The sequence below is a fragment of the Pelagibius sp. genome (assembly GCF_028281305.1).
Classification (GTDB): Bacteria; Pseudomonadota; Alphaproteobacteria; order Kiloniellales; family Kiloniellaceae; genus Pelagibius.
The window spans coordinates 1-113,167 of the sequence record NZ_JANQKD010000044.1 but is presented as its reverse complement, the minus strand read 5'-3'; the positions used below and the strand labels follow the sequence as shown (position 1 = coordinate 113,167).

The window sequence follows — 113,167 nt, the reverse complement described above, 5'->3', positions numbered from 1 at the left end:
CAGGCGGTCGGGGTCTGGGGGTTCGACGACGGTATCCGGCGCTGGCAGCGCCTTGCCGTCCTTGGCCACCAGGCGGGGGGACTCGGGGTGGGGTGATCCGGGGCGGGGCGATTCGGGGGGCGCTGGCACCGAAACCTCCATGCAGGCGGGAATGAGACCGCGCCTCTTGCCCGGCATCCTTCCAAGGCCCGGGACGGCGCGACCTTGCTGGCCCAATTGAAGCGGAAGTGCCCTCACGGCGCCTTGAGCCACATCAGCCCAAGCGCTCAGTCCCCCGTCGGAGTTCCGGAAAGCACCCGGTGCCTAGTCCATGTCCTCGAGCTGATCGATGAAGCTCTCGATCAGAGACAGTCCACGATCCCAGAACGCCGGATCGGAAGCATCCAGGCCGAACGGCGCCAGAAGCTCGCGGTGACGCTTGCTGCCGCCGGCGCTCAGCATCGCCAGGTACTTCTCGGCAAAGCCCTGCTCGGCGTCCTGGTAGACCGCATAGAGCGAGTTCACCAGGCAGTCCCCGAAGGCATAGGCATAGACGTAGAAGGGCACGTGGATGAAGTGCGGGATGTAGGCCCAGAAGTGCCTGTATTCCTGGTCGAAGGCGATGGCCGGCCCGAGGCTGATGCTCTGGGTTTCCATCCAGATTTCGCCCAACCGGTCGGGCAGCAGCTCGCCGCCGCGGCGCTCGTCATGCACGCGGGTTTCGAACTCGTGCATGGCGATCTGCCGCACGACGGTGTTCAGCATGTCCTCAACCTTCGAGGCCAGCATGATCTTGCGGCGCCTGGGCCTGCTTTCCGCCTTCAGCATGGCCTGAAAGGTCAGCATCTCGCCGAAGACAGAGGCGGTCTCGGCCAAGGTCAGAGGGGTTTCCGCCATCAGATGGCCCTGCGGGGCAGCGAGGACCTGGTGGACACCGTGACCCAGTTCGTGCGCCAGCGTCATGACGTCGCGCGTGCGGCCCTGATAGTTCAGCAGCAGGTACGGGTGGGCCGAAGGCACCGTCGGATGGGCGAAGGCCCCGGGCGCCTTGCCCGGACGGACCGGGGCGTCGATCCAGGACTGATCGAAGAAGCGCTTGCCGATGGCCGCCAGCGCCGGCGAAAACGCCGCATAGGCGTCCAGCACCAGCTCACGCGCATCACGCCAGGGGATGAGCCGGTCGTCGTCTTCCGGCAGCGGCGCATTGCGGTCCCAATACGGCAACGCTTCCACCCCGAACCACTTGGCTTTGAGCGCGTAGTAGCGATGCGACAGGCGCGGATAGGCGCGGTGGACGGCGCCGACCAGGGCATCGACCACCTCGTCCTCGACGAAGTTCGCCAGATTGCGGGAGGACACCGGGCGCGCGAAGCTGCGCCAGCTGTCCTCGATCTCCTTGTCCTTGGCCAGGGTGTTGGTGATGAGGGAGAACACCCGCATGTTCTCGCCCAGCACGCGGCCCAGGGACCTGGCGGCTTCCTGGCGCGCCTCGGGATCGCGGTCGGTGAGGCGGTTGAGAACCTCTGCCGAGGTCAGGGTCTGGTCGCGGAAAGGAAACCGGAGGGCCGCCATGGTCTCGTCGAACAGCCGCGTCCAGGACGCGCGCCCCGCAACGTGCTTTTCGTGCAGCAGCCGCTCGACCTCATCGGAGAGCTGGTGCGGGCGCATGGCGCGCAGGTCGCGCAGCCAGGGCGCGTAGCGGGCCAGGCCCGGCGCCTTGAGCTTCTCCGCCAGGGCCGCCTCGTCCAGGCGGTTGAGTTCGAGGCTGAAGAACAGAAGATCACTGGAGATTGCGGTGGAGCGTTCCTGCATGCTCTGGAAGAAGCGCGCGACCTCCGGGTCGGTCATATCACCGGAGTAGACCAGCTGCGCATAGCTCATGATGCGGCCGAGGTTCTCGTGGATCTCCTCGTAGGCCACAATTGCCGCGCCCAGGGCCTCCCCGTCGAGCTCGTCCAGAGTGCCCGCATAGCGCTTACGGAAGGCCTGGGCGCGCTGCTCGCTGCGCATCAGGTCCTTGCCCAGTTGATCGGACTCCGGCCCGCCGTAGAGATCGCTCAGATCCCAGGCAGGAAGTTCCCCCAAGGCCTCGTCAACTATCGGTTTTGCGTCCACGTCACCACCTCAGCGCTTGACCGTGAGGGTCCCTACTACTAAATCCGGCCGACACAACAGCTTGACCCCTTGCGATATAGACCGCAAATACTGGAGAACCAAGGATAAAGGCGCAGGATCGGGTTTCGGACTGATCACGGGTTTCTGGCCGATCACCGGCGCAAACACCAGACTAAGGGCGCAACGCAGGGGCGGCGAGGCTTCCCAGGGGAGACGATATGGATTTCACGGCTTGGCCGTCGCTGACCGCGATGTTCTTCGAGCAGGCGGCGGCGCGGCGCGACAAGAACTTTCTGTGGTCGAAGGTGGACGGCACCTACCGGCCACAGACCTGGGCCGCCGTCAGCGAGCAGGTCAAGGACCTGAGCCGCGGCCTGCGCGACCTGGGCCTGGAGCGCGGCGACCGTGTGGTGCTGGTCTCGGAGAACCGCCCCGAATGGCTGGTGGCCGATGTCGCCGTGATGGCGGCCGGCGGCATCACCGTTCCGGCCTACACCACCAACCTGCCCGGCGATCATCTGCATATCCTCAGCAACAGTGGCGCCGTTGGCGCCATCGTGTCCACCCGGGCGCTGGCGAAGAAGCTGATGCCCGCCGTCCTGGATGCCCCGGACTGCCGCTGGGTCGTTGCCATGGAGGATCTGCAGCAGGGCCAGGCCGGTCCCAAGGCGGTCCACCATTGGGACACCGTCATGGAACGCGGGCGCGCCCTGCCTGACGATGTCGAAGACTACGCAGGCGTGGCCGAACGCGGCGACACGGCCTGCATCATCTACACCTCCGGAACCGGCGGCGTGCCGCGCGGCGTCATGCTCAGCCATGGGGCGATGCTGTGCAACTGCATGGGCGCCTATGACCTGCTGGTGAAGGTCGGCCTCGGCCACGAGGTCTTTCTCTGCTTCCTGCCGCTGTCCCATGCCTACGAACATACCGCCGGTCAGTTCTTTCCCATGACAATCGGCGCGGAGATCTATTACTCCGAGGGCGTCGAACACCTGCTGCGCAATCTGGGCGAGGCGCGGCCGACGATCCTCACCGCCGTCCCGCGGCTCTATGAGTCCATGCATCTGAAGATCCGCCGCGGCATCGACAAGCAGGGCGGCTTCAAGGCCAAGCTCTTCGCCAAGGCCGAGGAGATCGGGCGCCGCCGCTACCTTGCGCCGGAAAAACTGACCCTTCTCGACCGCATCCAGGATTTCTTCCTGGAACGGCTGGTGCGCAACAAGATCCGCGCCCGGTTCGGCGGGCGGATCAAGGCGATCGTTTCCGGCGGCGCGGCGCTCAACTTCGACATCGGGCTGTTCTTCACGGCTCTGGGCCTGCCGATCCTGCAGGGCTACGGGCAGACCGAGACCGCGCCCGTCGTCTCTGCCAACCCGCCATGGAAAGTAAAGCTTCACACCGTCGGCCCGCCCTTCACGGGCGTCGAAGCCAGGATCGCCGAGGACGGCGAGATCCTGATTCGCGGCGAACTGGTGATGAACGGCTATTGGCGCGACGAGGAGGCAACGGCGCTGGCGCTGAAGGACGGCTGGCTGCACACCGGCGACATCGGCAAGATCGATGACGACGGCTACCTCATCATCACAGACCGCAAGAAGGACATCATCGTCCTCTCGGGCGGCGACAACGTTTCCCCTGCGCGCGTCGAGGGGATCCTGACGCTGCAGACCGAGATCACCCAGGCCATGGTCTACGGCGACAAGCGCCCAAACCTGGTCGCCGTGCTGGTGCCCGACGAAGAATTCCTCTCGGGCTGGGCGAAACAAAACGGCAAGCCGGCCGATCAGGCGGCTCTGGCCGAAGACCCGGACTTCCGCGCCGCCGTCGGCGCGGTGGTCGACAAGGTCAACGGCGAGCTTTCGCCTCTGGAGAAGATCCGCCGCTTCGCCATCCTGCCCGAAGCCTTCACCGTCGAGAACCACATGATGACACCGACCTTGAAGATCCGGCGCCACAAGATCCGGGAAGCCTATGGCCCGGTGCTCGAAGGGCTCTACGAGAAACGGGCCTGACCCGTCCCTGAAAGCTGCCCACAAAAGCCGCTCAAACCGGCGGGCCGTGAAACCTGCGGACCGGCCGGCGCATCGGAGAAGCGGTGGCCAGCGGGCCGGAGGTCCCGCATTCCCCCGCCGAAAGGCGCAATTTAGGATGCTGGATCGCGGCCACAAGCTGTGACATAAGGGGAGCGGATGGCCCGTTCCGCCGGCCAGAATGTTACAGCTTGCTGGGCGGGTCTGATCTGTCGGGGACCGTTCAGAATCGGGGGATTCTAAAGGTGATGAGACGCTTGGCGCTTGTGGCGGCGCTATTCTGCTTGGCCGCTTTCAGCTTCAACCAGCGCGCAAGCGCGCAGGTGACCCTTAACGAAACGCCGGCTGTCTTCAGCGCTGCCGTCGGCTGGTTCGACCTCGTCCAGGATGACGATCAGGCTGTGGATTTCCGTCTCGAGTACCGGCATGGGGAGGATTTCCTCTTCCTGAAGCCCTGGGGCGGTGTGGAAGTCACCACCGACGGATCGGTCTGGGGCGGCATCGGCGTCCTGGTGGATGTCGTCTTCTTCGAGGACATCGTCGTCACCGCCAGCATCGCGCCGGGTCTCTATGAGGAGGGTGACGGCAAGGACCTCGGCAGCACCTTCGAAATCCGCAGCCAGATCGAGCTGGGCTACCAGTTCGAAAACCTGTCGCGGGTTTCTCTCGGCTTCAGCCACATCTCCAACGCCAGTGTCGACGACGACAATCCAGGCGCAGAGGTCCTCAGTCTCTACTACCACCTGCCGCTGGACGCGGTGTTCTAGGGCAGGCCGCCAACAACCGAAACGACACCCCGGTCAAGCGGCGCCCGCTTCTTCCTTGGGCGGGAAGGTCGGCGGCAGGGACTTCAGGCGCTTGGCCTCGTCCATGATCGGCACGAGATCGCTGGTGACCAGATCGTAGAGCTGCTGGGCCGACTCGATCACGTAGTAGACGCGCTGAAAGATGTCGATGCGGTAGGGCGTGCGGAACACGGTCAACGCATCGAAAGGCCGGCGTTCCGGCTCCGGACTTTCCACCGCATAGGGCGTCTCGCCGGCCGAGGAGGCGATACCCGCGCCATAGATGCGCACCCCCTCCTCCGTGCGGATCAGGCCGAACTCCACCGTGAACCAGAACAGCCGCTGCATCATCCATATGTAGGACTTGTCGAGTTCCAGCGCCTTCTCGCCATACTTCTGCAGGAAGTTGGCGTAGGTCGGCAGGGTCAGCATCGGGCAGTGGCCGAAGATCTCGTGGAAGACGTCCGGTTCCTGCAGGTAGTCGAACTCCTCGCGCCGCCGGATGAAGGTCGCCGCCGGAAACTTGCGCTCGGCCAGCAGGGTGAAGAAGCGTTTGGGCGAGATCAGCGCCGGCACCGCCTCGACGCCGAAGCCGCCGATCTCCTGCAGGCGCGCGTTGACATCCTTGAGCTGCGGCACCCGGTCGCGCGGCAGGTCCAGCGCCTTCAGGCCCTCCAGGTAGGCATTGCAGACGCGGCCCGGCAGCAGCGCTTCCTGGCGGGCATAGAGGTCGCGCCAGACGGCGTTTTCTTCCTCGCTGTAGGCAATGATCCCGTTTTCGTCCGGGATCTTGGATTCATAGCTGGTCGACTTCGCCATGGTCCTTCCTCCTTCCCGTCTCCGGGAAGTCTCGATCAAACGATGCGGGCACCGACCTGACGCTTGAGCTTGCCTAACGCATCAGCTTGGCAGCAGCGTCCTTACCCAAAAGTTAACCCCACGGCTCTCGCGTCCCTCACGCCTCCGCCTTCAACACACCGCGGCGGATCTGGTCTTCTTCGATGGAATCGAACAGCGCCTGGAAATTGCCCTCGCCGAAGCCTTCATCGCCCTTGCGCTGGATCAGCTCGAAAAAGACCGGTCCGATGACGTTGCGGGTGAAGATCTGGAGCAGGCGCCCGCCGTCTTCCGTCGGCGCGCCGTCGATCAGGATCTTGTTGGCCGCGAGGCGCCCCAGATCCTCGCCATGGCCCGGCAGGCGCGCATCCACCTTCTCGTAGTAGGTGTCGGGCACACCGGACTGAAACTCGACACCCTTGGCCGTCAGGCGCTCTACCGAATCGTAGATGTCGTCGGTGCCGAGCGCGATGTGCTGGATGCCCTCGCCCTTGTACTCTTCCAGGTACTCGGCAATCTGCGACTTGTCGTCGGCGCTCTCGTTGATGGGAATGCGGATCTTGCCGCAGGGGCTGGTCATGGCCTTGGATTTAAGCCCTGTCAGCTTGCCCTCGATGTCGAAGTAGCGGATCTCGCGGAAGTTAAAGAGGCGTTCGTAGAACTCCGCCCACTCCTTCATGCGGCCGCGGTAGACGTTGTGGGTCAGGTGGTCGATGTAGGTCAGGCCCGCGCCCGGCGGGTGCTGATCGACGCCCGGCAAGGGCTTGAAATCAACGTCGTAGATGGAGCCGTTGTCGCCGTAGCGGTCGACGAGGTAGATCAGCGAGTCGCCGATGCCCTTGATGGCGGGGATGTTCAATTCCATCGGCCCGGCGCTCGACTCGACCACCCAGGCGCCCAACTCCTCCGCGCGCTTACAGGCCGCCGCCGCATCCTTGACCCTGAAGGCGATCGCGCAGACGGAGGGGCCGTGCAGCAGGGTGAAGGCCTGGGGGAACCCCTCGCCCTCCGCATTCAGGATGAAGTTCACATCGCCCTGGCGATAGAGCGTCACCTCCTTGGAGCGATGCTTGGCGATGGCGGTAAAGCCCATGGTCTCGAACAGCCGGCCCAGGGCCGCCGGGTCCGGCGAGGTGAACTCGATGAACTCGAAGCCATCGGTCTGCATCGGATTTTCCCAATGGTCCGCCATGGCGGGTCCTTTCGTCTCTCTCTGTGCTCCCCAGTCGCAGCGCAAGCGGCGATCAATCATGATCCGGCGCGCGACAACTCTTTGCCGGCACCACTAGACCGGCAGGATGTAACCATCAATATACCCTCAATATAGGCGCGGCAGAGGACGCATTGAATGGGCCGCGCGTTCAGCGCGGTGCGTCGCGCCCATGCTGCACAGCAGCATTGCGAAGCGCCGGAGACTCAGGTCTTGGCAATTCTTTCGCCTACCGCGGAGGGCGCATTGCGATATGATCAAAGCCGTTTCCAGATTCGGTTTTTCCTTGCTTTCTTTGGCCGCGGCCGCCGCGTGAAATTGTCATTTAGGTCAGTATCTATTACCTTTTTATGGAGCCCTTCGGGGTCAAGGCGCCGTAACAGCAAGCAGGAACTGTGGCATGGCTTTGCAGGCGGTATCCCTCGACGACAAGTATGCTCTTGAGCGCGGGCAGGTTTTCCTAACCGGCACGCAGGCGCTTGTGCGTCTGCCGATGATGCAGCGACAGCGCGACCTCGCCGCCGGCCTGAACACGGCGGGCTTCGTCACCGGTTACCGCGGCTCGCCCCTGGGCGGTGTCGATCAGCAGATGGGCCGCGCGGCGCCGTTCCTGAAACGTCATCACATCCATTTCCAGGCCGGCGTCAACGAGGACCTGGCCGCCACGGCGGTCTGGGGCAGCCAGCAGGGCGAGCTCTTCGGCGACAGCAACTACGACGGCGTCTTCGCCATGTGGTACGCCAAGGGCCCGGGCGTCGACCGCTCCGGCGACGTGCTGCGCCACGGCAACATGGCCGGCGCCGGGCGCCACGGCGGTGTGCTGCTGCTGGCGGGGGACGACCACACGGCGAAGTCCTCCACCACCGCGCACCAGTGCGAATACACCTTCATGGATCTCATGATCCCCGTGCTCAATCCGGCCGGCGTGCAGGAATTTCTCGACCTCGGTCTCTACGGCTGGGCGATGAGCCGCTTCTCCGGCTGCTGGGTGGGGTTCAAGACCATCGGCGAAACGGTGGACTCCTCGGCCAGCGTGTCGATCGATCCGGCGCGCAACCCGATCATTCTGCCGGAGGATTTCGAGATGCCGGCCGGCGGCCTGCAGGTGCGCTGGCCCGACACGCCGCTGCAGCAGGAAGAACGCCTGCACCGCGACAAGATCTATGCCGCCCTCGCCTTCGCGCGCGCCAACAGGCTGGACAGGACGGTGCTGGGGGCCGAGAAGCCGCGTTTCGGCATCGTCACCGCCGGCAAGGCCTACCTCGACGTGCGCCAGGCGCTCGACGACCTGGGCATCGACGAGGCCCGTGCCGCCGAGATCGGCCTGGCCGTCTACAAGGTCGGCATGTCCTGGCCGCTGGAGCGCGAAGGCATCCGCCGCTTTGCCGAGGGTCTGGAAGAGATCCTGGTGGTGGAGGAGAAGCGCGCCATCATCGAGAACCAGGTGAAGGAGCAGCTCTACAACTGGCGCGCCGACGTGCGCCCGCGGGTCGTCGGCAAGTTCGACGAGAACGGCGACTGGATTCTGCCGTCCATAGGCGAGTTGACCCCGGCGCGCATCGCCCGGGCCATCGCCAAGCGCATCGCCCGTTTCCATTCCAGCGAGGACATCGACCAACGCCTGCGCTTCCTGGCCGCGAAGGAGGAGTCCCTGCAGGCCGAGCAGACGCCCATGACCCGGGTGCCCTACTTCTGCTCCGGCTGTCCGCACAACACCTCGACCCAGGTGCCCGAGGGCAGCCGCGCGCTCGCCGGGATCGGCTGCCACTACATGGTCCAGTGGATGGACCGCAACACCGACACCTTCTCCCAGATGGGCGGCGAAGGCGTGGCCTGGGTCGGCCAGGCGCCCTTTTCCAAGACCAAGCATGTCTTTGTGAACCTGGGCGACGGCACCTACTTCCACTCCGGCATTCTGGCGATCCGCGCCGCCATCGGTGCCGGGGTGAACATCACCTACAAGATCCTCTACAACGACGCCGTGGCGATGACCGGCGGCCAGGCGGTCGACGGCCCGCTCGATCCCGCCATGATCACGCGCCAGGTCGCCGCCGAGGGCGTAGAGCGCATCGTCGTGGTGACCGACGAACCGGACAAGTACCCCATCGGCACCAACTGGGCGCCCGGCGTCACGGTGGAACACCGCGACCGCCTGGACGCCGTCCAGAAGGAGCTGCGCGAGATCGACGGCGTCACCATTCTGCTCTACGACCAGACCTGCGCGGCCGAGAAGCGCCGGCGCCGCAAGCGCGGCCTCTTTCCCGACCCGCCCAAGCGCGCCTTCATCAATGACTTGGTCTGCGAGGGCTGCGGCGACTGCTCGGTGAAGTCCAACTGCGTCTCGGTGGCGCCGGTGGAAACCGAGTTCGGGCGCAAGCGCGCCATCGACCAGTCCTCCTGCAACAAGGACTTCTCCTGCGTGAAGGGCTTCTGCCCCAGCTTTGTCTCCGTACACGGCGGCAAGATCCGCAAGATGAAGCCGCTGTCGCAAGGGCCGAAGAGCGACGCCGACATCTGGGCGCACCTGCCGGAGCCCCAGGTCCCGGCGCTGGACAGCCCCTTCGGCATCGTCGTCACCGGCGTCGGGGGGACCGGCGTGGTGACCATCGGCGCGCTGCTGGGCATGGCCGCCCACCTGGAGGGGCGCGGCTGCTCCGTGCTCGACATGGCGGGTCTTGCGCAAAAGGGCGGTGCGGTGGTGAGCCACATCCGCCTCGCCCCGCAGCCGGAAGACATCCACGCGGTGCGCATCTCCGCCGGCGGCGCCGGGCTGATCCTCGGCTGCGACCTGGTGGTCGCCAGCGGCTTTGAGGCGCTGTCAAAGATCAAGCAGGGCGAAACCCGCGCCGTCATCAACAGCCACCAGGTGATGACCGGCGACTTCACCCGCAATCCGGACCTCGCCTTCCCCGGCGGCGAGCTTGAGCGGCTGATTGCCGAGGCCAGCGGCCCGGGCCAGGCGGACTTCATCGACGCGACACGCATCGCCACCGCCCTCTTGGGCGATTCCATCGCCACCAACCTCTTCATGCTGGGCTACGCCTGGCAGAAAGGCCTGGTGCCCTTGAGCGCTCAGGCGATCAACCAAGCGATCGAGCTGAACGCGGTGGCGGTGGAGGCCAACAAGCGGGCCTTCCGCTGGGGCCGGCGCGCGGCGCACGACCTGGCCGCGGTGGAGCGCATGGTGACCCCCGCTGAAGAACCGCAGAGCCATCATCTCTCCCAGAGCCTGGAAGAGATCATCCAGCGGCGCGTCGACTTCCTGACCGGCTATCAGAACGCCGCCTATGCAAAACGCTACGTGACGCTGGTCGAGCGCCTGAAAAAGGCGGAGGGCGAGAAGGCGCCGGGCTTCTCCGGCCTCGCCGAAGCGGTGGCGCGCTATTACTTCAAGCTTCTGGCGGTGAAGGACGAATACGAGGTGGCGCGGCTCTACGCCGGCCCGGAATTCGCTCAGAAGCTGAACGAGCAGTTCGAGGGCGACTTCAAGCTCTCCTTCCATCTGGCGCCACCGCTTTTCGCCAAGCGCGACCCCGACACCGGCGAACTGCAGAAGCAGGAGTTCGGCGCCTGGATGCTTCCAGTCCTGCGCATGATGGCGAAGCTGAAGGGCCTCCGCGGCACGGTTCTCGACATCTTCGGATACACCGCCGAGCGCAGGATGGAGCGCGGCCTGATCCGCGACTATGAAACGCTGATGGAGGAGATCGCCGGCAAACTGACGCCGGATAACCACGCCCTGGCTGTGGAACTGGCTTCGATTCCGGAAAAGATCCGCGGCTACGGCCACGTGAAGGAAGCCCACGTGAAGACCGCCAAGGCCTGCGAAGCCGACCTGCTGACCGCCTTCCGCGATCCGGCCCAGCGCCAGACCGCCGCGGAGTAACAGAGGCCTCGTCTCCTTCCCTCTCCCCTTCGTGGGAGAGGGTTGCGCAGGCTTTGCGAGCGTAGCGAGCCCCTTGAAAGACTTCTGGGCCGAAGCTGGGTGAGGGGGAGCCAGACGGTCCGAACCGTTCGCCGTTCCCCTTACAAAACCAAAGCCCCCCTCACCCTCCCGCTCCGCGGGCCCCTCCCTCTCCCGCGAGGGGAGAGGGTGAGTAGTGAGGGCAGCCGCCCGCCTAATCGTCTCAGGTCAAACGCCAGTAGCTGCCGATGTCGTTGACGCGGCGCTCTTTCTTCTCCAGGAACTCTTCGTCCAGCTTGCCGTTCAGCACCTCGACCATGTCCTGGCGCACCCGCGCGTTGTTGCGGAAGTACTGATGGCCCGTCGGATCGGCAGCCCAGGCGTTGGCGCCCTTCGACTCCCAGATGATCTTCGGGGCGACGTTGATCACGGCCACCTTGTCCGAGAGATCGGCCTTGCGGCGCGGGCCACTGCGACCCAGGCGGTCCGGGTTGCCCATGGCATAGTCGCTCGCCTTCAAGGCCAGGTCCTGGTGGTTGTAGTAGACCGTCAGGCGCCGGCAGCCGCGCAGCAGCGGGGCGATCTTGTGGCGCGCCTGGACCGTGTCGTCATCCTCGTCGGCGGCGGTCAGGATGACTTCGTCGAGCAGCGGCGGGATGTTGTCGCCGACGAAGGTGCGCATGGCCTGGACCGCGCCGCGGATCGCCCAATTGCCCATGGAGTGGCAGAGCAGGTGGATGCGCCCGTCGCAGCGCTCGGCACGCGGCGTGTTGCGGATGAAATCGGTGGCCTTGAGGATCGCCCGCCCCAGGGCTGCGCCGGAAGCCTCGGCCCGCCTGCGGTCGTCGGCATAGGTGCGCCGCCCCACCCCTGCCCCCGCCGAGGGCCAGGAAAACAGCAGCAGGGTCATGTCCTTGCCGCCGCCCGCCAGCCACTGCTGGAGCTGCGCCGCGCGGCCCGCGGCCTCGCGAAAGGTGTGATCGTAGCCATGCACGAAGATCAAGGCGTCCCCCTTCTTCAGCATGTCCTCACGCACGGCATCGAAGACGGCCGCGCTGCCCAGCTTCGACCTTGCGGCGTCGTCCTTGTCCAGCCGCTCCGGCGCCAGGCTGATCTTGGCCTTGTCCATGAAGTCGGCGAGATCCTTCTTGAACAGGTCCTTGCCGGCGAAAGCGACCTTGCCGAAGCGCAACTCGTCGATGTTGTCGGGGTGGAAGGCCTCCCCGATCTCAGCATCCTCGCCCCCCTTGACCACCTTGCGGTTGGTCGCGAAATAGATTGTCACAGCCATGTCGCGGTCTTCCCTTCAGGACTTGCGTGTCCGTGCGCTCTCCAACGCAGCGCGAGCCTAGCAGGCTTTACCGCAGATGGGCAGGACGCGAAGGGATAGGCCCGATCGGAACAATGGTGGCATCTGCGCGTCAACCGGGGGCGCCGGATGACCGGACTGCGCTTTGCCGCTATGCTCCCCGCAATCAACCGGGAGCGGTGCCATGTCCAAGGACCTTGTCTTCTATACAAATCCGCGTTCGCGCGGCCGCATCGTGCGCTGGATGCTGGAAGAGGTTGGGGCGCCCTACGAGACCGAGTTTGTCGCCTACGGCGAGGAGATGAAAGGGGCCGGCTACCGTGCCATCAACCCAATGGGCAAGGTACCCGCAATCCGCCATGGCGAGACGGTGGTCTCCGAGTGTGCCGCGATCTGCGCCTATATGGCCGACAGCTTTCCCGAGGCGGGCCTGGCACCGCCACCGGGAGAGCGCGGCAGCTACTACCGCTGGCTGTTCTTTGCGGCCGGTCCGGTCGAGGCGGCCGTCATGGACAAAGCCATGGGCTTGGAGCCGGACCCGGACCAGCAAGGTATGGTCGGCTATGGCACCTTTGCGCTTGTGATGGATGTGCTGCAGCAGGCGCTCGCCCAGGGGAGCTACATCGCCGGTGACCGCTTCACCGCCGCCGATGTCTTTCTGGGCTCCCAGATCAACTGGGGCCTGCAGTTCGGCACGATGGAGGCGCGGCCGGGTTTCGCCGACTACGTGGCCAGGCTGACCGCGCGCGAGGCTTTCAAACGCGCGGCCGCCCTCGACGACGCCGCGATGCCGGCAGAAGCCCAATGATGGAACCAGGGACGTGAGTCCGGCGCCGGGGCGCGGCGGGATTGCGCTGCGGCGCGCGGGACCGGACGACGCCGCGGCCGTCGCTGCTGTCTTTTCCCCCTCCTTCCGGCTTCTCACCTTTCTGCCGAAGCTTCATACCGTCGAGGAAGACCGCCGCTTCATCAAAGACGTCATCCTGAAGGACTGCGAGGTGACCGTGGCAGAGCTGGCCGGCCGGATCGTTTCCTTCCTCGCCCGCGACGGCGAGGAGGTCCGCCTGCTCTACACGCACCCCGACTCCATCGGGCGTGGCGCCGGCGGGCGGCTGCTGGAGGCGGCCAAGCAGGCAGGCGTCGAGGCTCTCGAACTCTGGTGCTTCCAGGCCAACACCGCAGGGCGTCGCTTCTATGAAGCCCGTGGTTTCAAAGCCGTCGCTTTCACCGACGGGACCGGCAACGAAGAGAAGACGCCCGACGTCCGCTACCGCTGGGAGCGCACGTGGGTCTCAAAAAAGGCGTAGGGCGTCAGCGGCACAAGACACCCCAGGTCTGGGTAGCCAAAGCGGACTCGAGGAGCCCTTGGCAGAACCGGGCACGCTTCTCTAGGCCGCGGCTGCCTGAAGCGCTGCGTCGACCGACTTTTCTGCATCGGCCCTGTAGGAGGCGGGATAGTCGATGGCCGCCGTCTCCCGGACCATCGCCAGTCTGAGTTCGAGTTCTTCCAGGCGTTGCCGGGGCTCTGCGACCTCGAGCTGCAAGAGGGTACGGTACCGTGTCGCCAGGCCCTCGAACTCCTGCACCAGGCGGCGGCATTCGGCCTGATAGAAGTCGCAGTTGCGGCCCTTGTGCACCGCCACCAGCAAGGCACTGAGCAGTGCCGCTCCACCGCTCCAGACCTTCCACTGCGCACCCAGGACACTCGTCTCGGAAGCTTCGAAGATCGCCGCCCCCGCAAGAGCCGAGAGCAGGGCCGGGGCAACAATGGTGATCCAGTTGGTCTTTGACAGCAGCGCCAGACGCCTTCTGAAGGCATGGGCTTCGACCAGGCACTCCTTCACGCGCTCTTGCGCGATCGGCTCGATGCTCCGAACAGCGGCCTCCACCATGAGCTGTCTCCCCTCATGTGTTACTGCGATCGCCCCCGCGGACGACCGAGCGTCTCCAAGAGGGAGACGCGCAGCAAAGCTAAACGAAAGACTGTTACAGATCTGGTGTCTTCGGCAGGGTGACGCCGATCATGCAGTCGCGGGTGACGAGGTCAGCCAGGGCGGCCTCGTCCAGCCCCTCGCTGCCCGCCGGGCGCGCCGGCAAGACCATGTAGCGCAGGTCGGCTGTGGAGTCGTGTACGCGGACCTCCACGGCGTCGGGGATGGTCGTGCCGAATTCCGTCAGCACAACGCGCGGCTCGCGGACCGTGCGGCTGCGGTAGCTGCGTGCCTTGTACCAGTCCGGCGGCAGGCCGATGAGGTTGCGCGGATAGCAGGAGCAGAGCGTGCAAACGATGACGTTGTGCACAGCCTCGGTGTTCTCGACCGCACGGATGGGAATGGTGCCGGCGTCGATTCCCATCTCTTCCGCGGCCTTGTTCACGTCCGCCAGCATGCGCGCCTTGAAGTCGTCATCCATCCAGGCACGGGCGACCATGCGCGCACCGGCGGCCGGGCTCTTGGAATCGATCTGCTCCAACACGGCGCGCAGTTCTTCGCCCGAGATCACGCCCTTCTCGATGAGGAGCTGGCCCACCGCCTCGGTCATGGCCTGGTAGTGGGTGAGCGGTGTTTCTTCCAGGTCCGGCTGGTGCGGATGGGGATGCGAGTGATCCTGTGCCATGACTTCAAGCCTCCGCCGAACTCAGCCAGTTCTCGTAGATATCCACCACGGTGGTGTCGCCCGAAGAGCCCTCATAGCCATCCCAGAGCTCAGCGGTCCGGAACAGAATGCGGTAGAGCGGCAGCGCCGGATCGCCGCTGCGCCCGTAGGCCAGCGCCTCCGGATTGCGGTAGGGCCCCAGGATTTCGGTCACCACGCCGGTTTTGCCGCGCACGAAGAAAGGCGTACGCACATGGCCGGGCGGATAGGCCGCGCGCACCGCAACCCGGGCACCGATCTCGAAGCGGGCGGTCATGACAGATCGCCAGCGGTTTTCGGTTCCGCCTCGGCCACGCCGCCGGCGGGCCAGGCATCGGTGATCTCGGCCATCCGGCGGCCTAGCTCTTCGATCTCGATGACACCCTTCTCGATGAGGATATTGGTGACCGACGCGATCCAGCGTTCGTAGTAGCTGAGCTCGTCGTAGACGCCGGGGCCCAACTCTTCGATGCCGCGGCGCAGTTCGTCCACCGTCATGATCTGGCGCTTCTGGTCGCTGACCAGCCTCAGGATGGCATCGACCTTCTTTTCCCAGGGCGCGTAGTCGTGCTCGGCCCCGGGCCCGAAGGGGTCGACCGGTCCGGCATCCAAGCCACCCATGTCGTGATGTCTGCGTAGCATCCCTCTCTCCCGATTTTCCGAGGCTTTCGGATCTTGGCGAGAAGTATCGGGCAGGCACATTGCCAGGGTCAATGACGGAAGCCCCGTCGGAGGCCCCCGGCTGCGCGAAGCACCAAAACGTGAAGACGCGCTGGGCCATGCCGTTGATCTTGCCAGCGACCCAACGCATATCTCAATCAGAGACGCTACAGAGGCAGCCCAGGACGTTCAGACCATGGCCGTGAAGCGCAACCCCGTTGCCGGCAGCAAAGCTCATTCGGCGTCGCAAGACCGCCCATCGCTCAAAGACCGCCGACGTCTGCTTCGGAACTGGCTTTTCGCTCCGCTGGCCTTCTCCCTGGTTGCCATCGCGGGCTGCGCCAACAGAAAGGACCTGCCGCCGGAGCGGCGGACCAGAGGCAGGTTCGGTCAGGGAAGACCTTGAACCACCCTAACCCACCATGCCGAGGGCCTGTTTATAGAGATCGAGGATGGCTTCCTGTTCCTGGCGGTCGCCGGAGTCCATCTTGCGCAGGCGGACCACCTGGCGCATCACCTTGGTGTCGAAGCCATCGCCCTTCGCCTCGGCATAGACCTCGCGGATATCCGCGGTCAATGCCGCCTTTTCTTCTTCCAGGCGCTCAATCCGCTCAACGAAAGACCGCAGCCGATCCGCCCCGATGCCGCCGACATCAGCCATAGACGTACAAACTCCTCTAGATGCGCCCGAGCCAGACTGCTGATTCAGGCCTGCTGAAGGGCGCCGAGACTAGACCGGGGCCGGAAGACTGACAACGCGGGAAAGCTGTGGATAACGGGGGAAAGCCCGCAGATCACCGCAACGCGGCGAGGCCGCTCGGCGGTACTCCTGACCGGTCAGCCGTGCTTGTGGCTGGCCTCGAAGGCGGCCTTCTGCTCCGGCGTCGCCTCGGTCTGGTACTTGGCCTTCCAATCGGCGTAGGGCATGCCGTAGATCAGCTCCCGCGCCGAGTCGTAGTCCATCTCGATGCCCTTGTCCTCGGCCGCGGCCCGGTACCACTTGGACAGGCAGTTGCGGCAGAACCCGGCCAGGTTCATCAGGTCGATGTTCTGCACGTCCGTGCGCTCGCGCAGGTGGGAAACCAGTGTGCGGAAGGCCGCAGCCTCCAGTTCGGTACGGGTCTTGTCGTCCATTCTTGCTCTCTCCCTGGCTCTCTTCTTTGGCTCTCCCGGGCCAAAGGTATCGGATGCTTTAGTGGAATCTGGGGACTGCAGCGCCGAAGTCCAGCCCTTCAGGCCGGGGCCCGTCAGGTTGGGGCGCCGGGCACGGTCTCCGCGATCAGGAAATCCACCACCTGGGCCAGAGCCTCGCGTTTGTCGGCCCCGGCGGCAATCGCCGCGTCATAGGTTGCGATCTGGCGGTGGGCCGAGGTGCCGCGGTTCAGGATATCCCGGGCGTGTGCCACCTCCTCCAGGCAGTTCAGGGCCCCGGCATGTTCGGAGACCAGCCCGATGATCTCCTCAAGAAGGGTCCCATAGGAAACCACCTCGCCCTTGCCGAAATCGACCAGGCCCTCGTCGAAGCCGTAACGCTGCGCCCGCCAGCGGTTCTCCTGGATCAGCATGTTGCTGTACTTGCGCCAGCGCTGATTGTCGCGCTTCAAGGCATAGAGCATGCGCATCAGGCTGACGTAGAGCGCAGCCACAGTGATCCCATCCTCAATCCGGGTGCAGACATCGGCAACCCGCATTTCCAGCGTCGGGAAGCGTGCAGAGGGCCGCACGTCCCACCAGATCTTGGTGGCATCCTCGATCAGCCCGGCGCTGACCATGGCATCGACATGGCGCTGATACTCGCCGAAGCTGTCGAAGGACTCCGGCAGGCCGGTGCGCGGCAGTTCCTCGAATACGGACAGGCGGTAACACTTCAGGCCCGTCGTCTCGCCCCGCCAGAAGGGCGAAGAGGTAGACAGCGCCAGCAGGTGTGGCAGGAAATAGCTGATCTGCTGCATCAGATCGATGCGCAGTTCGTCGTCGTCCAGCCCGACATGAACGTGCATGCCGCAGATCAGAAGACGGCGGACCACCGCCTGCATGTCGCGCGCCAGTTCGTCGTAGCGCTCCTTACGGGTGTGCTTCTGGGCGTCCCACTGGGCAAAAGGATGTGTGGAGGCGGCGATGGGGGCGAGGTTGTAGTCCGCCGCCACGCGGGCGATGCAGCGGCGCAGTTCCGCCAGCTCTTCGGCTGCCTCGCGCACAGTCTCGCGCTTGGAGGTGCCGACCTCAATCTGCGACTGCAGGAACTCCGGGCTGACCCGTTCGGCCAGTTCCGCCTCGCAGCGGGTCATCAGGGCGTCCGGCGGGTCGACGACCAGGTCCCGCGTCTCGCGGTCGACCAGCAGGTACTCCTCCTCGATGCCGACGGTGAAGGAAGGCTCACGTCGCATCAGCCGTAGTGCTCCACCTTGTAGAGCTCCGGGTCGCGCAACACCTCTTCCAGCACGGGCCCCAGGCGCTCGGCCCACTCGGCGGCACCGTGATGGGTGTCGATCAGATCCTGGCGGACCTCGATGAGAGCATTGGCCAGGCCTCGGCGGTCGCCGTGGACGTGCTGGCTGTAACCGTGCTCGTCGGCGCCGGAGTACGGCAGGTTGTCGCCGACGGTCAGACCCTCGGCCCGCAGCCGGTCCATCAGCGGCTTGGGCAGGCGCGGATCCTTGTTCCACAGAATGCCGATCTCCCAAGGCCGCTCCTGCCCCCTCATCACGGGCGTAAAACTGTGCATGGAGATCAGCGCCGGCGCAGTCCCCGTCGCCATCATCCGGTCCAGCTGGCGTTCGATCGCCTCATGATAGGGATAGAAGAAGGCTTCCAGACGGGCGGCAACAGCCTGCTCATCGAGATCGCGGTTGCCGGGCACGATGACACCGTCGCTGATCTCGGGGATCGAGGTGGGGTTGTTCACCTGCCGGTTGGGATCGACGATCAGCCGGGAAAAGTGGCTGAGGACCGCCGGCGCCTCCAGGCGCTCGGCGAGACGGCGGGTCACCTCGGCGATGCCGATGTCCCAGGCGATATGGCGGGAAAGGCAGGCCTCGTCGAGCCCGAGGGCGTTCAGCGAACGCGGAATGAAGCGGGTGGCGTGATCGCAGATCAGCAGCACCGGCGCGCTGCCGGAGAGATTGAAAAGCTCAAAAGGGCGCGGCTCATCCTCGGCCAGAAGCTGACCCCCGGCCTTCTCCTGGTCTTTGCGGTCGGCGACGATTTCGGGACTGTCCATGGCAGCGATCGACATAAGACGCCGACTATAGCCGCCGCCACGCGGCCAGGCAAAGCCTCCCGGCGCGCAGCAGCGGCCAAGGCGCGGGTGGCCGAAAAGCGGCGCCCGGGGCCGCCCCTTTTGCCGGCCACCATCTCGATCCCCCAACCAGAACTGCAGAGAGCCTAGCCTCCCTGGGAGGCCAGTCCGGCCGGGTTCTCGGCCAGGTTCTCGGGCGGATTTTGGACCGGCAGGCGTTCGGCAACGGCCTGCTCCAGGCCGGAGAACTGCTCCGCCGAGAAAGAGGCGTCCGAGAGCGCCTTGCGGACGGCGGCCGCCCGCTCCGGTTTCAGGGTCGAGAACAGGACGACGCCCTCGCTGTTCTCCCGGAGGGCATGGGCGAGCAGGAGGGTCGCCACGGCCGCCGGATCGCGGCCGTCCGCACCGGTCGTCTCGGCGAAGCGGGCCGCATAGGCCGCATCGGCTCTGGCCCGCGCGGCGATCTCCGGCAGCAGGGTCTTGAGCACCGAGTGGGTCACGACGAAACCGCCGGAGGCGCGGCGGTAGAGAGGCAGGTTGCGCTCCCGCGCATCGCTGGGGCCCTGCACAATCTCGATGGTCGGGGGCTTTCGGTCGAGGATCTCGGCCGTCGCCGCGACCGTGGCCGCAATCCCGCAATGACGCACCTTGCCCTCCTGCACCACGCGGGCGAGGAAGTCCTGGATTTCCGGGCGCAGGGCGTCGGCTGGGGTACATTCGTGCAGCAGCAGGATGTCCAGGTGATCGGTGCGCAGCGCCTTCAGGCTGGCCTCCAGGCTGCGGCGCAATTGACCGAGCCCAAAGGCACCGAAGAGCGCGCCCGCCGGTTCCGGCGCTGCAACCAGGGCCCTGGCAAGACCGCCCCCTTTTCTAGCGAGGCGCCGCACGCGGTGAGCAATCCGCAGTCCGCGACGCATGCGCCAGGGCAGGATGCCCACCTTGCTGGCCAGCACAACCTGATCGCGGCGACCGGCGAGCGCCGCACCGATCACCGACTCCGCGCTGCCGTCGCCGTAAAGCCGCGCCGTGTCGATGTAGCGGAACCCATGATCGAGGGCGCTGTCGATCAGGCGCCGCGAGGCCTCGGCGCGGTCGCGCCCATAGACGTCGCCGGTGCCGAAGCCCAGCCGGGGCCCGCCGTCCGCAAAGGCCTTGCCCAACAAGGCGCTCAAGGTCTCCGCCATCACCCGACCGGGGCGCCGACAGGCTGGCCGATTGTCTGCCGGCCGTCGCTAAAATCGGCCGTTGCCGAGGCCTTCAGGCCGCGCAGGGCGTGATCGCAGGCCCGCGCCGTCAGGGCCATGATGGTCAGCGTCGGGTTCTGCGCACCCTGCGACGGAAAGCAGGCGCCGTCGGTGACATAGAGGCCCTTTGCGTCCCAGCATTGATTGAATGGATCGAGCACGGAGGTCTCCGGCGTGCTGCCCATGCGGGCCGTACCGCATTCGTGGATTGCCATGCCGGGCGGGGTCGGTCGGGTGTTCAGGTCCGACAAGGTCACGCCGAGGACATCTGCAATGGCCTGCAAGGCCGCCGACTGCCGCCGGGCCTGATCGATCTCTTCCACGCTGTGACGGCAGTGGATCGAAAGTGCCGGCACACCCCAGCGGTCCCTCATCCGGCCGTCGAGCATGACCCGGTTGTCCGGGCGCGGCGTCATCTCGGCAAAGGCGACCGCCTGAAAGAACGAAGCATCGGCGCCCTTGGACATCCGGTAGAGCTGGACGCCGAAGCCGCGCCCCGTCCCTGGCGCCTGACCATCCGCTCCGTCCTGAAGGTCGAAACGCGGGACGTAAACACTGCGCCCGTCCACAAGGGTCGCGCGGCCCCCTGGCAGCGCGGGCCCAAAGCCACGCCCGCTCATGACCACGTGGTCCATAAGGTTGCGGCCGAGAGCGCCCGATGCACCCCCAAGACCTTCCGGATGCCGTGGAGAACGCGACAGCATCAGGAGGCGCGTCGATTCCAGCGTCGACGCGCAGAGGAACACCAGCGGCGCCTCGACGCGGAGCGCTGCGCCGCTGGCATCGTCGACGAAGCTGACGCCGCAGACCGCGCCCTTGCCGTCCACATGGATCTGTCGCACGACGGCTCCCTGGCGGCAGGCCAGCCGGCCGGTATGCGCCGCCTGCGCCAGAGACGCCAGCGGCGGGGCAAAGCGGCCGGCGATGGGATGCAGATGCGGCCAGTGGCGGTTAATCGCCGCCATCAGATCGGCCTCAGCCGGCGTCGGCTCGATCGCCTGGGCGATCTCGCTGTCCGGCACCCAGGGATGGCCTTCCCGGCGGCCATGCAGCCCCAGCCGGCGTTCGACCAGCGCATACCAGGGCGCCAGGTCTTCGGCCGTCACCGGCCAGGGCGGGCTCAAGCCGTCTCGCGGGTGGAGGTCGGCGGCACTCAGCCTGAAGTACTGACGCCCGTGGCCCGGCACGATCATGCGCCCGCCGAGCTGGCGGGACCGAAACCAGCAGAACGAGCCATCAGGATCGGACAGATAGGGGTTGTCGCGATCGTCGACCAGACAGTCCGGCTGCAGTTCCCAGGCAAAGCAGCGCGACTGTACGGGCTGACGCAGCCGGCCAGCCAGGCGCAAGGCCTTGCGGCCCAGGTTGGAGATGCTCAGCGGCAGGCGCTCGAACATCTCCGGCGTTGCGATGCGGGTCACGACCGCAGACAGCGCCCGTGAGTAGGGTGCCTGGAGGAAACCCTTTCGGACGCCGGCATCGAGTGTCAGGACCCGAAGGCCGGCCTCGCAGAGCAGCAGCGAGGCCAGACCGCCGGCCGCTCCGCCACCGACGACAATGGCATCCGCGGAGAGCGACGAGATCCGCTCCGGCGTGGTCTCGAGCAGGACCGATTGCAGGTCGTCGAACGTTTCGGCCATCTGCGCCTTGCTGCCCCTGAAATGCCAGAGCGCATGTAACAGTCGCGGCGCCGTACAAATCCAGTGTCATGACCGTGACGCCACGTGGGCCTGCGGCGGCCCGGCCCAGCCCGGCCGCCAGCATTGCCAAAGGGGGGAGCGGAGCCGATACTCGGCCCCCATGAACGGGGCACCCGGGCCGGTGAAGCCCAACACCTTTTTCTGCATCGACGGACACACCTGCGGCAACCCGGTGCGGCTGGTCGCCGGCGGCGGCCCGGCGCTGGAGGGCGCCAGCATGAGCGCCCGGCGGCAGGACTTCCTCGCCCGCTACGACTGGATCCGCACCGGCCTGATGTTCGAGCCGCGCGGCCACGACATGATGTCCGGCGCCATCCTCTACCCGGCCACCCGGGAGGACTGCGACGTCGGCGTGCTGTACATCGAGACCAGCGGCTGCCTGCCGATGTGCGGGCACGGCACCATCGGCACAGTGACCTTCGCCGTCGAACGCGGACTGGTGCAGCCGCGCGAGCCGGGACGTCTGATGCTCGACACCCCTGCGGGCCCTGTGGAGGCGCGCTACGACCTCCAGGCCGGCTATGTGGACTCCGTTCGCCTGACAAACGTCGGTGCCTACCTGGCCGCCGAGGCCGTGACCGTGGACTGCCCCGGCCTCGGCCCGCTCAGCGTCGACATCGCCTACGGCGGCAACTTTTACGCCATCGTGGAACCGCAGCCCGGCTACGAGGATCTCGCGCAGCTCGGCGCCGGCGACATCCTGCGGCTCTCCCCGCTGCTGCGCCGGGCGCTCAACGACGCGGTGGAGATCGTCCACCCAGAGGACCCGACAATCCGCGGCGTCAGCCACATACTCTGGACCGGCGCCCCAACCCAGCCGGGGGCCGATGCCCGCAACGCGGTCTTCTACGGCGACAAGGCCATCGACCGCAGCCCCTGCGGCACCGGCACCTCGGCCCGCATGGCCCAACTGCACGCCAAAGACCGCCTGAAGACCGGCCAGCGCTTCGTGCACGAGAGCATCATCGGCAGCCTCTTCACCGGGCGCATCGAGGGGGAAACCAAGGTCGGCAACCACGCCGCCATCGTCCCCTCCATCGAAGGCTGGGCACGCATGACCGGCCTCAACACCATCACCATCGACGACCGCGACCCCTACGCCCACGGCTTCCAGGTGGTCTAAAGCACCGCCGGTCGATCCTCCGGCGAGCGCGCGCCCAACCTGGGCACCTCGATGGAGCGGCTGTTGCACCAGGTATTGGCGCGCAGTGTCGCCGTCTCCCGCCTGGAACGGCAGCACGCCAATCCCGGTGCCGATCCCTTCGCGCGTGAGAATCCCCACAGGGCCGCCCGCAGCCGACCGATATAATCATATCGTCTAGATTTGATGGACGGAGTGTTCCGCAGCGCTTCGTCGCAGGGCTTGGGAGAGCCTTTCGGCTGCCGGGATGACGCGGCAAAGGGGTTCAAAAAGGGGTGGGGAATGCAGGAATTTGATCTTGCTTTGAATGCGGGGCTGCTGGTCCATGCGGCGGCGCTGCTTCAGGTGCTCGGTTTTCTGAACCGCGGGCAGCTCACGCTGCGGTGCCTCGTTCTGGCAGGGAACCTGCTCTACATTCCCTACTACTACTTTCATCCGGACGATCCTTTGCTGGGTGCGATCTTCTGGTCCTCGGTGCTCGCGCTGGCCGGCCTGATCGGCATCCTGCGCCTGCTTCACGACCGCCATCAGCGCCCCGGCGACCGGACCAGCGAGTCGTTTCTCAACATCCGCAAGGTGCTGACTCCCGGCGAATTCCGGCGCCTCATGCAGATGGCGGAGTGGCACACGGCCGAGCAAACCGTCGAACTCACCCGCGAAGGCGAAGCTGTCCCCAGCCTCTACTTCGTGACCAGCGGCCAGGTTGAAATCGAAAAGGATGGCGCCAGCTTCGCCTCCGGCCCCGGCGTTTTCATCGGCGAGATTTCCTTCCTGCTCGGCGGCGCGGCGACGGCCTCCGTGCGGGCGGCGGCGGGAACCGAATACATCGCCTGGCCACGCGAGGCCCTGCGCAAGGCGATCTTGCGCACACCGGCGCTCGGCACCTCCATGGAACGGCTGTTCAATCAGGAGCTGGCCCGTAAGGTCGCCGTCTCCTGGAGCCGCTAGGAGGAAGCCGCAGAACCGGCATTGGACAATCAGACTGCGGCGGCAAATGCCCCTCTTGCCTGACCGTTTCCGCCGCAAAGGCGCTGCAGCGGGACTCCCCTGCACCCGTCTGTTTTCGTTGTTTTCGTTGGCCAGACTGAGAAAGTCAGGCGCTCTTGGCCTTGCGTTGCTCCAGCGAGGCCAGCAGGTCGGCGAAGCGCTCGCCCTGCACCGTCACGTGGATGCGCATGGCCTCCGCGGCGGCCTCGGCATCGCCGGCTTCGATGGCCGCGATGATGGCTTCGTGCTCCGCAAAGGAAGCACGCACGCGGTCGCGCGCCCGCAGTTGCAGGCGCCGATAGGCTTTCAGGCGTTTCTGCAGGGCGCTGGCCTGCTCGACCAGGAACTCGTTGCGGCTCGCGTCGCGGATCGCCTCGTGAAAGACTTCGTTTTCATAGTAGTAGCCGTCGCAGTCGCCGCGCTCTGCGGCAGCCTCGCAGCCGGTATGGGCACGGCGCAGCGCGGCCAGATCCTCCGGCGTCGCGCGGCGGGCGGCCAGGCGTGCGCACATCGCCTCCAGCTCCGCCATGACGTCGAACATCTCCATCAACCGCCGCGGGCCGAGTTCGGCCACGAAGGTACCGCGCCGCGGCCGCTGCTCGATCAGGCCGGCGGCGGAAAGCTGAAACAGGGCTTCACGGATCGGGGTGCGGGAGACGCCGAAGCGTTCGGCCAGCAACAGTTCCTCCAGCCGGTCTCCCGGCCTCAGCACGCCGGTGAGGATCTCCTCCTCCAGCACGTCCCGCAGCCTTTCCGCCCGCTTTTCCATTGCAAACCCTTCCGATTCGGACGTGGATACAATAGCGCAATTTTATAAATACCGCAATTGCGTTCATGTATACATAACAATTGACCGTGCACTCATGTGGTGATATCCCAGTGTTCGATGAAGACCGCTCCGGTCCTTCGATGCCGACCAAGCGGGCCAAGGGCTCGAAACAAGAAACCCGGGAGGAACCCCATGCTGAAAACCACATCCATCGCTGCCGCCGCAGCGGTTGCCACGGCTATGTCCTTCGGCGCCGTGCAGGCGGCCGAACTGAAGCTCAGCCATCAGTGGTCGACCAGCGACGTCCGCCACAAGGTAGCGGAGATCGTCGCCAGCGAAGTCGCCGCCGCAAACGTCGACCTGGAGATCAAGATCTATCCCTCCAAGTCGCTGTTCAAACCCCGCGAACAGTACAACCCGCTGACCCGCGGCCGGCTCGACATGGTGGTCTTGCCGCTGTCATACGCCGGCGGCCAGCAGCCGGCCTACAACCTGACCCTGATGCCGGGCCTGGTGAAGAACCATGACCACTGGTCGCGCCTGGTCGAATCGCCCTTCATGGACAAGCTCGAAGAGATTATGGCCGGCGACGACGTGATGGTGCTGGTGCACGGCTATCTCGCCGGCGGCTTCGGCGGCAAGGACCGCTGCATCACCGGACCCGACGACGTGAAGGGGCTGCAGACCCGCGCCGCGGGCAAGGCCTTCGAACAGATGCTGGCCGCCGCCGGCGCGTCGATCACCTCGATGCCGTCCTCGGAGATCTACTCCGCCATGCAGACCGGCGTTCTGCAGGCCGCCAACACCTCCTCCTCCAGCTTCGTCTCCTACCGGCTCTACGAGCAGCTCAAGTGCTACACACCGGCCGGCGACGTGGCGCTGTGGTTCATGTACCAGCCGCTGCTGATGAACAAGACGACCTTCGACAACCTCAGTGCCGAGCAGCAGGCGGCGCTGAAGGCCGGCGCAGCAAAGGCCCAGGCCTACTATCTGGACGAGGCGAAGAAGGCCGACGCGGCCTCGGTCGAGGCCTTCAAGAAGGCGGGCGTCGAGATCGCCTCCATGAGCAACGACGACTTCACCGCCTGGCGCGAGATCGCCAAGACGTCGTCCTACAAGGCCTTCGTCGAGCAGACGCCAGGCGGCCAGGAACTCCTGGATCTGGCCCTCTCGGTCGAGTAAGCGGAACTTTCGGGAAGCCGGCGGCGCGGCGCCGCCCCGGCGCCGGCTTCCCCTCCAGAACCCTGTCCTCGCAAAGGCCGGCCCGGAGCGATGCCATGACAGAGCACGCGAGAGAGCGCGCTGCGCCGCGCGACGGCGCCTTTGCCAGATCCCTTTTCAGGGTGATCGGACTGATCTCCACCCTCTGCGGAATCGCCGCGGCGACGATGATCTTCGCCTCCGTTCTCATCACCTGCCAGATGATCTGGATGCGCTTCGTCATGAACGCCTCGACCATCTGGCAGACGGAGATGGTGGTCTACCTGATGATCGCCGCCACCATGATCGGCCTGCCCTACGTCCAGCGCCTGCGCGGCCATGTGAACGTCGACCTTCTGCCCATGCTCCTGCCGCCACCGGCCCGCCGGGCCCTGGCCGCCGTCACGCTCATTCTCACCATCGCGGTGGCCGGCGTGGTCGCCTTCTACGGCTTCGAGCTCTTCCATCTGGCCTTTGAGCGCAACTGGAAGTCCGACACCGTCTGGGGCGTCTCGCTCTGGATTCCCTATCTTGCCATCCCGCTGGGCTTCGGCCTCTTCGTCGTGCAGCTCGCCGCCGATCTCTTCGCGATCATGACCGGCCGTGACGACGCCGGCGCGCCGGGCGTACCGGGCTCTCGGCGTGAGAAAGCCCGGGGGGAGAAAGCCCGGGGGGAGAAAGCCCGGGGGGAGAAAGACTGATGGATCCCCTCGTTCTCGGCGCCCTGGTGGCTGCCTTCACCATCCTCGTGCTGTTCTCCGGCGTCTCCGTCGCCGCGGGCCTGCTGATCGTCTCGGCCGGCTTCCTCATCGTCTTCGACGGCTTCGGCTCCATGGAGCTGCTGCCGGAGATCTTCTTCGGCAAGCTGGACAATTTCGCCCTCCTGTCGATCCCCATGTTCATCATCATGGGCGCGGCGATCTCCTCCACCCGCGCCGGGGCCGACCTCTACGAAGCGCTGGAGCGCTGGCTGACCCGCGTGCCCGGCGGCCTCGTCGTCTCCAACCTCGGCGCCTGCGCCCTCTTCGCCGCCATGTCCGGCTCCTCTCCCGCGACCTGTGCCGCCATCGGCAAGATGGGCATCCCGGAGATGCGCAAGCGCGGCTATCCCGACGGCGTCGCCGCGGGCTCCATCGCCGCCGGCGGCACCCTGGGCATCCTGATCCCGCCCTCGGTCACCATGATCGTCTACGGCATCTCCACCGAGACCTCCATCGGGCGGCTGTTTCTCGCCGGCGTGATCCCGGGCCTGCTGCTGGTGCTGCTGTTCATGGCCTGGTCGATCTTCGACACCTGGCGCCAGGGCGGCGGCGAGGTCGCCCTCGGCCGTCTGCGCTATTCCTGGGTCGAGAAGCTGGAGATCCTGCCGCGGGTCCTGCCCTTCATCGCCATCATCCTGGGCGTGCTCTACGCACTCTACGGCGGGGTCGCCACACCCTCTGAGACTGCGGCCGTCGGCGCCCTGCTCTGTGTCATCGTCGCCGTCATCATCTACAAGCTCTTCGCGCCGCGTTCGCTCTGGGCGGTCCTCAGGGACTCGACCCGCGAAAGCGTGATGATCCTCTTCATCATCGGCGCCGCGGGCGTGTTCTCCTACATGCTCTCCAGCCTCTTCGTCACCCAGGCCATCGCCGAGTGGATTGCCGGCCTCGACGTCAACCGTTGGACCCTGATGATCGCCATCAACCTCTTCCTCCTGGTGGCGGGCTTTTTCCTGCCGCCGGTGGCGGTCATCCTGATGTCGGCGCCGATCCTGCTGCCTATCGTCGTCTCCGCCGGCTTCGATCCCTACTGGTTCGCGGTGATCCTGACCATCAACATGGAGATCGGCCTGATCACCCCGCCGGTCGGCCTCAACCTCTATGTCATCAACGGCATAGCGCCCGATATCTCGCTGAAGACCATTCTGAAGGGCTCCCTACCCTTCGTGGTCTGCATGGTTCTCGCCATTGTCATCCTCTCGGTCTTCCCCGGTCTGGTAACCTGGCTGCCGGATGTGGTGATGGGACCGGTGATACAATGATCAGCAGCAGCATCTTCAACGACCTTGTGGCGCGCATTGCCGAGGCAGGGCGCAGCCTGGCCCTGGGCACGCAGGCGACGGCGGGCGACCCTCTGGCGCTTTGCGAGCGCCTTTTGAGCGGCAAGGGCGAGGCGACGGGCCTGGCCATCGCCCAGCAGGTCTTCGACGCCTATGGCGGGCTCGATCCGGACAGCAGGCTGGGCTTCTTCCGCCAGGTTTCCGAACGCTTCGGCGTCGACGACGGGGCCCTCGAGAGAGCCGTCGAGGCCTGGCGGCAGGAGGGCAGCAGTGCGGCACGGGCCCTGCACTTCGCCTCCGAGCCACAAAGCCAGGAGCTGATCCGCCGCCTGAACCGGGCACCGGGGGGCACCAAGGCGCTGGTGGACATGCGCGCCGACCTGCTCGATGCGGTCGCGGAGGATGCAACCCTGCAACAGCTCGACACCGACTTTCAGCACCTGCTGGCCTCCTGGTTCAACAGGGGGTTTCTGGAACTGCGGCGCATCGACTGGTCGACCCCCGCCGCAATCCTGGAGAAGATCATCGCCTACGAGGCGGTGCACGAAATCGCCGGCTGGGACGATCTGAGGCGCCGGGTCGCGGCGCCGGACCGGCGCCTCTACGGCTTCTTCCATCCGGCGCTCAGCGACGACCCGTTGATTTTCGTCGAAGTGGCCCTGACGGCTGCGCTGCCAGATGCCATCCAGCCGATCCTGGCCGAAGACCGGGAGCCGCTGGAACCCAACAAGGCAACCACCGCCGTCTTCTACTCGATCTCCAACTGTCAGAAGGGCCTGCGCAGCATTTCCTTCGGCAACTTCCTCATCAAGCAGGTGGTCGAGGAGCTGCGGCGGGAGTTCGACGGCCTCACCACCTTTGTCACCCTCTCCCCCGTGCCCGGCCTGCGCCGCTGGGCGGAGCGCGAGGCGAAGGACGAAGAGGGCCTGCTCGGCGCCGAACAGTGCGCGCGCGTGGATTTGCTGAACAAGGACGATCCGGCGGTGGTCGACGACGAGCTGCTGGAACTGGCTGCTGTCTACCTGCTCCAGGCCCGCGGCAGACGCGGCGGCGCGCTGGACCCGGTGGCGCGCTTTCACCTCGGCAACGGCGCCCGCCTGGAGCGCATCAACGCGGCCGCCGACCTCAGCGAGCGCGGGCGCGCCAATGCCTGGGGCGTGATGGTGAACTACCTCTACGATCTCAAGAGCATCGAGAAGAACCACGAGGCCTATGCCAACGACGGCAGCATCGCTGCCTCGACGGCCGTCCAGCGCCTTGCCAGAAGCAGTAAGCGGAGCTCTGTCCATGTATGACCGCAACCATCTCGCCAGCCGTCTGCGCTCCGCTTCGTTGGTCCGCGAGGCGGCGGGCTTCGCGGAACTTGCCGAGCAGCCGGGCCGGCCCGTCGTCACCTATGGCGCGCTCTTCGAGGCGGCGGAGCGCTGTGCGAAGGCCCTTGTCGCAGCCGGCCTGCAGCCGGGGGACCGGGTGGCAGCGCAGGTGGAGAAGTCCATCGAGGCAGTCGAACTTTATCTCGGCAGCGTTCTGGCCGGCGGCGTCTTTCTGCCCCTCAACACCGCCTACACGGTCGCCGAGGTCAGCTATTTCCTGGGCGACGCGGAGCCGCGCGTTTTCGTTTGCGATCCGACGAGGCTGGAAGCCTTAAACGGCGTTGCGGCGGAGGCCGGGGTCGGCGCGGTTCTGACCCTTGCCGCCGACGGTAGCGGCAGCCTGACCGACGCCGTTGCCGCCCAGGACGCCGGCTTCGAGGCGGTGCCGCGCGAAGCGGAGGACCTGGCGGCCATTCTCTATACCTCCGGGACCACCGGCCGCTCCAAGGGCGCCATGCTGACCCATGCCAACCTCGCCTCCAACGCCGAGGTGCTGACGCAGAGCTGGCGCTTCACCGCCGAGGACGTGCTGATCCACGCCCTGCCGATCTTCCACACCCACGGACTGTTCGTCGCCACCAACGTGACCCTGATGAGCGGAGCAAGGCTGATCTTCCGTAGCCGGTTCGACGCCGAGGCCGTGCTGGGCGATATGGCCGGTGCAACCGCGCTGATGGGGGTGCCCACCTTCTACACCCGGCTGCTGGACTGCCCGGGCCTCGGGCGGGAAACCACCGCAGGCATGCGCGTCTTCATCTCCGGCTCCGCGCCGCTTCTCGCCGAGACGCACCGGCAATGGACCGAGTGCACGGGTCACGCGATCCTGGAACGCTACGGCATGACCGAAACGGGCATGAACACCTCCAACCCCTATGACGGCGAACGGCGTGCCGGCACGGTCGGATTCCCGCTGCCCGGCGTCGAGATCCGGATCACCGATCCGGAAAGCGGCGCCGTGCTGCCGCCAAGCAAGGTCGGCGGCATCGAGGTGCGCGGACCCAACGTCTTCACGGGCTACTGGCGCATGCCGGAGAAGACGGCCGAGGAGATGCGCGAGGACGGCTTCTTCATCACCGGCGATGTCGGGGTCGTCGACGCCGAGGGCTACATCGCCATCGTCGGCCGCTCCAAGGATCTCATCATTTCGGGCGGCTACAACATCTACCCCAAGGAAATCGAAGCCCTGATCGACGACCTGGCGGGCGTACGGGAGTCGGCGGTGATCGGGCTGCCCCATCCCGACTTCGGCGAAGGCGTGGCCGCGGTGATCGTGCCAGAGGGCGGGAGCCGCCTCACCGAAGAAGAGGTCGCCGCGGCGCTGAAAGACGATCTGGCGCGCTTCAAGCAGCCCAAGCGCATCTACTTCGAGACAGAACTGCCGCGCAACGCCATGGGTAAGGTCCAGAAGAACCTGCTGCGCGAGCGCTACAAGGACGCCTTTGCAGCCAGCGAAGCGCCGGCTGCCGGCGCCCGCGCCTCAGGTTAAAGGCCTAAAGCGCACCGTTCGGCGTCAGCAGGATCTTGCCGCCGCGGCTTTCCGCATGGGCATGGGCCAGCGCCTCGGTGGCCTGCTCCAGGGTGTACTCCGCCTCCACCGGCGAAACCAGCACCCCGTCCTCGAAGGCGCGCGCCATCTCCGCATACATCGCTTCGATCTCGAAACGCGGGGTCGAGCGCATATAGCCGACCAGCCAGAAGCCGGTGAGCGTGAGGCCGTGGATGACCGTGTGATAGGGCGTCATGCGGCAGGCCTCGCCGGAAATGAACCCGTAGTTCACCACCGTGCCGCCGTCGCTGAGACAGTCCGCCAGAATCGAGGTGGCAACGCCGCCGATGGCATCGATACCGAGACGGATCGGCGCTTCGGCACCTGCGGCATCGCGGATCTTCGCGGCGATGTCGCCCTCGTCGGTGACCACAACATCGGCGCCGAAGGCCGTCAGTTCCTCGATCAGCGGTCTGCGCCGCACGATGTTCGCCGTCTTCAACCCGCGGGCCCGGGCAAAGCGGATGACGTGGCGGCCAACCGCGGAATTGGCGGCGTTCTGGACAACCCAATCCCCGGGCTGCAGATCGACGTACTGGCTGAGCATCAGATGGGCGGAAGGCGGGTTGGCCTTCAACTGCGCGGCATCGCGCCACGCCAGGCTCTTGGGAACACGCATGAACTGGCTGGCCTCGGCCTTCACCTTCTCCGCCCAGTTGGCCCGCCCCAGGCTGAGCACGTGGTCGCCGGGTGCCAGATCGACACCCTCACCCACCGCCAGCACTTCCCCCGCCCCTTCGATGCCGACGAAGGCCGGCAGCTCTTCGGGGCCGGGATAGCGTCCCTCGAAGATCAGCAGGTCGGCCGGGTTGATCGCCGCCGCACGGATCGCCACCACCGCCTCCCCCGGCCCCGGTGCGCCCGGATCGGGCACCTCAACCGCTGCACAGGCGAGATCCGGGCGCGCGTGGCGCTGAAGCTGAACGGCGAGCATGAGGAAGACTCCTGCAAGGGATCCTGGGGACAGGCATTCGGACGGCAAATCACTGCCTGGGCGATAGAACACCAGCACGCAGTGCGGTGCAATCGCTCACTGCCGCCTGCCAAGCCACCCTCCGAACCGCTGCAAAGCGCCCTTGCGGCCCAGTAAGGGACCGATCAAACTATCCCAACCCGCCGAACATCAGCGACGTAAAGACCGGGCTTCGGCTCCGGCAACGCCGCCTGTCAAAGAGACAAACAGAAGGACAAACTGATGGATGCAGGACTGCTATCGTCCTGGCTTGTCGAACTGATCGGGAGTGCTGCCGCTATCCTCGGCACACTCTGCTGGCTGCCGCAGTCGGTCAAGGTGATCCGCGAGAAACAGACCGCCGGCATTTCGCTGGCCGCCAATCTTATGCTCTTGAGCGCGGTCAGCCTGTGGATGATCTATGGGCTGATGATCGGCTCCTGGCCCCTTGTCGTGGCCAACGCCATCTCGACGGCCCTCGTCTCGACCATCGTCTTCATGAAGCTCCGCTACAGCGCGACCCCAGGTTAGTCGGCGCCTGCCTTCGATCTCGGCCGGCAATCCGTCTCAATCGCCGCAGTTCAGGCCGCCTTGGCGCCGGGCCGGGTGTCGATCGCCTGCTGGATCAGCGCCATGATGCGGGCCCGCTCCTCCCCTTCCAGGGCAAGGCGCGGCGCACGGCAGATCTCGCTGCCGTAGCCGCACATCGCCTGCGCCAGCTTGATGTACTGAACCAGCTTCGGGTGGCAGTCGAGATGGAGCACCGGCATGAACCAGCGATAGAGGTCCAGCGCCTCGGCATAGCGGCCCTGCACGGCCATGGCCCAGAGCTGCAGCGTTTCCTCGGGAAAGGCGTTGACGAGGCCGGCGACGGTGCCCTGAGCGCCCAGCATCACGGACTCCATGACCAGGTCGTCGACGCCGCCGAACAGGATGTAGCGCTCGCCGCAGGCGTTCACCAGGTCGGTGAGCCGGCGCGGATCGTCGGAGGATTCCTTGATCGCCACCAGGGTCGGCTCGTCGCCAAGCTCCGCAAACATATCCGGCGTGATGTCGATGCCGTAGGTGACCGGGTTGTTGTAGCACATGATGGGGAGCGCGCTGGCCTGGGCGACGGCGCGGTAGTGGGCCATGGTTTCCCGTGCATCGGACTTGTAGACCATGGCCGGCAGCACCATCAGACCCTGGGCGCCGATCGCTTCGACATCGGCAGCGAAGCGGCAGGCCTGGGCCGTGGTCGTCTCCGCCACTCCGGCCAGCACCGGCACGCGGCCGGTTGCAGTTTCCACAGCAGCCTGCATGATCGTGCGCTTCTCATCGGCGCTGAGCGAACAGTTCTCCCCCACCGTCCCCAGCATGACCAGACCGTGCACCCCGGCGCGGATCAGCATGTCGATGTGCGCGCGGGTCGCTTCCACGTCCACGGCCTCGGCGGTCGTGAACTGGGTGGTCACGGCGGGAAAGACGCCTTGCCATTCAACGGTCATCACACCACCTCCTGCTGTATTGTTTTGCTGTTTTGCTTGCCCGAGTTACCTGGCTGGTTTGCTTGCGGGAGCCGATCAGGTCCTGGAACTGGCCCGGCCCTTCGGCTTAGCATGCGCATGCTGCGCTGTCATCGGCTGCAATGGCCTCCCGCCCAGCCGCTGCCAAGCGACCCGTGCCAAGCGACCCACCGGAGGGCAGAACCATCTCGCTCGAAACCGACCTGCCAGGAACCGGGCGGCACTCAAGGCCTACGCCGGACGGCGCACCGCTGCTGTCGGTGCTGGCTGTCGTGGTCCACGACGGCGCGGTGCTGCTGGTGCGCCGCGCCAATCCGCCTCAGGCCGGCGCCTGGGGCTTTCCGGGCGGCAAGGTGGAACTGGGAGAGACGGCAGCCGCGGCGGCGCTGCGGGAACTGTATGAGGAAACCGGACTCCACGGCGGCAACCCGCGCGCCCTCGCCGCCGTCGATCTCATCGAACCCGTCGCATCCGCTGATCCGCAGGGCCGTGGGACGGCCGCCCATCATCTGATGCTGGCCCTCCGGCTCGACTGGCTCGGCGGCCGCCCCGCGGCGGCGGACGATGCCCTGGAGCTCTGCTGGGCCGCCCCGGACCGCCTGCCTCAGCCGCTCTGCGCCGATGTCGCGAGGGTCGCCTGCGCGGCGCTGAAAGGCTAATCAGGCTTCTCTCCGGTGCCCCGGCGCCTTGACGAAGCCGCCCGCGGCGCCCATAAAGAGGCCTTCAAATTGGTGATACCAAAATGCCAGTCAGACCACTGGAGGGGTCAGGCCCCTTTTGCCAACAGCGCAGACCGGCATGAACACCCAGGGGGCCGGTGGCGACAAGCCCACGGTCGGAGACGATGGATCCGAGGTTCCAGGAGATTCCACGCGAGCGCGTTGCCGATCGCATCGCCAATGAGTTGCTGCGCCTGATCACCAGCGGTGAGCTGGCGCCGGGGGAACGGCTGCCGGGCGAGCGCCAGTTGGCGGACATGATGGGCGTCAGCCGCGTTTCGATCCGCGCCGCCCTGCAGCAGCTCAAGGCCCAGGGCTTCGTCACCGCCGTGCAGGGCGGCGGCACCCGCATTACGGCAGCCGCCGATCAGCTCGACTCCGCACTCGCGCGGCTGGTCCGTTCAAACCGCGACAACCTCCAAGATCTGGCCGAGATCCGCTCGAAGCTGGAGGTCTGGGCCGCACGGCGGGCGGCGGAGCGGGCGACACCGGAACAGCGGACCGAGATCGACCGCGCCTTCGTCACCATGACCGCCGCCGGGCGCCCCTCGCGCTTCAAGGCGGAAGACGATCTCAATTTCCACCTGGCGATCGCCAAGGCTTCGGGCTCTGCGGTCTACCTCCATCTCATGTCGGTGCTGGGTGACATCCTGGAACAGATGCTGGCCTTTCACCGCTACAGCCTCTACGCCACTCCGGCGGACGATCAGCGCTTCACCCAACAGCACCGGGCCATCTGGTCCGCCATCAAGGCGCGTGACGGCGACGCGGCCGCCGACGCCATGCAGGACCACCTGACGACGGTCCTGTCGCGCTACGAAGAGAACGACACGCCCTCCCAGGACGCCGAAGCGCCAACCGACGCCAAGGGGACGGCCAGCGGCTGAGCGCCATCTCGCGGCCGCCGCCGGACTTCGTCCCATCCCTCCATCCAAGGCCCAGCGCAGCATGACAGCGATACCAGACGCAAACCCGGCAGACTTCGTGCGCCGGCTTTTCGATACGGCCCTGGCGGCCGCCGACCCCGCCAAGGCTGTGCCGGCCTTCCTGCCGCCCCGCCCCAAGGGCCGGACGGTGGTGATCGGCGCCGGCAAGGCCGCTGCGGCCATGGCCAAGGCTGTGGAGGAACACTGGGACGGGCCGTTGGAAGGCCTGGTGGTCACCCGCTACGATCACGGTGCCGACTGCCAGCGCATCGAGGTCATCGAGGCGGCACATCCTGTGCCGGACAGCAAGGGGCGCGAAGCCGCCGGACGTATCCTCGGCATGGTCGAGGGTCTCGGCCCCGACGATCTTGCCCTCTGTCTCATCTCCGGCGGCGGCTCGGCCCTTCTGGCGCTGCCCGCGGCGGGGATCACCCTTGAGGAGAAGCAGGCGGTCAACCGTGCCCTGCTGAAGTCCGGCGCCGCCATCGACGAGATGAATTGTGTGCGCAAGCACCTCTCCGCCATCAAGGGCGGCCGCCTTGCCGCCGCCGCGGCGCCGGCCAAGGTGGTCAGCCTCCTGATCTCCGATGTGCCGGGAGATGATCCCTCCGTCATCGCCTCCGGCCCGACGGTCGCCGATCCGACCACCTTTGCGGAAGCCCGGGCGATCCTGGAGAAGTACGGCATCGCCGCACCCGAAGGCGTCGCCAAACTGCTCTGGGAGGCGGCTGACGAAACGCCCAAGCCCGGCGATCCGCGCCTCGAAAGAGCGGAGACCTATGTCATCGCCAAGCCGCAGGCCTGCCTGGAAGCAGCGGCGGCGGCCGCCCGCGAAGCCGGCATCACGCCTGTCATTCTGGGCGATTCCATCGAAGGCGAGGCACGCGATGTGGCTCAGGTGATGGCGGGGATTGCGCGGCAGGTGGTGCACTACGGACAGCCGGTCCCGGCCCCCTGTGTCCTGCTCTCAGGCGGCGAGACGACGGTGACGGTGCGCGGCGGCGGGCGTGGCGGACGCAATGCCGAGTTCCTGCTGGCCCTGACGGTCGCGCTCGACGGGCTGCCGGGGGTCTACGCGCTTGCCGGCGATACCGACGGCATAGACGGCAGCGAAGACAATGCCGGGGCGATTGTGACACCCGATACCCTGGCGCGGGCGGCTGGGGCCGGCCTGGACGCCAAGGCCATGCTGGCCAACAATGATGGCTACAGCTTCTTCTCCAGGCTTGGCGCGCTGGTGGAGACCGGGCCGACGCGGACCAACGTGAATGACTTTCGCGCAATCCTGATACAACGTATACACTAGACGTCGGTGTGCGGGGGGCTTGATAACAGGATGTGCTGATATCTCTCGGGCTTGCCTGTCAAGAAGGGCGGGCCTGCTCTTCAAGAGATCGTCAGACCGCCGTCACGCTGCCGAAACAAAGCTTCACTTAAGGTAACCTTCCTGCCATGCGCCGTAGCCGAAAAGCCAAGATCGTCGCCACCCTGGGTCCGGCGACATCGACGAAAGAAACCATCCGCGATCTCTTCGTTGCGGGGGCCGATGTCTTTCGCCTCAACTTCAGTCACGGCAGCCATGACGACCACCAGGCACGCTACGACACCATCCGCGAGGTGGAACGGGAGGTCGAGCGGCCGATCGGAGTTCTTGCCGACATGCAGGGCCCGAAGCTGCGCATCGGCACGGTCAAAGACGGCTCGGTCGAGCTGGAGGCGGGCCAGACCTACAGGCTCGACCTCGATCCGCAGATCGGCGACGAGACCCGGGCACCGCTGCCGCATCCGGAAATCTTCGCGGCGATCTCACCCGGGACGGCGCTGTTGATCGACGACGGCAAGCTGCGGCTGGAGGTGGCGGAGAGCACGCCGGACTATGCGATCACCAAGGTGGTCACCGGCGGCCCCTTGCGCGACCGCAAGGGGGTGAACCTGCCCGGTGTCATCCTGCCGATCTCTCCCCTGACCGATAAGGATCGCAAGGACCTGGACTTTGCCCTCGACCTGGGGGTCGACTGGGTTGCTCTCTCCTTCGTGCAGCGGCCAGAGGACCTGACCGAGGCGCGGCGGCTGATCGGCGACCGCGCCACCATCATGACGAAGATCGAAAAGCCGGCGGCGCTCGACTGCCTGCCGCAGCTTGTCGCCCTGTCCGATGCCGTCATGGTGGCGCGCGGCGATCTGGGCGTGGAGATGCCGCCGGAGAGCATTCCCGGGCGCCAGAAGCAGATCGTCCATGCTTGCCGCCTCTCCGGCGTGCCGGTTGTCGTCGCGACACAGATGCTGGAGTCCATGATCGCCGCGCCGGCGCCGACCCGCGCCGAGGCCTCGGACGTCGCCACCGCGGTCTATGACGGCGCCGATGCCGTCATGCTCTCCGCCGAAACCGCTGCCGGCCAGTACCCCAACGAGGCGGTGGCGATTATGGACCGCATCATCCAGAGCACGGAGATCGATCCTTCCTATCGCGGCATCATCCATGCCCGCGACGGCGAAACGGAGGCCACCGGTGCCGACGCCATCTCGACGGCCGCGGCCCAGGTTTCAGCCACAATCTCCACCGCCGCCATCGTCAACTACACGATGTCCGGATCGACCGCCCTGCGCGCGGCGCGCCAGCGGCCCAACGTGCCGATCCTGGTGCTGACCAACGAGATCCGCACGGCCCGCCGCCTGGCCGTGCTCTGGGGCGCCCACTGCGTGCATACCGAAGACGTCTCCAACACGCAGGAGATGGTGGACAAGGCCAGCCGCATTGCGGTGCGCGAAGGCTTTGCCAACCTCGGTGACAACCTGGCGATCACCGCCGGCGTTCCCTTCAGGACACCGGGAACAACCAACATGCTGCGCATCGCCAAGATCGAGCAGTAGACGCGCAGGCCGGGCGGGAAAACAGATGCCATGGCATCATCGACCTCTCTCGATCTGACGCGGACCTATCTGGACCTCCAGGCCGACGGCAAGGTCGCCGAGATCCCCGTTTCCGAGACCTTCTGGCAGGACCTGATGTCCGGCGGGGTTCGCATCGAGGGGCGCATGGTGATGGCTGCGGAGATGACCGCGGACATGCGGCACTGGGAGATGCATCCAGCGGGCGATGAGGTCCTGGTCCTGATGAACGGGCGCGCCATCGTCGTGCTGGAGGAGCCGGACGGCCCGCGGCAGATCGAAGTTTCCGCAGGAGAAGTCGTCATCGTGCCGCGCGGCTGCTGGCATAGGATCAAGGTGGTCGAGCCTGGGAAGATGGTGTTCATGACCGCAGGCGACGGCACCGAAAACAAGCCGTTTGAGGACGCAGTCTAGGCCGCCGCTCAGCTACGCGGAGCGCCCGCTCTATGCTTCGAGACGTTCGCTGCGCTCTCTCCTCAGCATGAGGGGTGATTGTTGAAACGGCCTCTTCCTCATCCTGAGGAGCGCACCAAGGGCGCGCGTCTCGAAGGATGCGCAATGCCGCGGCTGGCCCTTCCTTTACACCGACACTAGATCTGCTTCTCACGCAGGCTCTTGCGCAGCGCCTCCGCGTTGATCGCCGCGGAGACCAGATTGGGGTGTATGGCCAGCGCTTCCTCGAAGGATTCGAGGGCGCGCTGCTCATCTTCCAAAGCGACATAAACGAGACCGCGCCCGGACAGGGCACCGAAGTGACGGGGCTCCAGTTCAAGGGTGCGGACGATGTCTTCCAGGGAAGCGCGGTAATTGCCCATCAGGTAGTGCACGGTGGCGCGCTTGTTCCAGCCTTCGGCAAAGTCCGGCGCAATGGCGACCATCTGCTCGAACCTGGAAAGCGCCCGGCGGTAGTCGCGCCGCGACATGGCCGCCACGCCGTCTTCCATCAGCGCCCGGACGGCCCCGTCGTCGGACTGCCCCCAGATATGCCAGATTGCGCCCTCGATGAGCTGCGCCTCGGCGGGGCCGGGAGCGGTGAGCAGCTGCGAGAAGAGGTCCTCAAGGCGCGCGTCCTTCTGGTCGGCCAAGGCAGGCGCCGCCGCCAAAAGGCTAAACAACACAATAATCGTCTTAAGGCCGAGTTTTCTCATAGACTAGATTATGGCGGAAACGGCCAGCCTGCCAAAGAACTTGGTTGACCCGCCGGAATCACAATTCCATGAAGGGACCCACACGATGACCGTGGCGCGCTATTTTTCGCAAGACTACTTCGAGGCCAGACGCCGCTTCGCCGAGGCGGGCGAACGCGCCGGCGCAGAGCTTGCGAGCCACCGTCATCCCGGCTTCGGGCCCGATGGCGAGACGCTTTCGACCGACGTCGCCTGGCTCGGCCCGCGCGATGCGGAACGCGTGCTGGTCAGCATCTCAGGCACGCATGGCGCCGAGGGCTTCTGCGGCTCCGGTGTACAGCTCGGCTGGTTCGAAAGCGGCCTGGCCGGCGAGCTGCCCGACGGTGTCGCCTACATGGCCATCCACGCCATCAACCCCCACGGCTTCGCCTGGCTGCGGCGCGTGACCGAGGACAACGTCGATCTTAACCGCAACTTCGCCGATTTCTCCGCACCCCTGCCGCCCAACGCCGGCTATGAGGAGCTGGCAGAGGCGCTCTGCCCGCCGACCTGGGACGACGCCACCATCACCGCCACCCGCGATGTGCTGGTGGCCTATGTGGAAGCCCATGGGCGCGCCGCCCTGCAGGCCGCCGTCTCCGGCGGGCAGTACAGCCATCCCGACGGCATCTTCTTCGGCGGCCAGACGCCGACCTGGTCGCACAAGACGCTGAAGACGCTGTTCTCGGAAGATCTGGCCGCTGCGCGTCAGATCGCGGTCATCGACTACCACACGGGGCTGGGGCCGCGCGGTCATGGCGAACGGATCTGCGCCGCCGACCCGCAGTCGCCAGGCCTGGCGCGGGTCGAGGCCTGGTACGGCGACGACCACACCTGCCCGGCGCTCGGCACCTCCTCGTCGACGGAGATCCGCGGGCACAACGTGATCGGCATGGAAGCGGCGGCACCACAAGCGGAAGTGACCGCCATCGCCCTGGAGTACGGCACCCTGCCGACCGAGGAGGTCAAGCTGGCGCTTCGCGCCGACAACTGGCTGCATCTTTACGGCGCGGTGAACTCGGCCAAGGGCCGCGCCATCAAGGCGCAGATCCGTGAAGCCTTCTATCAGGACGCCGACGACTGGAAGCAGATGGTCTGGGACCGCGCGGTGGAAACCCAGCGGCTCGCCCTCGCAGGCCTCACCAGCAAAGAGTCCGAGACGGTCGGATAGAGACTGTCAGCCGACCCGTTCAACGCCGGCACGGTCGAGGGCCGGCGGCGTCGGGCCGCCGGTGGCCCAGTCCAGCAGTTCGACCGTGTGCACCACCGGAATCTCGGTGCCGCCGCCGATCTGCGTCATGCAACCGATGTTGCCGGTAGCGATGACATCCGGCCGTGTCGACTCGATGTTGCGCACCTTCCGCTCTTTGAGCTGCGTGGCGATTTCCGGCTGCATCAGGTTGTAGGTGCCGGCGGAACCGCAGCAGAGGTGCCCCTCCGGCACCTCCTTTACGGCAAAGCCCGCCTTGCTCAGAAGGTCCTTCGGCTGGCGCCGGATCTGCTGGCCGTGCTGCATGGAACAGGCCGAGTGATAGGCGACGGTAAGGCCCGCGTCCTCCCGCGGGGCGATCACGTCAAGGCTGTCGAGGAACTCGGTGACGTCCTTGGTGAGCGCCGCGACGGCGGCGGCCTTGTCCTTCCAGGCCGCGTCCTCGCGCAGCATGAAGCCGTAGTCCTTCACCGTGGTGCCGCAGCCCGAGGCGTTGATGATGATCGCATCGAGGCCCTTGCCCTCGAGTTCGCGCGCCCAGGCGCCGATGTTGGCGCGGGCGCTTTCCAGCGCAGGCTCCTCCTTGCCCATGTGATGAACCAGCGCACCGCAGCAGCCGGTGCCCTTCGCCACGACGACCTCGACACCCAGGCGCGTCAGCAGGCGCACCGTGGCCTCGTTGATCTCCGGCGCCAACACCTTCTGCGCGCAGCCGGTCATCAGCGCCACCCGCGCCCGCCGCTTGCCCTCGGCGGCGAAGACCTGCGGCCGGTCCACCTTGCTGGGCGGGCGCACCTCCGCGGGAGCCATGGCCAAAAGTCCCTTCAGGCGGCCGGGCATCAGCGGCGCCAGCGGCTTTGCGAAGAAGGCGCCGAGCAGCGCCAGGCGAAAACGAAAGGGACTCGGCAGCACGAAGGCCAGCAGCCAGCGTAGTGCGCGCTCAGGCAGGGGGCGGCGAAAGGTCTCCTCGATGTATTTCCGGCCGTGATCCACCAGATGCATGTAATGCACGCCGGAAGGGCAGGTGGTCATGCAGGAGAGGCAGGAAAGGCAGCGGTCGATGTGCTTCACCACCTTGGCGGAGGCCGGCTGCCCCTTCTCCAGCATGTCCTTCAGCAGGTAGATGCGCCCGCGCGGACTGTCGAGTTCATCGCCCAGCAGGGTATAGGTCGGACAGGTCGCGGTGCAGAAGCCGCAGTGCACGCAGTTGCGCAGGATCTTCTCGGACTCGGCGGTGTCCGGATCGGCAAGCTGAGCGACGGAGAAGTTCGTTTGCATCCGCGTCTCGCCTCAGAGCCCGGCGTACATACGGCCGGGGTTCAGGATGCGGTGCGGGTCGAAGCCCTCCTTCACCCGCGCCTGCAGGGCCGCCATCGCCGGGTCCTGCGGCTGGAAGACCGCCTCCGCCGCGCGCACCTCCGCCGGGGCCCGGATCAGGGTTGCGTGGCCGCCCAGCGGCTGCAGCACGTCGCGAATGCGCGCGGCCCCGGCATCGCCGTCGGCCGAGAGCGCCAGCCAGACCAGGCCGCCGCCCCAGTCGTAAAAGGCCTCACCTTCGGCGATGCTGGCCACCACCTCCGGCCCCAGGCTAGGGGCCACCGAGAGGCGCCAGACGGCTCTGTCGCTGCCTGTCCAGAATGGCCGGACATCGCGCAGCTCCCGCCAGAACGTGAGCGAGTTCTGGCTGTGCAGTTCCTCGGTTTCGCCGAGGTCGGCCAGTTCCCGGCGCAGAGCCGCGCAGCGGTACTCGACCGAGGGACCGGGCCCTTCGAGACGCAGTGCGGTGACCGCGCCGCCGGCCGCCGCGACGTAGGACACCTCCGAGCCCGCCGCCAGGGCAGCGGGCAGATGGGCGGCGCCGGCGACCTCGTGCGGCGAGCCCAGGGCGCGGCTCATCGCCTTCACCGCCGTCGCGTCGTCGAGGCCGAGGAGCAGAACCGTGTAGGTCTTCTGGGGCCGCGGCAGCACCTTCAAGGTGACATCCGTCATCACGGCCAGCGTGCCGTAGGAGCCGCAAAGCAGCTTGCAGAGGTCGTAGCCGGTAACGTTCTTCACCACCCGGCCGCCGGACTTGAAAACCTCACCGCGGCCTGAGGCCGACTCGACACCGAGGAAGTGGTCGCGCGCCGCGCCAGCCTTGATACGCCGCGGGCCGGACAGGTTGCAGGCAAGCATGCCGCCGATGGAGCCATTGCCCGTCTCGGTCCCGAGCAGCGGTGCAAGGTCCGCCGGCTCGAAGGCCATCATCTGGTTTTCCGCATCCAGGGCCGCCTCGATTTCGGCGAGCGGCGTGCCGGCACGCGCGGAGAGGACGAGTTCCTCCGGCTCGTAGAGCGTAATGCCGCTCAGCTTCGACAGGTCCAGGCTGTGGGCGGCCTGCACCGGGCGCCCAAGCGCACGCTTGCTGCCCCGGCCCAGGATTTCCAGCGGCTGTTCCTCGGCTGCCGCCCAGGCGACAGCCTCCACAACCTGGTCGCGGTTCTCCGCGGAAAAGGTCGATCCCATGGCGTCCGGCCCGGCTAGAAGCGCGGCAGATCGGGGAACGGCAACTTGCCCCCGCTGATGTGCATGCGCCCCAGCTCTGCACAGCGATGAAGCTGCGGAAAAACTTTGCCGGGATTCAGCAGCGCTTCCGGATCGAAAGCGCACTTGACGCGCTGCTGCTGCTTCAGATCGATCTCGCTGAACATCTCGCCCATGAGATCGCGCTTCTCCACGCCGACGCCGTGCTCGCCGGTGAGCACGCCGCCCACCTCGACGCAGAGCTTCAGGATATCGGAACCGAAGTCCTCAGCGGCCTCCAGTTCACCCGGCTTGTTGGCATCGTAGAGAATCAGCGGATGCAGGTTGCCGTCGCCGGCATGGAAGACATTGGCAACGCGCAGACCGTACTTCTCGCTCATTTCCCGCATACGCCGGAGCACCAGCGGCAACTGCGCACGGGGAATGGTGCCGTCCATGCAGTAGTAGTCCGGCGAGATACGCCCCACGGCCGGAAATGCAGCCTTGCGACCGGCCCAGAAGGACAGGCGCTCCTCCTCGCTTTCGCTGACGCGGCTGGTGATGGCGCCATGCTCCTCGGCGATACGCGAGACTTCGGCCAGCAGGTGGTCCACCTCCGCCTGCGGGCCGTCCAGTTCGACGATCAGCAGGGCTTCGACGTCCAGGGGGTAGCCGGCCTGGACGAAATCCTCGGCGGCATGAATGGCGGGTTTGTCCATCATCTCCATGCCGCCGGGAATGATCCCGGCCGCGATGATGGCGGCCACGGTGTCGCCGGCCTGCTCGGCGGTTTCGAAACCCAGCAGCACCGCGCGGGCCGTCTCGGGCTTGCGCAGAAGGCGCACGGTCACCTCCGTCACCACGCCCAGCAGGCCCTCCGAGCCGGTCATCAGACCCAGCAGGTCATAACCCTCGGCATCCAGGTGCTTGCCGCCGACGCGCAGGATGGTGCCGTCCATCAGCACCATCTCAAGACCCAGTAGGTTGTTGGTGGTCAGCCCGTACTTCAGGCAGTGCACGCCACCGGAATTCTCCGCCACATTGCCGCCGATGGTGCAGGCGATCTGGCTCGAGGGGTCGGGCGCATAGTAAAATCCGTCGGCCTCGACGGCCTTGGTCACGCCCAGGTTGGTGACGCCCGGCTGCACCACGGCGCAGCGGTTCTCCAGGTCGATCTCCAGAACGCGGTTGAACTTGCCGAGGCCCAGAATGATGCCGTCAGCCAGGGGCAGCGCGCCGCCGGAGAGCGAGGTGCCCGCGCCGCGCGGCACCACCTTCACGCCGCGTTCCCGGCAGCACTTCAGGATCCGGCTCACCTGCTCCGTGGTCTCCGGCAGCACGACGATCAGCGGGAGCTGTTTGTAGGCCGTCAGCCCATCCGTCTCGTAGGCCCTCAGCTCGTCCTCGTCGACGATCACCCCCTCGCCGGGCACGATGGCCTGGAGGGCGGCGACGATGTCGCGCTTGGCATCGATGATCGCCTGATCTGGCTCGGGCATCTGCATGGCATTGCTCTCCCCGGATCCCGCCGTACTGGGGCGGGACATTGCGTCCCCAGGGTGCTGCGGCGGCGCGGGTCTTTCTTGCCCTTAGGTGCTGCGCCGTCCGGACGGCCACGGTTCACACCGGGGCCGGCCCTGGGTCGTTCCATAGGCCGCTAACGGGCCAGAGACTGCAAAATTGGTATTACCAATTTCTTTGACTATGGCGTGGGGCCGATGGCGGGTCAATGGCGGAGGCCGCCAAAACGGCAAAAAAGCACCCGGAATCCGCCCGAGCGGGCTGGTTTTCAGACCGCTGCGTTGCCCCGCGCCGCTGCCAAAAGCAAGGCCGCGCCCCCGATCGGGGGCGCGGCCTTGCGGTCACAACTGTATTCCGCGCCGTCAGCCCGGATGTCCGGGCGCGGCCGCGGAGGTCCTCAGCCCTGGCGGGCCTTGAACCGCGGGTTCTTTTTGTTGATCACGTAAACGCGGCCACGGCGCCGGACGACGCGGCAGCCCTTTTCCCGCAGTTTCGCGGTCTTCAAAGAGTTAACGACCTTCATCTTTCTACCCTCTCTGCCGCCGGGTTCAGTCCCGAGGCGAAAATCGCGGCGAACATAGGCAGCGGAACAAGGGCTGTCAAGCGCGGCCGGCCTGGACTTCGGGGGATTCTCGACGCCCTCTGCGATAGCCCAGGCTACCAGTCGGAGAGCATCTTCTCTCCCTCCTTCTTCAGGGCATGAAAACGGCAGAGGCGCAGAGCGCCGCTCTCGATCGCCTTGGTCCGGCGGGTCCAGAGATCCACCGCCTCATTGATGGCATCGGAGGTCGACTTGTCGAGCTCGCGCCCCCTGAGGCTTGCCAGGAACTCCGCCCAGGCCGAAGTGATGATCTTATAGACCTCATCCGTGATGTCTTCCTTGATGCGGATATCGAGCCGTGCCTCGGTCAGAGTCTGCTCATACTGGCGCTGGGTCCAGGGATGGGGCGTCACCGGCTCTCCGCTGACCCAGGCCTGGATATCCTTCTTGGCAGCGTCCTCAGCGAAGACATAGTCGGTAAAGAGCAGCTGCCCACGCGGCTTGATCATGTTGATGATCTCCGCCAGCAGCCGCTTCTTGTCCTCGACGACGTACAGGGCCTCCTTGGAGAAGACGCAGTCGATCGAGGCTTCGCGGAACTCGTAGTGGTCGACATCGAAGTAGTGGACCGGCGCCTTCTTCGCCATACCGGCCATGGTCGAGAGTTCCATGCCGGCATCGGCCACCTCGCGGTCGGCCTCCAGGCCGGTCATCCAGATGTCGAAGTGCTCAGAGATCACCCGGGTCGCACCGCCGAGCCCGGCACCTACCTCGATCACCGTAAAAGCCGGATCCAGAGCCAGCGGCTTCACCAGCTTCAGGATGTAGGCCGCATCGCCGGGCCCGGTCATGCCCTTGCCCCAGATCTCCTGCATGATCTCCAGGCGTTTGGACATCCACTCCGGCGAATCGTAGCGCACGGCATCCTGGGAAAGGTCGCCCATGTCGAAGGGAATCGCCTGCTTCTCGCGGATCGAGAGATCGTAGCCTTCCCACCAAGCCTTCAGCCGCATCCAGAACGGAATGCGGACCTTATTGCGCGTCTGCGGGGCCGCTTTGGCGGTGCCGGCCATGGGATTCCTCTGCTCCTGTGGCGGCTGTCCGAGTGCTTCTAAGCGGCGACTTAGGCGGGACAACAGCCATGCTTAACAAGCAATAACGACAATTCCTTTATCCACCCTTAAGCGCATGGCAAAGCTGGACTATTGGTCTTAACAGGCGAATTGCTGCACATACTCAACCAGCGCGCGCATTGATCCGCGGACGGGGATGCGGCCCTTCGGCAGGGAGCGCGGAAGCTGGCAGGAGAGAAGCCTAAACCGTTGAGCGCGGCGTCAGCGCGTCCGGAGAGATGCGAAGCTCCAGCACCGCCGGGCGCCGAGACATGCGCGCCGCTTCGCGCGCCCGCGCCAGGGCGTCGGGGAAGTCCTCATCCCGACTCACCACCTCGCCGTGGCCACCATAGGCCGCGGCAAGGGCGGCAAAGTCCGGGTTGACGATATCGGTTGCGGACGGGCGGCCGGGGTAGCTGCGCTCCTGGTGCATCCGAATTGTCCCGTAGAGGCCGTTGTTGGAGACCAGCACCACCACGCCGGCGCCGTATTGGGCGGCGGTTCCCAGCTCCTGCATGGTCATCTGGAAACAGCCGTCACCGGCCAGGCAGATCACGTCCCGATCCGGATACTCCAGCTTGGCCGCCACCGCTGCCGGCAGGCCGTAGCCCATCGATCCGGAGGTCGGCGCGAGCTGGCTGCGCCAGGTCTTGTAGCGATGGTAGCGATGCAGCCAGGCCGAGTAGTTCCCGGCCCCGTTGGTGAGAATCGCATCGTCGGGGAGGACGCGGCCCAGATGGGCGATCACCTGTTCCATCTTCAAAGCCCCCGGCGTCTGCCGGGGCTGTTGCCAGTCCTCATAGTCAGCCCGGGCAGCCGAAAGCCAGTCGCCCGGCTCTTTGCGGGACGCCGCCGCGGCCTCGGCGAGCTGCTGAACGAAAACACCGGCAGCGGCCGCCACGGCCCGCTCCGGCCGGTAGACGCGGCCGAGTTCGCTCGGGTCGGGATGCACGTGGATCAGCCGCTGGCGCGGACTGGGGATGTCCACCAGGGTGTATCCGCTGGTCGTCATCTCGCCGAGCCGGGCGCCGAGAACCAACAGCAGATCCGCCGCCCTGACACGGTCCGCCAGTTTCGGGTTGATGCCGATGCCCACATCGCCGACGTAGCAGGGGTGCCGGTTGTCGAGGTAGTCCTGGCAGCGGAAGGCGGCGCCGACAGGAAGGGCCGCCGTCTCGGCAAAGCGCCCGAGGGCCTCGGACGCCGCAGCCGACCAACCGGGGCCACCCACCACCGCCAGCGGTCGCTGCGCCCCTTGCAGGGCGTCGAGAACCGCCTCGACGTCGGCCTGGGATGCACCACCGCCGGGCAGGCTGGCCGGAAGCGCGTCCGCGGCAACGGCCTCGGCCGACAGCATGTCCTCCGGCAGCGCCAGGACGACAGGCCCCGGCCGCCCGGAAGCGGCAACATGGAAAGCCTGGCTCACGTATTCGGGAATCCGCTCAGTCACCTCGATCTCGGCCACCCACTTGGCCAGGGGGGCGAACATGCGGCGGTAATCGACCTCCTGAAAGGCCTCCCGGTCGCGCTGATCGCGGGCCACCTGGCCCACGAAGAGCACCATCGGCGTGGAGTCCTGATAGGCGATATGGATGCCCGCGGACGCGTTGGTCGCCCCGGGCCCGCGGGTCACGAAGGCAACGCCCGGCTTGCCTGTGAGCTTGCCATGGGCTTCCGCCATCATGGCGGCCCCACCTTCCTGCCGGCAGACCACAGTATGGATCTGGCTCTGATGCAGCCCGTCCAGCGCCGCCAGGAAGCTCTCGCCGGGGATGCAGAAGACGCGCTCCACGCCCTGGATGCGAAGCTGGTCTACGAGGATCTGGCCACCATGGCGCGCCGACATGTCTGGTCTCCGAAGGATCACGGGCCGGGCGAAGAGCGCCCCGGTCCTTTGCCCTTGCCACAAGCGCCCGGAGACGGCAAGGCTGGCGAGCCGCAAGCGACCCCCTCGGCAGCCGCAGCGCCGGTCATTCAATGACGCCGCGATCCGGAAGCCCGCTGACGGCGAACCGAAAGGGGTGGCGAAGGCAACGACGGCCCGGTCAGGCCGGCTGAGAGGAGATCGGAACCTGCCATGGTGGCGGCCGCACGACTGCGAACCGAAAGACTGATTCTGGACCCGGCGAAGGCGGAAGATCTGGATGAGATCTTCGAGATCGCCCGCGACAGGAAAAGCATCGAGGACTTTCAGTCCGCAGCCGAGCGCATCGAAGACGTCAGGGCCTGGTTCGACCCGAGTCTGGAAGATCCTCTGAACCTGGTCTGGATCATCCGGAAAGACGGACGGGCCATTGGACTGTTCGACCTCTACTTCGAGGCGGAGTATTCGCAGACGCAGGGCCACGTCTGCCGGATCGGGTACTTCGTCTCTCACCGGGAGCATCGCAAAGGCTACGCGACCGAGGCCCTGGCAGCGGTCGCGGAGTGGGTCTTCGGCGAAACCCAGACGACCAGAATCGAGGCCGGGGTCACCCTGCGCAACGCGGCGTCTTTTCGTGTGCTGGAGAAAGTCGGTTTTGTCCGGGAGAAAGTGGCCCGAGGCAACTGGGCATGGCGCGGTAAAGTCTACGACAGCGCCTACTATTGCCTGACAAAGGGGTGCTCCGGGGCGCCAGACCGCAATCCCGATTCAGAGCAGCGGCACCCCCGGGACCACAGGCCCGGATGACGGGCCTTCCGCCAGATCATTGATCAGGTCACTGACCGTATCATTGAAAAGAATGGTGGGCGTACCTGGGATTGAACCAGGGACCTCCTCGATGTCAACGAGGCGCTCTCCCGCTGAGCTATACGCCCTCTATGCCGCTAGGGCAGCCTGGCTGCGGAACATCGTTCCGCGAAGGCCCGGCACAATGAACACTGCCCTTGGCCGACCGTACCCTTGGGAGGAGGCGGAGTAGCATCATCCCCGGGCTTTTTCAAGAGCCCCAGCATCAGGAGCCCCAAGCCCGGTTTTCAGGCCGTGAGCATCGATTCCACCTCCTCCACCAGATGGCGGAGATGGAAGGGCTTGGAGAGAATGCGCGCCCCGCGCGGGGTCTGGTCCCTGTTCTTCAGGGCCACGGCGGCAAAACCGGTGATGAACATGACCCGCAGACCCGGCTGCAGCTTGGCGGCCCGGCGCGCCAGTTCGATGCCGTCGAGACCCGGCATCACCACGTCGGCCAGCAACAGGTCGACCTGAAACCCGTCCAGAGCGGCGATGGCATCCAGGCCGTCACCGACCGCCACGACATGATGGCCCGCCTTGCGCAGGGCTTTCGCCAGGAACTCCCGCATCGAGGCATCGTCTTCAGCAAGGAGGATTTGCGCCATTATCCCGTTTGGCCGTCACGTCGAAGCAATGGTTAACCCCGGCCGCTGCCCGAATGGGGAGGGCCAAACTCTTCACAGGCTACCATGCCGGCGCCAAAAGAGAGCTTAATGCGCCCCGGGCGGGGTGGAAAGCCACCATTGGCGAACCAATCTCCCAGAGGGTGCGCATCGGGCATGACAGCGCGGGCGCTTTGGCCTAGAACACTAGGAAGAAACAGGCTCTTTGGAGATATGGACGCCCTAGCCCCAAGCGCCCAAACCGGCAGGCCACACGAGATCGTCTGGCCGTCCCGGCAGACCCTGCCGTTGGTCTTCGCCTCGCCGCACAGCGGCAGCGATTATCCTCCGGAGTTTCTGGCGTCCTCCTGCCTCGATCCGATCAGTCTGCGCCAGTCGGAAGACAGCTTCGTCAATGAGATCTTCAGCTGCGCGCCGGAGATGGGTGCGCCGCTGATCCATGCACTCTTTCCCCGCGCTTTCGTCGACCCCAACCGCGAGCCCTATGAGCTCGATCCCGCGATCTTCAAGGAAAAGCTTCCCCCTTACGCAAACACGCGCTCGCCCCGCGTCGCCGCAGGGCTCGGAACCATTGCCCGAGTGGTCGCCAGCGGCGCCAATATCTATCGGGACAAGCTGAGCCTGGCCGAGGGGCTGGATCGCATCCGCAGCTGTTATTGGCCGTACCACGAGGCGCTCAGGATGCTGGTTCAGCAGACCAAGGAGCAGTTCGGCTGGTGTATCCTGGTCGACTGTCACTCCATGCCCTCGGCGAGCAAGCTGGGACATGGCCGCGGCGCCACGAACCGCACCGCCTTTGTTCTGGGCGACTGTCACGGCAGCAGCTGCGCGGCGGCAGTCACCGACACGGTGGAGAGGATCCTGCACCGCAAAGGCTATCAGGTCGCGCGCAACAGTCCCTACGCCGGCGGATTCGTCACCCGCCATTACGGCAAACCGGAAACCGGCGTCCACAGTCTGCAGATCGAAATCAACCGCCAGATCTACATGGACGAAACGCGGATGGAACGGCGCCCGGCGCTGCGCGCGCTGGCACAGGACATGCGCGATGTCGTCGCCGCCCTGGGTGACCTGCAGCAGGGACGGCTGCGACCCAACGGCCGGTGAGCCAAGCCATCAGACCGGACCGGACGGCGGAACTGCGCGACGCCCGGCCGGACGACTGTCCGGCCCTGCAGGCGATCTATGCAGACCACGTGCTCCACGGCGTCGCCTCCTTCGAGGAGACGCCGCCCGACCTCGCGGAGATGCAGCGGCGGGTTGCCGCGGTCCAGGAAGCCTCCCTGCCCTATCTCGTCGCCCAGGCGCCGGGGCCGGGCGGCGACATCCTGGGGTTCGCCGCAGTGGGCCCCTATCGCACACGCCCGGCCTACCGGCATACGCTGGAGACAACCGTCTACCTGCGCAGAGGACTGGAAGGCCAGGGGATCGGCAGCCTGCTGCTGTCGGCGCTGATCCAACGCTGTGAGGCGATGGGGTACCGGCAACTCGTCGCGGTGATCGGCGACAGCGGCAACCTGGCATCCATCGGTCTCCACAAACGCCATGGCTTTCGCGAAGCGGGTGTTCTTCGCGCCATAGGCTTCAAGCATGGCCGCTGGCTCGACTCGGTGCTGATGCAACGCCCTCTCGGCACGGGCGCCGATTCGCCGCCGGACGACTGAGGCGGACCGCGCGGCTCCCTGGCGGACCTCTGCGCAAGACCGGACCAAGACCCGGAATCCCCCCTCGAACGGCGCCGCCGGCAAGAAAAAAGGGCCGCGCAACCGCGCGGCCCAAGTTTAGGGAGGAAATGCCCTATGGAACTGCGATACCGACCGCCGTAGGCAATCGCATATCGCAGTGCACAATATGCGCCGCTGCCCGGTGGATTTCAACAGAGAATTCACCAATTCATTGATTTGCATACAAATTTCACACGATCATCATTTCTCCCCCACCTCTGTTTGGCTAATCATATTGCGTTGCACCATCTAAGTGCAGCGGTTAGGCCCCTTTGCAGCCGTTGGCACGCCGGTTGCTTCGTTCCTGGCATGAGAAAAGCGCTCCCCCAGGCCGGAAAGGCCCGAACGGCGATCGTAGCGGCCCTGCTGGCCCTGCTGTGGCTTACGCTGGCGCCGGCCGAGGCCGCCGGTGACCCCGGCCGGAGCCCTGAAGATCCCTGGACTCTTTGCCGTCTGGGCATCGAGGCCGCCGAGCGGCAACACCAGTTGCCACCGCTGCTGCTGCGGGCCATTGCCCAGACCGAATCGGGGCGCTGGCACGAAGGAAAGGCGGAAAGACTTGCCTGGCCCTGGACCGTCATGGCCGAGGGCAAGGGGCGCTTTCTGCCCAGCAAGCAGGCGGCGATTGATACGGTGAGGGCCCTGCGCGCGCGGGGCGTGCGGAACATCGATGTCGGCTGCATGCAGGTGAACCTCTACCACCACGCCGAGGCCTTCGAGGACCTCGAGGCCGCTTTCGATCCCCTGCGCAACGCCGCCTATGCCGCCGGCTTCCTGGCGGAGCTGCGCAGCGAAGCGCGCTCCTGGACGCGCGCCGTCGGCCACTATCATTCCCGCACCATTCTCCGGGCCAATGCCTACCGGGCGAAGGTCTTCAAGGCCTGGCGGGCGGAGCGCCACCGCGCCAACCGCGAACGCCGCGCCCGCCTGCAGGCAGAGCGCGAAGCGGCGCGCAAAAAGTCCTGACCGGCTCTTGCCTTCGGCCCTGCCCCACCGCTAACTAGCGACGGTGACACCAGGGGTCCGGGAACAAGAAGGGTTCGGGGGGAGACGTGATCGATCTGGCGAAGGTAAGGCGCGATACCAGCGCCTGCGAAAGAGTTCTGCATTTCAACAATGCCGGGGCGGCGCTGATGCCGGACGCCGTGGTCGCCCGCCAGGTCGCACACATCCGGCGCGAAGGCGAAATCGGCGGCTACGAAGCAGCGGCGGAAGCCGCCGAGGAAATCGACGGCGTCTACCGCAGCGTCGCGGCGCTGCTGAACGCCGCGCCGGGCGAGATCGCGCTGATGGAGAACGCGACCCTGGCCTGGAACGCCGCATTCTTCTCCTTCGACTTCCAGCCCGGCGACCGCCTGCTGACGGGCGAGGCGGAGTACGCCAGCAACTACCTGAACTATCTGAAGCTCGCCCGGAGCACGGGGCTGGTGATCGAAGCAATTCCCTCCACCCCCGAGGGCGAGCTCTCGATTCCCGATCTGGAAGCGGCCTGCGCCAAGCCGGGGGTGAAGCTGATCACGGTGACCCATGTGCCGACCAACGGCGGGCTGGTGAACCCGGCCGAGGCGATCGGCCGTGTCGCCAAGGCCCATGGCATCCCCTTTCTTTTGGACGCCTGCCAGTCGGCCGGGCAGATCGACCTGGATGTCGAGAAGCTGGGCTGCGACCTGCTCTCCGCCACCGGGCGCAAGTATCTGCGCGGACCCCGCGGCAGCGGTTTCCTCTATGTCCGCCGCGGCTTCCTCGACCGGGTCGAGCCGCCGGCGCTCGACCTGCGCGCCGCCAAGTGGGTGGCCGCGGACCGCTACGAGCTGCGGCCCGATGCCAAGCGGTTCGAGAACTGGGAGTACAACTACGCCGCGGTGCTGGGGCTCGGCACCGCTGTCGACTATGCCCGCGCCATCGGCCTGCCGGCCATCGAGGCGCGGGTGGCGGACCTGGCCGCGGGCCTGCGCGCGCGGCTGGCCGAAGTCCCCGGCGTCACCGTGCAGGACATCGGCCGCCGGCGCTGCGGCCTCTGCGTGTTCGAGGTCGCCGGCCAGGCGGCGGAGGAGGTGAAGACAAACCTGCGCCGCCAGGACATCAACACTTCGGTCACCGATCCAAACTCGACGCTGCTGGACGCGACCAAGCGGGCCCTGCCCGATCTCGTGCGCGCCTCCGTGCACTACTACAACAGCGACGAAGAACTCGACCGCTTCGCGGCGGCGGTGAAGGCCATCGCCGCAAGCTGAGACAGTGCCATCCGGTGACGGCAAACAATCCGCACATCGTGGCGGCGGGTTGACCCCGTGCTTCGAGACGCCCTTGCGGGGCTCCCCATGCTTCGAGACGGCCGCTGCGCAGCCTCCTCAGCATGAGGCCAGTCCTTCCAACGTCGCACCTCACCCTGAGGAGGCCTGAAAGGTCGTCTCGAAGGGTGACTCCGGGCTGCTCTGCGCCTCGTGTAATCCGTTACCGCTTCGGTGCGTCGAAGAAGTCGACCGGCGCCATCAGCTTGTTGGACTGGGAGATGAGCGCCCCCAGTTCGGCGGAGCGGCGCAGGTAGTCCTGCCAGTCAGGATCGGCCTGCATGGCGGCGCGCTTGGTCTCGCGGTCGCCGGCGTTCTCATAGACCCAGATGTGGACGTATTCGTTGGGATCGCCGGTCTCGGTACGCAGATAGGCCAGGGGCTGGCCCAGGTGGCGGGTCTGCGCCGGCTTGCCGTAGGTCTCGTAGAGATCGAAGTGGGCCTTCATGGTGTTGGGTTTCACGCGGTAGGTGCGTACGTCCAAAAGCATATCCGTCCTCTTGATTGCTGTGGTTTGTGAAAAGGTGGCCGCCAGAGAGCCACCGTTAAAGCGTCAGTTCCAGTCCAGGTTCACCGACATGCAGTTCGCGCAGAGCAGCGCGCCACGCGGCATGGGGTGACCGCAGTAGTGGCAGCCCTCGTCCTTCTTGCGCAGGTGCAGCACAACGGCCTTGGCCGCTCGGTCTCCGCAGGGCACGGCTTTCTTCAGGTAGTCCATGGCCGCGACTGAGTCGGTTTCCCTGAGCCTGGCAGCCTTCCGGCGCTGCCGGTCCGACAACGACTGGCACAGCAGCACCGGCGTCAGGCATTGCGGGCAGATCACGTGCGGCCGGCCTTCGACATCGACGCTTTCGTAGGACGCACTATGGTCACGGTAGAGCTCGATGTTACGGGGGATCATTCTTCTGGGCATCGGTCAACGCCACTTCACGGCGCCGCGCATGGCGAGGAAGCCGTCGGGGTCGGTCACCCAGAGGTCGGCGCGCGTATCCTCCGGGGCGCCGCAGACCATGAAGGGCCTGGTATCGAAAATGGGGCGCAGGGCGCGGAAGCGGAAGGCGGTGGCCACGGCCTCCGGCCGCTCGCGCCGCAGCAGGCCGATCATCAGCGTGGCCAGCAGGGGGCCATGGACGATGAGGCCGGGATAGCCCTCCTCCCCGGTCGTGTAGGGTTGGTCGTAATGGATGCGGTGACCGTTGAAAGTGAGCGCCGAATAGCGGAACAGCAGCACCGGGTCCGGCGTCACCGGATGCACCCAGGCGGCCGGCGCCGGCGCCGGCTCGCCCGACGGCAGGACCGCCCCTTTCGCCGCCGCCGCGCGGTAGACGATGTCGTGTTCCTCGACGACGCAGTCGCCGGAAGCATCGGCCATAACATGCTCGACGGTGACGAAGGCCAGCGCACCGCTGCGTCCGGTCTTGTGCTCGACCGACGTGATGGTGGAGCGGCGGGTGACCGCGCTGCCGATGACGGGAAGCCTCGCGAAGGATACGCGGCTGCCGGCCCACATGCGCCGCGGCAGGTCGATGGGCGGCAGAAAGCCGCCCCGTGCCGCGTGGCCGTCAGGCCCGAGATCCGCCGTCGGCGCCGTGGTCCAGAAGTAGGCCCAATGCCAGAGCGGCGGCAGGGCATCGCCGGAGGCCAGCGCATCCTGCGGGTCGTCAAGGGTCGCCTGCAGCGCCCGCGCCCGGTTGAGGTCGAGGCTGTCCGCGGCCTCTTCGCGGCGCCCCACCCAGCCGCTCCAGTCCTGTGACGCGTCGCTCATGCCGCGAACTCCGCCCGCAGGGCCGTGCCGTGCTGGCCGAGAGCCGGGACCGGACCGAGTTGGACGTCCTGCCCGCGCGCCCAGGCCGGCGGCGCCACCAGCTCGATGCGGCCGCCCGGCGTTTCAACGGAAACGCGCCGGAGCTGCGGGTGGACGCTGAGATCGGCCGGACTGTTCACGGCACCGAAGGCGATCTGCGCCGCCTCCAGCCGGGCAACGACGTCGGCACGGTCGAGGGCGCCGAAACAGGCTTCGATCTCCCGGTCGAGGGCCGGGCGGTTGTCGACGCGCGCGGTGTTGTCGTTGAAGCGCGGATCCGCCGCGAGCCCGGGCTGCCCAAGCACTTGGGCAGCAAAGCGGTGCCATTCCCGCTCGTTCTGAACGCAGATCACGATCTCGGCCCCTTCGGCGCAGGCGTAAACGCCATAGGGGGCGATGCTCGGATGATTGAGGCCGACGCGCGGGGGCGCGCCGGGGCCATAGTCCTGGTGCAGCAGCGGCACGGTCATCCAGTCGGCCATGCCGCTGAACAGCGACGTGGCCAGGGCTGCGCCCTCACCCGTCCGCCCGCGGCGCAGCAGCGCCTCCAGGACAGCCTGGTAGGCATACATGCCGCAGGCGATGTCGCAGACCGAAACGCCCACCCGCCCGGGCCCTTCCGGCCGCCCGGTTATGGCGGCCAGACCGCTCTCCGCCTGCACCAGCAGGTCGTAAGCCTTCATCTGGGCATAGGGACCGGTCTCGCCGTAGCCGGAGATGTCGCAGGTGATGAGGCGCGGATCGGCGGCGCGCAGGCCCTCAGACCCCAGGCCGAGACGCCCGGCCGCCCCGGGCGCCAGGTTCTGGATGAAGATGTCGGCCTGCGCGATCATACGCTTCACCAGGGCCAGATCGCCGGGCGTCTTGAGATCGACGGCGATGGATTCCTTGCCGCGGTTCAGCCAGACGAAGTAAGCGCTTTCCCCCTTGGCCGCGCGGTCGTAGGCGCGGGCGAAGTCGCCCTCCGGCCGTTCCAGCTTGATGACGCGGGCGCCGGCATCGGCCAGGCGGCAACTGCAATAGGGCGCCGCGACCGCCTGTTCAAGGCTGACCACGAGGACACCTTCAAGGGGCCGGGTCACGGAACAGCCGGAGGGGTGTATGTGGACTGGACGGAAGACCGCGCCGAAACCTGTGTCCACCATCGCTCCAGATTCGGGTGGGCCTGCAGTTGCTGCTGTCCCTCCTCGGCAAAGAGGAAATACTGAAACATCGGCACGGCCTGCGCGTCGGCGCGGCTGAAGGCTGCCCCCGCGAGATAGGTCTGATCGCCGAGCAGTTCCGCCAGCGCCGCCAGGCAGCGCGCCGTCTTGGGCAGCGCTTCGGCGATGGCCTCCGCGTCGTAGTCCAGTTTGCGGGCGCGCTCCAGCGTCTGAACGAAGACCGCGCGCACCATGGGGCGGTAAGCCTGGCCGTCGAGCACGGAGATCACCTGCTCCATGCGCGCAAGCTCCGTCGCGCGGCTCGGCTCCAGGGGCGGTCCCTCGAAGGCCTCCTCGACGTAGCGGGTGATGGCGCGGGCCTCGTAAAGTCGGAAGCCGTCATGCTCGAAGGCCGGCACCAGGCCGAAGGGCTGACGCTCCAGCCAGTCCGCCGGCCAGTCGCTACGGTCGAAGACGTCGAACTCGGTATGGTCGTAGTCGACGCCCTTCTCGATCAGCGCAAGGCGGGCGATGCGGACGTACACGCTGTAGCTCGGGCCCATAAGGACGGGTTTCATGCGATGGCCTCTACAATGCTGGAACGACTAACTGTGGACCTAATAGCTGCGGGGAAGGCCGAGGACGTGTTCGGCCAGGTAGGCGAGGATGAGGTTGGTGGATACCGGCGCCACCTGATAGAGCCGGGTTTCGCGGTACTTGCGCTCGACATCGTACTCCTCGGCAAAACCGAAGCCGCCGTGGGTCTGCAGGCAGGCCTCCGCCGCCGCCCAGGAAGCTTCGGAGGCGAGCAGCTTGGCCATGTTGGCTTCCTTGCCGCAGCGCTCCCCCGCATCGAAGAGGGCGGCAGCGCGGGCCACCATCAGCGACGCCGCCTCGCTCTGGGCGTAGGCGCGGGCGATGGGGAACTGGATGCCCTGGTTCTGCCCGATGGGCCGGCCGAAGACCTCGCGCTCCCCGGCGTAGCTTGTGGCTTTGTCGATGAACCAGCGGGCATCGCCGATGCACTCCGCGGCGATGAGAATGCGTTCGGCGTTCATGCCGTCGAGGATGTAGCGGAAGCCCTGGCCCTCGGTACCGATCAGGTTCTCCGCCGGTACCTCCAGGTTGTCGAAGAAAACCTCCGTCGTGGCGTGGTTCATCATCGCGCGGATCGGCTTGACGGTGACGCCCCGGCCGAGCGCCGCGCGCAGATCGACGAGGAAGACCGAGAGGCCCTCGCCCTTCTTCGCTACCTGGTCTTTCGGCGTGGTGCGTGCCAGCAGCAGCATGAGGTCGCTGTGTTCGGCGCGGCTGGTCCAGACCTTCTGGCCGTTGACGAAGTAGCGCCCGCCCTCGCGCCCGCCCTCGCGTCTGGCCGTGGTGGCGAGGCTCAGGGTGTCGCTGCCGCTGGTCGGCTCGGTCACGCCGAAGGCCTGAAGCCTGAGAGAACCCTCGGCGATGCCCGGCAGCCAGAGCTGTTTCTGCGCGTCGCTGCCGTGCTTCAGGAGCGTGCCCATGGTGTACATCTGGGCGTGGCAGGCCGCGCCGTTGCAGCCGGCCTTGTGGATCTCTTCCAGGATCGCGGCACCGGCAGCGAGCGGCAAGCCGCTGCCGCCATAGGCCTCCGGGATCAGCGCGGCGAGATAGCCCGCCTCCGTCAGCGCCCGGACGAAGTCTTCCGGATAGGCGCGCCGGGCGTCCAGGTCCCGCCAGTAGGACCCGGGGAAGCCGGCGCAGAGCGACCGCAGGCCGGCGCGGATGTCTGGAAAGCTCTCGTCTTCTGTCATGGCGCGTTCGGACATTGGGGCGCCAGCCTAGCGCATCGCGCCGAGGCCGCAAGACCGCGTGCGCAACCGTGTCATGCCGGCTGCGAAGGATCGTTACCCGCGAATGTGATAGCCGCCGTCGATGTAATGCACGCAGCCGGTGATGTTGGCAGCCTCGGAGCTGGCCAAGAAGGCGGCATAGGCACCCACGTCCTCGATGCTCACAAGTTCGCGGGTCGGCGCCTGCTTGGCGGCGCGTTCAAGGAGCTCGTCGAAGCGGTCGAGCCCGGAGGCAGCGCGGGTCTTCAAGGGCCCCGGCGAGAGCGCATGGACCGAGATCTTCTTGGGTCCCAGTTCCGCCGCCATGTAGCGCGTGACAGCCTCCAGGGCCGCCTTCACCGGACCCATGACGTTGTAGTAGTCGACCACTTTTTCGGAGCCATAGAACGACACGGTCATGCAGGTGCCTCCCGACGGCATCAGCCGCTCGGCATGATGGACCATGCGCATGAAGGAATGGACCGAAACGTCCATCGCCGTGACGAAGCCGTCGCGCGAGCAGTCGACAACCCGACTGTGCAGATCCTCGCGCGGGCAATAGGCGATGGAGTGCAGGCAGATATCGATGCTGCCCCAGGCGTCGCTGATCGCATCGAACAGGGCAGAGACCTGCCCGTCCTCACGGACATCGAGCGGCAGGAAGATTTCCGCCCCCAGCGCCTCGGCAAGGGGCTCGACATGCGGCTTAGCCTTTTCGTTCAGATAGGTGATCGCGAGGCTGGCCCCCTGATCACGGAAAGCCTTGGCACAGCCATGAGCAATCGACGATTCGTTGGCAATGCCAACCACCAGCGCTTTCTTGCCTTTCAGCGAGAACATGGTCCCTCTTTCGCGTTCCTGTTGGACTCTCAAGCTATCGGTCGGAAATGACAGCCAAGTTGCCGTCCGATGACGGATCGGACCGGGCATCACCGCGGGGTCATCCAGCCGCCACCGGCAGGCAGACTGCTGTCAGGGGGCTGGCACCAGCGTTATGGGCAGGTGCTGGCGAATCCCGGTACCCGCAGCTTAAGATGACGGACCTCTTCGCGACTTGAAAGCCGATGACCCAGGGTCCACTGGAAAAACACACTGCTGTCCTGCGCGACCGTCTCTCTCTGGCCGGGGCCCGGGTCGCCGACATCGGCTGCGGGGACGGCGGTCTGGTCCGGGCGCTGACCCGCAGTGGCGCAGCGGTTGTCGGGATCGATCCGCAGCCCCATCAGCTGGCCCGCGCCCAGGCGGCCCCGGCGGCGGGGTCAGAGCGCTACTGCGCCGCCGAAGGTCAGGCCCTGCCCTTCGACGATGCCAGTCTGGACGTGGTGATCTACTTCAATGCCCTGCACCATGTCCCTGTAGCGGATCAGGAGGCCGCCCTCGCGGAGGCCGCGCGGGTGCTGCACCAGGGCGGGCAGCTCTACATACAGGAACCTCTGGCCGAGGGTGTCTTCTTCGAGATGGTGCGCCCCATCGAGGATGAGACCGAGGTGCGCACCCGGGCTTACGAGGCGCTGCAGCGGGCCGCGGACGGCAGAACCCTGGCCGCGGAGGAGGAGTACGTCTACCGGGCGCCCCACCGCCAGGCGAGCTTTGAGGCTTTCCGCGACGGCATGATCGCCGTCGACCCGGCGCGCCGCCCGCTGGTCGAGGCCCGGGAGGAGTCGCTGCGGCAGAGCTTTATGGCGGCGGGCGAACAGCGCGACGGCGCGTTCTGGTTCGAGATACCCAGCCGACTCAATCTCCTCAGGCGGGTCTGACCGATGCCCATTCGCTACATATCCAAGCACGACTCCCCGGACGATCCCGGCGGCATGATCCGCGAGGTTCTGGAAATGGGGGAGAGCTTTCCCGGCCCGGCGGAAGACCTGATGCTGGCCTGGGTGCTGCGTCTGGGCGAAGGCCGCGACCCCGCCGGCGCCGCCCGTCGCCTGATCGAGGACTACCGGCTCGAGGAAGAGCCCCTGCCCGGCGGCGCTTGCGGGCGCCTGATCGAGATGCTGAAGGAAACGGCGCTCTATCCCGGCGACCGCATGGCCCGCCATCTCTGCAAACCGGCCCGGCGCGGCGGCTGGCGGCGCAACAGAGGCAAATGACACCGGGCATTGTATGGCTCCGCGACTGATCGATACCCGTTCCGCCCGTCGGCTCTTCCTGCAGCGTCAGGGGCTCTGCGAGTCGCCCTACCGCAAGATCGGCCATGAGGATCTCTTGGCGCTGATCGACCGCCTGGGCTTCGTCCAGGTCGATTCCATCCAGACCGTCGAGCGCGCCCATCACATGATCCTCTTCGCGCGCAATCAGACCTACCGGCACCGCCAGCTCAGCCGCCTCGTGGAGAAGGACGCCACCCTCTTCGAGAACTGGACCCATGACGCCTCCCTCATCCCAAGCCGCTACTTTCCGTACTGGCGGCGGCGCTTCGCCCAGCGGAGCGAGCAGCTTCGCGCGCGCTGGGGCAAGAACCGCCGCGGCAACTTCGAGGAGGAACTCGAGGCCGTGCTCGGGCACATCGAAGACAACGGCCCGGCCATGGCCCGCGACCTGGGCGGCGAGGAGACCAAAAGACCGAAGGGCAGTAACGGATGGTGGGACTGGCATCCGTCAAAGACCGCCCTGGAGTATCTCTGGCACAGCGGCCGCTTGGCGGTTTCGGCCCGCAGCGGCTTCCAGAAGGTCTACGACCTGACGGAACGGGTAATCCCCGAACCCCACCGCAGCGAGTCGCCCTCCGAAGCGGAGATCATCGACTGGGCCTGCCGCAGCGCGCTGGAGCGCCTGGGCCTCGCCACGTCAGGCGAAATCGCCGCTTTCTGGGATCTTGTAACGCCCGAAGAGGCCAAGGCCTGGTGCCGCGCGCAAAACGGAAAGGACCTGGAGGAGGTTCTGGTTGCCGACACCAAGGGCGGGCGCCCGCGTGCCGCCTACTGCAGTGCCGCCGCGGACCCGCTGCGGGACCTGCCGGAGCCGCCGAAGCGCCTGCGGGTCCTCAGCCCCTTCGACCCGCTGATCCGCGACCGCAAGCGTTGCGAGCGGCTGTTCGGATTTCACTATCGGATCGAGGTCTTTGTGCCGGCAGCCAAGCGGCGCTACGGCTATTACGTCTTTCCGCTGCTGGAGGGCGACCGGCTGATCGGGCGGATCGATATGAAACACGAGCGCGAGAGCGCCACCCTGCGGGTCAAGGGGCTTTGGCTGGAACCGAAGGTCAAGCTGTCGCGCGCACGGCAGGACCGGCTGGAGGCCGAACTGGAACGCCAGCGCCGTTTCACCGGCGCGGAGCAGGTCGCCTTCGATGATGGATACCTGCGGAGCGCCCGCTGAGAGCGGTCACTGCCCGCAGCGCTTCGCCAGTTCCTTGGGCGAAAGGTAGTGATAGGCCAGGAGCTCACCGTCCTTCACGATGGCGAAGACTCCGTAAGGGGTCGGCGAAAGCCGGCGGACCTCGCTGGCGCTGGTCATTTCGATTTGACGAAAGGCCATCCCTTTGTCCGCGGCGTAGTCGGCGACGATCTGCACGGCGTTGTCGAGATAGGGACACTGGTCGCTGCGGAACACGGTGAGGCCCCTGCCGCCGCCCGGCACAGCCTCCAGCTTCTTCCGCCAGCCGCCGCAGAACGCCGGATCGGGCGCTTTGGGATCCAGCTTGCGCACCATGATGTCGAAGCCGGGCTCAGCCGCGGCAACAGACTCAAAGCCATGGTGTGCGAGAATGCCAGCGTCGATCAGCCAGTTGCCGGTGCTGGTAACGGCGGCGACGCCCTTGAAGCCGCCGGCCTTCGCCGCCGCCAGCGCTTCCTCGATCAATACCGTTGAATGTCCCTTGCCCTTGCTGCGCCCGACCACCCAGAGGCAGTGGATCACCAGGTAGTCGCCGGCCTTGCGGATGGCACGCCAGGCGAAGTCGCCGGGAATGAACTCAATGAAGCCCCGCTCCCCGCCGCCGAGCAGGCGCATCTGCAAGCCTTCGTCGAAGCGCGCCTTCAGCCAGGCGAGCTTGCGCTGATAGCCGGCTTCCTTGCGGGCGCTCATCTTGCAGAAGAAACCGGTCTTCTCGACGGTCTCGGGCGTCACGGTAATCAGTTCCGAACTGCTCACTTTGGGCCTCCCGCAAACCCGGCAACAATACTCATACGACCTAGGGCGTCTGGCCTTCGGGTACCACGGCGGAAGGGCCCCGGCCATGACGCATCGCAATGCGGACGAGGCGATAGAGAACGACAGCGTTCAGGATGTGCCAGAAGTAGTGGGTGCCGATGGGCAGCACTTCACAGAGCGGCAGGTCGATGGTGCGAAGCGTCAGCGAGGCGGCGAAGAGTCCGGCAGTGAGGAGAATCGGCATACCCGCCGGATGGCCGCGGACGACGTGCAGGAACCCGCCCACCACGATCATGGCGGTGAGCGCCACGCCATAGGTGGGCAGACTGAAACCGAAGAGGACCGGCATGGCCGAAACCAGCGCCAGCACCCCGAGGAGGCTGAGGCCGCAGACCCATACCGGCAGGGCAATCATGCGCCGCAGGGCCAGATACATGTAGAGCAGGATAAAGAGAGCGATCGGGATGACGTCCGTCAGGGCTGCCCAGAGGACCGCGAAGGTGTGGAAAAGACCGCTTCCGATACCGATGAGAAAAACCAGGATCACCAGTGCGACAATCGCCGGGTCGCGGCGCAGCGCCGGGTCGGCCCGCCTGAGCACCTGAACAAGCAGCAGCCCGGCGATGATGAAGGCGAGGTTGCTGATGGCATTGAGCGGCTCCGCCCAGAACGCCGTCCCCACCCGCTCGCAGTAAATGTCGATATGGCGGTGCATGTCGGATCAGTTCGGGTTTCGGAAGGAGGCCACAACCAAGCCCTTTGCCCTATTGTTGTTGGTTCACCACGTCCTCGACGAACTGAACGATCTCCCGCACGGGAACCGTAAACCAGCCCGCCCTGCCTTCGTCAAAAGCGGCACGCCACTGGCCATAGCCCTCGGAGATGTCGGGCAGGGACGACTCCGTGGCGACAAGCTCGATCACGCTGGCGTCCAGCGTTTCCCGGCCGACCGGCGAATGCTGGATCTCGCTCATGACCATCCCTTTGGTCTGCGTGTTTCTGATCCGCAGGCCTGTCAGGTGAATGTGGAAGATCGTTGCCTCCGCAATCTCGCGGTCGATCCTTACGATATGGAGCGTCGAGCCCTCCTCGCCAGGCCTTGTTGCATAACTCCAAACCTGACCTTCCTCGTATTCGGCCGCCTGAGCGGGGGGCATGGCACTGCAGGCGATGCTCACCAGGAAGACTACGGTCGCAACTGGTCTCAAACTCAGTCCCCTTCGCCAGCCTCGGCGCTCTGGACATGCAGAATCGGATTCAGCGCCGCGATTACAGGGGTCCCGGCCACAGCCAGGTTGCCGACGTACAGGTGGCTGGCGCGATGCTACCCCCACAGAGCAGCCTCAGGCGGATGGATGAGGCTGTCATCGATTTGCAGGGCCGGCACCCTGTCCTTGGCGAGCAGAAGTGGCCCATCCAGATCGACCACCGGCACGCCCTGGGCCAGGATCACCGCCGGGGCCATGGCCAGTGAAGTTGCCAGCATGCAGCCCACCATGATGCCGAAGCCTTCCGCCTGCGCGGCGGCTTTCAGCTTCAGGGCCTCAGTGAGGCCGCCGGTTTTGTCGAGCTTGATGTTGACCATGTCGTAGCGGCCCTTGAGGGCTGCCAGGGTCGCCGTATCGTGACAGGACTCGTCGGCGCAGACCGGCACGGGGCGCTTCATCCCAGCGAGCGCCTGGTCTTCGCCTGCCGGCAGGGGCTGCTCGATCATCTCGACGCCAAGCACCGCAAGCTGCGGCGCCAACTGGGCGTAGTCCGCCGCCGACCAGCCCTCGTTGGCATCGACGACGATGCGCGCTTCGGGCGCCTGTTCGCGCACCGCCGCCACCCGCGCCATGTCTTCCGGCCCGGCCAGCTTCAGTTTCAGGAGCGGGCGCGCAGCGTTGGCGGCGGCGGACCTGGCCATGTTCTCCACGGTGTCGAGGGACAGGGTGTAGGCCGTTGTCACCGGGCCGGGTTCCGCAGCGCCGATAAGCTCCCAATAACGGTGACCGGCCTGCTTGGCCTCCAGGTCCCAGAACGCACAGTCGACCGCATTGCGCGCCGCGCCGGGCGGCAGGACCGCCTGCAGACCGAGGCGGTCCAGCCCCTGGGCGAGGCGCGGGCGCAGCGCCTCGATATCCGCCAGCACGCCCTCCATGGTCTCGCCGTAGCGGGTGTAGGGCACGGCCTCGCCGCGCCCGGTCATGCCGTCGGCGGTGAGTTCCACGACCACGACATCCGCAGAGGTCTTGCTGCCGCGCGAGATCGTGAAGCTGCCCCGGATGGGCCAGGACTCGGAGGAAACCTTGAGGTCAATCATCGCAATGCCCGGACCCGTCCTACTGAAGCCGGTCGACCAATGGCTTTACCCCATCGCGGAAAGGGTCGACCGCCGGCAGTCCGAACTCGGCTTCCAGGCGCTGGAGATAGTCGTCCACCGATGCGCCGGGCATCTGCGAGGTGTTGACGGCAACCCCGATGAACTGCACCTGCGGATTGGTGAGCCGGGCGGCTGAGAGATTGGCATCGATGCAGGCCTGCAGACTGGGCAGAGAAAAGTCCGGAAGGCCGCGCATGTGCTGGCGCGTCGGTTCGTGACAGAGCACCAGGGCATCGGGCTGGCTGCCGTGCAGCAGGCCCATGGACACGCCCGCGAAGGAGGCATGGAACAGCGATCCCTGCCCCTCGATGATGTCCCAATGATCGTCGTCGTTCGCAGGCGAGAGATACTCCACGGCACCGGAGATGAAGTCGGCAACGACGGCGTCGATGGACACGCCTTCGCCGGCGATCAGAATGCCGGTCTGGCCGGTGGCGCGAAAATTCGCGTCCATGCCCCGTGCCTTCATGTCTTTCTCAATGGCAAGGGTGGTGTACATCTTGCCGACCGAGCAATCCGTGCCCACGGCCAGCAGACGCTTGCCGGGACGCTTGCTGCCGCTGGCGACGGCGAACTCTCGATCCGGGTGACGGACATCGAACAGGCGGCGGCCGTGTTGCTCGGCGGCGGCCTTCAGGACCGGAACGTCGACCAGCCGATTGTGCAGCCCGGCAGCAATATCGAAACCGAGCAGCAGCGCCTGCTCCAGCGCCGAGATCCAGGCTTCGGAGAACACGCCGCCGCGGTTGGCTACCCCGATCACCAGGGTCTTCGCGCCGGCTTCCCGCGCCGCCTCCAGGCTGAGGTCGGGCAGCCCGAGGTCGGCCTGGCAACCCTCCAGACGGAGTTGCCCGACACACCAGTCAGGCCGCCAATGGGCGATGCCCTGGGCGGTCTTGGCCGCCAACTGGTCCGGCGCGTCGCCGAGAAACAAGAGATACGGATGCTCAATCGCCATCTGCCCCTAGACCTCTTCCTTAGTGTCCGCCGCCAAGCAGCGCCGCAGCATCTTAGGGACAACCTCCGTGCCCGCCAAGCGGGCCGCTTCTGGAACCGCCCGGCACGGCTCTATCGGCGGGAGTTTTGTTCGTCCGGTCCGTGACCTATTATCGGCCCTGGCCTGGCATCGTTCCTGCCCAAGTCCTCGTCGCTCAACCCATCGCACTCAAACCCGCGGCCGTCTTCCGATATGGACCAGCCTTCCAATCCGAGTACGGCGGCCCCAGACGCTCCCCCGCAACGCCCGGGCGACGACGGCGGAAACTGGAGCCGCAGGGTCTGGCGGCTGGCCGGGCCGATCATGCTGGCCAATCTGACGACGCCGCTGCTGGGCATCGTCGACACGGCCGTGGTCGGCCACCTGCCCGACCCGCGCTTCATCGGCGGCGTTGCTGTCGGCAGCCTGATTTTCAGCTTCCTGTTCTGGGGCTTCGGTTTCCTGCGCATGGGCACGACCGGCTTCACCGCCCAGGCTTATGGCGCCGGGGATCGGGCCGAACTGCGCGCGGCGCTTCTGCGCCCGCTGGCGCTGGCGCTGGGCTTCGGCGTGGTGATCATCGCCCTGCAGGGCCCGCTGCGCAGTCTCGCACTCTGGGCAATCGACGCCAGTCCGGCGGTCAGCGGCGAAGCCGCCCTCTATTTTGACATTCGTGTCTGGACGGCGCCCGCCGCCCTGGTGAACTTCACCCTCTTCGGCTGGCTCCTGGGCGTGCAGCGCGCCCGGACCGCACTGGTTCTGCAGATCGTCCTGAACGGCATCAACATCGTGCTCGATCTGGTCTTTGTGCTGGGCTTCGGCTGGGGCGTGGCCGGGGTTGCCTGGGCGACGTTGGCCGCAGAAGTCGGTGCTGCCGTGCTGGGCATCGCCGTGGTCTGGCGGCACCTCGGACGGCGGCTGGAGCGGGGCGACCTCGAACGCCTGCTGAACCGGGACCGCCTGCTGGCCCTGTTCCGGGTCAACATCGACATCTTTCTGAGAACCATGTGTCTGCTGCTCGCCTCCGGTGCCTTCACCGCTCAAAGTGCCGGCCTGGGCGACGTCGTTCTGGCCGGCAACGCGATCCTTCTGAAGCTGCAGACCGTCATCGCCCATGGCCTCGACGGTCTGGCCCACGCCCTGGAGATCCTGGCCGGCAGTGCCTACGGCGCCCGCAACCGGCGCCGGTTCCGCCAGGCGATCGCCGTCTGCGGCCTCTGGGCACTGGGCGCGGCGCTGCTGCTGAGCGCCGTCTTCGCCGCCGCCGGCACCCCCATCATCGCGATCTTCACCGACATCGCTAGCGTGCGTGCCAGCGCCGAGAGCTATCTCTGGTGGATTGTGCTTTCACCGGTGGTGTCGGTATGGAGCTTCCTGCTTGACGGCATCTTCATCGGCACCACCCGGACGGCGGCGATGCGCAACGCCGCCTTCCTTTCGCTCGGCTGCTTCCTGGCAGCATCCTGGGCTCTGGTGCCGCTGCTCGGCAACCACGGTCTGTGGCTGAGCTTTACCCTCTACATGGTGGCGCGGGCGATCACCCTGGGCCTCTGGTACCCGGCTCTCGAGCGCAGTGCCGAAGGGCCGGCGGCAGCCCAAGGCGAGGAACGTTAGGCGGTCCGGCCCAGGCTGGCCGGGCGCAGCGGCTGGAGGGGCTGGCTGAGAAGGACGTCGAAGCTGGCAGCGCCCTCGTCGACCGCCGCCGCATCGCAATGCCAGCAGCTGTAGCGCAGAGCCCAAAGAGGCAGCCGCTGGCGATAGAAGGCATCCATAAGGCGCTGACAGAGAGCCTGCTCGGCCAGGACATCGTCGGTGACATCAGCCGGGTGGATGAACACTACGATGAGCGCACCGTCGCGTGCCGGCTCGGCGATCAGATAGGGATCGTCGATGGCCGCCAAGCGCCCATCGCTGCCCTGGCGCAGGGACACCCGGCAAAGGGACAGCCTTACATGCAGACCGCGCAGGCGCCGCAGACTGTCCTGAATCGCCTCGGGGACGGAGAGTGCCGGCCGGGCTGTCGGGCCACCCGGCCGGCGCAGGGGAAGCTCGGGGGAGAACCCGAAGGGAGGGGCCGTCAGAACGCTTCCCCTGTTTGGCTGCTCACGGTTCCCGAGACGGTCGGGCAGATGCGCCGACACGGTCGCCGGCGCAGGACCGTTTCCAGATCCATGAGAACCTTGTTTGCTCCGCATCACACGTAAAGTACTCGCTCCTACAACCAGACGGTGCGTCAAAGTTGTGGCGTGGAACGGGCCAAAAGGTGACCCGATTGCAAGATTTCAGCAATATTTATAGATATTTACCGCAGTGCGGTCAGGCTGCCAGAGGGAACCTCATGACCATGGCGAGGCCGCCGTCAGGACGATTTTCCGCGCGGACACTACCACCTATCGCCTGTAAGTTGCGACGCACAATCCACAGGCCGATTCCCATGTGAGGATTGCCTTCGCCGCCGTCCTGCTCCGGATCGCCCGCCGGCCTCGAGCGCAGGGAGACGTAGCGCTCGAAGATCCGCGTCAGTTCGCCGTGCGGCACACCGGGCCCGCGGTCCAGAAGGGAAAGCTCGGCGCGGTCGTTCACCCTGCGCAACTCCACGATGATCTTGGAGCCGTGCGGCGACACCTCGACCGCATTGTCGATGACGTTTTCGAGAACGGTTTCCAGCAGGTCTTCACCGGCCAGCACTGACACCTCTTCCTGCAGACGCGCATCGAGGATAAGGCGCCGGCTGGCGAAGGTATCAGCGTAGGCTGCCAGCATCCGCTCCACCATCTCGGTCAGCACGATGCGCTGGCGCGGTGGATCCAAAAGTTCGGCGGTGGTCTCCTCCAGACGCCGTGCGTAGGCCACGAGGTGGTCAAGACGGTCGATCGAAACCTCCAGGACGTCCAGCGCCCGCTGTCCGCGCACCTCTTCCGGCGCGACCAGGCGACGCAGCGGCTCGAGGGACTGCCGCATGATGGCAATCGGTGTCTTGAAGGCGTGGGCGTTGTCCTCGGCGGCCAGGCGGATGCTCTCCGCCGAGTCCTGCAGGGCCAGCGTCATGCGGTCGAACTCCTCGGCGACCGGCGCCAGCTCCGGAACCCTGTTCTGCTTGCCGAAGCTGACATGGCCCGATTTGCCGGTGCGAATACTGCGTGCCAGATACCGGAACCGCATCAGGCCACGCCAGATCGACACGAAGAGGCCAATGGTGAAGATCGCCATGGCAAAGTAGATCGCCGCGGCAATGCGCACCTCGATGGTCTTCCAATAGGGCTGATCGATCGACGTGCCCAGGAACTCCGCCGTCGAATGGGTGGTGATCACCGCCCAGCAGCCCGCCCCGGTGTTGATCGGGGTGATGGAGGTCAGCAACTCCTCTTCCCCCGAGGGCCGGCGATGGCGCAGGGCCATCGATAGCTCGCCCCAGCAGCTCTGGGCCAGATTGTCGAAGACACCCCGTTCGACCAGCCGGTCCCGCTCCTCGGCCAGTTCGGTCGGCGCGATCGTCGGCTGGGAGGCGACGAAGAAGAAGCTCTCGGCCCCATACTCTCCGGTCGGGCGGAACAGGATCTTCACCCCGGTCTGCTGATTGGCGAAACGCGCCACCTCGTCGTTCAACAGCGGCAGCGACGACACCTCCTGCTGCTCCAGGAGCGGGCGCAGGCTTTCGGCCACGACCCGGCCCTGCTCGCGCACGCTTTCCATCAGCAGAAAGCGCTTCTCCGCATCGGCCTCGCGGAACTGGGTGTAGAGAATGACCGGGACTGCACAGAAAATGATCAACAGCAGGACCAGCTTGCTGACCAGCGAGCGGAAGGGCAGACCGAGGTCGAACCCCCGGCCGGTCGCCGCCGTTGCCGGCCCCTCCACCCGCGCAACCATGACCTTAGGCGGCTCCGCCCTTGCCGGCCTGGTCGCGCCAGCGGTACCCGAAACCGGGATAGTTCTCGATGCCATCGAAGGAATCGTCGACGTCACGGAACTTCTTGCGGATGCGCTTTATGAAGGACCGCACATTGGCGCGGTAGCCATCAGGCCCATAGCCGGCGACGAAGTCCTTGCCGCGGACGATATCGTAGATCTGCCGGTAGGAAACGTCGCCGCCCTGCTGGGTGACCAGGAACAGGACGATGGCGAACTCGGTCAGCGTCAGGTCGACCTGCTTGTTGTCCCAGAACGCCCGCGAGATGTCCGTCTTGAGTTCCAGCGGCCCGTTGCGGATGACGGCCGGCGTCTGACCGCCACCCTCCGCGGAGGGCTTCACGCCTTCGGTGATCAGCTTCAGGCGCTGCAGGATGATCGGCAGGCGGCGCGATTTGTCGATGAAGTCGACCGCCCCCCATTTCAGCGCCGCCTCCTCATAGATCTCGTCGCTCAGGACGGTCAGAAAGATGACCGGCGTCTGAATGCGGCATTCGCGCATGCGGCGCAGGACGGCAAGGCCGTCTAGACCGGGCATGCGCCAGTCCAGAAGGACCGCCTCCGCCTCCTCGCCCGACATCATGAACTCCAAGGCGCTCTCGCCGTTGGCGAAGTCCACGACCTCGTAGCCTTCCTCGGCCAGGTTGAGCCCGAGGGATTCCCGGAAAAGATCGTCGTCATCGACGATGAAAACACGATTGAATGTTGTCTCTGTCACGACCGGCTGCACAGCCATCATTTCTCTCGCGCTCTTGGCGCCCCCTTACTGTTGCCTGCTCCTCACTCCTCGCGACGCTAGCTGCCTCCAGCCGCCCCATTCGCCGGCTGCACGACGGATGCACCATCCTGCGCACCGCGCACGGCCTCGGCCTGAGCCAGCAGCTCGCTCAAACAAAGGCGGGCAAATTCGTCCGGCGCCTCGTCGCCGCCGGTATCGCCCTCTGTTCCGCCTTTGACCTTGTACGTCAGCACCCGAAAGTCGCTGCCGCCAACCTTTGGATAGAAGAATATATGCAGAACGCAGTTGGTGCCATTGTAGGCCCAGATCTTCGCCGGCGGTTCTTCGATCAGCAGAGCCGGATCCCCCAGCAAGGCAGAGGTCCGCTCAAAGTCCAACCCGACGAGAGCATCGGGGTCCGCCTGCGGGTCCTGGACGGTCTCCAGTATCGCCTGGGTGACCTCCGGCTTGCGCTTGGGGACCGGCGGTGGGGGTTTCAGTTCAACCACCTTTTCCTGCTCGTCACGCGTTGGAAAACGGCCCTGATCGCTCAGGGCTTTGTCCGGGGAAACCGGGCGCACAGAGCCCTGTTCCGGGCCCTGCGGCGCCGGGAACTGAATCCCGAGCTCGGCACACGCAGAAAGACCCAGCAATGCCATCCCCAGGACCCCGTAGCGGAGCCTCATTATCGTTTTCCTGATCGTCGTTCCGTCCGGCCGTACCGGAACCCTGTTAATCGTGAACCGCAAATTCTTAACGAAACCCTAAGGCGACGGTGTCCGCGCGGAAGGCCGCAGCATCCGCAGCGAGAATCGCCGAAATTGGCAGCCAAGCCCTTAATTTAAAACGCATCCTTCGCAGTGTGACAAATTTGTGCAGTGCCGCGATAAAGACCGAAAACAGCCCGCTTGGGATCACAGAATCGCCTCTGCGAAGCACCGCTGCCTCATTTCAGAACCTGACTGCGTTAACGTATCGCCTTTGGACTTCAACCCTCAATACCGTTCTTTGAACGCGAAAGGCGGCGAAGTTAGGGCAAAGGTCGGGCGGCGCGATGACATCTCCGGGTTGTGGTGCCTTCCCCGCCGCGCGCCCGCTTCGTCCCGGCGCCGGGCTCCCCATGGCCGGGCCGGCAGCCGGCGGCAGGAAAGCGGCCCCGGCAAGCGGCCCCGGAAAGGCCGCCGCAGGGCCCAGCGAAGAAGCATTGACAAGCGCCATCGCGCGGCTTGATATCACGGAGAGGTTGGTCGACAGAGACCCAAGAAGGCACCGAAGGTGCTGACATGAAGTCAAGAAACAGGGAAATCGACATGAACAGAAAGTCTTTTCTCGCCTCCGCGGTCGCTGCGGCTGCGCTGGCGCTGCCGCTGGGCCCGCTCGCGGCACAGGAGAAAGTCGTCAACGTCTTTAACTGGTCCGACTACATCGACGAGTCGATCCTGGAGGACTTCGAAAAGAAGACCGGGATCAGGGTCGTCTACGATGTCTTCGATTCCAACGAGGTTCTCGAGACCAAGCTTCTGGCCGGCGGCACCGGCTACGACGTCGTGGTCCCCAGCGGAACCTTCCTGGCGCGGCAGATTCAAGCCGGCGTGTTCCAGCAGCTCGACGCCGACAAGCTGCCGAACCTTGCCAACATGTGGGGCGTAGTCACCGACCGCACCGCTAAGTACGACCCCGGCAACGCCTACTCCATCAACTACATGTGGGGCACCACCGGGATCGGCTACAACGAGGAGAAGATCCTGGAGCGGATGCCCGATGCGCCGGTGGATTCCTGGCGCATGCTGTTCGATCCGGAGGTGGCCTCCAAGTTCGCCGACTGCGGCATCCACGTGCTGGACGCGCCGACGGAGATGATCCCGGCCGCCCTGAACTACATCGGCGAGGATCCGGACAGCCAGGACCCCGAGGTGATCCGCAAGGCCGAAGCCGCACTGTCGGCGGTCCGGCCCTACATCCAGAAGTTCCACAACTCCGAGTACATCAACGCCCTGGCCAACGGCGATATCTGCATGGCGGTCGGCTGGTCGGGCGACGTGCTGCAGGCCCGCGACCGTGCCGATGAAGCCGACAACGGCGTTACCATCAAGTACGTGGCACCGAACGAAGGCGCGCTGATGTGGTTCGATCAGATGGCGATCCCTTCCGATGCCCGCAACGTGGAAGAGGCCCACACCTTCCTGAACTACATCATGAGCCCGGAGGTCATGGCCAAGGCATCGAATTACGTCTACTACGCCAACGGCAACGAGGCCTCGCAGCAGTTCCTCGAAGAAGACGTGATCGACGATCCGGCGATCTACCCGACGCCCGATGCGCTGGCCACCCTCTATACGACGACCCCCTATGCGCCAAAGGTGCAGCGCGTGGTCACCCGGCTCTGGACCAAGGTCAAGAGCGGGCAGTAGCGGCCTCCAAGCGGTCCCGCCTGAGGGGAGGCGGGACCGTTTCTCACACGGGGTTTTGCGATCATCGGCGGGCGGGGGCTCTGATATGAGTGATGCCGGATCACCCGGAAGTGCAGTGAAGACCTCGGCGAAGACCTCGGCGAAGACCTCGGCGAAGACCGCGGCGAAGAGCACGGGCGCAACGCACACGCGCCAGCGCTGGGAACCCTGGAACGACCCCAACCAGCGCCCCCACGTAGAGATTTCTCGAGTCACCAAGCGTTTCGGCGACTTCGTCGCCGTCGACGACATCTCCCTCAACATCTATCAGCGGGAGTTCTTCTCCCTGCTCGGCCCCTCCGGCTGCGGCAAGACCACGCTGCTGCGGATGCTGGCAGGCTTCGAGATGCCCAGCCAAGGCCAGATCCTCCTGGAGGGCGAGGATATGTCGGGCGTGCCGCCCTACCAGCGGCCGGTCAATATGATGTTCCAGTCCTACGCGCTCTTCCCCCACATGAATGTGGAGAAAAACATAGCCTTCGGCCTGCGCCAGGACGGCGTGCCGAAGCCGGAGATCGAGCGCCGGGTCGCGGAGGTCATCGAGATGGTCCAGCTCAACGCCTTTGCCCGCCGCAAGCCGCATCAGCTCTCGGGCGGTCAGCGCCAGCGCGTCGCCCTGGCCCGCTCTCTTGTGAAGAAGCCGAAGATGCTACTGCTCGACGAACCGCTGGGCGCCCTCGATAAGAACCTCAGGACCCAGACCCAGTTCGAGCTCATGAACATCCAGGAGGAAACCGGCATCACCTTTGTGATCGTCACCCACGATCAGGAAGAGGCAATGACCGTTTCTAGCCGCATCGCCGTCATGGACCACGGCAAGATCGTCCAGGTCTCGACCCCGGCCGAGCTCTACGAGTACCCGAATTCCCGCTACGTGGCGGAGTTCATCGGCGAGGTCAACACGCTCGAAGGCCGGGTCGCGGCGCGCGAGGGCGACCACCTGCTGGTGCAGAGCCAGGAGGCCGGCTGCACCATCAAGACGGGCCCGAGCGCCGATGAGCCGGCCGGGCGGCAGGTCTGGATTGCGCTCAGGCCCGAGAAGGTTCAGATCGCCTTGGAACCGCCGCCCGATACAACGACGAACTGCCTGTCCGGCGAGGTCTGGGACATCGGCTATCTGGGCAATCTCTCGATCTATCACGTGAAGCTGGACAGCGGAAAGATGGTCACCGCCACTCAGGCCAACCGGACGCGCCTGATCGAACGGCCGATCACCTGGGAGGATCGGGTTTACCTGACCTGGCCGCCCGATGCGGCCGTGGTTCTGCTGAGCTGAGCCGCCGGTCATGGCACGGTCCGCGAAAGAGCCCGATCCCCGGCAAGAGGTCGCCTACCTGCAAGGCGACGGCGCCGCGGCCGGCACGCTCTCCGGGCTGCACGCGAGACTTCTGCTGCTGCCCCCATACCGGATCCTGGTGACCGTTCTGAAACGCCTCGGCGTTTCCGGCCGGAACGCGGTCATCGCCATTCCCTACCTCTGGCTGCTGGCGTTCTTCCTGGCGCCCTTTCTGATCGTCCTGAAGATCAGCCTGGCCGAGGTGGTGGTCGCCCAGCCCCCCTATACGCCGCTCTTCGTCTTCGTCGAGGACGGCTTCATCGCCATCCAGGCGAGCCTGGAGAACTATCTCTTCCTGCTCGAGGACAGCCTCTACTGGAAGTCCTATCTTTCCTCGCTGCGCATCGCTCTGGTCTCGACCGTGCTGACGCTGCTGATCGGCTTTCCCATTGCCTATGGCATGGCGCGGGCACCCAAGCGCTGGCGCTTCGCGCTGCTGATGATGGTGATCCTGCCGTTCTGGACGTCCTTCCTGATCCGGGTCTACGCCTGGATCGGCATTCTGAAGAAAGAGGGTCTGCTCAATCTGGCCCTGACCCAGCTGGGCCTGATCTCCGAACCGCTGACGATCCTCAACACCGACATCGCCGTCTACATCGGTATCGTCTACTCCTACCTGCCCTTCATGGTGCTGCCGCTCTACGCCAACCTGGAAAAGATGGACCTCAGCCTCTTGGAGGCCGCCGCCGACCTGGGCTGCCGGCCGATCAAGGCCTTCTGGGTGATCACCGTACCGCTCTCCCTGCCCGGCATCATCGCCGGCAGCTTCCTCGTGTTCATTCCGGCGATGGGCGAGTTCGTGATTCCGGACCTCCTGGGCGGCTCCCAGACTCTGATGATCGGCAAGACCCTGTGGTCGGAATTCTTCAACAACCGCGACTGGCCGCTCTCATCGGCCGTGGCCGTGATCCTGCTGCTGGTGCTGGTGGTACCCATCATGCTGTTCCAGCGCATGCAGGAAAAGACGGCGAAGGCGGAGGGCTGAGGCGGTGAAGCAGGGTGCGAGCTGGTTCAACATCGCCTCCCTGGTGGTCGGCTTTCTGTTTCTCTACCTGCCGATCGCGCTCCTGGTGATCTACAGCTTCAACGAATCGCGCCTGGTCACGGTCTGGGCCGGCTTTTCGACGAAGTGGTATGGCGAAATGTGGAATAACGAAGGACTGATGAACTCAGCCTGGGTAACCCTCAAGGTCGCCGTCGTCGCCTCTACCTTCGCCACCTTTCTCGGCACCCTCGCCGGGCTGATCATGGCGCGCTTCGGGGGGTTCCGCGGCCGCACCCTGTTTTCCGGCATGATCTACGCCCCCCTGGTCATGCCGGAAGTCATCACCGGCCTGTCGCTGCTGTTGATGTTCGTTGCGATCTCCCTGGACCGCGGCTTCGTCACCGTCACCATCGCCCATATCACCTTTTCAATGTGCTACGTCGCCGTGGTCGTGCAGTCGCGCCTGGTGAGCTTCGACCGCTCCATCGAAGAGGCCGCAATGGACCTGGGCTGCCCGCCGGGGCGCACCTTCCTGCAGATCACCCTGCCGGTTATCGCGCCGGCGGTGGTTGCCGGCTGGCTGTTGTCGTTCACCCTTTCGCTTGACGACCTGGTGATCGCCAGCTTTACCACCGGGCCGGGCGCCACGACCCTGCCGATGAAGATCTACAGCCAGGTCCGCCTGGGTGTGACCCCGGAAATCAACGCCGTCTGCACAATCCTGGTGGGGCTGGTTGCGGCTGGCGTTCTGGTCGCCTCTCTCGTCACCCGGCGCCAGGAACTGCGCCGCGAGATGGAGGAACGGGCGGCCCAGGCCGCACCTTGAGCAACCGGCGGGTCCCCGAGGCCGCATGACCCGCAAGCCCGGAGTTTTCATGGCGCGGTCTATGCTCTAAAAGGCCCCTGTGACGACCCCGACGCAAGACCCCTCCCGCGATCACCAGCGTTTGAACCGCCTGAGCCTCATTCTGGCCGGGTTCTGCCTGCTGTTGCCTGTGCTCGGTCTGCTGGCCCCCAAGGCCGTGGTTCCCCTGAGCCTGGTGACCGGCCTTGCCGCCGCTGCCATGGTCTGGGGATTGGCGCGGCCCTGGCAACTCATGAACCGCTCGATCACCCTGGCGGTTTGCCTCTTTGTCGGCTGGTGCCTCATCGCCTCGCTCTGGACCCCCTTGCCGCAGGAAGCAGCGATGCTTGCCCTGCGGGTCGCAGTGCTGCTGCTGATCATGGTCTTTCTCTGTGGCGCGGCGGGCCTGATGGACACGGCGCAGAGTCGCAGAGCGGGCTTCGGGCTCGCTGCAGGGGTGGCCCTCGCTGTCGTCCTCGTGCTGATCGAGTTCGTCTTCGGGTTTCCGGTCTACACCGCGCTCAAGGGGCCTCCGGCCAACGACTATGCGGCCTACTCCCGCCTCAACCGCGGCATCACCACGCTCGCCATACTCGCCTGGCCGCTGGCCGCTCTCTGCTGGCATCTGCGCTTCAGACCGGTTGCTTTTGCAGTCCCGCCCGCGGCCCTGGCGCTGGCCCTCTCATCGCAGTCGTCCGCAGCGGTTCTCGGCCTTTTCGCGGGCCTCCTGGCGGCGGCCCTGGCCGGTTTGGGGCGCAGGGCCGGACGGCTGATCCTGGCCGCGGCCATCGTCCTGCCGCTCGCGGCTGGTCCGGGGGTGGCCAAGTTGATGAAGGAAGCGGGGCTTCATGAAGCCACCTACCTCAGCCCCACGGCACGCTACCGGGTCCACACCTGGGACTTTGTCGCGGACAAGATCGTCGAGCGACCGCTGGCCGGCTGGGGGTTCGACTCCTCCGCTTCGATCCCGGCTGCCGATGCCGAGCCTTTCGGGCGGGGACGAAAGGCTATCCCTTCCCATCCCCACAACGGCCCCCTACAGATCCTGCTCGAACTGGGTGCCGCCGGCGCCGTGCTGACCATCGCTGTCCTGTTCTTTATCGCCCGACGGATCGATGGCCTGCCGCCCGCCGCGCGGGTCTGCAGCCAGGGAATGTTCATAACGATCCTCTGCATCGCCTCGACCGCCTACGGACTCTGGCAGAGCCATTGGCTTGCCGTCATCGGCGGCGCGGCGGTCATATCGGTCATTGTGTTGCCCCGTTCGGCGCGCGACAGCCTGCCGCGAAAGGCCGCTACGGACCCGCCGCAGCCACGGCCCTCCGCAGCCCACAGGGACCGCTGAGTCGGCTCAGCAGCCGCCGCCCGAATGGCGTATGGCCGTTGAACGGTCGCAGGCGACGCTCCCCAACCACGGAGGAACGGTCGCTGCCGCGCCCCGGTCAGCGAGTCCGGTCAGCGAGTCCGGTTTCGTCAGCCGCCGGGCTTTTCCAGCGTAAACGACTCTTCAATGTAGCGGATGATCTGTTCGACGCACTCGCCAACGCTTTCGCCGGCCGTGTCTACAACAAGGTCGGGGGCCACGGGCGGTTCATAGGGCGCCGAGACGCCGGTGAACTGAGGGATCTCGCCGGCCCGCGCTTTCTTGTAGAGACCCTTTGGGTCGCGCCGCTCGCAGGTCTCCACATCCGCCTTGATGTAAATCTCGTGGAAACGACCCGGCGCCGAGGCGCGGGCACGATCCCGGTCGACCCGGTAGGGCGAGATAAAGGCGGTGATGCAGATGATGCCGGAGTCGGCAAAGAGTGAGGCCGCTTCGCCGACGCGGCGAATGTTCTCCGTGCGGTCTTCGGGCGAGAACCCGAGGTTGGCGTTGAGTCCGCGGCGCACGTTGTCGCCGTCCAGCACATAGACCTGGTAGCCCTTCGCGAAGAGCCGCTGCTCGACCTCCATAGCCAGCGTCGACTTGCCGGCGCCCGAAAGGCCGGTGAACCACAGGACGCCGCCGCGATGGCCGTTGCGCGCCGCCCGGGAGTCAGCGGTGAGTTGGTGTTCGACGGAGATGACGTTGGTGGATTTGACCGTGATGGCCTGGCGCTGGTCAGGCAGGCCCTCCATGGAGATCACGCCACCGCCGACGGTGTCGTAGTCCTCAATCAGCACAAAGCGACCGGTCTTGGGCAGATCGCCGTAGTCGTCGAGCCCCAGGACCTGGCGGCTGAACAGAGTGACCTCGGCAACTGCGTTGCGTTCCACCGCATCGCCGGAGGCATTCTCCAGCGTCTGGGTGTCGACGATGCGCTCGATCGAACGCACCGTGACTTCGGCCTCCTGGGTCAGGAGCTTCAGCTTGTAACGCGATCCCACCTTCAGGGCCTTATGGCCGAGCCAGAACAGGCGGGCATGAAAGACCGTGCTCAACTTGGGCGGCTTCTCGGCATGGCTGACGATCTCGCCCCGCTCGACGAAGAGCTGTTCGTCCAGCGTGATTCCGACCGACTCGCCGGCAGCCGCCGTCTCGGGGCCGTGGTCGGCGGGCCAGGCCTCGATCGAGCGCACCCGCGCTGTCTTGTTGGACGGTGAAAACAGCACGGTGTCGCCGACCGAAACCGTGCCGGATTCTATACGGCCGGCAATGATGCGGCGGGCATCGAACTTGTAGACGTCCTGCACCGGCAGGCGCAGCGGCTGCGCACCGACACCCGGGTGGCCGTGGAAGCCGTCCAGGGCGGAAATCACCGTCGGGCCGTCGTACCAAGGCGTCCGCGCCGAACGGCTGGCGATGTTGTCGCCGCCGCGTGCAGAAATCGGCACCACCATCATCGGCGCCGCGCCGATGGAGCGCAGGTATTCGGTGATTTCCTTGGAGACCTCGTCGAAGCGCGTCTGGCTGAAATCGACGAGGTCCATCTTGTTGATCACCACCGCAACCTGGCGAACCCCCAGGAGATGCAGCAGATAGGCGTGGCGGCGCGACTGCTCGCGCACCCCTTCTTCGGCGTCGACCACCATGATGGCCGCGTCGGCGCTGGCGGCACCGCTGACCATGTTCTTGAGAAACTCCCGGTGGCCGGGGGCATCGATGATCACGTAGTCACGCAGGCCGGTTTTGAACCAGATCTGCGTGGTGTCGATGGTCACCGCCTGATCGCGCTCGGCCTGGAAGGCGTCGAGCACGAAAGACCATTCGATCTCCATGCCGCGGCGTGCGGAGATTTTTTCCAGCTCCTCCACCTTGCCCGGCGGCAACGAGCCGGTGTCGTGCAGCAGGCGCCCGATCAGCGAGGACTTGCCGTGATCGACGTGGCCGACGATGACGATACGGTGCAGTGAACGTTCGCCTGCGTGCTCCGCATCGTCAGGATGCGCGCCGCTCTGGGTGGCATCTTCAGGCAACGCGGATTGATCCTGGGCTGCAATGGGTGTCGTGTCCGAGGTCATGGCCGTTCCGCTCCCGATCACATATAGCCGCTGGCACGCAGGCGCTCGAAAGCGTCTTCGCGCTCGTGGTCCATGGCACGTCCGGCCCGCTCGGCGGTCCGGGTGGTCTGCAGTTCAGCAATGATCTCCTCAATCGTAGAGGCATCGGACTCCACCGGATGTGTAATGTCCTGATCGCCAAGTGACCGGTAGCGCTTGCCGTTCTTGGACAGATACAGCGGGATGATCGGGATCCCCTCACGGTGAGTGTACAGCCAGATGTCGAGTTCGGTCCAATGCAGCAAAGGATGGATGCGTAGATGCGCACCCGGCGGAAAGTCGGTCTTGTACTGATCCCAGAACTCCGGCGGCTGATCGCGGAAGTCCCACTCACCGCTCTCGCCGCGCGGGCTGAAGACACGCTCCTTGGCCCGGGTCGCCTGTTCGTCGCGCCGGATGCCGGCAATCAGGCCCTTGAAGCCGTAGCGGTCGATGGCGCGGCGCAGCCCTTCGGTCTTGCGCGCAGCTGAACGGGCGGCCGGCGGCAGGCTCTGGTCGACCGCGTCGATAGGCGGGCATTCCTCGCGCACGAAATCGAGGCCCCACTCCTTTGCGTAGCGGTCGCGGAACTCGTACATCTCTTTGAACTTCTTGCCCGTATCGACATGCACGACGGGAAAGGGGACATGCCCGAGGAAGGCCTTTCGCGCCAGCCAGAGCATGACGTTGGAATCCTTGCCGAGCGACCAGAGCATGGCCAGGGGCTCGATCCGATTGTAGGCCTCGCGCAGGATGTAGACGGATTGCGCTTCCAATGCGTCCAGGCGGTCCATGGTGGCACCAATCCTCAAAAATTATGCTGCAGGTGCGAAAGGACTTAGCGACTTTAGGAAGGCGAATCAAGGAGCATCCCTGGGATTCCGGCAAGCCCCACCCTTGTCACAGAAGGACCTCAAACTGACGATCCCAATTTGATTGGCCCCGGTACGATCGCCGACGCCCGGGCGCCCGGCTGGGCCTCATGGCCCAGGCACCCATGGACCCAGACCCCCATAGACCTAGACCCCGTGATAACCCCGGTACCATTCGACGAAGCGGGGGATGCCCTCGTCGATGGAGACGCGCGGCTCGAAGCCCAGGTCGCGCTGCGCCGGGACGATATCCGCGTAGGTTTCCTTCACATCGCCCGGCTGCATCGCCTCGAACTCGCGGATGGCTTCCCGGCCGCAAGCCTGCTCGATCAGCTCGATGAAGCGCAGCAAAGGCTCCGAGCGATGGTTGCCCAGGTTATAGACCCGGTTGGGCGCCTCGCCCTCCACACCGGGGACTGCCCGCTCCGGCGGCCGATCGATGACGGCCAGGACGCCGGCAACGATGTCGTCGATGTATGTGAAGTCCCGACGCATGTCGCCGTGATTGAAGACGCGGATCGGACGGCCCTCCAGAATGGCCTTCGTGAAGATGAAAGCCGACATGTCGGGACGCCCCCAGGGACCGTAGACCGTAAAGAAGCGCAGGCCCGTGCTCGGCAGATCGAAGAGATGCGCGTAGCAATGGGTCATCAATTCGTCGGCGCGCTTGGTGGCCGCATAGAGCGAGACCGGCTTGTCGACGCGCTGCTCGACGGAGAAGGGCAGCTCCTTGTTGCCGCCGTAGACCGACGAGGATGAGGCGTAGACGAAGTGCCGCAGCCCGCCCAGCTTGCGCGCCAGCTCCATCATGCAGAGATGACCCATAAGGTTCGTCTGAACGTAGGCGAAGGGGTTCTCCAGCGAATAGCGCACACCGGCCTGGGCGGCGAGGTGCACGATCTCGGTCGTGCTCGGAAACTCTTCGGCCAGGGCGAGGATCGGCTCCCGCTCGGAAACATCGAACTGGCGAAAGGTGAAACCGTTGTGGCCGGCGAGGCGGTCGAGCCGCGCCTGCTTGAGGGTCGGGTCGTAATAGTCGTTGAGATTATCGATGCCGATCACCGAGCGCCCCTGCCCGATCAGCTGAGCCGCCACATGAGACCCGATGAAGCCGGCCACGCCGGTGACAATTACTGACATCTCTTCCTCTTCCCGCCAGGCCTAGCCAATGATTCAGAACTTGGCGCCCGGGCAGGTGCCGGGGCCAAGCTTTAGATGGTCCGCCGCTGCCGCCCGTCCGGCAGTTCGGTCTCTGCCCAGATGTTCTTCAGATCAAATATCAGTCCATCCGATACCAGCAAAGCCTCGAAGTCCCGCTTGGCGAACTCGCGATAGGGCTGATGCGCCACGGCGCCGACCATACAGTCGAAGGGAGCCTGCGCCTCCAGGTCGGCAAGCATCTCCAAGCCGTAGTCTTCAAGGGCCTCCTGCGGATCGGCGAGCGGATCGTGAACCGACACCTGGAAGCCGCGCTGGCCGAGGGCCGAGATCAGGTCCACGACCTTGCTGTTGCGCAGGTCGGGCACGTTCTCCTTGAAGGTAAGGCCCAGAACCAGGACCCGTCTGCCGGAGCGGCCGCGCAGCGCCTCGGCCACCATGCCGGCGAAGTAGGTTCCCATGGAATCGTTGGTCCGCCGGCCGGCGAGGATGACCTGAGGATGAAGCCCCAGCGCCTCGCTGCAGTGTGCCAGATAGTAGGGGTCGACGCCGATGCAATGCCCACCGACCATCCCCGGCCGGAAGTCCAGGAAGTTCCACTTTGTTCGCGCCGCATCGAGGACATCGTGGATCGAGAGGTCCAGGCGGTTGAAGATTTTTGTCACCTCGTTGACGAAGGCGATGTTGATGTCGCGCTGGGCGTTCTCGATGACCTTCGCAGCCTCGGCGGTCTTGATGCTGGCAGCTGGAAAGACACCTGCTTCGATCACCCGGCCGTAGATCTCCGCCAAATAATCGGTCACTTCGGGCGTCTGGCCGGCCACCACCTTTACGATCTTGGAAAGGCTGTGCCGGGTGTCGCCCGGATTGATACGCTCCGGCGAGTATCCGAGAAAGAAGTCGGCACCGGGCGTGAGCCCCGAAACCTCGGACAGGATGCTGCCGCAGAGGTCTTCGGTCACGCCGGGATAGACCGTCGACTCATAGACCACGACGGCGCCCGCAGCCATGACCTCCCCCACAGTGCGGCTGGCGGCGATCACAGCGCGGAGATCAGGCCGGTTGTCGTGATCGACCGGCGTCGGAACGGTGACAATGAAGACGTCGCAGCCGGTCATCCCGGCAGGCTCTGCCGTCAGCACCATCGGCGCCCGCTCCAGGTCCTGTTCCGAAACCTCCCGGGTCCGGTCCCAACCGTCGCGCAGTTCCTGCACACGCTGGGCATCGACATCGAAACCGATGACTTTGAACTGATCGGCCAGCGCAACGGCCAAAGGCAGACCGACGTAGCCAAGGCCGACGACGGCAACGGATGGGTGTTCAGGCAGGGTCACGACTCGACAGTCTCCAACGGTTTGCGCCGGACCCGGCGTACCGTCACAGAACTCATAAAACAAGGATCCGATGGTTCCGGCATGAGGCCGCGAATTGCCATCTCACAGCGCCTCCAAAACACCGGCCCGCAAAATCCGAACCACGGAGCGCGCATCGTCGATTGCACGATGCGGCGTACCCTCGGGCTTCAGGCCGAGCTTTCGCATGGCCGCGCCGAGCCCCATGCCGCGCGACAGCTTCAGATGCCGGGCGAAGGACTTCTTGATATTTAGGTAGGGGATGGCCCTGAAAGGATTGCCGATCCCGTGCTTGCGGCAATCGCGATCAAGCTGGTTGCCGTCATAATCGCCCCAGGCGGCCAGTGTAAAGTCCCTCTCCGCCGCGGCCCAGGTGAAGAATGCACCGAGGGCCTCCGGAAAGTCCGGCGCCGCATCGACATCACTCTGGCGGATGGTGGTCAACTCCGTACAGAAGGGCGAGAGCTGGGGCGCCATGAAGGGGCGCACGAAGGTCTGAAACTCGTCATCGCCGACCGGATCGCCCTTGGTTTTGTGCCTGGCCAGGTTCATGCGCACCGCACCAATCTCGATAACCTCGGAGGGTGCCTGTTCGCGACCGCGCGGCCAGCAGGTGGCCTCGAGATCGAAAACGACGTAGCGCGAATCCATAACCCACATTTCAGCGCCTGCCAGGGCACCAACCCTTCCTAAGTCCAATCAAGTCCGGCGGTCGCGGATTAAGGCAGAATCAACCATTCAAGTCAATGAAATTACTGAATTATTTGTAAAATTGTTCATGACATGAACGCTTGACAGGACCTTTCTCGGAGCGCTAGACAGAGCATAATCGTCGGTAGGGCCTTGCCCTCCGTCACGCCCGGGAGCCGATCTTGCCACCACAAGCCCGCTCGCCTCTGAAACACGACCACGAGGCCGATTCCACCCGGCTGATGCTGAATGCGATCGAGGCTGACGACAGGGTGACTCAGCGCGGGCTGGCGGCGGAACTCGGGATCGCGCTTGGCCTGACCAACATCTATCTGAAGCGGTGCATCAGCAAGGGCTTCGTTAAAGTGCGCAAGGCTCCGGCTAGGCGCTACGTCTACTACCTGACAGCCAAAGGGTTCAGCGAGAAGGCACGCCTGACGGCGAAGTTCATGGCCCGGTCTCTCAGCTTTTTCCGCCACGCGCGCGAGGATTGCTCAGATCTTTTTCTGGCCGGAAAATCCAAGGGTTATCAAAGGGTTGCCTTTGTCGGTGCCGGAGATCTTTGCGAGATCGCGATCTTGGCCGCGCTCGACAACGGCCTTGAGGTTACGGTCATCTTCGACGAATCGACGAACCGCCAGGGCCTTGCGGGCACGCCGGTTGTGCACAGCCTTACGGCATTGGCCGAGGTCGATGCGGTGGTCATCACCGACATCAAGGACCCCCAGGCACAGTACGACCGGATGGTCGCGCGCTTTGGCCCGGAGCGGGTCCTTTTCCCCAGTGTCCTGCGGCTTTCTCCGCGCAAGCCGGCTGCTGCTGCGCGCGGACTGGGAGTGAAGTCGCCATGAAGCGCTGGTACGTCGCACAGACCCAGATGCGGGCCGAAGAGCGGGCCCGCATCAACCTGGAGCGCCAGGGCTTCGAGGCCTATCTGCCGCGCTACCTGCGCGAACGACGCCACGCCCGCCGACGCGACGTGGTCAAGGCGCCGCTGTTCCCGGGCTACATCTTCGTGCACCTGGATCTGGAAACCGCACCCTGGCGATCGATCAACGGCACCCTTGGTGTGAGCCATCTGATCTGCAACGGCGAGCGTCCGGCCGCAATTCCCGCCGGAGTTGTAGAAGACATCGCTGCCCGCGAGGATAAAAACGGCATCATTCCGCTCCAGCGGCGCCCTTTCTGCAAAGGCGAGGCGCTGCGGATTGTGTCGGGTGCCCTGGCGGACTGTTTTGGTTTGTTCGAGCGGATGGCCGACCGAGACCGGGTCATCCTCCTGCTCGATCTTTTGGGCCGCAAGGTCGCGGTCCAGGCACCTTTGGGGGCTGTTTCCGCAAACCACTAGGGCAATCCCTTGCGGATGCGGCACTTTCGTTGGCGGTTCTGGTCTGGGCGCGTTGTCACCCGGACTGCGGTAGCATGCCCGGATCCAAATACTGAAGACGAATTAATACTATTTGTTAAGTAATTCATCAGATAACTAGGGGATGTCGGCTGCTACTGGGAAGACCTTCTCTAACGGGAATGACTTCGACCTGAACGGCAAATCCATCCTGGTAACAGGTGGGACGGGTTCGTTTGGGCAGAAGTTCGTTCGCACCGTGCTCGAGCGCTATGAACCGCGCCGGCTTATTGTCTTTTCGCGGGACGAACTCAAACAGTACGAGATGGGCATCAGCCTGTCCGTGCAGGACCACCCCTCGTTGCGGTACTTCATCGGCGATGTTCGTGATGCCAGCCGCCTGGAACTCGCCCTTCGAGAAGTCGACATCGTCGTTCATGCGGCGGCGCTGAAGCAGGTGCCGGCGGCCGAGTACAATCCCTTCGAGTGCATCCAGACCAATGTGATCGGGGCGGAGAACGTGGTCCGCGCGGCGCTGAGCTGCGGAGTGAAGCGGGTCATCGCGCTGTCGACGGACAAGGCCGCGAGCCCGGTGAACCTTTATGGCGCAAGCAAGCTGGCTTCCGACAAGATCCTGGTTGCCGCCAATAACCTCAGCGGATCGATCGGAACCAGGTTCTCGGTTGTTCGTTACGGCAATGTTCTGGGCTCTCGCGGCAGCGTCATCCCGTTCTTTCGCAAGCTGATCGACCAGGGTTCCGAGAGCCTGCCGATCACCGATCTCGAGATGACCCGCTTCTGGATCACGCTGCAGCAGGGCGTCGACTTCGTGCTCTCCTGCTTGTCGCTTATGAAGGGCGGAGAGATCTTCGTACCGAAGATCCCGAGCATGAAAATCACCGATCTGGCCAGCTACATGGCCCCGAGCCTTCCGCAGAAGGTCGTGGGAATCCGGCCCGGCGAGAAAATCCATGAAGTGCTGATCACCGAGGACGACGCGCGCAGCACCTATGAGCTGCCTGACCGCTACATGATCCTGCCGGAGTTCTGGGAGCGCATGCACAAAACGTTCCCCAACTCGGGCGCCAAGCCGGTGCCCAATGGCTTCCGCTTCGCCAGCAACATCAATGATGACTGGCTGGACGCCGCGCGACTGGAAGCGATGATAGCCGAAAGCGAAAAATGACGCTTTCAGAGATGGTCTTTCTGCCGTACGGCCGCCAGCAGATCGAAGACGACGATATCGCAGCGGTCGTCGATGTCCTGCGTAGCGAATTCCTCACCACCGGTCCAGCCTTGGCCGCCTTTGAAGCGGCGCTCTGCCGGGCTACGGCTGCCCGCCACGCCGTCGCCTGCACCAACGGAACGGCAGCGCTGCACTTGGCGGCCCTGGCTTTCGGTTTGGGCCCCGGCGACATTGCGGTCGTGCCCAGCGTGACCTTCCTTTCAACCGCCAATGCGGTACGCCTCACCGGCGCCGAAGTCGTCTTCGCCGATTGCGATCCGGACAGCGGACTGATGGAGGCCCAACATTTCACCGAGGCTCTGGCGCGGGCGGAGGGCCCGGTGAAGGCCGTTTTCCCGGTCCACATGGCCGGGCAGTGCGGCGACCTCGAAGCGATCCGGGATGTCGCAGACCGGCACGGCATCGCCGTGATCGACGATGCCGCCCATGCCATCGGAAGCCGCTACCGTCTGCGCGACGGCGAAACCAGTCCGATTGGCGACGGGCGCCTTTGTCGGATGACGACCTTCTCCTTCCATCCGGTAAAGACGATCGCGATGGGCGAAGGCGGCGCGGTGACGACGAACGACGACGCCCTTGCAGCGCGTCTGCGCCACCTGCGCTCTCACGGCATGACCCGCGACTTCGCGGAGATGAGCCAGAATGACATGGCCTACGACGACGAGGGCCGGCAGAACCCCTGGTATTACGAGATGCCGGAGGTCGGCCTGAATTACCGGGTTACCGATATTCAATGTGCCCTCGGTCACAGCCAACTCAAAAAGCTGGACCGCTTTGTGGCGCGTAGGCGCGCGCTGGCGGCACGCTATGACAGCCAGCTGGAAGGCCTAAGTCCGCTTCTGCAGCCCTTGGCACAGTCGCAGCACTGCAAGGCAGCCTGGCACCTCTATGCAATCCTGATCGATTTCAACGCCGCCGGCATCTCCCGTGCGGCGTTCATGAATCGCCTGAAGGAGGACGGCATCGGCACGCAGGTGCACTACATTCCGGTCCATCGGCAGCCTTACTACCAGCGGCGCTACGGTGAGACCGCGCTGCCCGGCAGTGAGCGCTACTATGCCCGAACACTCAGCCTGCCGCTCTTTGCCGGCATGGCCGACGAGGACGTCGACCGCGTGGTCGCGGCGCTGAAGCGCCACCTCGGAGTATAGAAGGCAAGGCTTGGCGGAAAGACGGATCGCGTTCGGAAGGGGAAGACAGAGGAATGGTGACATTCGGATCGCGCAAGCTGGGTGACGACCAGCCCTGCTTTATCACATTCGAGGCCGGCCCGACGCACGACGGTCTGGACTCGGCCAAACGCCTGGTCGCCCATGCAGCGGAAGCCAAGGCGGACGCAGTCAAGTTTCAGATCTTCGACCCCGACCGCCTGGTTGCCGACCGCAAGCAGCCCTTCACCTACGAAATCCTGGTTGACCGCGACAGCGGCAAGAGGGAGACGGTTTCTGAACCGCTCTATGACATTCTCTGCCGGCGCTGTCTCACCGCCGACGAATGGCGGGCGCTGAAGGACTATTCCGACTCCCTGGGACTGGCGTTCTTCGCGACCGTTGCATTCGATGACGAAGTCGACTTTCTGGAGGAACTCGGCTGCCACTCGATCAAGATTGCATCGGCTGATGTCAATCACTTTCCTCTTCTCAAACGGGCCGCAAGGAGCGGCCTCTGTCTGCAGTTGGATACCGGCAACGCCACGATCGGCGAGATCGAAGTCGCGGTCGACCTGATCCGCAGCGAGGGCAACGAGAACATCATCATCCATCACTGCCCCTCCGGATACCCGGCCCGGCTTGAGAGCATCAACCTGAATGTGATCCCAACACTCAAGCGGATGTTCCCCTATCCAATCGCCTACTCCGATCACTCGCCAGGCTGGGAGATGGATATCGCCGCCATCGCATTGGGCGCCAACCTGGTCGAAAAGACCATCACCGAGGACCGCACGACCCGCAGTGTCGAGCACATCATGTCCATTGAGCCCAGCGACATGGACGCCTTCATCCGCTCAATCCGCGAGCTCGAAACCGCGATGGGGAGCAGCCGGCGCCTCATGACCGCAGCGGAAGCCGAGAAACGGATGGCCGTGCGACGCAGCATCCATGTGCGCCAGGATCTCGCTGCCGGACATGTGCTGCGTCCCGAGGATGTCGACTACCGGCGCCCCGGTTTCGGTCTTCCGCCCAGCGAGGCGGAGCACGTCATCGGCAAGGCACTTGCGCACTCCGTAGCAGCAGGCGCGGCCCTGAACTGGTCGGATATCTCGGCCTGAAGGCGGAGCAGGGCGAGGATTCTGTGACCGCAGCACGGTAAGGGCGGCAAGGTAAGGGCGGTAAGGTAAGGAACGTGACCTATGGCAAATAAGCAGGTTGATCTCTGGTCCTCAGAGTTCGGTTTTGAGTATGCACAGCGGGGCGGCAACCAGATCTCCGCGGACAGCCTGCGCGCGACGATGCGGAATTGGGCCCGCGTCCTGCAGACGACCGCCTCCCGCGCACCGCAGAGCGTCCTGGAGGTCGGGTGCAACATCGGTCAGAACCTCGTCGCGCTCAGTCACTTCGTCGAGCAAGTGAAGGGTGTCGAGCCCAACGAGCAGGTCTGCGAAATGGCCCGCTCCCAGCCGCAGCTAAAGCACGCGGATATCCGTTGCGGTCACGGCGGCGACCTGCCCCTCGACGACAATAGCGTCGATCTTGTCTTTACCGCAGGGGTCCTGATTCACGTCGCCCCGGACCACCTCGGCAAAGTCGTTGACGAAATCGTCCGGGTTTCCCGGCGCTACGTCGTCTGCATCGAGTACTTCTCGCCCGATCCTGTCGAGATCCCCTATCGCGGCATGGAAGGCTTTCTCTTCAAGCGCGACTTCGGCAGCTACTACCTGGAACGCCATCCGCAGCTCAGGGTCTGCGACTACGGCTTTTTCTGGAAACCGCTCGACAACAGCGACAACACCAACTGGTGGCTGTTCTCCAAGGACGCCTAGGGCAGGTCGGATGCACGCCGGGAGGACTCGTCAACCATGAAAGCCGGGAAGACCCTCGGCCTCATACCGGCAAAGGGCGGTTCAACGCGGCTGGCCAAAAAGAATGTCAGGCTTCTCGGCGGCAAGCCCCTGATCGCCTGGGCCGCAGACGCAGCCCGGGACAGCGGCGTCATCGACCGTCTGATTCTGTCAACCGAGGACGAGGCCGTCGCCGAGACAGCGCGCGCGCTGAGCATCGACGTTCCCTTCATGAGGCCGCCGGAACTGGCCCGTGACCCGGCAGGCGTCGTAGAGGTTGCACTGCATGCGCTGGACGCGCTTGAGGAAGCGAACGACCGCTACGATACCCTGATCATCATGCTGCCGACCTGTCCTTTCCGAACCGCGGGAGACATAAGGGGGGCTTTCGAGCTCTTCGTTCAGAAGGATCGTCCGTTCCTGATGAGCGTCGCCGAGTATACGCACACCCCTTTTTCCGCCTACCGCCTGGACGGAGCGGACGGGTTGGAACCCGTGTTTCCGGAGTATCTTGATCGCCGTTCCCAGACAATGCCCAAGGCCTTCCGGCCGAATGGCGCGGTCCATGTTCTCGATGTCCCGCGCTTCCGGGCAGCAAGAGACTACGTGGCTCAGCCCTTGGTGGGATATGTCATGCCGCGTGAGCGCTCCATCGATATCGACACCGATGCAGACCTTCGGGAAGCGAGCTTCCTGTTGAGCGAAAGGGCTGCAGCCCCCGAGCAGCCGGTGACTTGAATGCGGGTTGTCTTCCGGGCCGACGCCTCCCGAGAGATGGGCAGCGGGCACATCATGCGCTGTCTGACGCTCGCCGACTCTTTGGCCGCAATGGGTGCACAGTGCAGCTTCGCCGCACGCCCGGGGAGCCAGGAGACCGTTCCGGCGCTGGCCGAGGCGGGCTATGATCTCATCATGCTGAAGGCCGCAGCGGCGGATGAGGCTGCGGCGTTGAGGCAGCACCGGCCCGACGGCGTGGATTGGCTGGTAGTCGACCACTATGGCCGCGACCGGACTTTCGAAGCGGACTGCCGGCCCTGGGCCAGGCGGATCATGGTTCTCGACGATCTGGCCGATCGCAGCCACGATTGCGATCTGCTTTTGGACCAGACCCTGGGCCGGACAACGGGGGACTACGACGGCCTGCTGCCGCCGGCGTGCCGCAAGCTGATGGGCACGCGATACGCACTGCTCCGCCCGGAGTTCCGGGCACTGCGCCAGGGCCGATCAAGGCCCGCTGATTCGGCACAGGCTCCACTGCGCCTTTTGGTGACGCTGGGTGGCACCGACCCCGACAACCTGACCGGCGTCTGTATTGACGCCATTGAGCGCAGCGGGGTCCCGGCGGAGGTGGACGTGGTTGCCAGTCAGGGGTTTTCGTCCTTGCCTGAATTGCGCCGTCGGATTGAAAGCCTGGCGGGCCATACCCTGCATGTCTCCCCTGCCCGCATGGGCGAGCTGATGGCAAGCGCCGACCTGGCAATCGGCGCAGCGGGAACCACTTCGTGGGAGCGGTGTTGTCTGGGGCTGCCCACTGTCATGCTCGTGTTGGCGGACAATCAGCGGGAAAACGCGAAGCAGCTCTCCGCAGTGGGCGCTGCCGCAGTGGTCGACGGCCAGGACGGGGATCTCGTCGAGGCCATCTCCGCGCAGTTGCGGCATCTGGATCGTGATCGGTCGGCGCTTCATGACATGTCCCTGCGGGCCAGCGCGGTCTGCGACGGTCAAGGGGCCCTGCGCGCACGGCTTTCGTTCTTGCCGCGGCAGGCAACCAAAGACGGCTCCGGCGTGCTTTTGAGGCTTGCCGAGGCGAACGACGAAGCAACGCTGCTGCGCTGGCAGCAGCAGCCCTCGATACGCGCGCTGGCACGCAACCCGAAGATTCCAACCGAGGCGGAGCACCGTGTGTGGTTTGCGGCGCGCATGACATCCGAAACCAGCTTCATCACGATGATCGAGCATGGTGACGAGGTTGCGGGGATGCTCCGGTTGGACCGGCTGGGCCCGGCGGACAAACATGAAGTCCTCGAGGTGTCGATTGTGGTCGACGACGGGCACAGGGGCGTCGGCGTCGGCCTTGCCGCGCTCAAGCAGATCCGCGCATGGATGCCGGAAGTGGAGTTTCGCGCCGAGACGCTTCCGAACAATCACCCTTCCATTGCCCTCTTCCGCGCGGCCGGCTACCGCGCGTTGGAGGGAAACCTATTGCACAGCACCGCCGCCTAGTTGCGGGTGCGGCGTAGAAAGACAAGTCAGGGGCAAGCAGAAACAGCATGGCCATTACCATAGAGAACCGGCCGATCGGCCCCAAGGAAGCCAGCTATCTGGTTGCCGAGATCGGCCTCAATTACAACGGCGATCTGGGCCTGGCGCGCGAGACGATTGACGCAGCGAAGGACAGCGGTGCCGATGCCGTCAAGTTTCAGAACTACGTGACCGAGGACTTCATCTCGGATCACAGCCTCACCCATGAGTACGTCGAGAACGGCAAAACCGTTGTCCGTTCTCAGTACGAGATGTTCAAGGCGTACGAACTGAGCGAGTCCGATCTGGCCGCGCTCGCAGAGTACTGTCGGGAACGCGGCATCGGGTTCCATTCGACTCCGACCAATCCCGAAGGCGTGCGCCTTCTCGCGAACCTCGGTGTCGGCGTGCTGAAGAACGGATCGGACTACCTGACCAACCTCGACCTGGTCCGCACCATGGGCGAGACGGGCCTGCCGACCGTACTCTCCACCGGAATGGCGACGGTCGGTGAGATCGACGATGCCGTCCGGGCCTTCCGTCAGACGGGCAATGACAAGCTCATCCTGCTGCACTGCGTGTCCAACTATCCTTGCGATCCCAAGGACCTGAACCTTCGCCGGATCGGTACGTTGCAGGACTGCTTCAGCTGCCCGGTCGGCTTGAGCGATCACAGCGAAGGGGCCTTCGCCGCGGCGCTGGCCGTCGGCCTGGGGGCCTGCTGGATCGAGAAGCATTTCACCCTGGACAAGACGCTGCCGGGTCCCGATCACCGCTTCTCGGCGGACCCCTTGGAGTTCAAGGCCATGGCCGAGGGCGTCCGGATCGCCGAGTTGGCGCTCGGCTCGGCGCAGCTCGGCCCGACCGGGAGCGAGGAAGACGCGCGTCAGGGCTGGCGCCTCTCCTGCGTCACAGCCCGCGACCTGGACGCCAATCACAAAATCGAGCGCAGCGACATCGCATTCAATCGGCCGGGTACCGGGCTGCCGCCGAAAGGCGCGGACTGGCTTGTCGGCCGCAGCATCAAGACGGCTCTGACGAAGGGCCATGTTCTGACCCCGGAAGACCTGCTATGACCGAACCTGTTTCCTTCGACCGCATCTGGGAAGAAAAGTACGCCGCCGGCCATGCCCAGCGCTATCCCTGGGATGTCGTCGTCAGCTTTGTCTTCCGCAACGCCCCGCGCGACCGGCCGCGCCAGGACGTACGCATTCTGGAAGTCGGCTGCGGCACCGCAAGCAACCTTTGGTTCGCGGCCCGGGAGGGCTTTTCGGTTGCCGGCATCGACGGCAGCGAAAGTGCGATCGACTACGCCAAGAAGCGCTTTGCCGAGGACGGGCTGGATGGCGACCTCAGGGTCGGCGACTTCACCGCCCTCGACTTCGCGGACGGCAGCTTCGACTGCGTTATCGACCGCGGTGCCCTCACCTGCTGCGGTTTCACCGCCTTGAAGCAGGCGGTGTCGGAAGTCCGGCGGGTCCTGAAACCGGGCGGCCGGTTTCTCTTCAATCCCTATGCCGACAGCCACAGCAGCGCCCGGGCGGGCAAGCCTGCCGGTGACGGGCTGACCAACGACATCGCCGGGGGCTCCCTGACCGGTGTCGGCCAGATCCTCTTCGTCGGCCGTCAGCAGGTTTGCGCGCTCCTGGCGGAGGGGTGGGCTCTGCACCAGGTTCAGCGCCTGGAACTGACGGACATGCTGGCCCCTGAGGGAAGCATCCATGCCGAATGGCGGGTCATCGCCGAAAAGACGTCATGACCACGCAGGATGACGACCGCAACACGGTCGACGTGTTCTCAAGCAGCCTGCGCGAGCACGGGCAGAGCTTTCGCGCGCTCAACTGGGGCAGCGAGGAAGGCCAGGCGAACCGCTTTCGTATCCTTTGCGAGATCGGGATTGGCGACGGCGACAGCGTTCTCGACGTTGGCTGCGGCCTTGGCGACCTCTACGGCCATCTTCAGCGCAGCGGTATCGGGGCCAGCTACACGGGCCTGGACATTACCCCCGATATGATCTCCACGGCGCGGCAACGCTTCCCGGATGCGGCCTTCAGGGAAGGCAGCCTGCTCGGTACCGCCGAGCCGCCTCTGGCACAGGTCGACTATGTCCTTGCCAGCGGCATCTTCTACCTGCGTCGCGCCCGGCCCTTTGAACACCTGCAATCCTCCGTCCGTCGCATGTTCGATCTCTGCCATAAGGGCGTGGCCTTCAATTGTCTGAGCAGTTGGGGAGACGCGGCAGGCGGCAGCGATGAGTACAGAGAAGATCCGGCACAGTGTCTGGAGTTCTGCCGCACGGTGTCGCCCTGGGCGGTTCTGCGCCACGACTATCACCCCGGCGACTTCACGATCTACCTGCGCAGGGAGGCCATGCGTCTGTGATCGTCACGATCATGCAGCCTGCCTATCTCCCCTGGCTCGGGTTCTTCGACCGCATCGCCGCGAGCGACGTCTTCATCGTACTCGACCATGTTGCAATCGACCGCAACAGCAAGACGAAGTTTGCCAACCGCAACCGCATCCGCACGGCCCAGGGATGGAGTTGGCTGACTGTGCCGATCCGCAGCAAGGGCAAGCACGGCGACCTCCGGCTCAACGAGATCGAGGTGAACAACGAAACCAACTGGCGTGCCAAGCACTGGCGGGCAATTGAGCTTAACTACCGCCGTGCTCCCTACTTCGATGACTATGCGCCGCAATTCCAAGCAATGTTTGAAACGGCCTGGGCCCATCTCGCAGCACTTAACGCCGCCGGCCTGAAGATCTTCATGGACGCCCTCTCAATGGACAAGAAGGTCCTCTTGAGCTCCGAGTTGGACTGCGAGGAGACGAAGGACCGGCTGATCGTGGAACTCTGCCGGAAGGCCGGGGCGACGACATATCTTTCGGGTCCCTTCGGGCGAGACTATCTCAATCCGGCCGATTTTGAGAGCGCAGGGATCGAACTTCTGTTTCACGACTATGATCACCCCGCATATCGGCAGTGTTTCGACGGCTTCGAACCCTACATGTCAGCCATCGACCTGTTGTTCAACTGCGGCGCCGGGGCGGCTCAGACGCTGCGCAGACCGCAGAGTCTGTCGGCCAGCTAGGAACACCAGGGCGGACGCCCGAGAGATGCATTCGGAAAGGTAGAACCTGTGGCTTCAGGCAAGGACATTCTGATCGTGGCCGCGCATCCCGACGACGAGGTTCTCGGGGTCGGCGGAACCGCGGCACGGCATGCGGACGAAGGGGACAAGGTCCACGTGCTGATCCTGGCCGAGGGTTCGACCTCGCGCGGCGAACAGCGCGACCGCAATGCCCACGGCGAGGCAATCGACGCGCTGAAACAGGCTGCGCGGGCGGCGGCAGACTGCCTGGGAACCCAGCCGCCGCGCTTTGCCGGCCTGCCCGACAACCGCATGGACCAGCTCGATCTGCTCGATATCATCAAGCATGTCGAAGCGGCGGTGAAGGAGGTCGATCCGGCCATCATCTACACGCACCATGGCGGCGATCTCAATCTCGATCACCGTCTGACCCACCAGGCCGTGCTCACAGCCTGCCGCCCCCTTCCCGGAGCAAGGGTCGAGGCGATCTACGCTTTCGAGACCCTTTCCGCCAGCGAGTGGTCTACGCCGGAAATCGGCCGACCCTTCATTCCCTGCCACTTCGTCGATGTCAGCCGCTACCTGGACAGCAAACGCAAAGCCCTGGAGTGCTACCACAGGGAAATGCGCCCCTTTCCCCATTCTCGCTCCATCGAGAATGTCGAGTACCTGGCACGGTTTCGCGGCGGCTGCGTAGGCTTCGAAGCAGCAGAAGGGTTCAGCGTCTGCCGCCAGCTGCGCTTTTAGCCGACGTCAGCCCCAGTCAGCAGCCGACGCGACCGAACTTAAGAGCACAAGTCGAGTGAACGAGAACTCAATCGAACGGCGGGACGCCTGCCGGCTCTTCTTTCTCTTCGCACCGGTCTTCAAGAACAGAGTCTTTCTGACTGCGAAGCGCGCCAAAGAGTTTTCAGGCGGCGCCGAGATTCGAACCTTGCCACGGGCAGAGGAAATACCTACAGAAAGGTGACGCAGCGCGCCGACGCCGGGGGTTTGGCCCGGTCGATCACCTTGGGTAGTTGGAGCAGAAGCGGATACCCAACACCGTATCGGCTTCACCGCCGCCACGGGGATTCACTTCACTGCGACGCGCGATGGATCGAGATTGCCGGTGCCACAGCAGCCAGGATACGCCTTGGTCGGAAATGAGGTCTTTAGAGTCATGCCATCCAACCCGCGCCCAATGATGCCCATACCCCCGAACAGAACCTACGAAGGCGTCCTGCACCACTTCAATGTCGAGCGTGCAATTGCCGACCGCTTGAAAGCGGCGGATCGCCACGCGCGCAAGGAGATCTACGGGAAGATGTACGATGAGCTCTTCGCGCAGGTTCCCGATCATCCACGTCTGACACGGCGTGCGGATGCGGCGGCAACGAAGAGGATGAACCAGCTGAAACTCGCTCTCGCGCGCCCGTTCCTCAAACCGGATGGCAGCTTTCTTGAATTTGGTCCTGGCGACTGCCGGTTCTCCTTTGAGATGACTCGCCATGCCCGGCAAGTCTACGCGATTGACATCGCCGACCAAATCGGTCTGGGTGTCAAGCGACCAGATAACTTCGAACTGATCGTCTATAACGGTTACGACGTGGCCCTGGAGGACGGCTCGATCGACACAGCTTTTAGCGACCAGTTGATCGAGCACCTGCATCCGCAGGATACGGCTAACCATTTCCGTCTCGTCCATCGACTGTTGAAGTCGGGTGGCGTCTACATGCTCCGAACGCCCCATCGGCTCACCGGACCTCATGACGTGTCACGATACTTTTCCAGGAACGCGGTGTGCTTTCATCTCAAGGAATGGACCTACGGCGAACTGGTGACGCAGCTTCGGACCATAGGCTTCACGCGCGTTGAGTCCTATTGGTTCGGACGCGGCCGTCTCATAAAGGTACCAACCGCAGTTTTTCGGAGCATCGAAGCGTTCATGCAGTTTGCGCCCCTTGCATGGCGCAGAGGCGGGTTACGCTACCTTATGCCCGGCGTCTCTGTAGCCGCCTACAAGTGATCTTGTCATTCCAAGTGCCCGAGTTCGGCGGGTTGTCTCGCCTGTTTCCCGCTCCTGAACGCCAGCCGGCCGGGTACTGACGCCGCCGCGAGAAAACAGGTATCAACTGGTACGGACGCAGACGATAAGTTATCTGCAAGAGTCTCGAATCCGGCCGGGCTGTCTGCCTTTCCTGCGTCACAAATCTCGGATCGCGCTCAGCGTTGAGGTCGAAGATGCTGTTGCGATGGAGAAGGACCGTCAAGCTGCGATTGCTTGTTGCCAGGCGAAGGGTATACCTGCACAGCAAGCGCTAGAGGCGCCTTGGCAAAACTGGCAGTGGACCCCTTGGAGGATTTAGATCAACTATTATGGAATGTCTCAGGGCATACTGGTAGAAGCGGGCCAAACGACTATGAAGAGTTTCAAAGTGGATGAGGATCAGAGAAACCCAGTGCTGGTTTCGGACTTCAGCGACGTGGAGCTTCCGCCGTTGCGCGAAGTGCCGGGTATGACTTCGGCATCGGAAGGTCGGTATCTCTATTGGCTGGCGTCCTCCCAGCTTTCCGGGGAAGGTGAGCTCGTAGAGATCGGCTCCTGGCTCGGGCGCAGCACCATGCATCTCGCAGCCGGACTGCGTCGGACTGGAAGCCAAGAGAACCTTCACTGCTTCGACGGATTTGCCTGGGGTCCCAGCGACCCGCAGAAGTCGGACCTGCCACTCAGGCCAGGTGACAATTTCCAGGCTTACTTCGAAGCCAACCTGGCAGACTACAGCGACCTGGTCAGCGCCCACCGTACGCGCATCGCAAACATCGCCTGGACCGGGCAGCCCGTCGAGGTTCTGTTTCTGGATGCTCCGAAGAAGCTCACCGAGATTACGCGTTGCTTGGAGGTGTTCGGCCCGTCGCTGATTCCGGGCCGCTCGATCATTGCCATCCAGGACTATCAGTACTTCCCGGCCTATGCCCTGGCTGCCTGCATGTACAGCCTGCGTGACTGCCTGGAGCTGATTCATGTCGTTCTGGACGGTTCCACGGTCGCTTTCCGGGTGACCGCACCTGTCGACCTGGTTTCCGAGAAGCCGAGCGACTGGCAGCTCAACCGCTGGACCGTCGAACAGGTCAACTCCGCCTGGCAGCAGATCCTCGCGCCGCTCCCGGAAAAGGCTCGAGAGCGCCTGGAGCCCGGGCGCGCACTGCACCTCTATGACTGCGGCGCCAAACGCGAAGCGATCGCTGCCATGAAGGCGCTGCCCATGACCCCGTTTCAGCAGGACAAAATCGGCGGCCTGGCGCGTGGCCACATCTATCTCAGCTATCCGGAGCTCTTCACCGCGGCGGGCTTTCCCGGCAGCCCCAAGCAGAACCTGCTGGTGCACGTCAAGCGCGCGCGCGACTGGCTGCGGGAACTGCGGGCCTGAAGACAGGCGGGGCCTCCATGGTGGTCACGGGCAAGGCGGACAAGCGCGCGAAGCTGCTGTTTGTACTGCCGAACTTCGCCGGCGGCGGCGCCGAACGCGTTGCCCTCACGCTCCTGGCGGAGATCGATCGCCAGCGCTTTGCCCCCCATCTCGCGGTCCTTAGCGCATCCGGGCCGCTACGGGGGCTGGTGGCGAACGACGTGCAGCTGCATGAGCTCGGCGAGGGTCGCCTGCGGCGCGCCCTGCCGAAACTCATCGGCCTGGTCAGGCACTTGAACCCCTCGGTCGTCTTCGCCACGCAGGGCTACCTCAACATGGCGCTGCTGGCCGCGCGGCCCTTGCTGCCGCGAGAGACCCGGCTGGCGCTGCGCGAATCCAACACCCCCTCCCAAAGCCTGCCGAACCGGCGCTACGCCCGGCTTATGGCCTGGGCCTATCGCCTGCTCTATCCGCGCACCGACCTGCTGTTCTGCCAGCACAGGCTGACAGAACGGGAGATGCGGGATCGTTTCGGCGTGCCGGCTGACAAGATCGTCTCCCTGCCAAACCCGGTTCCGCTGGAAAACCTGCGCGCAGCGGCTGCCCGGCCTCGTCGTGATGCCGGTCCGGGCCTGCGCTTCGTCGCCGCCGGGCGCCTGCACCGCCAAAAGGGCTTCGACCGTCTGATCGGGTCTTTTCCCGCTCTTCCCGCGGACTGCCGCCTGACAGTCTATGGCGAGGGGCCGGATCGGGCTGTCTTGGAAGCGCAGATCAGCGCCCTGGCGTTGCAGGACCGCGTAACGCTCGCCGGTTTCAGCGACACCCTTCCGGCCGCCCTGGCCGGCGCCGACGCTTGCGTCATCCCCTCGCGCTGGGAAGGCTTGCCGAACGTCGCGCTGGAGGCGCTGGCCTGCGGAACACCGGTGATCGCGACACCCGAATCGGGAGGGATTGCAGAGCTGGCAGAAGCGGCACCTGAGGCCGTCACCCTCGCAGGCTTCTCGGAGAATGAGCCGACCTCTTTCATCGCAGCTATGCAGGGCTGCAGTGCGCGCCAGGAGATCGGCCTGCGGTCAAGCCTGCTGCCCGCGGCCTATGACGCAACCGCTGTGCGGAACCGCTTCGAAAACGCGCTCCTGACCCTTGTCTCGGACGCCCGGCCCTTGCACAAAAACGTCAGTCTCGGCTACAAGCGGCGGCCGTGAAAATCGCCTATGTCACCATGCAGTTCCCCGTGGCGTCGGAGACCTTCGCCGCGGTCGAGCTTCGCGCGCTGCAGCGCCTCGGCGAAACCTTGTCTGTTCTCAGCTACCGCGCAGCGCCACCGGGTGCAGAGAAAACCCTCGCCGCGCGCCAGCTTGCAGATCTGGACATCGACAGTGGCTCGGCGACAGCGACGCTAAGGGGCATCTGGCTTGCGTTGTCCCGACCGCGCGATGCCGGCTTCCTTGTCGCAACGGTTTGCCGTCATTGCTGGAACCAGCCCCGGCATCTGGCAAAAGCGCTGGCTTTGGTGCCACGCAGCCTGATCCTGCTCAAGAGCGTCGAGCGGCTGAAGCCCGACGTCCTGCATCTGTTCTGGGGTCATTACCCCAGTCTGATCGGCCTGCTCGTCCACCGCCGGCATCCGCAGATCGTCGTCAGCCAGTTTCTGGGGGCCTACGACCTTGAGCGCAGGTTTCCTCTGAGCGGCCTGCTGGCACGGCAGGCCGACTGTGTCGTCACCCATGCCAAAGCCAACCTGCCGGCCATTGCGGCGCTCGGCCTCGAAAGCGAGGACATCACCGTCTCCTACCGCGGTGTCGAGGTCCCCGCGCCGTTGCCGCAGCCGCGGAAGGTCCGCGGGCTGATCGCCGTGGCGGAAAGACTGGTCCCGCAGAAGCACACGGCCGAGGTGGTTCATATCTTCGCAAAGCTGCGGGGCATGATGCCGGAGGCCCGCCTCCTGATCCTCGGCGACGGGCCGGAGGCGGGGAACCTGAAGCGCCTTGCCGCAGACCTTGGTCTGGGCGAGACCGTCACCTTCGCCGGTCATGTCAGCCATGACGCCGTCTTCGACCACCTGGCCCGTGCCGAGGCGGTCGTAACCATGTCGCAAAGCCGCTCCGAGCGGCTGCCGAACGCGATCAAGGAAGCGATGCTGCATCGCTGTCTCTGCGTCACCGGCCGGTCTCCCGGCATTGAGGAATTGATCAAGGACGGCGAGACCGGGTTGCTGGCCGAACCGGGCGACATCGCCGGCACCGCACAGCGGCTTGGCCAGGTTCTGAGCGACGACTCGGCGGTTTCCAGGATCGGCGCAGCAGCCCAGGCCCGTATCGTTGAAGGCTTCAATGCCGACCGCCTGATGCAGCAGCGGCGCGACGTCTGGTCCGCCAAGCTGGCAACAAAGAGCGGCCATACGGCATGAACACCGGGTCCGCCCCCCAGGCCAGACCGCTCGTATCGGTCATCACGGCAGCCTACAACGCCGAAGCCTTTATCGGCGAGACCATCGCGTCGGTCCAAGATCAGACACTGCAAGACTGGGAGATGCTGGTCGCCGACGATGACTCCGGCGACAACACGGCGGCGATCGTCGGGACCTGCGCTGCCGCCGATCCGCGCGTCAAGCTCGTCACCCTGCCGCGCAACGGGGGCGTTGCCGCGGCGCGCAACGTCGCCCTCGAAAAGGCAAAGGGCCGCTTCATCGCCTTTCTCGACAGCGACGACCTCTGGATGCCGGAGAAACTGGAACGGCAGGTTGCCTTCATGCGCCAGAGGGACTGCGCCGTCTCCTACACCGCGTTTCGGCGCATCAACGAGGATGGCCGGCAGCTCGGCCGGCTGATCACGGTGCCCGAGCGGCTGACCTACACACAGCTTCTGAAAAACACGGCCATTGCGACCCTGACCGGCATGGTCGACACAGACCGGACCGGTCCGATCCGCATGACCGAGGCACGCCGTGATGATTTCATCCTCTGGCTGTCGATCCTGAAGCGCGGCTTCGTTGCCTACGGCTTGCAGGAGGATCTGGCCCGCTACCGCGTCGTGCAGGGTTCTCTGTCCAGCAAACCCAAGCGCTCTGCCGCCTGGACATGGTCGGTTTACCGCAAGGTCGAGAAGCTCGGACTCCTCCATGCAAGCTGGTGCATGCTCCACTACGGCACGCGGGCTGTGCTGAAGCGGTTGGTCTTCTAGAGCGTGGCGCGGGTTCTCGTCACCGGCGCAAACGGCTTCATCGCCGCCGCTGTCTGCCGCAGGTTGCTGGCCGCCGGCTGGGCGGTCCGGGGGACGCTGCGGCGGCCGGAGGTGAAGCTGCCGGAGGGCGTGGAGCGCGCCCTCGTCGACAGCCTGGGCGGCAGTACTGACTGGACGGGCGCCTTGGCAGACTGTCAGGCGGTGATCCACTGCGCCGCGCGCGTGCATGTGCTGCGCGAGGAGGCGGCAGACCCCTTGTCCGCTTTTCGTCGCGTCAACGTGGAGGGGAGTGCGGCACTGGCCCGCCAGGCGCTGACGGCAGGCGTAAAGCGGCTGATTTATCTGAGTTCGATCGGCGCTGCCCAGGCCTCCGAGAAACCCGACGCGGCAACACCCTATCAACTCAGCAAGCTGGAAGCGGAAGCCGCGCTTCAGACGGTAACCGCCGGTGGCCCTATGGCCCTGATCGTGTTGCGCCCGCCCCTGGTCTACGGACCCAATGCACCCGGCAACTTCACCCGCCTCGCTAGGCTGCTGGCAAAGGGTCTCCCCTTGCCGCTCGCAGGCATCGCCAACCGGCGCAGCCTGATCTACCTCGACAACCTGACCAGTGCCATTGAAGCGGCACTGGCCATCGATCCGCCGCCCGCCGCACCGCTGGCCGTCTGCGATGGTGCCGATTTCTCAACCCCCGACCTGCTGCGCGCCATGGGCCACGCCATGGGACAGCGCGTGCGCCTTTGGCCCTGCCCGCCCGCGCTTCTCCGCCTCGCCGGAGCTCTGCTGAACCGCCGCAGCGCCATCACGGCCCTCACCGAATCTCTTGCCATTGACAACCGCCCGGCCTGCGAAGCTCTTGGTTGGACGCCGCCCTTCGGTGTAGAGGAAGCCCTGGCAGCAAGCCTGGCCGAAGGACCGGACAGGCCCTGAGCAAAGAGAACAGAGCAGACGCGAACACCGTGGCGGAAAGACGGGACGCAAGAAGCGCCTCCGGGCCGGGAGAGGGCAAAGGGTCCGGCCGCACGCTGGGAGCTTTCGGCGCCCGCGCCATCTATGGCAGCTACGCTCTCCTGGGAACCCTGGCTGCCCCTTTGGTGCGCGGACTGCTGCGGCGGCGTGTGGCGCGGGGACGGGAGGATCCCTTGCGGGTCGGCGAACGTCTCGGTGCGCCAGGCCTCGCCCGGCCGGAAGGTCCGCTGGTCTGGCTGCATGCCGCGAGCGTCGGCGAAGCCGTCTCGCTGCTGCCGCTGATCGAGCGGCTGCGGGCCGAGCGCCCGGCGTTAAACCTCCTGATGACCAGCGGAACGGTCACCTCGGCAAAGCTGATGCGCGAGCGGCTGCCGGCGGGGGTAATCCACCAGTTCGTGCCGGTCGACCTCCCGGCAGCCGTCGACCGTTTTCTCGACCATTGGCGCCCGGCCCTCGGCCTGATGGTGGAGTCCGAGTTCTGGCCCAACCTGATCCGCAGATCCGCCGCAGCCGGCACCGAACTGGTGCTGTTGAATGGACGGGTCTCACCGGCCTCCCACCGGTCCTGGCGGCGGGCACGACCGCTGATCGCCGAACTGCTGCGGTGTTTCAGTCTGATCATGGCGCGCTCGCCGCGCGATCTCGCACACCTGCAGGACCTCGGCGCAGAGGAGGCCTTCTGCCCCGGTGATCTGAAAGCCGCCGCCCCCGCCCTCTCCGCCGATCCCGCGTCGTTGGCAGACCTGCGCGCCGCAATCGGCGGGCGGCCGGTCTGGCTGGCAGCCTCCACCCACGAAGGCGAGGAGGAGGTCGCCGGCACCATCCACAAGGCTCTGAGCGACCGGCATGCGGGTCTGCTCACGCTGCTGGTGCCCCGCCACCCCAACCGCGCCGCCGCCGTGCGCAGCGCCCTGGAAGCAAAGGGGCTGTCTGTGGCCCAGCGCAGCCGCGATGAGGCCATCGCCGCATCCACCGAGATCTATCTGGCCGATACCATGGGCGAAATGGGTCTCTGGCTGCGCCTGGCCGCAGTGGTCTTTCTGGGCGGCTCCCTGGTGCCGACCGGCGGCCACAACCTGCTGGAGCCGGCCAAGCTGGGCTGCGCCGTTCTGACCGGCCCCCACACCACCAACTTCAGCCTGCTGGCCGAAGACATGCTGGCCGCCGGTGCCCTCCGCCGGGTCGCCGACGCCGCACAGTTGGAAGCCGCCGTGGAAAGACTGCTGGAGGACTCCGCTGCCCGGCAGGCCCTGGCCGCCGCTGCGGGGCGTTACGCCGGCGCCCAGGCCGGTGTCCTCGACCGTGTGGTCGCGGCGCTGGCGCCGGTTCTGGACCGGGCGGCCGCCCGACACTAGACCGGGCCCGCCTCCGCCGCTTCCCTCCTCTTCCCCCTCTTCATCAAAGAAAATTGATTGGCCCCCATGGCGCTGACGCCGCCATGATCGGGGCCATGTCTACGCCAGCCGCCTCACCGACCCGGCGCCGCCTGACTGCCCTGGGCCTCGCCGCGGTGCTTTTCGCCAGCACCCCCGCATTTGACGGCGGCGGCGCTTCGGCCAACCCGGACCGCTGGTCACGGGAGTGGCCGCAGACCGATTTCGCGACGACTTCGGTCGGTTTCGACGAAATCCGCAGCGGCGGGCCGCCGAAAGACGGCATTCCCTCCATCGACAATCCGGTCTTCAAGACGGTCGCCGAGGTCGCGGACCTCAGCGCCACCGAACCGGTGATCGGCCTTTCCATCAACGGCGATGCGCGGGCCTATCCTCTCCGCATTCTCACCTGGCACGAGATCGTCAACGACACCGTCGGCGGCGTACCGGTTTCCGTGACCTACTGCCCGCTGTGCAACTCGGCCATCGTCTTCGAGCGCACCGTAGCCGGCGAGGTGACTGAGTTCGGCACCACCGGCAAGCTGCGCAACTCCGACCTGGTCATGTACGACCGCAGCACGGAAAGCTGGTGGCAGCAGTTTCTGGGCGAGGCCATTGTCGGGGAGCGCACTGGCACGCGCCTGACGATCGTGCCGGCACGCCTGGAGTCCTGGGAGCGTTTCGCGGCGCGCTTCCCCGAGGGGCAGGTGCTGATCCCCAACAACCCGGGCCTGCGCCCCTACGGCGCCAACCCCTACGTCGGTTACGACAGCGCCTTCGAGCCCTTTCTTTATGACGGCGAGATGCCGGAGGGGATCGAACCCATGCAACGGGTGGTGGCGGTTGGCGACAGGGCCTGGAGCCTGGCCCTGTTGCGGGAGAAAGGCACCATCGAAGACGGCGACCTGGTTCTGAACTGGGAGCCCGGGCAGACCTCCGCCCTCGACACTCGGGCCATCGACGAGGGCCGGGACGTCGGCAACGTGACCGTGCAGCGCGCGGCGGCAGAAGGCATGGTCGATGTCGCCTACGACGTCACCTTCGCCTTCGTTTTCCATGCCTTCCGGCCGGACTCCGAAATCGTGAAATAGCCTGCCTTCAGGCCGGCTGGTGGAGCTTGAGAAAGTCCTCCACCGAGCGCCTCACATGCGCCTCGATCTCCGCCTCGGTCACCTGCTGTTGAACACCGAGAACGGACCGCATATGCAGCGGGTCCTTCAGCATGTTCATGAACTGGGCGGCAGCGGCTTCGGCGTCCGGTAGCTCCAGCCGCCCCTTCCGATGCTGCTCTGCCAGGTAGGGCGCAACCGTCGCCACCCAGCGCAGCGGTCCGCAGTGGAAGAACGTCTGGCCCAGTTCGGGGAAGCGCCCGGCCTCCGCCACCACGATGCGGAAAAGCGCAACGGCCTCCGCCGAGGTGACCAGGGGCAAGAAGCGGCATCCCAGGTCGATGAGCACCTCATAGGGGTCGCCGGCAGCATCGAGTTCCAGATGGCCGATGCCGGCAACGCTATCGCAGTGATCCATCATGACCGCGGCAAAGAGCGCATCCTTGCCCGGGAAGTGGCTGTAGACCGTCCGCTTCGAGACCTCGGCCTTGGCGGCTATGGCATCCATCGAGACGGCGCCGTAACCCTGATGCAGGAACAGCTCAGCCGCCGCCGCCACGATCGCCTGCTGCTTCGGCGATGGCGCGTTCTGGGCCTTGGTTTTCAGCGCCTCTTCCGGCGATTCCGTCAGGAGGCTGTCATCAGTAATCGATTGCGACATGACCGGCGGCTTGACTTTGGGTTCAGATTCCTCTGTAAACTGCTTGGGTAAACTGCACAGTGTAGTTTACTTCTATAGCAGCCCCCTGAGGCTAGCACAATCGCACCCAGGCAGGCGACGACAGGACGGCAATCATGGCAGACCCCAGAGAAACCAAGGCAGAGGACGGATCTCTGCCGGGCGCGGACCCGGCAATGAGCGCCGGCCCCCGGGGCCCCGGAAACGGGGCCGACCGCTGGATCGTGCCCTATGCCTGGCTCATGATCCGTTTTCGCTGGCTGGTCATTCTGCTCTGCCTCGCCGCCGCGGCCGGCTTTGCCAGCGGCGGCCAGTTTCTGGGCTTTTCCACCGATTACCGGGTCTTCTTCAGCAAGGAGAATCCCCAGCTCAACGCCTTTGAGGCGATGCAGCAGGTCTACACCAAGGACGACAACATCCTCTTCGTCCTACAGCCCAAGGCGGGTGAGGTCTTCACCGAGAAGACCTTGCGGGCGGTCCAGGACCTGACGGAACGGTCCTGGCAGCTACCCTACTCCCGCCGCGTCGACTCGATCACCAACTTCCAGCACAGCTATGCGGAAGGCGACGACCTTACGGTCGAAGACCTTGTCCCCCAGCGAGGCGACCTGACGCCCGAACGCATCGCCGCGATCCGCGCCGTTGCGCTGAGCGAGCCGCTCCTGCTGGACCGCCTGATCTCGCCGGACGGGCGGACCACGGGGGTCAACGTGACGCTCACACTGCCCGGCGAAAGCGAGGCGGAGGTGCCGACCGCCATGGCCGCAGCCCGTGAGATCGTCGCCGCCTTCGAGGCGGCAAACCCGGAGATCACCGTGGCGACCACCGGTCTGGTGGCGCTGAACAATGCCTTCAGCGAAGCCAGCTTCGTCGACCTCTCGACCCTGATCCCCATCATGTACGGCATCATCATCGCCGGCCTGCTGATTTTCCTGCGCTCGGTGGCCGGCACGGTGGTGACGGTTCTTGTGATCGGGCTTTCCGCCGGCACCGCCATGGGCCTCACCGGTTGGCTGGGGATCAATCTGACGCCCCCTTCCTCCACCGCGCCGACCATCATCCTGACCCTGGCGGTGGCGGACAGCATCCACCTGCTGGTGACCCTGCTGCACGCCATGCGCCACGGCGCCAGCAAGCAGGAGGCCATTGTCGAGTCCCTGCGGGTGAACTTCAACCCGGTCTTTCTGACCTCGTTGACCACGGCGATCGGCTTTCTCTCGCTGAACTTCAGCGACGCGCCGCCTTTCCGCGACCTCGGCAACATCACGGCCATCGGCGTTTTGGCCGCCTTTGTCTATTCCGTCACCTTCCTGCCGGCCTTCCTGGCGGTGGTGCCCCTGCGCGTCAAGCAGCAGAAGAAAGCAGACAGCGACGTGATGCAGACGCTCGCGGAGTTCGTGCTGCGGCGGCGCCAGTTCCTGCTGTACGGCATGTCTGCCCTGGTGATCGCCCTGGCGGTCTGGATCCCGCGGATCGAGTTGAACGACCAGTTCGTCAACTACTTCGACCCCAGCATCCCCTTCCGCGCCGACACCGACTTCGCCATGGAGAACCTCTCGGGCATCTACCAGATCGAATTCTCCCTGCCCGCCGCAGCAGAGGGTGGGATCAGCGAACCCGACTATCTGGCCAAGGTCGACGCCTTCTCCGACTGGCTGCGCGAGCAACCGGGGGTCGTTCACGTGCAGACCATCACCGACATCTTCCGGCGCCTGAACAAGAACATGCATGCCGACGATCCGGAGTGGTACCGTCTGCCGGACGAGCGCGACCTGGCGGCGCAGTATCTGCTGCTGTTCGAGATGTCGCTGCCCTACGGGCTCGACCTCAACAACCAGATCAATGTCGACAAGTCCTCGCTGCGATTCATCGCCACGCTGGAGAACATCACCACCCGCGAAGCGCGGACCTTGAAGCAGGACTCGGAGGCCTGGATCACCGACAACATTCCGGCCTCCGCCACCGAGGCCACCAGCCCCTTCGTCATGTTCGCCTACATCTCCGAGCGCAACATCCAGTCCATGCTCCTCGGCACCGGCCTGGCCCTGGTCCTCATCTCCTTCTCGCTGATCGTCTTCCTGCGCAGCCTCAAGGTCGGCCTGCTGAGCATCGTGCCCAATGTGATCCCGGCGGTCATGGCCTTCGGCTTCTGGGGCCTGCTGGTGGGGGAAATCGGGCTGGCTTCTTCCGTCGTCGCCGCGACGAGTCTGGGCATCATCGTCGATGATTCTGTGCACTTCCTCAGCAAATACCTGCGCGCGCGCCGGGAGAGAGGGGCCAGCCCGGAGGATGCCGTGCGCTACGCCTTCGCCACCGTCGGTCGCGCGCTCTCGGTGACCTCCGCCGTTCTGGTCGCCGGCTTTGCCGTGCTCGCACTCTCCGCCTTTCAGCTCAACCAGAGCCTCGGCCTCCTGACGGCACTGGCGATCTTCGCCGCCCTTGTGGCCGACTTCCTGCTCCTTCCCCCTCTCTTGCTTGCGATCGACAAGGAGAAAAAGCATGCCGATCAACCCTCAGCGCTTCCCCAGGCCGGTGACTAGCAAGACGCTCTTGGCTGCCCCGGTGCTGGGGCCCGCGTTGCTGTTGCTGGTAGCGGCCGGCACACCGGCCCAGGCTGAGACGCCCGAGGAGAAGGGCCTGGCCATCGCCGAGGAAGTGGATCGACGGGACCTGGGTTTCGGCGACTCCGCCTCGACCCTGAAGATGGTCCTGACCAACAAGCAGGGCCAAAGCAGCACCCGCGAGTTGCGTATTCAGACACTGGAGATTCCCGAACGTTCGGAGGGTGACAAGTCGCTGGTCGTCTTCGATCACCCGCGCGACATCGAGGGCACGGCCTTCCTCAGTTTCACCAAGATCCTGGACCCGGACGACCAATGGCTCTACCTGCCGGCCCTCAAGCGGGTGAAGCGCATTTCCTCAGCCAACAAATCCGGGCCCTTCGTCGGCAGCGAATTCGCCTACGAGGACCTGCTGTCGCAGGAGGTCGACAAGTACAGCTACCGCTGGCTGCGCGACGAGCCCTGCGGCGAGGCGGCGCAAGGCCTGGACTGCTTCGTCATCGAGCGCTTTCCGCGCTACGAAAACTCCGGCTACACGCGCCAGGTGACCTGGATCGATCAGCAAGAGTACCGGCCGATCAGAATCGACTTCTACGACCGCAAGGATTCCCTGCTGAAGACCCTGACTCTCCGTCAGTACAACCAGTACCTGGACCAGTACTGGCGGGCGGACGACCAGTACATGGTGAATCATCAGACCGGCAAGACGACTCGGCTGACCTTCGACGCGTGGGAGTTCCGGGTTGGCGTCAACGAGCGCGACTTCAACCCCAACCGCCTGAAGCGGCTGCGCTGAGCATGCCGCGTTTGGAAAGACCGGGGGCGGTGGGCCTTCTCACCGCCTCTCTCTTGTTTGGTCTTGCAGTCCCGCAGCCCGCCTCAAGTCAGGACTTCGATTTCTCCGGCTTTGTCGCCGGCGAAGTGCGCGGCTTTCCGGAGGGTGCCAAGTCTCCGGAGCAGAACGACAGCCACATCTCACCCTCGCTGGTCCTGCAGCCGGAGCTGCGCTACCGCTGGAACCGCCGCGATGACCGCATCACCTTCATCCCTTTCCTGCGCATCGATGCCGACGACGACAACCGCACCCACGCCGACATCCGCGAGCTGAGCTGGTACCACGCCGAGGATGACTGGGACACGGTGGTCGGCATCAGCAAGGTCTTCTGGGGCGTGGTCGAGTCCCGCCATCTGGTCGACATCGTCAACCAGACCGACCTGGTGGAAAGCCCAGACCAGGAAGACAAGCTGGGCCAGCCGATGCTCAACCTGAATCTGCTGCGGGACTGGGGCACGCTCAGTTTCTTCGTTCTGCCGGGCTTTCGCGAGCGCACCTTTCCCGATAACGACGCGCGCCTGCGCGGCCCCCTGCCGATCGACGACGACGATGCCTCCTACGAGTCCGGCCTGGAGGAATGGAACGTCGATTTCGCCCTGCGCTACTCCCAGACTTTCGGCGGCTGGGACATCGGCCTCGCACACTTCTACGGCACCAGTCGGGAGCCAAGGCTGATCCCGCGGGCCGATGGCGACGGGAACCTCTCACTCCAGCAGCGCTACGACCTGATCCATCAGACCAGCCTGGACGCCCAGTACACCACCGGCCCCTGGCTGCTGAAGCTGGAGGCACTGACCCGCGACGGTCATGACGGCGACCGCTTCTTCGCCGCCGTCGGGGGGTTCGAATACACGCTCTTCGGTATCTTCGAAAGCCCCGCGGATCTTGGCCTGCTGGCCGAATACCTGCACGACGGCCGTGACGACGAGACGCCGGCAACGCCCTTCGAAGACGATCTCTTTCTCGGCGCCCGACTGGCGCTGAACGATGTCGAGGATACCGAGCTGTTGGCCGGCGTGATCCTGGATGCCGATCAGGAAGAGCGCATCTTCAGCGTCGAGTTCGAGCGACGCCTCAGCGATAATCTGAATCTCGAAATCGAAGGCCAGCTTTTCGACAACATCGACGAGAACGGTCTCCTGAGCGGCTTCGAAAAGGACAGCTTCCTCGAGGTCAGACTCTCCTGGTTCTTCTGATGCAGGGCCCTGCCCCGTTGGAGCCGGCGCAGAGACGCAGTCGACTCGGGCGCCGCAGACCAGAGCGACGCGCTGCGGTCAGGCTTGTTGGCGGCCTTCAGCCCGGTTAAACTCTTTGACAAACAGATGCCTAGGCGCCCGATCGGGGGGCTTGTGGCACTGACAGCGCAGACTCCTCATGGGCGCTCGGGCTGTAGCCTTACAGCTTGGAAGGAGGAGTTGTCATGAACGCCTCAGTCAAGAAATCCTGGATCACCGAGCATCGCGGCTGGGAGGACTTCTGCTCGGCCGGCCTGGGCCTCCTGATCGTCCTCTCGCCGATTCTTGTCGGTACGGAAGCCAGCGTGGCCGTCGCAATCAGCACCGGCCTTGTTGGCGTGCTCATCACCATGGTGGCCCTGCTGGAGCTCATGTCTCTGCAGCGCTGGGAAGAGGCTTTTGAACTAGTCTGCGGCCTCTGGATTGTCGCAGCCCCCTTCGTGCTCGCGTACGGCGGCGCGCTTCGCACCGTGCATATCGTGCTTGGCGGTGCCGTAGCCGCTCTGGCCCTCTTGGAACTCTGGCAGGACCGCAAAAGGAGCCTGGCGGACTGAGCCGGGAACGCCGCTCCAGAAGAAACGCTAGGCCGCACGCCGCCCCTCGGCGGAGCCGCGGCGCCGGTCCAGTGCCGCCAGCAGAACCTCGGGGCCTGCGTCCGGCTGATGCGCCGCCTCGGAGAGGTGGCGCCGCCAGGCGCGCGCACCGGGCAGGCCGTTGAACAGGCCCAGCATATGCCGGGTCATGGATTTCAGCGGCACCCCTTCGGACAGGCGGGCCTCCACATAGGGAAGGTAGGCCTCGACGATCTCCTCGCGGCTCAGGGGCTCGCCGGCTTCGCCGAAAAAGCGCCGGTCGGCCTCCGCGAGGATGTAGGGAGACTGATAGGCGGCCCGCCCGATCATCACGCCGTCGACCTCGGCCAGATGCGCCTCCGCCTCGTCCAAGGTCATCACGCCGCCGTTTAGGATGACTTCGAGCTCCGGAAAGTCCCGCTTCAGCGCGTAGACCACGTCGTAGCGCAGCGGTGGCACCTCGCGGTTCTGCTTGGGACTGAGCCCGCTCAGCCAGGCCTTGCGGGCATGGATGGTGAAGCTTCGGCAGCCGGCCGCCGCCACCCGGGCCACGAAGGCCGTGAGCGCGGCATAGGAATCCTGGTCGTCGACGCCGATGCGGGTCTTGACGGTGACCGGCGCGTCGACGGCATCGATCATGGCGGCGACACAGTCGGCCACCAACCCCGGCTCGGTCATCAGGCAGGCGCCGAAGCGCCCGCGCTGCACACGGTCGCTGGGGCAGCCGAGGTTGAGATTGATCTCGTCGTAACCACGCGCCGCGCCTTCGCGCGCGCAGGTGGCAAGGTCCGCCGGCTCCGAACCGCCGAGCTGCAGGGCCACCGGGTGCTCGCAATCGTCGTAGGCCAGGAAGCGGTCGCGGTTGCCGTGCAGGATGGCCCCGGTCGTCACCATCTCGGTGTAGAGCAGGGTGCGGCGGCTGATGGTACGCAGAAAGGCCCGCTCATGGCGGTCCGTCCAGTCCATCATCGGCGCCACGGACAACAAATGCTCTATATTTTTCAAGTATTTATGGTATCCTTCAAGGGACTGGACGGTGAACGCGTGCATCTCAAAATAGCCCAATCTGCACAGGTTTGGACCTTTTTTGATCTCCCTGTGCACACGGGGCGCGCGCACCGAAACGGAGTGCATCGGATGTCGGGAACCTCAGGCAACGCTGTGCGCGCGTTCATGTGACCAGCCCAACCACAGGCTTGGGGTGTCGCGCTGACGTCGGCGCAACCGTTGACAGCCTTGAAGCATACAGTGCGGCCCAAGGCCATGCACCTCAGTGCCGAACCCGATCTGAGCTTACACCTCGAAGCGGGTTCGACACCGACTTGAAACGTCAGGTCACCCTTAGCCTTTGGGATCTGCGATCTTTGGGCGCGAAGCCATCCGATCAGAAGTGGCGCCGCAAGGTGCGCAGCGCGCTAACGCCCTTGCTCCGGCCCGGATCTATACACGCTGGTTGAAGGCCGGCGCCGGTCCGGCGGCATCCGCCGGCGCATCCGTTGCGACGAGTTGGGCCTGCAGGGCGGGCTGCAGTTCAGCCGCCGAGGCGATCAGCCGCAGCAGGGTTGCGTTGAGCCCCGCCGCCGTCAGCGCCTCCGCATCCAGCGAGCGCCACAGCACGAAGCTCCGGCTCATGGGGTTCCACGACAGCGTCGCACCGTCGGTGCGGCCACCCAACCAGTTGAATGCGATCAAGGTATTGGCCAAGGTCTCGGCAGACGGCGCCTCGATCTGGGACAGCACCGAGACCACCGCCACAACCTGGTCTTCGCCGGCCAGCATGACCGCCAGGCGCCAGCCTTCGTCATGCTCGAAGAAGCAGGCGCCCTCCTCGTCCAGATCGAAGTCGATGTCCAGGCTGTGGCCGAGCAACGCCAGTTCCTCTTGGACATGTTCGACCAGATCGTCACGGTAGGTCTTCATAGTGACTTCCCTTCAATGCCGCAGACACAAAGTGCCTGCGGCCGGAATCGTGGAGGCTCGACACCGATCACCGGCCGTGCTGTGCAAGCTGCGACCTGACCATGACCGGCAGGGCGGCGTGCAAGTCAGTGTCGATCTTGTTGAGGAAGTGCTCGCTGGGCACACGATAGCGGTGTTTCGCTGGTCCCTTGGACTTGAAGCGATGCCTCTTGCCGTCGGACTTATCCGGATGCAATGCTTCGGCTGCCGCTATGATTTTATTGCCCAACTCCCTCAGATAACCCTCGGGCGCCAAGCCTGATTTGACATCGTTGTCGAACGTCTCGACCTGATCGAGCAAGGGCAGAAGCTTTTCGTTGATCCACTTCCTATCATTCTCCCGCGCCTCGTCCTTAAGGCGCTTCCCGCTTTCGGTGCTTTCGATTTTCTGGCTGAAGGTAACCAGCCCCACCCGAAGTGCCCGAAGGAAAGCAGCCGGTGTCATCTCGTGCATTTCTCTAGCCTCGGGGCCCGTCCAATCCGTGTGCTCGTGCCACTCTGCCGCGCTGTTCAGCATCCTGCGGTAATGATGACCGGCCTTCTGCGGCAGCAGCGAGAGCAGCTTGGCTTCAACCTGTTGCGCGCCGTACTGTTCGACATTCCGGCGATCAAGCGGCGTGCCCGCCATGGTCTTCTGGGCGTCCGCGACAACTTTGATAAGCTGCTCGAAGTCATCCAAAGCCCTGTTCAACTGGTCGAACTCGGACCGCAGTTCCGCTCCGGGGCCGGATGCTTCCGACCGCCAATTCTGCAACACCTTTGTGGTAATTCCATTCTCCACAATCGCCGGATTCCGCGCGGCAAAGCCCGTCCAAGCGTCCGGCAGCCCCCAGCTGTCCAGGCTTCTTTGCACCTTTCTCAAGGTTTCTTCGTGCTTCAGATCGAAGTCCGCCATTGGGCCGCCGGACCCGTTCTTTAGATCGCCCCACACTTTGAACTGCTTCAGGATTGCCAGTGCGACATACTGGTCCTGCAGATACCTCCGCACGTTGGTCCGCAATGTGGCCAATTGTCTGGGCAGATCATTGAGATCCTGCGTCAGGTCCTGATTCGACTCGGCAAGGGCATTGAGCATCGATAAGTGCCGCCAGACGCTGGCGAAGCGGTCCGCCATCTCCGCGCCCTTCTCATCAAGGACTTGCTTGGCCACATCCTGCGCCGTCTCTTCCTTCCACCACATCACAAGGCGATTGATGGTGCTATTCCCCGCCTTGAGATTCTTCGGATCGAAGCCCCGAACCCGCGGCGCCAGCTCTTTCATTGCCATGACATTGGCGCGGTAGATTTCGCTCTCCTCGAGGCCTCCCCGCTTCTTGTGCTGC

At 65.4% G+C, this 113,167-nt stretch carries 109 protein-coding genes and 1 tRNA gene (1 of these 110 cut by a window edge); 58 read left to right on the top strand and 52 right to left on the bottom strand.

Annotated elements, in window-relative coordinates; translation table 11 throughout:
- Together Q0982_RS10810 and Q0982_RS10805 are read right to left on the bottom strand one after the other, a co-directional pair.
- Positions 1 to 129, bottom strand: partial view of an alpha/beta fold hydrolase gene (locus Q0982_RS10810; protein WP_322097004.1) — the 5' portion only. It extends 1,794 nt beyond the left edge of the window; only the first 129 of its 1,923 coding nucleotides appear in the window; it begins with the start codon at positions 127 to 129; its stop codon lies beyond the left edge, outside the window.
- A 174-nt stretch (positions 130 to 303) separates the two neighbouring features.
- Entirely contained in the window at positions 304 to 2,064 is a 1,761-nt protein-coding gene (locus tag Q0982_RS10805) for a M3 family oligoendopeptidase (RefSeq protein ID WP_322097003.1), read from the bottom strand.
- Between the two features lie 248 nt (positions 2,065 to 2,312).
- On the opposite strand from Q0982_RS10805, the gene Q0982_RS10800 reads away from it, so the two are divergent.
- Complete coding sequence (locus Q0982_RS10800) at positions 2,313 to 4,109, top strand: long-chain fatty acid--CoA ligase (protein WP_299395243.1); 1,797 nt, start codon at positions 2,313 to 2,315, stop codon at positions 4,107 to 4,109.
- A 341-nt stretch (positions 4,110 to 4,450) separates the two neighbouring features.
- Positions 4,451 to 4,894 (top strand): acyloxyacyl hydrolase, encoded by a 444-nt coding sequence (locus Q0982_RS10795; RefSeq protein WP_299395241.1) that lies wholly within the window; start codon positions 4,451 to 4,453, stop codon positions 4,892 to 4,894.
- Between the two features lie 33 nt (positions 4,895 to 4,927).
- Here the strand turns inward: Q0982_RS10795 and phhA are convergent, their stop codons facing one another.
- Positions 4,928 to 5,731 (bottom strand): phenylalanine 4-monooxygenase, encoded by an 804-nt coding sequence (phhA, locus tag Q0982_RS10790; protein ID WP_299395239.1) that lies wholly within the window; start codon positions 5,729 to 5,731, stop codon positions 4,928 to 4,930.
- Between the two features lie 136 nt (positions 5,732 to 5,867).
- Positions 5,868 to 6,941: a 4-hydroxyphenylpyruvate dioxygenase gene (gene hppD, locus Q0982_RS10785; RefSeq protein ID WP_299395236.1), complete on the bottom strand. Its 1,074-nt coding sequence runs from the start codon at positions 6,939 to 6,941 to the stop codon at positions 5,868 to 5,870.
- A gap of 418 nt (positions 6,942 to 7,359) precedes the next feature.
- Here hppD and Q0982_RS10780 point away from each other — a divergent pair, with 418 nt between their 5' ends.
- Entirely contained in the window at positions 7,360 to 10,845 is a 3,486-nt protein-coding gene (locus Q0982_RS10780; protein WP_299395234.1) for an indolepyruvate ferredoxin oxidoreductase family protein, read from the top strand.
- A gap of 241 nt (positions 10,846 to 11,086) precedes the next feature.
- Here the strand turns inward: Q0982_RS10780 and Q0982_RS10775 are convergent, their stop codons facing one another.
- Positions 11,087 to 12,154, bottom strand: a complete 1,068-nt coding sequence (locus Q0982_RS10775; protein WP_299395231.1) for an alpha/beta hydrolase — start codon at positions 12,152 to 12,154, stop codon at positions 11,087 to 11,089.
- A gap of 202 nt (positions 12,155 to 12,356) precedes the next feature.
- Here Q0982_RS10775 and Q0982_RS10770 point away from each other — a divergent pair, with 202 nt between their 5' ends.
- On the top strand, positions 12,357 to 12,980 hold the full coding sequence (locus Q0982_RS10770; RefSeq protein WP_299395229.1) for a glutathione S-transferase family protein: 624 nt from the start codon (positions 12,357 to 12,359) through the stop codon (positions 12,978 to 12,980).
- Positions 12,981 to 12,993: 13 nt separating this feature from the next.
- A complete protein-coding gene (locus tag Q0982_RS10765) occupies positions 12,994 to 13,479 on the top strand; it encodes a GNAT family N-acetyltransferase (RefSeq protein ID WP_299395227.1) in 486 nt (161 codons plus the stop codon).
- 81 nt (positions 13,480 to 13,560) lie between these two features.
- On the opposite strand, the gene Q0982_RS10760 is transcribed toward Q0982_RS10765, so the two are convergent.
- The 10 genes from Q0982_RS10760 to Q0982_RS10715 form a co-directional block, all read right to left on the bottom strand.
- Entirely contained in the window at positions 13,561 to 14,064 is a 504-nt protein-coding gene (locus tag Q0982_RS10760) for a hypothetical protein (protein WP_299395225.1), read from the bottom strand.
- Between the two features lie 94 nt (positions 14,065 to 14,158).
- On the bottom strand, positions 14,159 to 14,788 hold the full coding sequence (locus tag Q0982_RS10755) for a nitrile hydratase subunit alpha (RefSeq protein ID WP_299395222.1): 630 nt from the start codon (positions 14,786 to 14,788) through the stop codon (positions 14,159 to 14,161).
- Between the two features lie 4 nt (positions 14,789 to 14,792).
- Entirely contained in the window at positions 14,793 to 15,083 is a 291-nt protein-coding gene (locus Q0982_RS10750; protein WP_299395221.1) for an SH3-like domain-containing protein, read from the bottom strand.
- Positions 15,080 to 15,448 carry an SH3-like domain-containing protein gene (locus Q0982_RS10745; RefSeq protein WP_299395218.1) on the bottom strand — a complete coding sequence of 123 codons (369 nt, stop codon included), beginning with the start codon at positions 15,446 to 15,448 and terminating at the stop codon, positions 15,080 to 15,082. The genes Q0982_RS10750 and Q0982_RS10745 overlap by 4 nt, the downstream gene beginning before the upstream one ends.
- A gap of 430 nt (positions 15,449 to 15,878) precedes the next feature.
- Complete coding sequence (locus Q0982_RS10740) at positions 15,879 to 16,127, bottom strand: DUF2312 domain-containing protein (protein WP_299395216.1); 249 nt, start codon at positions 16,125 to 16,127, stop codon at positions 15,879 to 15,881.
- A 176-nt stretch (positions 16,128 to 16,303) separates the two neighbouring features.
- Positions 16,304 to 16,600 (bottom strand): DUF1244 domain-containing protein, encoded by a 297-nt coding sequence (locus Q0982_RS10735; protein ID WP_299395213.1) that lies wholly within the window; start codon positions 16,598 to 16,600, stop codon positions 16,304 to 16,306.
- A gap of 113 nt (positions 16,601 to 16,713) precedes the next feature.
- Positions 16,714 to 17,853, bottom strand: coding sequence for a carboxylate-amine ligase (locus tag Q0982_RS10730; RefSeq protein WP_299395210.1), 1,140 nt, complete (start codon positions 17,851 to 17,853; stop codon positions 16,714 to 16,716).
- Entirely contained in the window at positions 17,853 to 18,686 is an 834-nt protein-coding gene (locus Q0982_RS10725; protein WP_299395208.1) for an N-formylglutamate amidohydrolase, read from the bottom strand. The genes Q0982_RS10730 and Q0982_RS10725 overlap by 1 nt, the downstream gene beginning before the upstream one ends.
- 164 nt (positions 18,687 to 18,850) lie before the next feature.
- Complete coding sequence (locus Q0982_RS10720) at positions 18,851 to 19,876, bottom strand: aldo/keto reductase (protein WP_299395205.1); 1,026 nt, start codon at positions 19,874 to 19,876, stop codon at positions 18,851 to 18,853.
- Positions 19,877 to 19,887: 11 nt separating this feature from the next.
- Positions 19,888 to 21,588, bottom strand: coding sequence for a GMC family oxidoreductase (locus Q0982_RS10715; RefSeq protein WP_299395204.1), 1,701 nt, complete (start codon positions 21,586 to 21,588; stop codon positions 19,888 to 19,890).
- Positions 21,589 to 21,748: 160 nt separating this feature from the next.
- On the opposite strand from Q0982_RS10715, the gene Q0982_RS10710 reads away from it, so the two are divergent.
- Both Q0982_RS10710 and Q0982_RS10705 read left to right on the top strand, forming a co-directional pair.
- On the top strand, positions 21,749 to 22,771 hold the full coding sequence (locus Q0982_RS10710; protein WP_322097002.1) for a 4-hydroxyproline epimerase: 1,023 nt from the start codon (positions 21,749 to 21,751) through the stop codon (positions 22,769 to 22,771).
- A gap of 300 nt (positions 22,772 to 23,071) precedes the next feature.
- On the top strand, positions 23,072 to 23,737 hold the full coding sequence (locus tag Q0982_RS10705) for a cyclic nucleotide-binding domain-containing protein (protein ID WP_299395201.1): 666 nt from the start codon (positions 23,072 to 23,074) through the stop codon (positions 23,735 to 23,737).
- Positions 23,738 to 23,882: 145 nt separating this feature from the next.
- Here Q0982_RS10705 and Q0982_RS10700 read toward each other — a convergent pair whose 3' ends face one another.
- The gene (locus Q0982_RS10700) at positions 23,883 to 24,545 is read right to left on the bottom strand and encodes a GntR family transcriptional regulator (RefSeq protein WP_299395199.1); all 663 of its coding nucleotides are present in this window, start codon (positions 24,543 to 24,545) and stop codon (positions 23,883 to 23,885) included.
- A gap of 192 nt (positions 24,546 to 24,737) precedes the next feature.
- On the opposite strand from Q0982_RS10700, the gene dctP reads away from it, so the two are divergent.
- From dctP to Q0982_RS10675, 5 genes are all read left to right on the top strand, one after another.
- Positions 24,738 to 25,727, top strand: coding sequence for a TRAP transporter substrate-binding protein DctP (gene dctP, locus Q0982_RS10695; RefSeq protein ID WP_299395196.1), 990 nt, complete (start codon positions 24,738 to 24,740; stop codon positions 25,725 to 25,727).
- Between the two features lie 95 nt (positions 25,728 to 25,822).
- Positions 25,823 to 26,446, top strand: a complete 624-nt coding sequence (locus tag Q0982_RS10690; RefSeq protein WP_299395194.1) for a TRAP transporter small permease — start codon at positions 25,823 to 25,825, stop codon at positions 26,444 to 26,446.
- Positions 26,446 to 27,768, top strand: coding sequence for a TRAP transporter large permease (locus Q0982_RS10685; RefSeq protein WP_299395191.1), 1,323 nt, complete (start codon positions 26,446 to 26,448; stop codon positions 27,766 to 27,768). Before Q0982_RS10690 ends, Q0982_RS10685 begins: the two co-directional genes overlap by 1 nt.
- Complete coding sequence (locus Q0982_RS10680) at positions 27,765 to 29,081, top strand: malonyl-CoA decarboxylase (RefSeq protein WP_322097001.1); 1,317 nt, start codon at positions 27,765 to 27,767, stop codon at positions 29,079 to 29,081. The genes Q0982_RS10685 and Q0982_RS10680 overlap by 4 nt, the downstream gene beginning before the upstream one ends.
- The gene (locus Q0982_RS10675; RefSeq protein ID WP_299395189.1) at positions 29,074 to 30,645 is read left to right on the top strand and encodes a malonyl-CoA synthase; all 1,572 of its coding nucleotides are present in this window, start codon (positions 29,074 to 29,076) and stop codon (positions 30,643 to 30,645) included. Before Q0982_RS10680 ends, Q0982_RS10675 begins: the two co-directional genes overlap by 8 nt.
- 4 nt (positions 30,646 to 30,649) lie before the next feature.
- Here Q0982_RS10675 and Q0982_RS10670 read toward each other — a convergent pair whose 3' ends face one another.
- Positions 30,650 to 31,639, bottom strand: coding sequence for a zinc-dependent alcohol dehydrogenase family protein (locus Q0982_RS10670; protein ID WP_299395186.1), 990 nt, complete (start codon positions 31,637 to 31,639; stop codon positions 30,650 to 30,652).
- 261 nt (positions 31,640 to 31,900) lie between these two features.
- On the opposite strand from Q0982_RS10670, the gene Q0982_RS10665 reads away from it, so the two are divergent.
- Positions 31,901 to 32,188, top strand: coding sequence for a SemiSWEET family sugar transporter (locus tag Q0982_RS10665; RefSeq protein ID WP_299395185.1), 288 nt, complete (start codon positions 31,901 to 31,903; stop codon positions 32,186 to 32,188).
- Positions 32,189 to 32,238: 50 nt separating this feature from the next.
- On the opposite strand, the gene Q0982_RS10660 is transcribed toward Q0982_RS10665, so the two are convergent.
- A complete protein-coding gene (locus tag Q0982_RS10660) occupies positions 32,239 to 33,144 on the bottom strand; it encodes a dihydrodipicolinate synthase family protein (protein ID WP_299395182.1) in 906 nt (301 codons plus the stop codon).
- A 173-nt stretch (positions 33,145 to 33,317) separates the two neighbouring features.
- Here Q0982_RS10660 and Q0982_RS10655 point away from each other — a divergent pair, with 173 nt between their 5' ends.
- The 5 genes from Q0982_RS10655 to Q0982_RS10635 all read left to right on the top strand — a co-directional run bounded on the left by Q0982_RS10655 (position 33,318) and on the right by Q0982_RS10635 (position 38,110).
- Positions 33,318 to 33,821 carry an NUDIX hydrolase gene (locus Q0982_RS10655; RefSeq protein WP_299395180.1) on the top strand — a complete coding sequence of 168 codons (504 nt, stop codon included), beginning with the start codon at positions 33,318 to 33,320 and terminating at the stop codon, positions 33,819 to 33,821.
- Positions 33,822 to 34,006: 185 nt separating this feature from the next.
- Positions 34,007 to 34,768 (top strand): FadR/GntR family transcriptional regulator, encoded by a 762-nt coding sequence (locus Q0982_RS10650; protein ID WP_299395178.1) that lies wholly within the window; start codon positions 34,007 to 34,009, stop codon positions 34,766 to 34,768.
- Positions 34,769 to 34,829: 61 nt separating this feature from the next.
- On the top strand, positions 34,830 to 36,113 hold the full coding sequence (locus Q0982_RS10645; protein WP_299395177.1) for a glycerate kinase: 1,284 nt from the start codon (positions 34,830 to 34,832) through the stop codon (positions 36,111 to 36,113).
- A 146-nt stretch (positions 36,114 to 36,259) separates the two neighbouring features.
- Positions 36,260 to 37,678 (top strand): pyruvate kinase, encoded by a 1,419-nt coding sequence (gene pyk, locus Q0982_RS10640; RefSeq protein ID WP_299395175.1) that lies wholly within the window; start codon positions 36,260 to 36,262, stop codon positions 37,676 to 37,678.
- 30 nt (positions 37,679 to 37,708) lie between these two features.
- Positions 37,709 to 38,110 carry a cupin domain-containing protein gene (locus Q0982_RS10635; RefSeq protein WP_299395173.1) on the top strand — a complete coding sequence of 134 codons (402 nt, stop codon included), beginning with the start codon at positions 37,709 to 37,711 and terminating at the stop codon, positions 38,108 to 38,110.
- A 176-nt stretch (positions 38,111 to 38,286) separates the two neighbouring features.
- Here Q0982_RS10635 and Q0982_RS10630 read toward each other — a convergent pair whose 3' ends face one another.
- On the bottom strand, positions 38,287 to 38,781 hold the full coding sequence (locus Q0982_RS10630) for a tetratricopeptide repeat protein (protein WP_299395172.1): 495 nt from the start codon (positions 38,779 to 38,781) through the stop codon (positions 38,287 to 38,289).
- Positions 38,782 to 38,929: 148 nt separating this feature from the next.
- On the opposite strand from Q0982_RS10630, the gene Q0982_RS10625 reads away from it, so the two are divergent.
- Entirely contained in the window at positions 38,930 to 40,033 is a 1,104-nt protein-coding gene (locus tag Q0982_RS10625; protein ID WP_299395169.1) for a M14 family metallopeptidase, read from the top strand.
- A gap of 6 nt (positions 40,034 to 40,039) precedes the next feature.
- Here Q0982_RS10625 and glcF read toward each other — a convergent pair whose 3' ends face one another.
- The 6 genes from glcF to Q0982_RS10595 all read right to left on the bottom strand — a co-directional run bounded on the left by glcF (position 40,040) and on the right by Q0982_RS10595 (position 47,594).
- Positions 40,040 to 41,350 (bottom strand): glycolate oxidase subunit GlcF, encoded by a 1,311-nt coding sequence (gene glcF, locus Q0982_RS10620; RefSeq protein WP_299395167.1) that lies wholly within the window; start codon positions 41,348 to 41,350, stop codon positions 40,040 to 40,042.
- Positions 41,351 to 41,362: 12 nt separating this feature from the next.
- Positions 41,363 to 42,577, bottom strand: coding sequence for a glycolate oxidase subunit GlcE (glcE, locus tag Q0982_RS10615; protein ID WP_299395164.1), 1,215 nt, complete (start codon positions 42,575 to 42,577; stop codon positions 41,363 to 41,365).
- Positions 42,578 to 42,591: 14 nt separating this feature from the next.
- A complete protein-coding gene (locus Q0982_RS10610; RefSeq protein ID WP_322097000.1) occupies positions 42,592 to 44,079 on the bottom strand; it encodes an FAD-linked oxidase C-terminal domain-containing protein in 1,488 nt (495 codons plus the stop codon).
- Between the two features lie 413 nt (positions 44,080 to 44,492).
- Entirely contained in the window at positions 44,493 to 44,618 is a 126-nt protein-coding gene (gene ykgO / locus Q0982_RS10605) for a type B 50S ribosomal protein L36 (protein WP_142895287.1), read from the bottom strand.
- A 134-nt stretch (positions 44,619 to 44,752) separates the two neighbouring features.
- Positions 44,753 to 45,709: a methyltransferase domain-containing protein gene (locus tag Q0982_RS10600; RefSeq protein ID WP_299395156.1), complete on the bottom strand. Its 957-nt coding sequence runs from the start codon at positions 45,707 to 45,709 to the stop codon at positions 44,753 to 44,755.
- Positions 45,710 to 45,950: 241 nt separating this feature from the next.
- Entirely contained in the window at positions 45,951 to 47,594 is a 1,644-nt protein-coding gene (locus Q0982_RS10595) for a thiamine pyrophosphate-binding protein (RefSeq protein ID WP_299395154.1), read from the bottom strand.
- A 231-nt stretch (positions 47,595 to 47,825) separates the two neighbouring features.
- Here Q0982_RS10595 and Q0982_RS10590 point away from each other — a divergent pair, with 231 nt between their 5' ends.
- Positions 47,826 to 48,419: a GNAT family N-acetyltransferase gene (locus tag Q0982_RS10590; protein WP_299395152.1), complete on the top strand. Its 594-nt coding sequence runs from the start codon at positions 47,826 to 47,828 to the stop codon at positions 48,417 to 48,419.
- Between the two features lie 53 nt (positions 48,420 to 48,472).
- Here Q0982_RS10590 and Q0982_RS10585 read toward each other — a convergent pair.
- Together Q0982_RS10585 and Q0982_RS10580 are read right to left on the bottom strand one after the other, a co-directional pair.
- Positions 48,473 to 48,547, bottom strand: a tRNA-Val gene (locus Q0982_RS10585).
- Between the two features lie 159 nt (positions 48,548 to 48,706).
- On the bottom strand, positions 48,707 to 49,066 hold the full coding sequence (locus Q0982_RS10580) for a response regulator (RefSeq protein ID WP_299395149.1): 360 nt from the start codon (positions 49,064 to 49,066) through the stop codon (positions 48,707 to 48,709).
- A gap of 231 nt (positions 49,067 to 49,297) precedes the next feature.
- Between Q0982_RS10580 and Q0982_RS10575 the strand changes: the two genes are divergently transcribed.
- The 4 genes from Q0982_RS10575 to Q0982_RS10560 all read left to right on the top strand — a co-directional run bounded on the left by Q0982_RS10575 (position 49,298) and on the right by Q0982_RS10560 (position 53,042).
- Positions 49,298 to 50,191, top strand: coding sequence for an N-formylglutamate amidohydrolase (locus tag Q0982_RS10575; protein WP_299395147.1), 894 nt, complete (start codon positions 49,298 to 49,300; stop codon positions 50,189 to 50,191).
- A complete protein-coding gene (locus Q0982_RS10570) occupies positions 50,188 to 50,748 on the top strand; it encodes a GNAT family N-acetyltransferase (RefSeq protein WP_299395144.1) in 561 nt (186 codons plus the stop codon). The genes Q0982_RS10575 and Q0982_RS10570 overlap by 4 nt, the downstream gene beginning before the upstream one ends.
- Before the next feature lie 369 nt (positions 50,749 to 51,117).
- The gene (locus tag Q0982_RS10565) at positions 51,118 to 51,774 is read left to right on the top strand and encodes a lytic transglycosylase domain-containing protein (RefSeq protein WP_299395142.1); all 657 of its coding nucleotides are present in this window, start codon (positions 51,118 to 51,120) and stop codon (positions 51,772 to 51,774) included.
- An 86-nt stretch (positions 51,775 to 51,860) separates the two neighbouring features.
- Entirely contained in the window at positions 51,861 to 53,042 is a 1,182-nt protein-coding gene (locus tag Q0982_RS10560) for an aminotransferase class V-fold PLP-dependent enzyme (protein ID WP_299395139.1), read from the top strand.
- 220 nt (positions 53,043 to 53,262) lie between these two features.
- On the opposite strand, the gene Q0982_RS10555 is transcribed toward Q0982_RS10560, so the two are convergent.
- The 7 genes from Q0982_RS10555 to fabI all read right to left on the bottom strand — a co-directional run bounded on the left by Q0982_RS10555 (position 53,263) and on the right by fabI (position 58,690).
- The gene (locus Q0982_RS10555; RefSeq protein ID WP_299395137.1) at positions 53,263 to 53,589 is read right to left on the bottom strand and encodes an NIPSNAP family protein; all 327 of its coding nucleotides are present in this window, start codon (positions 53,587 to 53,589) and stop codon (positions 53,263 to 53,265) included.
- A gap of 63 nt (positions 53,590 to 53,652) precedes the next feature.
- Positions 53,653 to 54,000, bottom strand: a complete 348-nt coding sequence (locus tag Q0982_RS10550; protein WP_299395135.1) for a hypothetical protein — start codon at positions 53,998 to 54,000, stop codon at positions 53,653 to 53,655.
- Positions 54,001 to 54,015: 15 nt separating this feature from the next.
- Positions 54,016 to 54,864, bottom strand: coding sequence for a MaoC family dehydratase N-terminal domain-containing protein (locus Q0982_RS10545; RefSeq protein ID WP_299395133.1), 849 nt, complete (start codon positions 54,862 to 54,864; stop codon positions 54,016 to 54,018).
- Positions 54,861 to 55,985 carry a CaiB/BaiF CoA-transferase family protein gene (locus tag Q0982_RS10540; protein ID WP_299395131.1) on the bottom strand — a complete coding sequence of 375 codons (1,125 nt, stop codon included), beginning with the start codon at positions 55,983 to 55,985 and terminating at the stop codon, positions 54,861 to 54,863. Before Q0982_RS10540 ends, Q0982_RS10545 begins: the two co-directional genes overlap by 4 nt.
- On the bottom strand, positions 55,982 to 56,623 hold the full coding sequence (locus Q0982_RS10535; protein ID WP_299395129.1) for a glutathione S-transferase family protein: 642 nt from the start codon (positions 56,621 to 56,623) through the stop codon (positions 55,982 to 55,984). Before Q0982_RS10535 ends, Q0982_RS10540 begins: the two co-directional genes overlap by 4 nt.
- 39 nt (positions 56,624 to 56,662) lie before the next feature.
- Positions 56,663 to 57,847 carry an acyl-CoA dehydrogenase family protein gene (locus Q0982_RS10530; RefSeq protein ID WP_322096999.1) on the bottom strand — a complete coding sequence of 395 codons (1,185 nt, stop codon included), beginning with the start codon at positions 57,845 to 57,847 and terminating at the stop codon, positions 56,663 to 56,665.
- A 78-nt stretch (positions 57,848 to 57,925) separates the two neighbouring features.
- Positions 57,926 to 58,690, bottom strand: a complete 765-nt coding sequence (fabI, locus tag Q0982_RS10525) for an enoyl-ACP reductase FabI (protein ID WP_299395126.1) — start codon at positions 58,688 to 58,690, stop codon at positions 57,926 to 57,928.
- Positions 58,691 to 58,914: 224 nt separating this feature from the next.
- On the opposite strand from fabI, the gene Q0982_RS10520 reads away from it, so the two are divergent.
- Genes Q0982_RS10520 through Q0982_RS10510 form a run of 3 tightly spaced genes read left to right on the top strand, consistent with a single transcriptional unit; the run spans position 58,915 to position 61,171 of the window.
- A complete protein-coding gene (locus Q0982_RS10520) occupies positions 58,915 to 59,607 on the top strand; it encodes a class I SAM-dependent methyltransferase (RefSeq protein ID WP_299395124.1) in 693 nt (230 codons plus the stop codon).
- 3 nt (positions 59,608 to 59,610) lie between these two features.
- Positions 59,611 to 59,943, top strand: coding sequence for a hypothetical protein (locus Q0982_RS10515; RefSeq protein WP_299395121.1), 333 nt, complete (start codon positions 59,611 to 59,613; stop codon positions 59,941 to 59,943).
- Between the two features lie 13 nt (positions 59,944 to 59,956).
- On the top strand, positions 59,957 to 61,171 hold the full coding sequence (locus Q0982_RS10510; RefSeq protein WP_299395119.1) for a winged helix-turn-helix domain-containing protein: 1,215 nt from the start codon (positions 59,957 to 59,959) through the stop codon (positions 61,169 to 61,171).
- A 6-nt stretch (positions 61,172 to 61,177) separates the two neighbouring features.
- Here the strand turns inward: Q0982_RS10510 and Q0982_RS10505 are convergent, their stop codons facing one another.
- The 5 genes from Q0982_RS10505 to dgcN form a co-directional block, all read right to left on the bottom strand.
- Positions 61,178 to 61,945 (bottom strand): hypothetical protein, encoded by a 768-nt coding sequence (locus tag Q0982_RS10505; protein ID WP_299395117.1) that lies wholly within the window; start codon positions 61,943 to 61,945, stop codon positions 61,178 to 61,180.
- A gap of 40 nt (positions 61,946 to 61,985) precedes the next feature.
- On the bottom strand, positions 61,986 to 62,660 hold the full coding sequence (locus Q0982_RS10500; protein ID WP_299395115.1) for a ceramidase domain-containing protein: 675 nt from the start codon (positions 62,658 to 62,660) through the stop codon (positions 61,986 to 61,988).
- Positions 62,661 to 62,709: 49 nt separating this feature from the next.
- On the bottom strand, positions 62,710 to 63,153 hold the full coding sequence (locus Q0982_RS10495; protein ID WP_299395113.1) for a hypothetical protein: 444 nt from the start codon (positions 63,151 to 63,153) through the stop codon (positions 62,710 to 62,712).
- 116 nt (positions 63,154 to 63,269) lie between these two features.
- On the bottom strand, positions 63,270 to 64,250 hold the full coding sequence (gene dgcA, locus Q0982_RS10490; RefSeq protein WP_299395111.1) for an N-acetyl-D-Glu racemase DgcA: 981 nt from the start codon (positions 64,248 to 64,250) through the stop codon (positions 63,270 to 63,272).
- Between the two features lie 19 nt (positions 64,251 to 64,269).
- Positions 64,270 to 65,268 (bottom strand): N-acetyltransferase DgcN, encoded by a 999-nt coding sequence (gene dgcN / locus Q0982_RS10485; protein ID WP_299395109.1) that lies wholly within the window; start codon positions 65,266 to 65,268, stop codon positions 64,270 to 64,272.
- A gap of 231 nt (positions 65,269 to 65,499) precedes the next feature.
- Here dgcN and Q0982_RS10480 point away from each other — a divergent pair, with 231 nt between their 5' ends.
- Positions 65,500 to 66,900 (top strand): MATE family efflux transporter, encoded by a 1,401-nt coding sequence (locus Q0982_RS10480; RefSeq protein WP_299395107.1) that lies wholly within the window; start codon positions 65,500 to 65,502, stop codon positions 66,898 to 66,900.
- On the opposite strand, the gene Q0982_RS10475 is transcribed toward Q0982_RS10480, so the two are convergent.
- From Q0982_RS10475 to Q0982_RS10460, 4 genes are all read right to left on the bottom strand, one after another.
- Positions 66,897 to 67,217, bottom strand: coding sequence for a hypothetical protein (locus Q0982_RS10475; RefSeq protein ID WP_299395105.1), 321 nt, complete (start codon positions 67,215 to 67,217; stop codon positions 66,897 to 66,899). The two genes, Q0982_RS10480 and Q0982_RS10475, sit on opposite strands and share 4 nt — an antisense overlap.
- A 385-nt stretch (positions 67,218 to 67,602) precedes the next feature.
- The gene (locus tag Q0982_RS10470) at positions 67,603 to 69,156 is read right to left on the bottom strand and encodes a sensor histidine kinase KdpD (RefSeq protein ID WP_299395103.1); all 1,554 of its coding nucleotides are present in this window, start codon (positions 69,154 to 69,156) and stop codon (positions 67,603 to 67,605) included.
- A 4-nt stretch (positions 69,157 to 69,160) separates the two neighbouring features.
- The gene (locus Q0982_RS10465) at positions 69,161 to 69,913 is read right to left on the bottom strand and encodes a response regulator transcription factor (RefSeq protein WP_299395101.1); all 753 of its coding nucleotides are present in this window, start codon (positions 69,911 to 69,913) and stop codon (positions 69,161 to 69,163) included.
- 77 nt (positions 69,914 to 69,990) lie between these two features.
- Entirely contained in the window at positions 69,991 to 70,662 is a 672-nt protein-coding gene (locus Q0982_RS10460; RefSeq protein ID WP_299395099.1) for a hypothetical protein, read from the bottom strand.
- Positions 70,663 to 71,223: 561 nt separating this feature from the next.
- Between Q0982_RS10460 and Q0982_RS10455 the strand changes: the two genes are divergently transcribed.
- The 5 genes from Q0982_RS10455 to Q0982_RS10435 all read left to right on the top strand — a co-directional run bounded on the left by Q0982_RS10455 (position 71,224) and on the right by Q0982_RS10435 (position 76,873).
- Complete coding sequence (locus tag Q0982_RS10455; RefSeq protein WP_299395097.1) at positions 71,224 to 72,324, top strand: polyamine ABC transporter substrate-binding protein; 1,101 nt, start codon at positions 71,224 to 71,226, stop codon at positions 72,322 to 72,324.
- Between the two features lie 85 nt (positions 72,325 to 72,409).
- A complete protein-coding gene (locus Q0982_RS10450) occupies positions 72,410 to 73,639 on the top strand; it encodes an ABC transporter ATP-binding protein (protein ID WP_299395094.1) in 1,230 nt (409 codons plus the stop codon).
- Positions 73,640 to 73,649: 10 nt separating this feature from the next.
- The gene (locus tag Q0982_RS10445) at positions 73,650 to 74,684 is read left to right on the top strand and encodes an ABC transporter permease subunit (protein ID WP_299395092.1); all 1,035 of its coding nucleotides are present in this window, start codon (positions 73,650 to 73,652) and stop codon (positions 74,682 to 74,684) included.
- A gap of 4 nt (positions 74,685 to 74,688) precedes the next feature.
- On the top strand, positions 74,689 to 75,510 hold the full coding sequence (locus Q0982_RS10440; RefSeq protein WP_299395089.1) for an ABC transporter permease: 822 nt from the start codon (positions 74,689 to 74,691) through the stop codon (positions 75,508 to 75,510).
- A 79-nt stretch (positions 75,511 to 75,589) separates the two neighbouring features.
- On the top strand, positions 75,590 to 76,873 hold the full coding sequence (locus tag Q0982_RS10435) for an O-antigen ligase (protein WP_299395087.1): 1,284 nt from the start codon (positions 75,590 to 75,592) through the stop codon (positions 76,871 to 76,873).
- A gap of 128 nt (positions 76,874 to 77,001) precedes the next feature.
- On the opposite strand, the gene cysC is transcribed toward Q0982_RS10435, so the two are convergent.
- From cysC to Q0982_RS10410, 5 genes are all read right to left on the bottom strand, one after another.
- Complete coding sequence (gene cysC / locus Q0982_RS10430) at positions 77,002 to 78,969, bottom strand: adenylyl-sulfate kinase (RefSeq protein WP_299395084.1); 1,968 nt, start codon at positions 78,967 to 78,969, stop codon at positions 77,002 to 77,004.
- A 17-nt stretch (positions 78,970 to 78,986) separates the two neighbouring features.
- Positions 78,987 to 79,781 (bottom strand): sulfate adenylyltransferase subunit CysD, encoded by a 795-nt coding sequence (cysD, locus tag Q0982_RS10425; RefSeq protein ID WP_299395082.1) that lies wholly within the window; start codon positions 79,779 to 79,781, stop codon positions 78,987 to 78,989.
- A 225-nt stretch (positions 79,782 to 80,006) separates the two neighbouring features.
- Entirely contained in the window at positions 80,007 to 80,999 is a 993-nt protein-coding gene (locus Q0982_RS10420; protein WP_299395055.1) for an NAD-dependent epimerase/dehydratase family protein, read from the bottom strand.
- Positions 81,000 to 81,070: 71 nt separating this feature from the next.
- Positions 81,071 to 82,351, bottom strand: a complete 1,281-nt coding sequence (locus Q0982_RS10415; protein ID WP_299395053.1) for a nucleotide sugar dehydrogenase — start codon at positions 82,349 to 82,351, stop codon at positions 81,071 to 81,073.
- Between the two features lie 102 nt (positions 82,352 to 82,453).
- Complete coding sequence (locus tag Q0982_RS10410; RefSeq protein WP_299395051.1) at positions 82,454 to 83,020, bottom strand: 3'-5' exonuclease; 567 nt, start codon at positions 83,018 to 83,020, stop codon at positions 82,454 to 82,456.
- A gap of 221 nt (positions 83,021 to 83,241) precedes the next feature.
- On the opposite strand from Q0982_RS10410, the gene Q0982_RS10405 reads away from it, so the two are divergent.
- From Q0982_RS10405 to Q0982_RS10305, 21 genes are all read left to right on the top strand, one after another.
- The gene (locus Q0982_RS10405; RefSeq protein WP_299395049.1) at positions 83,242 to 83,910 is read left to right on the top strand and encodes a winged helix-turn-helix transcriptional regulator; all 669 of its coding nucleotides are present in this window, start codon (positions 83,242 to 83,244) and stop codon (positions 83,908 to 83,910) included.
- Positions 83,907 to 84,407 (top strand): transcription termination/antitermination protein NusG, encoded by a 501-nt coding sequence (locus Q0982_RS10400; protein ID WP_299395047.1) that lies wholly within the window; start codon positions 83,907 to 83,909, stop codon positions 84,405 to 84,407. Before Q0982_RS10405 ends, Q0982_RS10400 begins: the two co-directional genes overlap by 4 nt.
- 142 nt (positions 84,408 to 84,549) lie before the next feature.
- Positions 84,550 to 85,590 carry a UDP-N-acetylglucosamine 4,6-dehydratase (inverting) gene (gene pseB / locus Q0982_RS10395; RefSeq protein ID WP_299395045.1) on the top strand — a complete coding sequence of 347 codons (1,041 nt, stop codon included), beginning with the start codon at positions 84,550 to 84,552 and terminating at the stop codon, positions 85,588 to 85,590.
- On the top strand, positions 85,587 to 86,801 hold the full coding sequence (pseC, locus tag Q0982_RS10390) for a UDP-4-amino-4,6-dideoxy-N-acetyl-beta-L-altrosamine transaminase (protein ID WP_299395043.1): 1,215 nt from the start codon (positions 85,587 to 85,589) through the stop codon (positions 86,799 to 86,801). Before pseB ends, pseC begins: the two co-directional genes overlap by 4 nt.
- A 53-nt stretch (positions 86,802 to 86,854) precedes the next feature.
- Entirely contained in the window at positions 86,855 to 87,919 is a 1,065-nt protein-coding gene (locus tag Q0982_RS10385) for an N-acetylneuraminate synthase family protein (protein ID WP_299395041.1), read from the top strand.
- 81 nt (positions 87,920 to 88,000) lie between these two features.
- Positions 88,001 to 88,630 (top strand): pseudaminic acid biosynthesis-associated methylase, encoded by a 630-nt coding sequence (locus tag Q0982_RS10380; RefSeq protein ID WP_299395039.1) that lies wholly within the window; start codon positions 88,001 to 88,003, stop codon positions 88,628 to 88,630.
- 36 nt (positions 88,631 to 88,666) lie between these two features.
- Complete coding sequence (locus Q0982_RS10375; protein WP_299395038.1) at positions 88,667 to 89,386, top strand: acylneuraminate cytidylyltransferase family protein; 720 nt, start codon at positions 88,667 to 88,669, stop codon at positions 89,384 to 89,386.
- Entirely contained in the window at positions 89,387 to 90,871 is a 1,485-nt protein-coding gene (gene pseG / locus Q0982_RS10370) for a UDP-2,4-diacetamido-2,4,6-trideoxy-beta-L-altropyranose hydrolase (RefSeq protein WP_299395036.1), read from the top strand.
- A 47-nt stretch (positions 90,872 to 90,918) separates the two neighbouring features.
- On the top strand, positions 90,919 to 91,965 hold the full coding sequence (locus Q0982_RS10365; protein ID WP_299395035.1) for an N-acetylneuraminate synthase family protein: 1,047 nt from the start codon (positions 90,919 to 90,921) through the stop codon (positions 91,963 to 91,965).
- Positions 91,962 to 92,648 (top strand): class I SAM-dependent methyltransferase, encoded by a 687-nt coding sequence (locus Q0982_RS10360; protein ID WP_299395034.1) that lies wholly within the window; start codon positions 91,962 to 91,964, stop codon positions 92,646 to 92,648. Before Q0982_RS10365 ends, Q0982_RS10360 begins: the two co-directional genes overlap by 4 nt.
- Entirely contained in the window at positions 92,645 to 93,271 is a 627-nt protein-coding gene (locus tag Q0982_RS10355; protein ID WP_299395032.1) for a trans-aconitate 2-methyltransferase, read from the top strand. The genes Q0982_RS10360 and Q0982_RS10355 overlap by 4 nt, the downstream gene beginning before the upstream one ends.
- Entirely contained in the window at positions 93,268 to 93,981 is a 714-nt protein-coding gene (locus Q0982_RS10350; protein ID WP_299395031.1) for a WbqC family protein, read from the top strand. Before Q0982_RS10355 ends, Q0982_RS10350 begins: the two co-directional genes overlap by 4 nt.
- A gap of 48 nt (positions 93,982 to 94,029) precedes the next feature.
- Positions 94,030 to 94,728, top strand: coding sequence for a PIG-L deacetylase family protein (locus Q0982_RS10345; RefSeq protein WP_299395029.1), 699 nt, complete (start codon positions 94,030 to 94,032; stop codon positions 94,726 to 94,728).
- Between the two features lie 415 nt (positions 94,729 to 95,143).
- The gene (locus tag Q0982_RS10340; RefSeq protein WP_299395027.1) at positions 95,144 to 95,989 is read left to right on the top strand and encodes a bifunctional 2-polyprenyl-6-hydroxyphenol methylase/3-demethylubiquinol 3-O-methyltransferase UbiG; all 846 of its coding nucleotides are present in this window, start codon (positions 95,144 to 95,146) and stop codon (positions 95,987 to 95,989) included.
- A gap of 409 nt (positions 95,990 to 96,398) precedes the next feature.
- Entirely contained in the window at positions 96,399 to 97,391 is a 993-nt protein-coding gene (locus Q0982_RS10335; protein ID WP_299395026.1) for a class I SAM-dependent methyltransferase, read from the top strand.
- 17 nt (positions 97,392 to 97,408) lie between these two features.
- The gene (locus Q0982_RS10330; protein ID WP_299395025.1) at positions 97,409 to 98,575 is read left to right on the top strand and encodes a glycosyltransferase; all 1,167 of its coding nucleotides are present in this window, start codon (positions 97,409 to 97,411) and stop codon (positions 98,573 to 98,575) included.
- The gene (locus tag Q0982_RS10325) at positions 98,572 to 99,780 is read left to right on the top strand and encodes a glycosyltransferase (RefSeq protein WP_299395024.1); all 1,209 of its coding nucleotides are present in this window, start codon (positions 98,572 to 98,574) and stop codon (positions 99,778 to 99,780) included. The genes Q0982_RS10330 and Q0982_RS10325 overlap by 4 nt, the downstream gene beginning before the upstream one ends.
- On the top strand, positions 99,777 to 100,553 hold the full coding sequence (locus Q0982_RS10320; protein WP_299395022.1) for a glycosyltransferase family 2 protein: 777 nt from the start codon (positions 99,777 to 99,779) through the stop codon (positions 100,551 to 100,553). The genes Q0982_RS10325 and Q0982_RS10320 overlap by 4 nt, the downstream gene beginning before the upstream one ends.
- A gap of 3 nt (positions 100,554 to 100,556) precedes the next feature.
- A complete protein-coding gene (locus Q0982_RS10315; RefSeq protein ID WP_299395020.1) occupies positions 100,557 to 101,483 on the top strand; it encodes an NAD-dependent epimerase/dehydratase family protein in 927 nt (308 codons plus the stop codon).
- A 29-nt stretch (positions 101,484 to 101,512) separates the two neighbouring features.
- Complete coding sequence (locus tag Q0982_RS10310) at positions 101,513 to 102,877, top strand: 3-deoxy-D-manno-octulosonic acid transferase (RefSeq protein ID WP_299395018.1); 1,365 nt, start codon at positions 101,513 to 101,515, stop codon at positions 102,875 to 102,877.
- Between the two features lie 95 nt (positions 102,878 to 102,972).
- Positions 102,973 to 103,986, top strand: coding sequence for a DUF3179 domain-containing protein (locus Q0982_RS10305; protein WP_299395015.1), 1,014 nt, complete (start codon positions 102,973 to 102,975; stop codon positions 103,984 to 103,986).
- Between the two features lie 7 nt (positions 103,987 to 103,993).
- On the opposite strand, the gene Q0982_RS10300 is transcribed toward Q0982_RS10305, so the two are convergent.
- On the bottom strand, positions 103,994 to 104,665 hold the full coding sequence (locus Q0982_RS10300) for a TetR/AcrR family transcriptional regulator (protein ID WP_299395012.1): 672 nt from the start codon (positions 104,663 to 104,665) through the stop codon (positions 103,994 to 103,996).
- A 134-nt stretch (positions 104,666 to 104,799) separates the two neighbouring features.
- Between Q0982_RS10300 and Q0982_RS10295 the strand changes: the two genes are divergently transcribed.
- From Q0982_RS10295 to Q0982_RS10280, 4 genes are all read left to right on the top strand, one after another.
- Entirely contained in the window at positions 104,800 to 107,223 is a 2,424-nt protein-coding gene (locus tag Q0982_RS10295) for an RND family transporter (RefSeq protein ID WP_299395010.1), read from the top strand.
- The gene (locus tag Q0982_RS10290; protein WP_299395007.1) at positions 107,183 to 108,040 is read left to right on the top strand and encodes an outer membrane lipoprotein-sorting protein; all 858 of its coding nucleotides are present in this window, start codon (positions 107,183 to 107,185) and stop codon (positions 108,038 to 108,040) included. Before Q0982_RS10295 ends, Q0982_RS10290 begins: the two co-directional genes overlap by 41 nt.
- Before the next feature lie 29 nt (positions 108,041 to 108,069).
- Positions 108,070 to 109,275 carry a hypothetical protein gene (locus tag Q0982_RS10285; RefSeq protein ID WP_299395005.1) on the top strand — a complete coding sequence of 402 codons (1,206 nt, stop codon included), beginning with the start codon at positions 108,070 to 108,072 and terminating at the stop codon, positions 109,273 to 109,275.
- A gap of 224 nt (positions 109,276 to 109,499) precedes the next feature.
- Positions 109,500 to 109,868, top strand: coding sequence for an SPW repeat protein (locus Q0982_RS10280; RefSeq protein WP_299395003.1), 369 nt, complete (start codon positions 109,500 to 109,502; stop codon positions 109,866 to 109,868).
- Between the two features lie 27 nt (positions 109,869 to 109,895).
- On the opposite strand, the gene dusA is transcribed toward Q0982_RS10280, so the two are convergent.
- The 3 genes from dusA to Q0982_RS10265 form a co-directional block, all read right to left on the bottom strand.
- A complete protein-coding gene (dusA, locus tag Q0982_RS10275) occupies positions 109,896 to 110,891 on the bottom strand; it encodes a tRNA dihydrouridine(20/20a) synthase DusA (protein WP_322096998.1) in 996 nt (331 codons plus the stop codon).
- Positions 110,892 to 111,326: 435 nt separating this feature from the next.
- Positions 111,327 to 111,806, bottom strand: coding sequence for a type III secretion system chaperone (locus Q0982_RS10270; RefSeq protein ID WP_299394998.1), 480 nt, complete (start codon positions 111,804 to 111,806; stop codon positions 111,327 to 111,329).
- Positions 111,807 to 111,873: 67 nt separating this feature from the next.
- On the bottom strand, positions 111,874 to 113,167 hold a 1,294-nt coding region (locus tag Q0982_RS10265; protein ID WP_299394995.1), incomplete at its 5' end, for a hypothetical protein.

Bases quoted from the DNA above. Each gene is read 5' to 3' on its own strand.
- Q0982_RS10710 (WP_322097002.1), top strand. From the start codon at position 21,749: ATGAACGGGGCACCCGGGCCGGTGAAGCCCAACACCTTTTTCTGCATC.
- Q0982_RS10650 (WP_299395178.1), top strand. From the start codon at position 34,007: ATGGATCCGAGGTTCCAGGAGATTCCACGCGAGCGCGTTGCCGATCGC.
- Q0982_RS10455 (WP_299395097.1), top strand. From the start codon at position 71,224: ATGAACAGAAAGTCTTTTCTCGCCTCCGCGGTCGCTGCGGCTGCGCTG.
- hppD (WP_299395236.1), bottom strand. From the start codon at position 6,941: ATGGCGGACCATTGGGAAAATCCGATGCAGACCGATGGCTTCGAGTTC.
- Q0982_RS10330 (WP_299395025.1), top strand. From the start codon at position 97,409: ATGGTGGTCACGGGCAAGGCGGACAAGCGCGCGAAGCTGCTGTTTGTA.
- Q0982_RS10410 (WP_299395051.1), bottom strand. From the start codon at position 83,020: ATGGATTCGCGCTACGTCGTTTTCGATCTCGAGGCCACCTGCTGGCCG.
- Q0982_RS10800 (WP_299395243.1), top strand. From the start codon at position 2,313: ATGGATTTCACGGCTTGGCCGTCGCTGACCGCGATGTTCTTCGAGCAG.
- dgcA (WP_299395111.1), bottom strand. From the start codon at position 64,250: ATGATTGACCTCAAGGTTTCCTCCGAGTCCTGGCCCATCCGGGGCAGC.
- Q0982_RS10740 (WP_299395216.1), bottom strand. From the start codon at position 16,127: ATGGCTGATGTCGGCGGCATCGGGGCGGATCGGCTGCGGTCTTTCGTT.
- Q0982_RS10775 (WP_299395231.1), bottom strand. From the start codon at position 12,154: ATGGCTGTGACAATCTATTTCGCGACCAACCGCAAGGTGGTCAAGGGG.
- dgcN (WP_299395109.1), bottom strand. From the start codon at position 65,268: ATGGCGATTGAGCATCCGTATCTCTTGTTTCTCGGCGACGCGCCGGAC.
- Q0982_RS10375 (WP_299395038.1), top strand. From the start codon at position 88,667: ATGAAAGCCGGGAAGACCCTCGGCCTCATACCGGCAAAGGGCGGTTCA.
- Q0982_RS10340 (WP_299395027.1), top strand. From the start codon at position 95,144: ATGCCATCCAACCCGCGCCCAATGATGCCCATACCCCCGAACAGAACC.
- Q0982_RS10680 (WP_322097001.1), top strand. From the start codon at position 27,765: ATGATCAGCAGCAGCATCTTCAACGACCTTGTGGCGCGCATTGCCGAG.
- Q0982_RS10745 (WP_299395218.1), bottom strand. From the start codon at position 15,448: ATGCTACGCAGACATCACGACATGGGTGGCTTGGATGCCGGACCGGTC.
- Q0982_RS10300 (WP_299395012.1), bottom strand. From the start codon at position 104,665: ATGTCGCAATCGATTACTGATGACAGCCTCCTGACGGAATCGCCGGAA.
- Q0982_RS10660 (WP_299395182.1), bottom strand. From the start codon at position 33,144: ATGACCGTTGAATGGCAAGGCGTCTTTCCCGCCGTGACCACCCAGTTC.
- Q0982_RS10645 (WP_299395177.1), top strand. From the start codon at position 34,830: ATGACAGCGATACCAGACGCAAACCCGGCAGACTTCGTGCGCCGGCTT.
- Q0982_RS10445 (WP_299395092.1), top strand. From the start codon at position 73,650: ATGGCACGGTCCGCGAAAGAGCCCGATCCCCGGCAAGAGGTCGCCTAC.
- Q0982_RS10735 (WP_299395213.1), bottom strand. From the start codon at position 16,600: ATGGACGACAAGACCCGTACCGAACTGGAGGCTGCGGCCTTCCGCACA.
- dctP (WP_299395196.1), top strand. From the start codon at position 24,738: ATGCTGAAAACCACATCCATCGCTGCCGCCGCAGCGGTTGCCACGGCT.
- Q0982_RS10575 (WP_299395147.1), top strand. From the start codon at position 49,298: ATGGACGCCCTAGCCCCAAGCGCCCAAACCGGCAGGCCACACGAGATC.
- Q0982_RS10730 (WP_299395210.1), bottom strand. From the start codon at position 17,853: ATGCGACGTGAGCCTTCCTTCACCGTCGGCATCGAGGAGGAGTACCTG.
- Q0982_RS10675 (WP_299395189.1), top strand. From the start codon at position 29,074: ATGTATGACCGCAACCATCTCGCCAGCCGTCTGCGCTCCGCTTCGTTG.
- Q0982_RS10420 (WP_299395055.1), bottom strand. From the start codon at position 80,999: ATGTCAGTAATTGTCACCGGCGTGGCCGGCTTCATCGGGTCTCATGTG.
- Q0982_RS10545 (WP_299395133.1), bottom strand. From the start codon at position 54,864: ATGAGCGACGCGTCACAGGACTGGAGCGGCTGGGTGGGGCGCCGCGAA.
- Q0982_RS10500 (WP_299395115.1), bottom strand. From the start codon at position 62,660: ATGCACCGCCATATCGACATTTACTGCGAGCGGGTGGGGACGGCGTTC.
- glcF (WP_299395167.1), bottom strand. From the start codon at position 41,350: ATGCAAACGAACTTCTCCGTCGCTCAGCTTGCCGATCCGGACACCGCC.
- Q0982_RS10700 (WP_299395199.1), bottom strand. From the start codon at position 24,545: ATGGAAAAGCGGGCGGAAAGGCTGCGGGACGTGCTGGAGGAGGAGATC.
- Q0982_RS10665 (WP_299395185.1), top strand. From the start codon at position 31,901: ATGGATGCAGGACTGCTATCGTCCTGGCTTGTCGAACTGATCGGGAGT.
- Q0982_RS10705 (WP_299395201.1), top strand. From the start codon at position 23,072: ATGCAGGAATTTGATCTTGCTTTGAATGCGGGGCTGCTGGTCCATGCG.
- Q0982_RS10360 (WP_299395034.1), top strand. From the start codon at position 91,962: ATGACCGAACCTGTTTCCTTCGACCGCATCTGGGAAGAAAAGTACGCC.
- Q0982_RS10380 (WP_299395039.1), top strand. From the start codon at position 88,001: ATGGCAAATAAGCAGGTTGATCTCTGGTCCTCAGAGTTCGGTTTTGAG.
- Q0982_RS10670 (WP_299395186.1), bottom strand. From the start codon at position 31,639: ATGCTCGCCGTTCAGCTTCAGCGCCACGCGCGCCCGGATCTCGCCTGT.
- Q0982_RS10565 (WP_299395142.1), top strand. From the start codon at position 51,118: ATGAGAAAAGCGCTCCCCCAGGCCGGAAAGGCCCGAACGGCGATCGTA.
- fabI (WP_299395126.1), bottom strand. From the start codon at position 58,690: ATGTTCTCGCTGAAAGGCAAGAAAGCGCTGGTGGTTGGCATTGCCAAC.
- Q0982_RS10770 (WP_299395229.1), top strand. From the start codon at position 12,357: ATGTCCAAGGACCTTGTCTTCTATACAAATCCGCGTTCGCGCGGCCGC.
- Q0982_RS10715 (WP_299395204.1), bottom strand. From the start codon at position 21,588: ATGGCCGAAACGTTCGACGACCTGCAATCGGTCCTGCTCGAGACCACG.
- Q0982_RS10550 (WP_299395135.1), bottom strand. From the start codon at position 54,000: ATGATCCCCCGTAACATCGAGCTCTACCGTGACCATAGTGCGTCCTAC.
- cysC (WP_299395084.1), bottom strand. From the start codon at position 78,969: ATGACCTCGGACACGACACCCATTGCAGCCCAGGATCAATCCGCGTTG.
- Q0982_RS10685 (WP_299395191.1), top strand. From the start codon at position 26,446: ATGGATCCCCTCGTTCTCGGCGCCCTGGTGGCTGCCTTCACCATCCTC.
- Q0982_RS10520 (WP_299395124.1), top strand. From the start codon at position 58,915: ATGACCCAGGGTCCACTGGAAAAACACACTGCTGTCCTGCGCGACCGT.
- Q0982_RS10725 (WP_299395208.1), bottom strand. From the start codon at position 18,686: ATGGACAGTCCCGAAATCGTCGCCGACCGCAAAGACCAGGAGAAGGCC.
- cysD (WP_299395082.1), bottom strand. From the start codon at position 79,781: ATGGACCGCCTGGACGCATTGGAAGCGCAATCCGTCTACATCCTGCGC.
- Q0982_RS10530 (WP_322096999.1), bottom strand. From the start codon at position 57,847: ATGTCCGAACGCGCCATGACAGAAGACGAGAGCTTTCCAGACATCCGC.
- Q0982_RS10755 (WP_299395222.1), bottom strand. From the start codon at position 14,788: ATGGCACAGGATCACTCGCATCCCCATCCGCACCAGCCGGACCTGGAA.
- Q0982_RS10780 (WP_299395234.1), top strand. From the start codon at position 7,360: ATGGCTTTGCAGGCGGTATCCCTCGACGACAAGTATGCTCTTGAGCGC.
- Q0982_RS10290 (WP_299395007.1), top strand. From the start codon at position 107,183: ATGCCGATCAACCCTCAGCGCTTCCCCAGGCCGGTGACTAGCAAGACG.
- Q0982_RS10400 (WP_299395047.1), top strand. From the start codon at position 83,907: ATGAAGCGCTGGTACGTCGCACAGACCCAGATGCGGGCCGAAGAGCGG.
- Q0982_RS10355 (WP_299395032.1), top strand. From the start codon at position 92,645: ATGACCACGCAGGATGACGACCGCAACACGGTCGACGTGTTCTCAAGC.
- Q0982_RS10470 (WP_299395103.1), bottom strand. From the start codon at position 69,156: ATGGTTGCGCGGGTGGAGGGGCCGGCAACGGCGGCGACCGGCCGGGGG.
- Q0982_RS10555 (WP_299395137.1), bottom strand. From the start codon at position 53,589: ATGCTTTTGGACGTACGCACCTACCGCGTGAAACCCAACACCATGAAG.
- pseC (WP_299395043.1), top strand. From the start codon at position 85,587: ATGACGCTTTCAGAGATGGTCTTTCTGCCGTACGGCCGCCAGCAGATC.
- Q0982_RS10750 (WP_299395221.1), bottom strand. From the start codon at position 15,083: ATGACCGCCCGCTTCGAGATCGGTGCCCGGGTTGCGGTGCGCGCGGCC.
- Q0982_RS10595 (WP_299395154.1), bottom strand. From the start codon at position 47,594: ATGTCGGCGCGCCATGGTGGCCAGATCCTCGTAGACCAGCTTCGCATC.
- glcE (WP_299395164.1), bottom strand. From the start codon at position 42,577: ATGGGATCGACCTTTTCCGCGGAGAACCGCGACCAGGTTGTGGAGGCT.
- Q0982_RS10510 (WP_299395119.1), top strand. From the start codon at position 59,957: ATGGCTCCGCGACTGATCGATACCCGTTCCGCCCGTCGGCTCTTCCTG.
- phhA (WP_299395239.1), bottom strand. From the start codon at position 5,731: ATGGCGAAGTCGACCAGCTATGAATCCAAGATCCCGGACGAAAACGGG.
- pseG (WP_299395036.1), top strand. From the start codon at position 89,387: ATGCGGGTTGTCTTCCGGGCCGACGCCTCCCGAGAGATGGGCAGCGGG.
- Q0982_RS10450 (WP_299395094.1), top strand. From the start codon at position 72,410: ATGAGTGATGCCGGATCACCCGGAAGTGCAGTGAAGACCTCGGCGAAG.
- pseB (WP_299395045.1), top strand. From the start codon at position 84,550: ATGTCGGCTGCTACTGGGAAGACCTTCTCTAACGGGAATGACTTCGAC.
- Q0982_RS10295 (WP_299395010.1), top strand. From the start codon at position 104,800: ATGGCAGACCCCAGAGAAACCAAGGCAGAGGACGGATCTCTGCCGGGC.
- Q0982_RS10535 (WP_299395129.1), bottom strand. From the start codon at position 56,623: ATGAAACCCGTCCTTATGGGCCCGAGCTACAGCGTGTACGTCCGCATC.
- Q0982_RS10625 (WP_299395169.1), top strand. From the start codon at position 38,930: ATGACCGTGGCGCGCTATTTTTCGCAAGACTACTTCGAGGCCAGACGC.
- Q0982_RS10610 (WP_322097000.1), bottom strand. From the start codon at position 44,079: ATGCAGATGCCCGAGCCAGATCAGGCGATCATCGATGCCAAGCGCGAC.
- Q0982_RS10320 (WP_299395022.1), top strand. From the start codon at position 99,777: ATGAACACCGGGTCCGCCCCCCAGGCCAGACCGCTCGTATCGGTCATC.
- Q0982_RS10690 (WP_299395194.1), top strand. From the start codon at position 25,823: ATGACAGAGCACGCGAGAGAGCGCGCTGCGCCGCGCGACGGCGCCTTT.
- Q0982_RS10580 (WP_299395149.1), bottom strand. From the start codon at position 49,066: ATGGCGCAAATCCTCCTTGCTGAAGACGATGCCTCGATGCGGGAGTTC.
- Q0982_RS10760 (WP_299395225.1), bottom strand. From the start codon at position 14,064: ATGGTGGAGGCCGCTGTTCGGAGCATCGAGCCGATCGCGCAAGAGCGC.
- Q0982_RS10385 (WP_299395041.1), top strand. From the start codon at position 86,855: ATGGTGACATTCGGATCGCGCAAGCTGGGTGACGACCAGCCCTGCTTT.
- ykgO (WP_142895287.1), bottom strand. From the start codon at position 44,618: ATGAAGGTCGTTAACTCTTTGAAGACCGCGAAACTGCGGGAAAAGGGC.
- Q0982_RS10600 (WP_299395156.1), bottom strand. From the start codon at position 45,709: ATGGCCGGCACCGCCAAAGCGGCCCCGCAGACGCGCAATAAGGTCCGC.
- Q0982_RS10305 (WP_299395015.1), top strand. From the start codon at position 102,973: ATGTCTACGCCAGCCGCCTCACCGACCCGGCGCCGCCTGACTGCCCTG.
- Q0982_RS10635 (WP_299395173.1), top strand. From the start codon at position 37,709: ATGGCATCATCGACCTCTCTCGATCTGACGCGGACCTATCTGGACCTC.
- Q0982_RS10270 (WP_299394998.1), bottom strand. From the start codon at position 111,806: ATGAAGACCTACCGTGACGATCTGGTCGAACATGTCCAAGAGGAACTG.
- Q0982_RS10590 (WP_299395152.1), top strand. From the start codon at position 47,826: ATGGTGGCGGCCGCACGACTGCGAACCGAAAGACTGATTCTGGACCCG.
- Q0982_RS10515 (WP_299395121.1), top strand. From the start codon at position 59,611: ATGCCCATTCGCTACATATCCAAGCACGACTCCCCGGACGATCCCGGC.
- Q0982_RS10280 (WP_299395003.1), top strand. From the start codon at position 109,500: ATGAACGCCTCAGTCAAGAAATCCTGGATCACCGAGCATCGCGGCTGG.
- pyk (WP_299395175.1), top strand. From the start codon at position 36,260: ATGCGCCGTAGCCGAAAAGCCAAGATCGTCGCCACCCTGGGTCCGGCG.
- Q0982_RS10365 (WP_299395035.1), top strand. From the start codon at position 90,919: ATGGCCATTACCATAGAGAACCGGCCGATCGGCCCCAAGGAAGCCAGC.
- Q0982_RS10480 (WP_299395107.1), top strand. From the start codon at position 65,500: ATGGACCAGCCTTCCAATCCGAGTACGGCGGCCCCAGACGCTCCCCCG.